Origin of the sequence: Ornithinimicrobium flavum (genome assembly GCF_004526345.1) — a bacterium.
In the GTDB taxonomy this organism is placed as follows: Bacteria; Actinomycetota; Actinomycetes; order Actinomycetales; family Dermatophilaceae; genus Ornithinicoccus; species Ornithinicoccus flavus.
Map to the genome: position 1 here is coordinate 2323062 of NZ_CP038213.1, position 115343 is coordinate 2438404.

The 115343-nt window shown below is 73.3% G+C and carries 95 protein-coding genes, 1 tRNA gene and 10 pseudogenes (1 of these 106 only partly in view); 28 read left to right on the forward strand and 78 right to left on the reverse strand.

Going from position 1 to position 115343, the window contains the following annotated elements; genetic code table 11:
- Together E3Z34_RS10885 and recO are read right to left on the reverse strand one after the other, a co-directional pair.
- Positions 1 to 174, reverse strand: partial view of an isoprenyl transferase gene (locus E3Z34_RS10885; RefSeq protein WP_134773611.1) — the 5' end (the start) only. It extends 615 nt beyond the left edge of the window; the window shows 174 of its 789 coding nt (coding positions 1-174); it begins with the start codon at positions 172 to 174; its stop codon lies beyond the left edge, outside the window.
- 2 nt (positions 175 to 176) lie between these two features.
- Positions 177 to 908 carry a DNA repair protein RecO gene (recO, locus tag E3Z34_RS10890; RefSeq protein ID WP_134773612.1) on the reverse strand — a complete coding sequence of 244 codons (732 nt, stop codon included), beginning with the start codon at positions 906 to 908 and terminating at the stop codon, positions 177 to 179.
- A gap of 205 nt (positions 909 to 1113) precedes the next feature.
- Here recO and E3Z34_RS10895 point away from each other — a divergent pair, with 205 nt between their 5' ends.
- Entirely contained in the window at positions 1114 to 1749 is a 636-nt protein-coding gene (locus E3Z34_RS10895; protein WP_134773613.1) for an alpha-ketoglutarate-dependent dioxygenase AlkB, read from the forward strand.
- 7 nt (positions 1750 to 1756) lie between these two features.
- Here the strand turns inward: E3Z34_RS10895 and E3Z34_RS19510 are convergent, their stop codons facing one another.
- The 13 genes and pseudogenes from E3Z34_RS19510 to hrcA all read right to left on the reverse strand — a co-directional run bounded on the left by E3Z34_RS19510 (position 1757) and on the right by hrcA (position 14231).
- A complete protein-coding gene (locus E3Z34_RS19510; protein WP_158288664.1) occupies positions 1757 to 2320 on the reverse strand; it encodes a putative PEP-binding protein in 564 nt (187 codons plus the stop codon).
- A 100-nt stretch (positions 2321 to 2420) separates the two neighbouring features.
- Positions 2421 to 4238 (reverse strand): annotated as a pseudogene (locus E3Z34_RS10905) (phosphoenolpyruvate-utilizing N-terminal domain-containing protein); the annotation flags it as partial.
- 114 nt (positions 4239 to 4352) lie between these two features.
- The gene (dhaL, locus tag E3Z34_RS10910) at positions 4353 to 4979 is read right to left on the reverse strand and encodes a dihydroxyacetone kinase subunit DhaL (RefSeq protein ID WP_134773616.1); all 627 of its coding nucleotides are present in this window, start codon (positions 4977 to 4979) and stop codon (positions 4353 to 4355) included.
- An 11-nt stretch (positions 4980 to 4990) separates the two neighbouring features.
- Positions 4991 to 5986, reverse strand: a complete 996-nt coding sequence (gene dhaK / locus E3Z34_RS10915) for a dihydroxyacetone kinase subunit DhaK (RefSeq protein WP_134773617.1) — start codon at positions 5984 to 5986, stop codon at positions 4991 to 4993.
- Positions 5987 to 6056: 70 nt separating this feature from the next.
- Positions 6057 to 6980: a GTPase Era gene (gene era, locus E3Z34_RS10920; protein WP_134773618.1), complete on the reverse strand. Its 924-nt coding sequence runs from the start codon at positions 6978 to 6980 to the stop codon at positions 6057 to 6059.
- Positions 6970 to 7812 carry a hemolysin family protein gene (locus E3Z34_RS19840; protein WP_338043717.1) on the reverse strand — a complete coding sequence of 281 codons (843 nt, stop codon included), beginning with the start codon at positions 7810 to 7812 and terminating at the stop codon, positions 6970 to 6972. The genes era and E3Z34_RS19840 overlap by 11 nt, the downstream gene beginning before the upstream one ends.
- Positions 7809 to 8345, reverse strand: coding sequence for a CNNM domain-containing protein (locus E3Z34_RS19845; protein WP_338043718.1), 537 nt, complete (start codon positions 8343 to 8345; stop codon positions 7809 to 7811). The genes E3Z34_RS19840 and E3Z34_RS19845 overlap by 4 nt, the downstream gene beginning before the upstream one ends.
- Positions 8342 to 8842, reverse strand: a complete 501-nt coding sequence (ybeY, locus tag E3Z34_RS10930) for an rRNA maturation RNase YbeY (RefSeq protein ID WP_134773619.1) — start codon at positions 8840 to 8842, stop codon at positions 8342 to 8344. The genes E3Z34_RS19845 and ybeY overlap by 4 nt, the downstream gene beginning before the upstream one ends.
- Positions 8839 to 9913 (reverse strand): annotated as a pseudogene (locus E3Z34_RS10935) (PhoH family protein). The gene ybeY and the pseudogene E3Z34_RS10935 overlap by 4 nt, the downstream one beginning before the upstream one ends.
- Before the next feature lie 116 nt (positions 9914 to 10029).
- Positions 10030 to 11061: an MFS transporter gene (locus tag E3Z34_RS10940; protein ID WP_238695120.1), complete on the reverse strand. Its 1032-nt coding sequence runs from the start codon at positions 11059 to 11061 to the stop codon at positions 10030 to 10032.
- A gap of 188 nt (positions 11062 to 11249) precedes the next feature.
- Complete coding sequence (locus E3Z34_RS10945) at positions 11250 to 11999, reverse strand: 16S rRNA (uracil(1498)-N(3))-methyltransferase (protein WP_134773620.1); 750 nt, start codon at positions 11997 to 11999, stop codon at positions 11250 to 11252.
- A 1-nt stretch (position 12000) separates the two neighbouring features.
- The gene (dnaJ, locus tag E3Z34_RS10950; RefSeq protein WP_134773621.1) at positions 12001 to 13125 is read right to left on the reverse strand and encodes a molecular chaperone DnaJ; all 1125 of its coding nucleotides are present in this window, start codon (positions 13123 to 13125) and stop codon (positions 12001 to 12003) included.
- A gap of 86 nt (positions 13126 to 13211) precedes the next feature.
- Complete coding sequence (gene hrcA / locus E3Z34_RS10955; RefSeq protein WP_134774865.1) at positions 13212 to 14231, reverse strand: heat-inducible transcriptional repressor HrcA; 1020 nt, start codon at positions 14229 to 14231, stop codon at positions 13212 to 13214.
- A gap of 162 nt (positions 14232 to 14393) precedes the next feature.
- Between hrcA and fumC the strand changes: the two genes are divergently transcribed.
- The 3 genes from fumC (at position 14394) to E3Z34_RS10970 (ending at position 17223) form a co-directional block, all read left to right on the forward strand.
- The gene (gene fumC, locus E3Z34_RS10960; protein ID WP_134773622.1) at positions 14394 to 15800 is read left to right on the forward strand and encodes a class II fumarate hydratase; all 1407 of its coding nucleotides are present in this window, start codon (positions 14394 to 14396) and stop codon (positions 15798 to 15800) included.
- Positions 15801 to 15837: 37 nt separating this feature from the next.
- Complete coding sequence (locus tag E3Z34_RS10965) at positions 15838 to 16695, forward strand: DUF3097 domain-containing protein (RefSeq protein WP_134773623.1); 858 nt, start codon at positions 15838 to 15840, stop codon at positions 16693 to 16695.
- A gap of 186 nt (positions 16696 to 16881) precedes the next feature.
- The gene (locus E3Z34_RS10970) at positions 16882 to 17223 is read left to right on the forward strand and encodes a DUF4870 domain-containing protein (RefSeq protein WP_134773624.1); all 342 of its coding nucleotides are present in this window, start codon (positions 16882 to 16884) and stop codon (positions 17221 to 17223) included.
- Between the two features lie 426 nt (positions 17224 to 17649).
- Here the strand turns inward: E3Z34_RS10970 and hemW are convergent, their stop codons facing one another.
- The 7 genes from hemW to E3Z34_RS11005 all read right to left on the reverse strand — a co-directional run bounded on the left by hemW (position 17650) and on the right by E3Z34_RS11005 (position 25864).
- Positions 17650 to 18927 carry a radical SAM family heme chaperone HemW gene (gene hemW / locus E3Z34_RS10975; protein WP_134773625.1) on the reverse strand — a complete coding sequence of 426 codons (1278 nt, stop codon included), beginning with the start codon at positions 18925 to 18927 and terminating at the stop codon, positions 17650 to 17652.
- 129 nt (positions 18928 to 19056) lie between these two features.
- Positions 19057 to 19971 carry a hypothetical protein gene (locus E3Z34_RS10980; RefSeq protein WP_134773626.1) on the reverse strand — a complete coding sequence of 305 codons (915 nt, stop codon included), beginning with the start codon at positions 19969 to 19971 and terminating at the stop codon, positions 19057 to 19059.
- Between the two features lie 205 nt (positions 19972 to 20176).
- Positions 20177 to 20947, reverse strand: coding sequence for a tRNA (guanosine(46)-N7)-methyltransferase TrmB (gene trmB, locus E3Z34_RS10985; RefSeq protein ID WP_134773627.1), 771 nt, complete (start codon positions 20945 to 20947; stop codon positions 20177 to 20179).
- Positions 20944 to 22806 carry a translation elongation factor 4 gene (gene lepA, locus E3Z34_RS10990; protein WP_134773628.1) on the reverse strand — a complete coding sequence of 621 codons (1863 nt, stop codon included), beginning with the start codon at positions 22804 to 22806 and terminating at the stop codon, positions 20944 to 20946. Before lepA ends, trmB begins: the two co-directional genes overlap by 4 nt.
- A gap of 73 nt (positions 22807 to 22879) precedes the next feature.
- Entirely contained in the window at positions 22880 to 23332 is a 453-nt protein-coding gene (locus E3Z34_RS10995) for a GNAT family N-acetyltransferase (protein WP_134773629.1), read from the reverse strand.
- A 9-nt stretch (positions 23333 to 23341) separates the two neighbouring features.
- On the reverse strand, positions 23342 to 25258 hold the full coding sequence (locus E3Z34_RS11000; protein WP_134773630.1) for a GNAT family N-acetyltransferase: 1917 nt from the start codon (positions 25256 to 25258) through the stop codon (positions 23342 to 23344).
- Between the two features lie 3 nt (positions 25259 to 25261).
- Entirely contained in the window at positions 25262 to 25864 is a 603-nt protein-coding gene (locus E3Z34_RS11005) for a GNAT family N-acetyltransferase (protein ID WP_134773631.1), read from the reverse strand.
- A 99-nt stretch (positions 25865 to 25963) separates the two neighbouring features.
- Between E3Z34_RS11005 and aceB the strand changes: the two are divergent.
- The 5 genes and pseudogenes from aceB to E3Z34_RS18980 all read left to right on the forward strand — a co-directional run bounded on the left by aceB (position 25964) and on the right by E3Z34_RS18980 (position 31905).
- A pseudogene (aceB, locus tag E3Z34_RS11010) lies at positions 25964 to 27587 on the forward strand (malate synthase A).
- 124 nt (positions 27588 to 27711) lie between these two features.
- A complete protein-coding gene (locus E3Z34_RS11015) occupies positions 27712 to 29280 on the forward strand; it encodes an FAD-linked oxidase C-terminal domain-containing protein (RefSeq protein WP_134773632.1) in 1569 nt (522 codons plus the stop codon).
- On the forward strand, positions 29280 to 30536 hold the full coding sequence (locus tag E3Z34_RS11020; RefSeq protein ID WP_134773633.1) for an FAD-binding oxidoreductase: 1257 nt from the start codon (positions 29280 to 29282) through the stop codon (positions 30534 to 30536). Before E3Z34_RS11015 ends, E3Z34_RS11020 begins: the two co-directional genes overlap by 1 nt.
- A gap of 2 nt (positions 30537 to 30538) precedes the next feature.
- A complete protein-coding gene (locus E3Z34_RS18975; protein WP_238695121.1) occupies positions 30539 to 31168 on the forward strand; it encodes a 4Fe-4S dicluster domain-containing protein in 630 nt (209 codons plus the stop codon).
- A complete protein-coding gene (locus E3Z34_RS18980) occupies positions 31162 to 31905 on the forward strand; it encodes a (Fe-S)-binding protein (RefSeq protein WP_238695122.1) in 744 nt (247 codons plus the stop codon). The genes E3Z34_RS18975 and E3Z34_RS18980 overlap by 7 nt, the downstream gene beginning before the upstream one ends.
- A 115-nt stretch (positions 31906 to 32020) precedes the next feature.
- Here the strand turns inward: E3Z34_RS18980 and E3Z34_RS11030 are convergent, their stop codons facing one another.
- From E3Z34_RS11030 to E3Z34_RS11095, 13 genes and pseudogenes are all read right to left on the reverse strand, one after another.
- Positions 32021 to 33826: an L-lactate permease gene (locus tag E3Z34_RS11030; RefSeq protein ID WP_134773634.1), complete on the reverse strand. Its 1806-nt coding sequence runs from the start codon at positions 33824 to 33826 to the stop codon at positions 32021 to 32023.
- A 204-nt stretch (positions 33827 to 34030) separates the two neighbouring features.
- Positions 34031 to 34103: transfer RNA gene (locus E3Z34_RS11035), tRNA-Ala, on the reverse strand.
- A gap of 75 nt (positions 34104 to 34178) precedes the next feature.
- Positions 34179 to 34813, reverse strand: a pseudogene (locus E3Z34_RS20290) (histidine phosphatase family protein).
- A gap of 23 nt (positions 34814 to 34836) precedes the next feature.
- Complete coding sequence (rsfS, locus tag E3Z34_RS11045) at positions 34837 to 35214, reverse strand: ribosome silencing factor (protein ID WP_134773635.1); 378 nt, start codon at positions 35212 to 35214, stop codon at positions 34837 to 34839.
- A gap of 3 nt (positions 35215 to 35217) precedes the next feature.
- A complete protein-coding gene (gene nadD, locus E3Z34_RS11050) occupies positions 35218 to 35799 on the reverse strand; it encodes a nicotinate-nucleotide adenylyltransferase (RefSeq protein ID WP_134773636.1) in 582 nt (193 codons plus the stop codon).
- A complete protein-coding gene (locus E3Z34_RS11055) occupies positions 35799 to 36023 on the reverse strand; it encodes a hypothetical protein (RefSeq protein ID WP_134773637.1) in 225 nt (74 codons plus the stop codon). Before E3Z34_RS11055 ends, nadD begins: the two co-directional genes overlap by 1 nt.
- A gap of 54 nt (positions 36024 to 36077) precedes the next feature.
- On the reverse strand, positions 36078 to 37364 hold the full coding sequence (locus E3Z34_RS11060; RefSeq protein ID WP_134773638.1) for a glutamate-5-semialdehyde dehydrogenase: 1287 nt from the start codon (positions 37362 to 37364) through the stop codon (positions 36078 to 36080).
- A gap of 100 nt (positions 37365 to 37464) precedes the next feature.
- Positions 37465 to 38589, reverse strand: coding sequence for a glutamate 5-kinase (gene proB, locus E3Z34_RS11065; RefSeq protein WP_134773639.1), 1125 nt, complete (start codon positions 38587 to 38589; stop codon positions 37465 to 37467).
- A gap of 57 nt (positions 38590 to 38646) precedes the next feature.
- Positions 38647 to 40155, reverse strand: a complete 1509-nt coding sequence (gene obgE, locus E3Z34_RS11070) for a GTPase ObgE (protein ID WP_134773640.1) — start codon at positions 40153 to 40155, stop codon at positions 38647 to 38649.
- Between the two features lie 116 nt (positions 40156 to 40271).
- On the reverse strand, positions 40272 to 40544 hold the full coding sequence (gene rpmA, locus E3Z34_RS11075) for a 50S ribosomal protein L27 (protein ID WP_134773641.1): 273 nt from the start codon (positions 40542 to 40544) through the stop codon (positions 40272 to 40274).
- Between the two features lie 36 nt (positions 40545 to 40580).
- Positions 40581 to 40889, reverse strand: a complete 309-nt coding sequence (gene rplU / locus E3Z34_RS11080; RefSeq protein WP_134773642.1) for a 50S ribosomal protein L21 — start codon at positions 40887 to 40889, stop codon at positions 40581 to 40583.
- 7 nt (positions 40890 to 40896) lie between these two features.
- Positions 40897 to 43953: an Rne/Rng family ribonuclease gene (locus E3Z34_RS17850; protein ID WP_238695124.1), complete on the reverse strand. Its 3057-nt coding sequence runs from the start codon at positions 43951 to 43953 to the stop codon at positions 40897 to 40899.
- A gap of 358 nt (positions 43954 to 44311) precedes the next feature.
- The gene (locus E3Z34_RS11095) at positions 44312 to 45094 is read right to left on the reverse strand and encodes a TIGR03936 family radical SAM-associated protein (protein ID WP_134773643.1); all 783 of its coding nucleotides are present in this window, start codon (positions 45092 to 45094) and stop codon (positions 44312 to 44314) included.
- A gap of 175 nt (positions 45095 to 45269) precedes the next feature.
- On the opposite strand from E3Z34_RS11095, the gene serC reads away from it, so the two are divergent.
- Positions 45270 to 46349: a 3-phosphoserine/phosphohydroxythreonine transaminase gene (gene serC, locus E3Z34_RS11100; protein ID WP_134773644.1), complete on the forward strand. Its 1080-nt coding sequence runs from the start codon at positions 45270 to 45272 to the stop codon at positions 46347 to 46349.
- Positions 46350 to 46354: 5 nt separating this feature from the next.
- On the forward strand, positions 46355 to 47545 hold the full coding sequence (locus tag E3Z34_RS11105; protein ID WP_134773645.1) for a phosphoglycerate dehydrogenase: 1191 nt from the start codon (positions 46355 to 46357) through the stop codon (positions 47543 to 47545).
- A gap of 552 nt (positions 47546 to 48097) precedes the next feature.
- Here the strand turns inward: E3Z34_RS11105 and E3Z34_RS11110 are convergent.
- From E3Z34_RS11110 to rbfA, 7 genes and pseudogenes are all read right to left on the reverse strand, one after another.
- Positions 48098 to 50065, reverse strand: a pseudogene (locus E3Z34_RS11110) (TIGR03960 family B12-binding radical SAM protein).
- A 39-nt stretch (positions 50066 to 50104) separates the two neighbouring features.
- Positions 50105 to 51943, reverse strand: coding sequence for an AMP-dependent synthetase/ligase (locus tag E3Z34_RS11115; RefSeq protein ID WP_202976944.1), 1839 nt, complete (start codon positions 51941 to 51943; stop codon positions 50105 to 50107).
- A 40-nt stretch (positions 51944 to 51983) separates the two neighbouring features.
- Positions 51984 to 53084, reverse strand: coding sequence for a rod shape-determining protein RodA (rodA, locus tag E3Z34_RS18995; protein ID WP_238695491.1), 1101 nt, complete (start codon positions 53082 to 53084; stop codon positions 51984 to 51986).
- 50 nt (positions 53085 to 53134) lie between these two features.
- A complete protein-coding gene (locus tag E3Z34_RS19850; RefSeq protein WP_338043810.1) occupies positions 53135 to 53620 on the reverse strand; it encodes a riboflavin kinase in 486 nt (161 codons plus the stop codon).
- Between the two features lie 58 nt (positions 53621 to 53678).
- Positions 53679 to 54104 (reverse strand): annotated as a pseudogene (locus E3Z34_RS19855) (adenylyltransferase/cytidyltransferase family protein); the annotation flags it as partial.
- A 1-nt stretch (position 54105) separates the two neighbouring features.
- Positions 54106 to 55062: a tRNA pseudouridine(55) synthase TruB gene (truB, locus tag E3Z34_RS11125; protein ID WP_134773646.1), complete on the reverse strand. Its 957-nt coding sequence runs from the start codon at positions 55060 to 55062 to the stop codon at positions 54106 to 54108.
- Positions 55059 to 55538 carry a 30S ribosome-binding factor RbfA gene (gene rbfA, locus E3Z34_RS11130; RefSeq protein WP_134773647.1) on the reverse strand — a complete coding sequence of 160 codons (480 nt, stop codon included), beginning with the start codon at positions 55536 to 55538 and terminating at the stop codon, positions 55059 to 55061. The genes truB and rbfA overlap by 4 nt, the downstream gene beginning before the upstream one ends.
- Positions 55539 to 55828: 290 nt before the next feature.
- Between rbfA and E3Z34_RS11135 the strand changes: the two genes are divergently transcribed.
- Positions 55829 to 56359 carry a copper chaperone PCu(A)C gene (locus E3Z34_RS11135; protein WP_134773648.1) on the forward strand — a complete coding sequence of 177 codons (531 nt, stop codon included), beginning with the start codon at positions 55829 to 55831 and terminating at the stop codon, positions 56357 to 56359.
- A 62-nt stretch (positions 56360 to 56421) separates the two neighbouring features.
- Here the strand turns inward: E3Z34_RS11135 and infB are convergent, their stop codons facing one another.
- The 4 genes from infB to E3Z34_RS11155 all read right to left on the reverse strand — a co-directional run bounded on the left by infB (position 56422) and on the right by E3Z34_RS11155 (position 61373).
- Positions 56422 to 59286, reverse strand: coding sequence for a translation initiation factor IF-2 (gene infB, locus E3Z34_RS11140; RefSeq protein ID WP_134773649.1), 2865 nt, complete (start codon positions 59284 to 59286; stop codon positions 56422 to 56424).
- Positions 59287 to 59483: 197 nt separating this feature from the next.
- Positions 59484 to 59711, reverse strand: a complete 228-nt coding sequence (locus tag E3Z34_RS11145) for a YlxR family protein (RefSeq protein WP_238695125.1) — start codon at positions 59709 to 59711, stop codon at positions 59484 to 59486.
- A gap of 97 nt (positions 59712 to 59808) precedes the next feature.
- Positions 59809 to 60861, reverse strand: a complete 1053-nt coding sequence (nusA, locus tag E3Z34_RS11150; RefSeq protein WP_134773651.1) for a transcription termination factor NusA — start codon at positions 60859 to 60861, stop codon at positions 59809 to 59811.
- Positions 60861 to 61373, reverse strand: coding sequence for a ribosome maturation factor RimP (locus tag E3Z34_RS11155; RefSeq protein ID WP_158288665.1), 513 nt, complete (start codon positions 61371 to 61373; stop codon positions 60861 to 60863). Before E3Z34_RS11155 ends, nusA begins: the two co-directional genes overlap by 1 nt.
- Before the next feature lie 91 nt (positions 61374 to 61464).
- Between E3Z34_RS11155 and E3Z34_RS11160 the strand changes: the two genes are divergently transcribed.
- The 5 genes and pseudogenes from E3Z34_RS11160 to E3Z34_RS11175 all read left to right on the forward strand — a co-directional run bounded on the left by E3Z34_RS11160 (position 61465) and on the right by E3Z34_RS11175 (position 66902).
- Entirely contained in the window at positions 61465 to 62538 is a 1074-nt protein-coding gene (locus tag E3Z34_RS11160; RefSeq protein WP_134773653.1) for a DUF4439 domain-containing protein, read from the forward strand.
- The gene (locus tag E3Z34_RS11165) at positions 62535 to 63542 is read left to right on the forward strand and encodes an aminoglycoside phosphotransferase family protein (RefSeq protein ID WP_202976945.1); all 1008 of its coding nucleotides are present in this window, start codon (positions 62535 to 62537) and stop codon (positions 63540 to 63542) included. The genes E3Z34_RS11160 and E3Z34_RS11165 overlap by 4 nt, the downstream gene beginning before the upstream one ends.
- A gap of 32 nt (positions 63543 to 63574) precedes the next feature.
- Positions 63575 to 63985: pseudogene (locus E3Z34_RS19005) on the forward strand (DUF255 domain-containing protein); the annotation flags it as partial.
- 1325 nt (positions 63986 to 65310) lie between these two features.
- Positions 65311 to 65529, forward strand: a complete 219-nt coding sequence (locus E3Z34_RS19010; RefSeq protein WP_238695126.1) for a hypothetical protein — start codon at positions 65311 to 65313, stop codon at positions 65527 to 65529.
- Positions 65530 to 65561: 32 nt separating this feature from the next.
- The gene (locus tag E3Z34_RS11175; protein WP_134773654.1) at positions 65562 to 66902 is read left to right on the forward strand and encodes a CapA family protein; all 1341 of its coding nucleotides are present in this window, start codon (positions 65562 to 65564) and stop codon (positions 66900 to 66902) included.
- Between the two features lie 16 nt (positions 66903 to 66918).
- On the opposite strand, the gene E3Z34_RS11180 is transcribed toward E3Z34_RS11175, so the two are convergent.
- The 8 genes and pseudogenes from E3Z34_RS11180 to E3Z34_RS11215 all read right to left on the reverse strand — a co-directional run bounded on the left by E3Z34_RS11180 (position 66919) and on the right by E3Z34_RS11215 (position 76508).
- A complete protein-coding gene (locus E3Z34_RS11180; protein ID WP_134773655.1) occupies positions 66919 to 67716 on the reverse strand; it encodes a TSUP family transporter in 798 nt (265 codons plus the stop codon).
- A complete protein-coding gene (locus E3Z34_RS11185; protein WP_134773656.1) occupies positions 67713 to 69488 on the reverse strand; it encodes a proline--tRNA ligase in 1776 nt (591 codons plus the stop codon). Before E3Z34_RS11185 ends, E3Z34_RS11180 begins: the two co-directional genes overlap by 4 nt.
- Before the next feature lie 93 nt (positions 69489 to 69581).
- On the reverse strand, positions 69582 to 70796 hold the full coding sequence (locus E3Z34_RS11190) for a cysteine desulfurase-like protein (RefSeq protein WP_134773657.1): 1215 nt from the start codon (positions 70794 to 70796) through the stop codon (positions 69582 to 69584).
- Positions 70797 to 70881: 85 nt separating this feature from the next.
- Positions 70882 to 72279 carry a mannitol dehydrogenase family protein gene (locus tag E3Z34_RS11195; RefSeq protein ID WP_134773658.1) on the reverse strand — a complete coding sequence of 466 codons (1398 nt, stop codon included), beginning with the start codon at positions 72277 to 72279 and terminating at the stop codon, positions 70882 to 70884.
- Positions 72276 to 73688: a glucuronate isomerase gene (gene uxaC / locus E3Z34_RS11200; protein ID WP_134773659.1), complete on the reverse strand. Its 1413-nt coding sequence runs from the start codon at positions 73686 to 73688 to the stop codon at positions 72276 to 72278. Before uxaC ends, E3Z34_RS11195 begins: the two co-directional genes overlap by 4 nt.
- A gap of 1 nt (position 73689) precedes the next feature.
- Positions 73690 to 74993 (reverse strand): annotated as a pseudogene (locus tag E3Z34_RS20295) (TRAP transporter large permease).
- Positions 74993 to 75523 (reverse strand): TRAP transporter small permease, encoded by a 531-nt coding sequence (locus E3Z34_RS11210; RefSeq protein WP_134773660.1) that lies wholly within the window; start codon positions 75521 to 75523, stop codon positions 74993 to 74995. Before E3Z34_RS11210 ends, E3Z34_RS20295 begins: the two are co-directional and overlap by 1 nt.
- A 7-nt stretch (positions 75524 to 75530) precedes the next feature.
- Positions 75531 to 76508 (reverse strand): TRAP transporter substrate-binding protein, encoded by a 978-nt coding sequence (locus E3Z34_RS11215; RefSeq protein ID WP_238695127.1) that lies wholly within the window; start codon positions 76506 to 76508, stop codon positions 75531 to 75533.
- 176 nt (positions 76509 to 76684) lie between these two features.
- On the opposite strand from E3Z34_RS11215, the gene E3Z34_RS11220 reads away from it, so the two are divergent.
- Positions 76685 to 77977 (forward strand): lactate racemase domain-containing protein, encoded by a 1293-nt coding sequence (locus tag E3Z34_RS11220; RefSeq protein ID WP_134773662.1) that lies wholly within the window; start codon positions 76685 to 76687, stop codon positions 77975 to 77977.
- Here E3Z34_RS11220 and E3Z34_RS11225 read toward each other — a convergent pair.
- Positions 77964 to 78980, reverse strand: a complete 1017-nt coding sequence (locus tag E3Z34_RS11225) for a LacI family DNA-binding transcriptional regulator (RefSeq protein WP_134773663.1) — start codon at positions 78978 to 78980, stop codon at positions 77964 to 77966. The two genes, E3Z34_RS11220 and E3Z34_RS11225, sit on opposite strands and share 14 nt — an antisense overlap.
- 94 nt (positions 78981 to 79074) lie before the next feature.
- Here E3Z34_RS11225 and gndA point away from each other — a divergent pair, with 94 nt between their 5' ends.
- From gndA to larB, 3 genes are read left to right on the forward strand one after another with little or no spacing between them, the layout of a single operon-like run.
- Positions 79075 to 80652, forward strand: coding sequence for an NADP-dependent phosphogluconate dehydrogenase (gene gndA, locus E3Z34_RS11230; protein ID WP_134773664.1), 1578 nt, complete (start codon positions 79075 to 79077; stop codon positions 80650 to 80652).
- On the forward strand, positions 80642 to 81508 hold the full coding sequence (gene larE / locus E3Z34_RS11235; protein WP_238695128.1) for an ATP-dependent sacrificial sulfur transferase LarE: 867 nt from the start codon (positions 80642 to 80644) through the stop codon (positions 81506 to 81508). Before gndA ends, larE begins: the two co-directional genes overlap by 11 nt.
- Positions 81505 to 82251, forward strand: a complete 747-nt coding sequence (larB, locus tag E3Z34_RS11240; RefSeq protein ID WP_134773666.1) for a nickel pincer cofactor biosynthesis protein LarB — start codon at positions 81505 to 81507, stop codon at positions 82249 to 82251. The genes larE and larB overlap by 4 nt, the downstream gene beginning before the upstream one ends.
- Here larB and larC read toward each other — a convergent pair.
- On the reverse strand, positions 82215 to 83417 hold the full coding sequence (gene larC, locus E3Z34_RS11245) for a nickel pincer cofactor biosynthesis protein LarC (protein WP_238695129.1): 1203 nt from the start codon (positions 83415 to 83417) through the stop codon (positions 82215 to 82217). The genes larB and larC overlap by 37 nt on opposite strands.
- Before the next feature lie 61 nt (positions 83418 to 83478).
- On the opposite strand from larC, the gene E3Z34_RS11250 reads away from it, so the two are divergent.
- On the forward strand, positions 83479 to 84363 hold the full coding sequence (locus E3Z34_RS11250; protein ID WP_158288666.1) for an alpha/beta hydrolase: 885 nt from the start codon (positions 83479 to 83481) through the stop codon (positions 84361 to 84363).
- Complete coding sequence (locus tag E3Z34_RS11255; protein WP_238695130.1) at positions 84360 to 85346, forward strand: DMT family transporter; 987 nt, start codon at positions 84360 to 84362, stop codon at positions 85344 to 85346. Before E3Z34_RS11250 ends, E3Z34_RS11255 begins: the two co-directional genes overlap by 4 nt.
- A gap of 46 nt (positions 85347 to 85392) precedes the next feature.
- Here E3Z34_RS11255 and E3Z34_RS11260 read toward each other — a convergent pair whose 3' ends face one another.
- From E3Z34_RS11260 to E3Z34_RS11280, 5 genes are all read right to left on the reverse strand, one after another.
- On the reverse strand, positions 85393 to 86103 hold the full coding sequence (locus E3Z34_RS11260; protein ID WP_134773669.1) for an ABC transporter ATP-binding protein: 711 nt from the start codon (positions 86101 to 86103) through the stop codon (positions 85393 to 85395).
- Complete coding sequence (locus E3Z34_RS11265; protein WP_238695131.1) at positions 86100 to 87815, reverse strand: branched-chain amino acid ABC transporter ATP-binding protein/permease; 1716 nt, start codon at positions 87813 to 87815, stop codon at positions 86100 to 86102. Before E3Z34_RS11265 ends, E3Z34_RS11260 begins: the two co-directional genes overlap by 4 nt.
- On the reverse strand, positions 87815 to 88690 hold the full coding sequence (locus tag E3Z34_RS11270) for a branched-chain amino acid ABC transporter permease (protein ID WP_134773671.1): 876 nt from the start codon (positions 88688 to 88690) through the stop codon (positions 87815 to 87817). Before E3Z34_RS11270 ends, E3Z34_RS11265 begins: the two co-directional genes overlap by 1 nt.
- A 4-nt stretch (positions 88691 to 88694) precedes the next feature.
- Entirely contained in the window at positions 88695 to 89870 is a 1176-nt protein-coding gene (locus E3Z34_RS11275; protein WP_134773672.1) for an ABC transporter substrate-binding protein, read from the reverse strand.
- A 69-nt stretch (positions 89871 to 89939) separates the two neighbouring features.
- The gene (locus E3Z34_RS11280) at positions 89940 to 91202 is read right to left on the reverse strand and encodes an alpha-hydroxy acid oxidase (protein ID WP_238695132.1); all 1263 of its coding nucleotides are present in this window, start codon (positions 91200 to 91202) and stop codon (positions 89940 to 89942) included.
- A gap of 139 nt (positions 91203 to 91341) precedes the next feature.
- Here E3Z34_RS11280 and E3Z34_RS11285 point away from each other — a divergent pair, with 139 nt between their 5' ends.
- Positions 91342 to 93444: a prolyl oligopeptidase family serine peptidase gene (locus E3Z34_RS11285; protein WP_134773673.1), complete on the forward strand. Its 2103-nt coding sequence runs from the start codon at positions 91342 to 91344 to the stop codon at positions 93442 to 93444.
- Between the two features lie 12 nt (positions 93445 to 93456).
- Here E3Z34_RS11285 and E3Z34_RS19870 read toward each other — a convergent pair whose 3' ends face one another.
- Positions 93457 to 93759, reverse strand: a complete 303-nt coding sequence (locus E3Z34_RS19870) for a GNAT family N-acetyltransferase (protein WP_338043722.1) — start codon at positions 93757 to 93759, stop codon at positions 93457 to 93459.
- Positions 93689 to 94297, reverse strand: a complete 609-nt coding sequence (locus E3Z34_RS11290; protein WP_338043723.1) for a DUF4081 domain-containing protein — start codon at positions 94295 to 94297, stop codon at positions 93689 to 93691. Before E3Z34_RS11290 ends, E3Z34_RS19870 begins: the two co-directional genes overlap by 71 nt.
- A gap of 137 nt (positions 94298 to 94434) precedes the next feature.
- On the opposite strand from E3Z34_RS11290, the gene E3Z34_RS11295 reads away from it, so the two are divergent.
- Positions 94435 to 96198, forward strand: a complete 1764-nt coding sequence (locus E3Z34_RS11295) for a glycerol-3-phosphate dehydrogenase/oxidase (protein WP_134773674.1) — start codon at positions 94435 to 94437, stop codon at positions 96196 to 96198.
- The gene (glpK, locus tag E3Z34_RS11300; protein ID WP_134773675.1) at positions 96195 to 97736 is read left to right on the forward strand and encodes a glycerol kinase GlpK; all 1542 of its coding nucleotides are present in this window, start codon (positions 96195 to 96197) and stop codon (positions 97734 to 97736) included. Before E3Z34_RS11295 ends, glpK begins: the two co-directional genes overlap by 4 nt.
- A 7-nt stretch (positions 97737 to 97743) precedes the next feature.
- Here the strand turns inward: glpK and E3Z34_RS11305 are convergent, their stop codons facing one another.
- From E3Z34_RS11305 to E3Z34_RS11345, 9 genes and pseudogenes are all read right to left on the reverse strand, one after another.
- Positions 97744 to 98448, reverse strand: a complete 705-nt coding sequence (locus E3Z34_RS11305; protein ID WP_238695133.1) for a nucleoside/nucleotide kinase family protein — start codon at positions 98446 to 98448, stop codon at positions 97744 to 97746.
- Positions 98445 to 99314: a GNAT family N-acetyltransferase gene (locus tag E3Z34_RS11310; protein ID WP_134773676.1), complete on the reverse strand. Its 870-nt coding sequence runs from the start codon at positions 99312 to 99314 to the stop codon at positions 98445 to 98447. The genes E3Z34_RS11305 and E3Z34_RS11310 overlap by 4 nt, the downstream gene beginning before the upstream one ends.
- 33 nt (positions 99315 to 99347) lie before the next feature.
- Positions 99348 to 100523 (reverse strand): flavodoxin-dependent (E)-4-hydroxy-3-methylbut-2-enyl-diphosphate synthase, encoded by a 1176-nt coding sequence (gene ispG, locus E3Z34_RS11315; protein WP_134773677.1) that lies wholly within the window; start codon positions 100521 to 100523, stop codon positions 99348 to 99350.
- Between the two features lie 70 nt (positions 100524 to 100593).
- Entirely contained in the window at positions 100594 to 101913 is a 1320-nt protein-coding gene (locus tag E3Z34_RS11320; protein ID WP_134773678.1) for a M50 family metallopeptidase, read from the reverse strand.
- A gap of 14 nt (positions 101914 to 101927) precedes the next feature.
- Positions 101928 to 103132, reverse strand: a pseudogene (dxr, locus tag E3Z34_RS11325) (1-deoxy-D-xylulose-5-phosphate reductoisomerase).
- A gap of 63 nt (positions 103133 to 103195) precedes the next feature.
- Positions 103196 to 104014 (reverse strand): hypothetical protein, encoded by an 819-nt coding sequence (locus E3Z34_RS11330; RefSeq protein ID WP_134773679.1) that lies wholly within the window; start codon positions 104012 to 104014, stop codon positions 103196 to 103198.
- The gene (locus tag E3Z34_RS11335; RefSeq protein WP_158288667.1) at positions 104011 to 105453 is read right to left on the reverse strand and encodes a hypothetical protein; all 1443 of its coding nucleotides are present in this window, start codon (positions 105451 to 105453) and stop codon (positions 104011 to 104013) included. The genes E3Z34_RS11330 and E3Z34_RS11335 overlap by 4 nt, the downstream gene beginning before the upstream one ends.
- Positions 105399 to 105725, reverse strand: a complete 327-nt coding sequence (locus tag E3Z34_RS11340; protein ID WP_134773681.1) for a WXG100 family type VII secretion target — start codon at positions 105723 to 105725, stop codon at positions 105399 to 105401. The genes E3Z34_RS11335 and E3Z34_RS11340 overlap by 55 nt, the downstream gene beginning before the upstream one ends.
- A gap of 115 nt (positions 105726 to 105840) precedes the next feature.
- Entirely contained in the window at positions 105841 to 107748 is a 1908-nt protein-coding gene (locus tag E3Z34_RS11345; RefSeq protein WP_134773682.1) for a propionyl-CoA synthetase, read from the reverse strand.
- A gap of 67 nt (positions 107749 to 107815) precedes the next feature.
- Between E3Z34_RS11345 and E3Z34_RS11350 the strand changes: the two genes are divergently transcribed.
- Entirely contained in the window at positions 107816 to 109042 is a 1227-nt protein-coding gene (locus E3Z34_RS11350; RefSeq protein ID WP_134773683.1) for an LOG family protein, read from the forward strand.
- Positions 109043 to 109078: 36 nt separating this feature from the next.
- On the opposite strand, the pseudogene rlmN reads toward E3Z34_RS11350, so the two are convergent.
- From rlmN to pyrH, 4 genes and pseudogenes are all read right to left on the reverse strand, one after another.
- Positions 109079 to 110247 (reverse strand): annotated as a pseudogene (gene rlmN, locus E3Z34_RS11355) (23S rRNA (adenine(2503)-C(2))-methyltransferase RlmN).
- A 52-nt stretch (positions 110248 to 110299) separates the two neighbouring features.
- Entirely contained in the window at positions 110300 to 110815 is a 516-nt protein-coding gene (locus tag E3Z34_RS19015) for a phosphatidate cytidylyltransferase (RefSeq protein WP_238695134.1), read from the reverse strand.
- A gap of 402 nt (positions 110816 to 111217) precedes the next feature.
- Positions 111218 to 111784 carry a ribosome recycling factor gene (frr, locus tag E3Z34_RS11365; RefSeq protein ID WP_134773684.1) on the reverse strand — a complete coding sequence of 189 codons (567 nt, stop codon included), beginning with the start codon at positions 111782 to 111784 and terminating at the stop codon, positions 111218 to 111220.
- Between the two features lie 69 nt (positions 111785 to 111853).
- Positions 111854 to 112633, reverse strand: a complete 780-nt coding sequence (pyrH, locus tag E3Z34_RS11370; protein ID WP_134773685.1) for a UMP kinase — start codon at positions 112631 to 112633, stop codon at positions 111854 to 111856.
- A gap of 118 nt (positions 112634 to 112751) precedes the next feature.
- On the opposite strand from pyrH, the gene E3Z34_RS11375 reads away from it, so the two are divergent.
- Entirely contained in the window at positions 112752 to 113261 is a 510-nt protein-coding gene (locus tag E3Z34_RS11375; RefSeq protein WP_134773686.1) for a MaoC family dehydratase, read from the forward strand.
- Between the two features lie 75 nt (positions 113262 to 113336).
- Here E3Z34_RS11375 and tsf read toward each other — a convergent pair whose 3' ends face one another.
- Positions 113337 to 114164 carry a translation elongation factor Ts gene (tsf, locus tag E3Z34_RS11380; RefSeq protein WP_134773687.1) on the reverse strand — a complete coding sequence of 276 codons (828 nt, stop codon included), beginning with the start codon at positions 114162 to 114164 and terminating at the stop codon, positions 113337 to 113339.
- 37 nt (positions 114165 to 114201) lie between these two features.
- Positions 114202 to 115170, reverse strand: coding sequence for a 30S ribosomal protein S2 (rpsB, locus tag E3Z34_RS11385; protein ID WP_134773688.1), 969 nt, complete (start codon positions 115168 to 115170; stop codon positions 114202 to 114204).
- Positions 115171 to 115343 lie beyond the last annotated feature (173 nt).

Genomic DNA, 115343 nt, shown 5'->3' on the forward strand with positions numbered 1-115343 from the left:
GGCCTCCCCCGCCTCGTGCCCCTGGGTCCGGCGCAGCCCTCGCTGGTTGGCCCACCGGCCGTTGCCGTCCATGACGATGGCGACGTGCCGGGGGACGAGGTCCAGCGGCACCGCGGGCGGGCGTGCCCCCGACGGGTGCGGGGTCGGGCGCTGCGTCGGGCGGGGGGCGGCCATGGCTAGGAGGTCCTCTCGACGTGCCGGAGCGAGCGCACCCCGCGCTCGAGGTGCCACTGGAGGTAGGCCGCCACCAACCCGCTCGCCTCGTGCCGGTGGCGTCCCTGGCTCGCGTCGGCGACGCCCCAGTCGCCGCTGAACAGGGCCGCGAGGAGGGCGAAGGTCTCGGGGGCGGGCGCGGTGGACCCGGCCGGACGGCATACCGGGCAGACCGCCCCTCCCGAGGGGACGTGGAAGGCGCGGTGCGGCCCGGTCATGCCGCAGCGGGCGCAGTCCACGAAGCTGGCCCGCCACCCCCCGATGGCCAGCGCCCGGATGAGGTAGGAGTCCAGGACCAGGCGCGGGTCGTGCTCACCCCCGGCCAGGGCGGCGAGCCCCCCGGCGAGCAGGCGGAAGTGCTGGGTCGCGGGCTGACCCTCCTCGGTGAGCTGGTCGCACGTCTCGAGCATGACGTTGGCCGCGGTGAAGGCTGGGTAGTCACGGGCGATCGCCTCGCCGTAGGGCGCGAGCCCGTCGGCCTGGGTGACGGTGTCCAGGTTGCGGCCCTCGTAGCACTGGACGTCCACGACCATTCCCGGCTCCAGCCGCGCGCCGAACTTGCTCCTGGTCCGCCGCACCCCCTTGGCGACAGCCCGCACCTTGCCCCGGCCACGGGTGAGCAGCGTGACGATCCGGTCTGCCTCGCCCAGCTTGTGCGTCCGCAGCACGATGGCTGCTTCGCGATAGGTGGGCATGCCGACCATTCTCCCCCACGCGACCGGACGCGCGTTCCTGCCACACCGGACGCGCGTTCCTGCCACATACCCCCCTGTTTCCTCGACCGGACCTGTGGACAACCGTCACGAACGCGCGTCCGGTCGGGAGGGGGCTGTGGACAACTGTCAGAAACGCGCGTCCGGTGGTGGCGCGATCGTGGACAGGTGTTCTATCCTTGTCGGTATGATGCTGCAGGGGTCGCTGCTGGACCAGGTCGAGGAGGTCGGGCTGCGCAGCCTGGGGAGCGCGGTGCGACGCACCGTGCTGGACCACGGAGCGTGGATCGACGTCCGGCCGGGGTGGGTCACGGGGTCGGACGAGCTGTTCACCCGGCTCGCCCTCGGCGGACCGGCCGGTGTCCAGTGGCGCGGGGAGCAGCGCACCATGTGGGACAAGCAGGTGACGACGCCGCGGCTGCTGCGGTTCTACCGGGAGGCGGAGCCGCTGCCCGACCCCGTCCTCGAGCAGGCGCGGACCACCCTGTCCGACCACTACGCGGGCGAGCTGGGCGAGCCCTTCGCCACGGCCGGCATGTGCCTCTATCGCGACGGGCGCGACAGCGTCGCCTGGCACGGCGACCGGTTCGGCCGGGCCGCCGAGCACAACACCATGGTGGCGATCGTGTCGCTGGGGGCGCCCAGGGCGTTGCTGCTGCGCCCCCGGGGCGGCGGTGCCAGCCTGCGCCACGTGCTGGGCCACGGCGACCTGCTGGTCATGGGCGGCAGCTGCCAGCGGACCTGGGACCATTGCGTCCCCAAGACCAGCACCCCCGTGGGCCCGCGGATCAGCATCCAGTTCCGCCCGCGCGGGGTGCGCTGAGCGGGCCCTAGACGGACCGGTCCAGCAGCGCCCGCACCTCCGCCGCTCCCCCGCACGCCTCCGCGGCCGTCGCGAGCTCCTGGAGCTGGGTCAGGGTCGCCGCACGCAGCCGCGCCTTCACCGTCGGCACCGAGGCCGCCGTCGAGCTGATCTCCCGGACCCCCAGGCCGACCAGGAGCGCCGCCACGTCCGGGTCGGCCGCCATCTCCCCGCACAGGCTCACGACGACCCCCTCCGGCGCCCGGTCGCAGACCTGCCTGATGAGCTGCAGCACGGAGGGGTCGAGGGGGTCCGACCACGGGGCGACCCGGGGGTTGCCGCGTTCGGCCGCCAGGGTGTACTGGCTCAGGTCGTTGCTGCCGATCGAGAGCACATCCAGGCCTTCTGCCACCCGGTCAGCGCGCAGGGCCACGGCCGGCACCTCGGCCATGATCCCCACGCCCAGACCGGGCGGGATCCCCCGGTGACCACCGCGGGCCGCGGCCTCCCCCAGGCGCTCCCGGGCCCAGTCCACGTCCTCCCGGGTGGTGACCATCGGGAAGGTCACCGTGACGCGGTGCCGGGTCGCCACCGTGCAGATCGCCTCGAGCTGGTCGAGCAGGAGGGGGGTCCTCCCGGAACGCCCGCAGCCCGCGAACCCCTAGGAAGGGGTTCTCCTCGGGCTTGGCCCGCAGGAACGGCAGGGTCTTGTCCCCGCCGACGTCCCAGGACCGGAAGGTCACGGGATAGGGGTGGTAGGCGGTCGCGATCGCCTCGTAGGCGTCCACCTGCTCCCGCACGCTCGGCGCCTCGGTCCACCGGGAGAAGACCGCCTCGGTCCGGACGAGCCCGCAGCCCTCGGCCCCCAGACCGGCCCCCAGCCGGGCCACGGCCAGCGAGGAGGCGTTCGCCCGGACCGTGATCCGCGTGCCGTCGCGGGTGAGCGCCGGCAGGTGCGCGTCGGCGAGGGCCCGGGCCCGCACCGACCGTCGGCGCTCCAGCACCCGCTCGAAGGCGGCCCGCACCTCCGGTGGCGGATCGACCTCCAGCCGGCGGCTGCGGACGTCGAAGGCCAGGACGGTGCCCTCGGGGACGTCGGCCCCGGACCCCACGCCGGTGAGGACGGGAACACCTCGTGAGCGGGCGATGAGGACCCCGTGGCCGAGCCCGCTGCCGGAGCGCGTGACGACCCCGAGCACCGACTCCGCGTCCAGGGAGATGGCCAGGGCCGGGTCCAGGTCGTCGACCACCAGCACGCCCCGCCCGACGGCCTCCGGCTCCTCCGCCCCGCGCAGGATGCGCAGGACCCGGTCACCCACGCTCCGCACGTCGGTGGCCCGCTCCCGCTGGTAGGCGTCCGGGAGCTCGCCGAACGCCTCGGCGATGCCGGCGACGGCGTCGCGCCAGGCCACGGCTGCCGCTGCCCCGCCCCTGATGCGCGCCGAGACGTCCTCCTGCAGCTCGGGGTCCCGGAGCATGATCGCGTGCGCGGCGAAGACCTCGGCCTCCCCGTGGCCGAGGTGCCTCTGGGCCCGCTCCTCCAGCTGGGCCAGGCGGTCGACGGCCTCGGCCACGGCCTCATCGACGGCCCGCTGCTCCTCCTCGGGGTCACCCGCCTCCAGCTCGCTCAGCTCCAGGACGGCGCGCGGGATGATGGCAGGCCCGACCGCCGCCTCGAGACCGGTGCCGGCCACCCCCGGCTCGGTGGAGACGGAGGCCGGGACGGGCACCTCGAGGTCGGCCGTTGGCTCCGCGCCCACGGGGGGCAGGTCGCCGAAGGCGGACGCCGCGAGCTCCTCCAGGGAGTCCAGCAGCTCCTGGGCACCGGGCCCCCGGGCCTCGGCGACCACCACGTGCCCCCGGCGGGCGTCGAGGGTGGCGACCGCGGTGATGCTGCGCCCGTCGACCGGTCCGCGCCCCGAGGTGCGGTTGGTCAGCCTCAGCTGGGTCTCCGCCGGGTGCTCACCCAGGGTCGCCACGATCCGCGCCGCCGGGCGGGCGTGCAGGCCGTGCTCCCCGACCACGGAGAGCTCCGCCGACACCCAGCCGTCGGCCCCGTCGAGGACCCCCGCCGACCCCCGGGAGGCCGCACCGCCCGGCACGCCGAGGTCGCCCCCCGGCCCACCGCCGGCGCCGCCGGCACCGACAGCGCCGTCCCCCACCGGCGTCAGGTGCACGGCCTTGGCGGTGAGCGCCCGCTCCGCGTGCTCCGCACAGGTCTGCAGGTCGCCCCCGCCGGTCGCGGTCACCACCGCGACGACCAGTCCCTCCACGAGCGGCGCCGCGCTGAGACGGACCCGTGCGGCCACGTCCGTCCCCACGAGCTCGAGCGCCATCTCGGTGGCCAGGACCGCGCTGCCGAGATCGACCAGGACCAGGGTGCCGTCCCCCCCGGACGCCTCGTCGGCACGCAGGAGGGCCTGCGACACGGCGCTCGCGTCGGTGCCGTGCGTGCCGTCGGCCAGCCCCGCCGCCACCTCCACGTGCGGTCCGCCCACGGCCGGGGTCATCCCGGCGGCCAGCTCACGAGCCGCCTCACCGAGGGCACGGCTGTGGAGACCACCACGAAGGAGATCACGCAGCTCCCCGGGGCGCGGGCTCAGGACAGCGCGGCACCGGCGTCCTCAGCGCAGCGCCTGCGCCGCGGCCTCGAGCAGCAGCGTCGCGCTCGTCGCCCCGGGGTCGAGGTGGCCCGCGCTGCGCTCGCCCAGGTAGGACGCCCGGCCCTTGCGCGCGATCATCTGCTCCGTCGCGTCCCGTCCCTCGCGGGCTGCCCCGGCAGCCGCCGTCAGGCAGTCGGAGAGGCCCCGGCCCTCGGCGGCGGCCTGCTCGTAGGCCTCCAGCGCCGGGGCGAAGGCGTCGTACATCGTCTTGTCGCCACGTTCCGCCTTGCCCCGTGCCACGATGCCGTCCACGCCCGCGCGCAGCGCCTGCCCCATCTGCCGTGCGCCGATCTCGCCCGGTGCCGCCAGCGGCCCGGCGAGACGCAGGAAGAAGGTGCCGTAGAGCGGTCCCGACGCGCCGCCGACCGTGCTCACCAGCACCATCCCGACCTTCTTCAGGTAGGCGTCGACGCTGGGGAACTCCTCGGCCTCGGCGAGCTCGGCGCACGCCGAGAAGCCCCGGTCCATGTTGCTGCCGTGGTCACCGTCGCCGATCGCGCGGTCCAGGTCGGTGAGATAGGTGGCCTGCTCGCCGAGCGTGCGGGCGCTCTCCGCGATCCAGGCCTGGAACGCACTCAGGTCAGCCATGTGTCTCATCCTCACCGTCGAAGAGCCGGGGTGTCCACCGGAGCGTCCCAGCATCGCACCAGCTCGTCGTCGAGCCGCAGCAGGGTCAGGGAGCAGCCGGCCATGTCCAGGGAGGTCACGTAGCTCCCCACGAGGGACCGTGCGACGACGAGCCCCGCCGCCTGCACCAGCGGCACCACCTCGGCGAAGACGAGGTGGAGCTCGAGCAGCGGCGTCCCGCCGAAGCCGTTGACCAGGACCAGCACCGGCTCCCCCCGCGCCGGGGCCAGGTCGGCGAGGACCGGCTCGACCAGCAGGGCGGCGAGCTCCCGCGCGGGTGCCATCGGCACCCGGGCGCGGCCCGGCTCACCGTGGATGCCGACCCCGACCTCGATCTCCTGCGGACCGAGGTTGATGGTGGGTCGCCCCGCCGCCGGCACGGTGCACGAGCTCAGGGCGATCCCCATCGACGCCGCCCGGGCGGCGGTCCGACGCCCGAGCTCGGCGCACCTGTGCAGGTCCGCCCCCTCCTCCGCGGCCGCCCCGACGATCTTCTCCACGAGCAGGGTCGCCGCCACCCCGCGGCGTCCGGCCGTCCAGGTGCTGTCCTCCACCGCGACGTCGTCGGCGACGAGCACCTGCTCCACCCGCACCCCGCTCTCGTGGGCGAGCTCCGCGGCCATCTCGAAGTTGAGCACGTCGCCGGTGTAGTTCTTCACCACGTGCAGGACGCCGGCGCCGCCGTCGACGGCCGTGGTCGCGCCCAGGATCTGGTCGGGGACCGGAGAGGTGAAGACCTCCCCGACGCAGGCGGCGGTGAGCATGCCGACCCCCACGAAGCCGGTGTGGAGCGGCTCGTGGCCCGCCCCGCCACCGGAGACCACCCCCACCCGACCGGGGGCGGGCGCGTCGGCACGCAGCACGATCCGCCGCTCAAGGTCCACCCGCAACGACCGCGGATGGGCCAGGGCCAGGCCCCGCAGAGCCTCCCGGACCACGTCCTGCGGATCGTTGAGGAACTTCTTCATGCGCGTCACTCTCCCACGCCTCGCGGCCTCCGCACGGGGCTGCCGACCCCGGCGCCCGCGTCCCGCGGCCTCAGAAGCCGAGCCGGTCCAGGGCCTTGGGGTCGCGCTGCCAGTCCTTGGCCACCTTGACGTGCAGGTCGAGGTAGACCCGGTGCCCCAGCAGCCGCTCGATCCCCTCGCGCGCCTGGGCCCCGACGTCCCGCAGCCGCGAGCCGCCACGCCCGATGATGATGGCCTTCTGGCTGGGGCGCTCGACGTAGACGTTGACCCTGACGTCGGACAGCGGGTCGTGCTCGGGCCGGTCCTCGCGCGGCACGATCTCCTCGACCTGGACGGCCAGGCTGTGCGGCAGCTCGTCGCGCACCCCCTCCAGGGCGGCCTCCCGGACCAGCTCGGCGATCATGACCGTCGTCGGCTCGTCGCTGATCTGGTCGAGGGGGTAGAGCGGGGGCGACTCCGGGAGATAGGAGGCCAGCAGGTCGGCCACCTCCTCCACCTGGTCGCCACGCACCGCGGAGCACGGGATGATCGCGTCCCAGTCGCCCAGCTGGTCGATGGCCACGAGGTGCTCGGCGAGCCGGTCACGGCTGACGGCGTCGGCCTTGGTCGCGATCGCCACCACCGGCACCCTGCGCACCCGGTGCAGGTCGACGAGGTCCTTGGCGATGTAGGTGTCCCCTGGGCCGACCCGCTGGTCGCTGGGCAGGCAGAAGCCGATGACGTCGACCGACAGCAGGGTGTCGCGCACGAGGTCGTTCAGCCGCTGCCCCAGCAGCGAGCGCGGCCGGTGCAGGCCGGGGGTGTCGACGAGGACCAGCTGGGCGGTCGGGGTCGTGCGGATCCCGCGGATCGCGTGCCGGGTCGTCTGCGGCTTGGAGGAGGTGATGGCCACCTTGCTCCCGACCAGGGCGTTGGTCAGGGTCGACTTGCCGGCGTTGGGTCGTCCCACCAGGGACGCGAAGCCGCTCCGGTATGTCGTCTGCTCAGCGGGCACCGCTGCTCACCTCCTCCTCGGGGCCGCCGGCGACGGCAGCGCCGGCGTCCCCACGCTCGTCCTGACCCGACCGGTGGGCGGCCGGGTCCTCGTCCGACTCCTCGGGCAGGCGACGCACCAGGACGGTCGCCACCCGGCGTCGCCGCCCCGCCATCCGCTCGGCCGTGAGCTCGAGCCCGGCGACCTGCCCGACGGAGCCCTGGATCGGCACCATCCCGATGGCGGTGGCCAGGAGCCCGCCGACGGAGTCGACGTCCTCGGTCTCGATCGGCACCTCGAACATCTCGGCCAGGTCGTCCACCGGCATGCTCGCCGGGACGCGGGTGACCTCGGTGCCGTCGTCGGTGACGACCTGCTCGACCTCGAGCTGCTCCCGGTCGTACTCGTCGGTGATCTCGCCGACGATCTCCTCGATGACGTCCTCCATGGTGATGATGCCGGCGGTCCCGCCGTACTCGTCGATGACGAGGGCGATCTGCTGGCGGCCCTGCTGCATCTCCCGCAGCAGCTCGCCGACGCGCTTCATCTCGGGAATGCGCTGGACCGGCCGCATGAGCTCGGTGACGGGCACCGAGCTCGCCGCGCTCCCCCTGCTGTTGACCGCCCGGGTGACGTCCTTGAAGTAGAGCACCCCCAGGACGTCGTCGGTGTCCTCCCCGACGACCGGGATGCGGGAGAAGCCGGAGCGCAGGAACAGGCTCATGGCCTGACGCAGGACCTTCTCGGACTTGATCGTCACCAGGTCCGGCCGCGGCACCATGACCTCGCGGGCCACGGTGTCCCCGAGCTCGAAGATGGAGTGGATCATCTCCCGCTCCCCCTCCTCGATCACGGCCGACTCACCCGCGAGGTCGACGAGGTCGCGCAGCTCGGCCTCCGTGGCGAACGGGCCGTCGGCATACCCCGGCCGGGCGTGACGGCGTTGCCGAAGAGGATGAGCAGCTTGGCGACCGGGCCGAGGAAGAGCCGCAGCAGCCGCACGACGGGAGCGGTGAGCAGGGCCACCTGCTCGCTGTGCTGCCGGCCCAGGGTGCGCGGCGAGACCCCGACGACGACGAAGGAGATGACGACCATGACCCCGATCGCGATGAGGGCGGTGCGCCAGTGGGAGTCGGTGAGGGTGTCGACGGCGACCGTGACGACGACGGCGGTGGCCGCCTCGGCGGCCACCCGCACGAAGGTGGCGACGGCCAGGTAGGGGGCGGGGTCGTGCGACATCCGGACCAGCGCCCTGGCACCGGGGCGCCCCTCGTCGAGCAGCTGCTCGGCGCGGTGCCGGCCCACGCGCTGCAGCGCGGTCTCGCCGGCGGACAGCAGGAAGGCGATCACCGTGGTGGTGATGGCGATGAGCACCAGGGTGATCACGTGCGACCGGCCTCCGGGGCGGCGGTGGTGCTGCGCCCACGCTGGGCCAGGAAGGTCAGCAGCAGGGTCCGCTGCAGGTCGAACATCTCCCGCTCCTCGGCCGGCTCCGCGTGGTCGAAGCCCAGCAGGTGCAGCAGGCCGTGGGTGGTGAGCAGCAGGAGCTCGTCACCGACCGCGTGGCCCGCGGCCAGCGCCTGGGTGCGCGCCACGGCCGGGCACAGCACGACGTCCCCCAGGACACCCTCGGCCGCCGGCCCGTCCTCCCGCCCCGGGCGCAGCTCGTCCATGGGGAAGCTCATCACGTCGGTCGGCCCCGGCAGGTCCATCCACTGCTCGTGCAGGGAGGCCATCGTGCCCTCGTCGACCAGGGTGATCGTCACCTCGGCCCGCGGGTGCACGCGCAGCTGCTCCAGGACGTGCCGGGCCAGGTCGACCAGCTCCTGCTCCGGGACGGGCGAGGGCACCTCACCGGACTCGTTGAGGACCTCGACGCTCACGGGGTCGGGGTCCCCTCACCCAGCCGGTCGACCTGGGGCCCTGGGCGGCGCCCGTCCGGGCGGGAGCGGCGGGGGCCGGTGTGCTGCCGTGCGTCATAGCGGCCGTAGGCGTCGACGATGTCCCCGATGAGACGGTGACGGACGACGTCCTGGCTGGTGAGGCGGGCGAAGTGGATGTCCTCGACGCCGTCGAGGATCTCCTGGACCACCTTGAGCCCGGACTGGACCCCGCCGGGGAGGTCGACCTGGGTCGTGTCGCCGGTGACGACCATCTTGGACCCGAAGCCGAGTCGGGTGAGGAACATCTTCATCTGCTCGGGCGAGGTGTTCTGCCCTCGTCCAGGATGATGAAGGCGTCGTTGAGGGTCCGTCCGCGCATGTAGGCCAGGGGTGCCACCTCGATGGTGCCGGCCGCCATGAGCTTGGCCATCGACTCGGGTCCACCATGTCGTGCAGGGCGTCGTAAAGGGGCCGCAGGTAGGGGTCGATCTTGTCGGTGAGCGTGCCCGGCAGGAAGCCCAGCCGCTCCCCCGCCTCCACCGCGGGCCGGGTCAGGATGATCCTGTTGACCTGCTTGGCCTGCAGCGCCGCGACGGCCTTCGCCATCGCGAGGTAGGTCTTGCCGGTGCCGGCCGGGCCCAGCCCGAAGACGATGGTGTGGGCGTCGATGGCATCGACGTAGTGCTTCTGGTTCAGCGTCTTGGGCCGGATGGTGCGGCCCCGGTTGGAGACGATGTTCATCGTCAGCACGTCGGCCGGGCGGTCCGCGCTGGCGGCCCGCAGCATGCCGATGCTGCGCTCCACGGCGTCGCGGTTGAGGGGCTGGCCCCGCCCGACGATCGCGAGCAGTTCGTCGACCAGGCGCTCCACGAGGGCCAGCTCGGCGGAGTCGCCGACGAGCCGGAACTCGTTGCCCCGCACGTGCACGTCCACCTGGGGGAAGGCCCGCTCCATCGTGCGCAGCAACTCGTCCCCGGGGCCGAGCAGGGAGACCATCGGCACGTCGTCGGGCACGACGACGGTGTGGGTGGGGCGTGGACGGCTGGATCGCTCGGTGTCGGGCTGCGTCATGAGGGCACCCAGTCTACGGCGTGCGGGCCCGCCGGCGCTGACGACCGACAGGGCGCCGACCCCGACCGCGACCGCGAGCGTGCCCACGAACGCGGTGTGGGGGGCGGCGGTGTAGGTCAGCCCGAAGACCACCCCCACGTGACGGCGAGCGCGAAGGCGCTCGTGAGTGCCTCACCGACCTGGAGGGAGGAGGAGTTCTTCCCGATCTCCGCCGGGGGCGAGAGGCGCATCGTCAGCAGCGAGGTCGTGGGGTAGGCCAGACCGACCCCCAGCGTGGCCAGGCCGTAGATCCCGATGATCACCCACCCGGGCCAGGACGCCCAGACGGCGAGGGCGAGGACGCCCATGAGCCCGGTGTAGAGGAGCACGCCGGTGAGCATGACGTGGTACCGGTCCGTGCCGGGGCCGAGCCTGCCCTGCACGAAGGAGCCCAGGGCCCACGCGACCGACGCGGCGGCCAGGACGGCTCCCGCCCCGGCCGGCGTGTAGGCGTACTGGTCCTGCAGCATGAGGGGCAGGTAGGCCTCCGCGGCCACGAAGGACCCGCCCACCGTGGCGCGGACGCCCACGACCGAGGGCAGCCCCCGGCCCAGGGTGAGGGTGCCCGGGGGGAGCAGTCGCCAGGCGGCCAGCGCCAGGACGGCCAGGACGACCGGGCCCACCACCCACTCGATCCCGTCGATGCGCTCGCCGGACAGGTTGAGCAGGCCGACGGCCGCGGCCGCCAGGACCGCCCAGCCGATCGTCGCCGGCCGCAGGTAGGGCGCGTCCGAGCTCGGGCGGGTGCCCCGCAGGGCCGGGCGCAGCACCGCCATTGCCACCACCACCAGCGGTGGCACGGACAGGAAGACCCACCGCCAGGAGAGGTACTCGACGACGGCGCCGGTGAACAACGGACCCACCAGGCCGGGCACGACCCAGGCCGCGGCGAGCAGGGAGAAGACGAAGGGTCGTCGCTCGTCCGGCACCAGCTGGGCGATGACCACGTAGAGGGCCACGGTCGCCAGACCGCTCCCCAGCCCCTGCAGGGCCCGGCCACCGACGAAGACCTCCATGGTGGGCGACAGCCCGGCCACGACCAGGCCCCGGCGAAGGCGAGGGTCCCGGCCTGCACCACGGGGCGTGGCCCGGCGCGGTCCGACCACCACCCGCCCACGACCATCCCGACGACGCTGGCCGCGACGGTGGCGCCGAAGGCCATGTTGTAGAGCGCGAAACCGTCCAGGGCGGACGCCACGGTGGGCATGGCGGCCCCGACCGCGATGTACTCCAGGGCGAAGAGCGCGATGAGCGCGGTGGCGCCGGCGGCGGTGGGCGCGCAGCGTCGGCTCGGGCCTCACCGCCACCTGCTGCGGGCGTTGAGCACGGCCAGGGCGGCCGGCCCGGCGGTGGAGGTGCGCAGCACCGTGGTGCCCAACCGGACGGCCCGGGCCCCGGCGCCGGTCAGCGCCTCCAGCTCCTGCGGTGAGACGCCGCCCTCGGGACCGACGACCAGGAGCACCTCGCCGGACGTCGGGAGCTCCACGGCACCCAGCGCCTCGGCTGCCTCCTCGTGCAGGACCAGGGCGAGCGTCGCGTCCCGCACCCGGTGCAGGAGGTGCTGCCGCGAGGCCAGGTCGGCCACCACCGGCACCCGGGCCCGGCGGGACTGCTTGGTCGCTGCGGCGACGGTCTGCTCCCACCGACGGCGCGCCTTCTCCGCGCGCTCCTCGCGCCACCGGACGATCGACCGGTCGGCCTGCCAGGGGACGATCTCGTCGACGTCGAGCTCGGTCGCCGCCTCCAGGGCCAGGAGGTCGCGGTCGCCCTTGGCCAGGGCCTGGACGAGCACCCACCGGGGCGAGTGCTCGGGCACGTCCTCGACCGCGTCCACGGCCAGGTCCAGGACGCTCCTGCCTGCCGCGGTGACGGTGCATCGCGCCAGCCGGCCGGCACCGTCGGAGATCAGGACCGGCTCGCCCGGTCCCAGCCGCTGGACGTCGGCGGCGTGCCGGCCCTCCGGGCCCTCGAGCCGATAGGCCGCCGGACCGGGGCCCGCCGCATCCCCCAGCGCCCCGAGGGGCACCAGGAAGAGGGGTGCCGTCACCTCATCGGCCCCGCAGCGCGTCCCAGAGCTTGCTGCCCCGGCGGCCGTGGGCGGCGCCGGCCATGCGACCGGTCGGACGCGACTCGCCACGGAGCTCGGCCAGCTGGGACATCAGCTCGCGCTGCTCGTCGGTGAGGGCGGTCGGCACCTTGACGTCGAGGTGGAGGATCACGTCGCCCCGACCCTCCTGCCGCAGGTGGGTGACGCCCTGGCCGCGCAGGGTGATCGTCTCCCCCGGCTGGGTGCCCGGGGGGAGCTCGACCTCGCTGCCGCCGTCGAGGGTCTCGACGGGCAGGGTGGCCCCGAGGGCCGCGGCCGTCATCGGCACCTCGAGGGTCGCGTGCAGGTCGTCACCGCGCCGGGTGAAGGTCTCGTGGGGCTCGACGGCGATCTCGACGTAGAGGTCCCCCGGCTCACCGCCGTAGGGCCCGACCTCGCCCTCGCCCCCGAGCTGGATCCGGGTGCCGGAGTCGACCCCGGCCGGCACCCTCAGGGTCAGGTCGCGGCGGGTCCGCACACGCCCCTCGCCCGAGCAGTCGAAGCAGGGGTGCTCGATGACGTCGCCGTAGCCCCGGCACGCCTGGCACGGACGGGAGGTCATGACCTGGCCCAGGAAGGAGCGCTGCACCTGCTGCACCTCGCCCCGCCCGCTGCAGACCTGGCAGGTCCGGGTGCCCGAGCCTGGCTGCGCGCCGGCGCCCGAGCAGGTGGTGCACAGCACCGCGGTGTCGATGTGGAGGGTCTCCTCGCCGCCGAAGACGGCGGTCGCGAGGTCGATGTCCAGCCGGACGAGGGCGTCGTGGCCGCGCTGGACCCGCGAGCGCGGCCCCCGAGCGCCGGCGGCCGTCCCGCCGAAGAAGGCGTCCATGATGTCGCTGAAGGTGAAGCCCTGGCCGAAGCCGCCCGTCGCCCCGCCGTAGGGGTCCTGCCCCCGGTCGAAGGCGGCCCGCTTGGCGGCGTCCCCGAGCACGTCGTAGGCCTGGCTGACCCGCTTGAACTCGGCCTCGGCGTCGGCACCGGGGTTGACGTCGGGGTGGAGCTGGCGGGCCTTCTTGCGGTAGGCCTTCTTGATCTCCTCGGCGGTGGCCTCGCGGGAGACCCCGAGATCGGCGTAGTAGTCGTTCACAGCGTGAGGCGTCCTTGGTGGTGGCGGGTCGGATGGGCTCTGGGATGGCTAACGGGCGAGGGCGCTCGGGTATGCCGTGAGATCGCTCACCCGTCGAGGATCTCGGCCACGTAGTGGGCGACGGCGCGCACCGTGGCCATGGCCTGCGGGTAGTCCATGCGGGTCGGGCCGACGACCCCCAGACCGCCGGCCGAGCCGTAGGTCGTGGCGATCACCGACGTGGTCCGCAGCGGCTCGTAGGGGTTCTCCGCCCCGATCGAGACGGCGAGGCCGTCGCCGTCCCCGAGGGACGCCATACCTCCCAGGAGCTTGAGGAGCACCACGTGCTCCTCAAGCGCCTCGAGGACCTGGGACAGGGAGGTCGGGAAGTCGCTGCCGACCCGGGCGAGGTTGGCCGTGCCGGCCAGCACCACGCGCTCCTCGGTCTGCTCCTCGGCGGCGGCAGCGAGCGCCCGGGCCACGGTGGTGGCGACGACCCGGTCCTCCGGGGCGACCCGGTCTGCCACGCCCGCGAGCCGGGCCGCGACGGCGGGCAGCGCCTCACCCGCGGCCAGCTCGTTGATCAGGGTGCGCAGGTGCGCGACCAGCTCGGGATGGTCGGTCACGTCGCGGCCGACCTCCACCACCCGCTGCTCGACCCGCCCGGTGTTGACGATGAGGACGATCATCAGCCGAGGGCCGCCGATGGGCACCAGCTCCACGTGGCGGACGGTGGAGCGTGACAGGGAGGGGTACTGCATCACCGCGACCTGGTGGGTCAGGCTGGACAGCAGCCGGGTCGTGCGGGCCACCACGTCGTCCAGGTCCACTGCGCCGTCGAGGAAACGGGCGATCGCCGCACGCTCGGCGCGGCTCATGGGCTTGACCTCGGAGAGCCGGTCCACGAACAGGCGGTAGCCGGCGTCGGTCGGGATGCGGCCGGCGCTGGTGTGCGGGGCGCTGATCAACCCCTCCTCCTCCAGCGCGGCCATGTCGTTGCGGACCGTGGCCGCCGAGACACCCAGCTGGTGCCGCTCGAGCAGCGCCTTGGACCCGACCGGCTCGGAGCTGCGGACGTAGTCCTGCACGATCGCGCGCAGCACCTCCAGACGTCGACCTTCGCTCATCCCCTCGCTCACCTCCGGACCTGGGATCGTCGTCGGGACGGACCGGGGCCGGGCGGCGCGGACCTCGCGGCGCACCCTGGCACTCCCGGGCACCGAGTGCCAGTCTACGTGGTCGGCGGCGGCAGGTGCAGATCTGCGGCGCCCCCCTCCTACGATGGGCGCATGAGCGAGGTGCGAATCGAGTCGGACAGCATGGGCGAGGTCGAGGTCCCGACGGACCGGTACTGGGGGGCGCAGACCCAGCGCAGCATCCAGAACTTCCCGATCGGCCGCGACACCTTCGTCTGGGGGCGGCCCGTCATCAAGGCGCTCGGCATCCTCAAGAAGGGGGCGGCGCAGGCGAACGCCGAGCTGGGCGAGCTGCCGCAGGACGTGGCCGACCTCATCGTGCGGGCCGCCGACGAGGTGATCGCCGGCGACCTGGACGACCACTTCCCCCTCGTGGTCTTCCAGACCGGGTCGGGCACCCAGAGCAACATGAACACCAACGAGGTGATCTCCAACCGCGCGATCGAGCTGGCCGGCGGGACGATGGGCAGCAAGACGCCCGTTCACCCCAACGACCACGTCAACCGCGGGCAGAGCAGCAACGACACCTTCCCGACGGCCATGCACATCGCCGTGCTGCTGGAGCTGCGCGACCGGCTCGAGGGGGACGTCGCGCTCCTGCGCGACACGCTGGCCGCCAAGGCGGAGGACTACGCCGACGTCGTCAAGGTCGGGCGGACCCACCTGCAGGACGCGACCCCGATCACGCTGGGGCAGGAGATCGGTGGCTGGGTGGCCCAGATCGACTACGCCATGGCGCAGGTGCGTCACGCCGGCCAGGGGCTGACCGAGCTGGCGATCGGCGGCACCGCCGTCGGCACCGGCCTCAACGCCCACCCCCGCTTCGGCGACCTGGCCGCGCGGCGGATGGGCGAGGAGGCGGGCCTGGAGCTGACCTCCGCGGCCAACAAGTTCGCCGCCCTGTCCGCGCACGACGCGCTGGTGCAGACCTCTGCGGCGCTGCGCACCCTCGCCGGGGCGCTGATGAAGATGGCGAACGACGTCCGCTGGCTCGCCTCCGGTCCGCGCAACGGGATCGGCGAGCTGGTCATCCCGGAGAACGAGCCGGGGTCGAGCATCATGCCCGGCAAGGTCAACCCGACCCAGGCCGAGGCGCTCACCATGGTCGCCACCCGGGTCTTCGGCAACGACGCGACCGTCGCCTTCGCCGGGACCCAGGGCAACTTCCAGCTCAACGTCTACAAGCCCGTCATGGTCCATGCCGTGCTGGAGAGCATCCGGCTGCTGGGGGACGCGAGCCGCGCCTTCAACGACGGGTGCGCCGTGGGTCTGGAGCCCAACACCGAGCGGATCGAGGCCAACCTGGCCAGCAACCTCATGCAGGTCACGGCCCTCAACCCGCACATCGGCTACGACAAGGCAGCCGCGATCGCCAAGAAGGCCCACAAGGAGGGCACCACCCTGCGCGAGGCGGCCCTGGCCAGCGGGGACGTGACCGGGGAGCAGTTCGACGCCTGGGTGGTGCCGGCCGACATGACCGGGCCGCGCGGGCGAGCCTGACCGCTGCCGGCGCCCGCACCGCATACCGTCGCCTGCTGTGAGCGACAGGTATGGGTCAGACGTCCTGAGCGGTGACTGGCGGGCCCCGACCCGCGGCCGGTCCCGGCCGGTCGAGGCCGAGACCGGTCTGGTCGTCGAGGACGTGGAGACCGGTTGGTGCGGCGCCGTGGTCCGCGTGGAGAAGGCCGGCGGCATGCAGGTCGTGCACCTGGAGGACCGGCGCGGACGGACCCGGGGGTTCCCGCTGGGTCCGGGCTTCCTCGTCGAGGGCGAGCCCGTCGTCCTCACCGTGCCCACGGCGGGGCGCAGCGCGGCAGCGACCGCCGCGGCCCGGACCCGGACGGCCAGCGGATCGGTCAAGGTCGTCGGTCACCGGGCGCGCGTGGCCAGCGGCTCCCGGATCTGGGTCGAGGGCCGGCACGACGCCGAGCTGGTCGAGAAGGTCTGGGGCGACGACCTGAGGGTGGAGGGCGTCGTCGTCGAGATGCTCGACGGGGTCGACGACCTGGCGGCCGAGATCCGCGCCTTCGCCCCCACCCCGGACCGCCGGCTGGGGATCCTCGTCGACCACCTCGTCCCGGGCACCAAGGAGAGCCGGATCGTGGCCGAGGCCGAGCGCGTCAGCCCCCACGCACGCATCCTCGGCCACCCCTACGTCGACGTCTGGCAGTCGGTGAAGCCGGCCCGGCTGGGGCTGACCGCCTGGCCGGTGATCGAGCGGGGGCGGTCGTGGAAGCACGGGGTCCTGGCCGAGCTCGGCTGGCCGCACGACTCCCAGGCGGACGTCGCGCGGGGCTGGAAGAAGATCCTGGGCACGGTACGTTCCTACAGTGACCTGGAACCGACGCTGCTCGCCAGCGTCGAAGAGCTGATCGACTTCGTCACGGTTCCATGACCTCCAAAGGAGTGAGCGCAATGACCCAGACTCCCCCCCCCCTACGGCGGCCAACCGCCCCGGACCTCTCCCCCCGGCCAGGGCCCCACCTACGGCCAGCAGCCCCAGGACCGCCCCGGCGCCGGCTACCCCGCCCCGCAGGGCGGCGACCGCCCGGGCTCCCCGGTGGACGGCGAGGAGCGCACGATGATGCTCGTCGCCCACCTGTCGGCCCCGGCCTCCATGCTGCTGAGCGTCGGGTGGCTGCCCTTCCTCGGCCCCCTGCTCGTGTGGTTGTTCTACAAGGACCGCAGCCGGGCCGTGCGGACCGCGGCCGCCGGCGCCTTTAACTTCAACATCACGATGACCATCGCCTCGGTCCTTACCTGGATCAGCGTGATCCTCACGCTGGGCATCGGCTTCCTCTGGGCGATCCCGATCTGGATCGTGCTCTTCCTCGTCCAGATCTGGGCGCACGTGCGCGGGGCCATGGCCGCCACCCGGGGCGAGGTCTACGACTACCCCTTCCAGATCCGGCTGCTCAGCTGAGCCGGCTCCCCGGCGGCTCGCCCGGCGTGTCAACCGCGACACGCCATACCCGAGAAAAAAGTGGCCGCCGGGGGGTTGCGCTCCGCACGGCGGAGGGCTAGACATGTCCTACGCACTCCCGCAAGGGAGAGCGGGTCGCAAGACTCGTCGAGGATTCGATGATCCGACCGGTGCTCGCACCTGTCGGTGAACACCCTGGTGATGCAGGGCAGAGCCTCAGACACCTTCGCGGCCGTCCGGTCCATCACGGCTGGTCCGTGGCCCGGTTCGCGGACTCATGCTCCGCGAACCGGGCCACACCTCTGTGCGCCTCGGACGTCGGCCCTGCTGGCTCATACCCGGCAGGGACTGCCTCATTGTGCGCCGCCCGGGTGCCGGGACGGCGACACCGCGGTGGCGTGTCGGTGAACTCCTCGACGGTCGGTCTCAGCGGTCCTCGGCCAGCAGCCGGTGGACCACGGTGTCGGCGAGCAGCCGCCCGCGGAGGGTGAGCACGACCCGGCCGCCCACCGCCGCACGACCGTCCACCAGCCCGTCGGCCACGAGCCCGGCCACGGCCGTGCGGCCGGCGCGCGTGAGCTCGGCCAGCGGCAGACCGTCGGCGAGCCGGACCCCCAGCAGCACCCGCTCGTCGGACCTCTCCGCGGGGCCCAGCACCTCCCGGGCGTGGGCGGGGCTGTCGCCCGCCCGCAGGCGGTCCGCGTAGGCACGGGGATGTTTGACGTTCCACCACCTCACCCCGCCCACGTGGCTGTGCGCGCCCGGCCCGACCCCCCACCAGTCGCTGCCCCGCCAGTAGGCCAGGTTGTGCTCGCACCGGGCCGACGGTGACCTGGCCCAGTTCGAGATCTCGTACCACCCGTACCCGGCGGCGGCCAGGACCTGCTCGGCCAGCTCGTACTTGTCCGCCTCGTCGTCGTCGTCGGGCGCCGGCACCTCACCGCGGCGCACCCGGGCGTGCAGCCTGGTCCCCTCCTCCACGACCAGCGCGTACGCGGACACGTGGTCGGGCGCCAGCGACGTCACCAGCTCCAGGCTGCGCCGCCAGTCCTCCAGCGACTCCCCCGGGGTGCCGTAGATGAGGTCGAGGCTGACCTGCATCCCGGCCTCCCGGACGGCCAGCACGGCCCGCTCGACGTTGGCCGGGTCGTGGGTGCGGTCCAGGGTGCGCAGCACGTGCGGGACCGCTGATTGCATCCCCACGCTGACACGCGTGAACCCCTGCGCCGCAAGCCTCCCGGCGACCTCAGGGGTGACCGTGTCAGGGTTGGCCTCAGTGGTCACCTCGGCCCCCGGCGCCAACCCCCACCGGTCCCGTATGTCGTGCAGCAGCCCACCCAGCTGCTCCGGCGCGAGCATCGTCGGGGTGCCGCCGCCGACGAAGACGGTCGACACCGGTGGCGGGCCGCTCCCGCCACCCCTGAGGACGGCGTCGGCCAGCGCGAGCTCGGCGTGGGCCGCGGCGAGGAAGGTGTCGGTCAGCGAGCGGCCCTCCGGCGAGGTCGCCCCCTTCCCCGGGATCGCGCCCCCCACCCCCAGCTCGGGCAGCGTGTAGGTGTTGAAGTCGCAGTAGCCACAGCGCACCCGGCAGAAGGGCACGTGGACGTAGACGGAGAAGGGACGGGACCCCATACCCTCCAGCGCCGCAGGCGGGAGCGAGCCGTCGGCCGGGGCGGGCTCACCGGGGGGGAACGCGGACGGCATACCCTGCAGTCTCCCAGACCTGCGGACCAGGACCGACTCAGTCGCGATCGGGGCACGTGCCCCGCTTCTGTCGACCGAGGCTCGACATCCCCGACGCAACGGGGCACCGGCCACGCTCACCGGCATGACTCAGGCGTGGCCGGGAAAGAAACGGCGCCATTCCTGGCTGCGGCGGCCGACGGGGAGTCCGCGTTGGTGGAAGATGCGGGCCAGCCGCTCCACGGTCCGACCGGGCGTCCGGTAGATGTCCTTGCCGACCAGCGTGACGATCCGCCACTCGGCGTCCTCGAACTCCTCCCGGCGCCCCAGGTCGGCCTCCCACTGCTCCTCACGTTCGACATGGTGCCGCCCGTCGTACTCCACGGCGGTCCGCGTGGCGCGGTCGCCGGCGTCGAGACGTCGGCGCAGGTAGCCGTGGTCGTCGTGGAAGCGGAGGTCGGTCTCGAGCTCCGGCAGCCCGGCGAGCACGCGGAGCAGCCGGCACCGGGTCTCCATCGGCGAGTCGACACCCTGGCGCACCAGTCGGGACGCTCGCCTGGCCAGCCGGGAGCCACGGCCGCTCGCGGCGTCGGCGGCGGCGACCAGTGCCTCGGGCGTGGTGCGTCCGCGCCGCACCAGGCTGTCGCCGAGGATGACGAGGTCCACGAGGTTGAGCTGCGCGGCCATGTCGAGGAAGGTGTCCACCGGGGTGGTGACGGGCACACCCCGGAAGACGGTCGGGACCCGGGCCGAGGAGTGGACCAGCACATCGCTGCGGTCGGAGCGGGGTGTCCCGCGCGGGACGCTGACGTGGAGCCGCTCGCTGAGCGGCGCCACCGCGCGGTAGAGGGCCGCAGCCGTGTGGTGGGAGACGAACGCCGCCCGATGCGTGGCGAGCAGTGCCGCCCTCGCCTCGACGTAGCCGTCGACCTTGACCTGGTGGGAGATGTAGACGCCCCGCAGGAGCAACCGGTACCGGCCGGACGTCAACGCATGGTGCGTGATTCCGGCGGCCAGGGCCGCCTTCCGGCTGAAGGGCTTGGTGGTGTCGAGCTGCGGGCGCATTCTCCGACCCTGCCCTGTTGCGCAGCCGATCGGCGGAGGTTGTCCACAGGCGTGCAGGGCCGTCGGCATGACCCGGGTCGCCGCACCCACCCACCTCCCCCAACACCAGCGAGTGCCCCGGTCGCGTCGGCCGTTCGGGCGCTCGATCGACGTTTCCGGGGCACGTGCCGCCGCCGGGGGCCGCCGCCGGGGGCCGTCGCCGGGTCTACCGCAGGGCGTAGGCGAGGTCGGTGATGGTGCGACCCGCCTCGGTGCCGCGCCGCTCGAAGCGGGTCACCGGCCGCAGCGGCGCCCGGTCGGTCGACACCAGCCGCAGGCGCGGCTCGGCGCCCACGACCTCGCGCATCGCCACCGCGTAGTCGTCCCAGTCGGTCGCCAGCCGCCAGGTGCCGTCCGGCGTCAGCAGGTCGGCGACCGTGGCGGCGAACTCCGGGGTGACGATCCGTCGCTTGTGGTGGCGTGCCTTGGGCCACGGGTCGGGGAAGAAGGTCCAGACCTCGCGCACCGTCCCGGGCTCCAGCATGGTCCGCAGGGACACGGCGGCGTCCGCCTCCACGACGCGCAGGTTGGGCAGCGCCGCACCCCCCGTCGCGGTCTCCATCTTGGCCAGGGCGTGCCCGATCCCGGGCCGCCAGACCTCGAAGGCCAGGAAGTCCCGACCGGGCTCCTGCAGGGCACCGGCGACGAGGGCGTCACCGGACCCCGACCCGACCTCGACCACGAGGGGGGCCCGCCGCCCGAAGACCTCCTCCGGGTCGAGCCGGTAGGCCGGGTCCACGACCGTGGACCCCTCGCCCGCGGGTCGCGGCACCTCGAGCACGACGCGATCGGCCCACCGGTCCCACGCCGCCTGGTGGGTGCGCGGCATGCGCCCGCCCCGCCGGGTGAACGACCGGGTGCGGGCCAGCGGCCTGGGCCCGATGACCGGGTGGCGCAGGGCGAAGTGGCCGGGCGGCGGCGTCGGGGAGCCGGTCACTTCTTGGTCTTCTCGACCGCCGACCCGTCCTGGGAGAGCGCGGCGATGAAGGCCTCCTGCGGCACCTCGACGGAGCCGACCATCTTCATCCGCTTCTTGCCCTCCTTCTGCTTCTCCAGCAGCTTGCGCTTGCGGCTGATGTCACCGCCGTAGCACTTGGCCAGCACGTCCTTGCGGATGGCGCGGATGGTCTCGCGGGCGATGACGCGCGCCCCGATCGCCGCCTGCACCGGCACCTCGAACTGCTGCCGCGGGATGAGCTCCTTGAGCTTGCCCGCCATCTGCACGCCGTAGGCGTAGGCCTTGTCGCGGTGCACGATCGAGCTGAAGGCGTCCACCGTGTCGCCCTGCAGCAGGATGTCCACCTTGACGAGGTCGGCCTCCTGCGTCCCGTCGGGCTCGTAGTCGAAGGACGCGTAGCCGCGGGTGCGGGACTTCAGGGCGTCGAAGAAGTCGAAGACGATCTCGGCCAGCGGGAGCGTGTAGCGCATCTCCACCCGCTCCGGGGAGAGGTAGTCCATCCCCCGCAGGGTGCCCCGCCTGCTCTGGCACAGCTCCATGATCGCGCCGATGAACTCGCTGGGCGCCAGGATCGTGCTGCGCACGACCGGCTCGGTGATGGAGGCCACCCGGCCGGAGGGGAACTCGCTGGGGTTGGTGACCTCGATGACCTGCCCGTCGTCGAGCCTCACCTCGTACTCCACGTTGGGGAGGGTGGAGATCAGGTCCAGGTTGAACTCGCGCTCCAGGCGCTCCCGCACGATCTCGAGGTGCAGCATGCCCAGGAAGCCCACGCGGAAGCCGAAACCCAGCGCGGCGGAGGTCTCCGGCTCGTAGACGAGCGCCGCGTCGTTGAGCTTGAGGCGGTCCAGGGCGTCCCGGAGGATCGGGTAGTCGGAGCCGTCGATCGGGTAGAGACCCGAGAAGACCATCGGCCGCGGCTCCTTGTAGCCGGCCAGCGCCTGGGTAGCCGGGTTGCGCTCCCCCGTGACGGTGTCGCCGACCTTGGACTGGCGGACGTCCTTCACCCCGGTGATGAGGTAGCCGACCTCGCCGACCCCCAGCCCCTTGCACGCCACCGGCTCCGGGCTGCTGACACCGATCTCGAGCAGCTCGTGGGTGGCGCGCGTCGACATCATCGCGATCCGCTCCCGCGGTGACAGGTGCCCGTCGATCACCCGCACGTAGGTGACCACCCCGCGGTAGGTGTCGTAGACCGAGTCGAAGATCATCGCCCGGGCCGGGGCGTCGGCCCTGCCGACCGGCGGCGGGATCAGCTCGACGATCCGGTCCAGCAGCTCCGTGACCCCCTCGCCCGTCTTGCCGGAGACCTTCAGGACCTCCGACGGGTCGCAGCCGATGAGACCGGCCAGCTCCTCGGCGTACTTCTCCGGCTGGGCCGCCGGCAGGTCGATCTTGTTGAGGACCGGGATGATGGTGAGGTCGTTCTCCATCGCCAGGTAGAGGTTGGCCAGGGTCTGCGCCTCGATGCCCTGCGCCGCGTCGACGAGCAGCACCGCCCCCTCGCAGGCGGCCAGGCTGCGGCTCACCTCGTAGGTGAAGTCCACGTGCCCGGGAGTGTCGATCATGTTCAGGACGTGGGTGCCCGCCTCGACGGCCCAGGGCATGCGCACGGCCTGGGACTTGATAGTGATCCCCCGCTCGCGCTCGATGTCCATGCGGTCGAGGTACTGCGCCCGCATCTGGCGCGCGTCGACGACGCCCGTCTCCTGCAGCATCCGGTCGGCCAGGGTGGACTTCCCGTGGTCGATGTGGGCGATGATGCAGAAGTTGCGGATCAGCTCGGGCGGGGTGGCCGCCGGCTGGGGCACCGTGGCGGGGCGGGCAAGGGGTGACACGCTGGGTCTCGACCTCGTCAGGTATGTCGTGGGCTGGGCAGTCCTCCCAGTGTCCCACGGCTCGCGGGTGAGGTCAGTCCGCGGCCACCGCGGACGGGCCGAGGAAGCGGACGAAGGCCCGGAGGCGACCGTCGCCGTGGTCCCGGATCTCGGCATACCCCAGCGACTCGTAGAAGGACCGCTGACCCGGCTCGTCGTCGGTGAGCAGCACCTGCTGGCGCACGTGCGCGAACGGCTCCATCGCGGCCTGCACCAGGGCCCGGCCGACGCCCTCGCGCTGCAGCTCGGGACGGACGAGCACGTCCTGGAGGTAGGCGACGCTCGCCCCGTCGGACAGCACGCGGGCCAGACCCAGCAGGTCACCGTCGTAGCGGGCCGTGACGACCCGGGTGGAGCCGTCGACGGCGGCCTCCAGGGCGTCCGGGTCGGTGGTGTAGGACGTCCATCCGACGGCGTCGTAGAGCGTCAGCAGCTCCTCGCGGCTCGGACGTTCATCGGCGGTGATGACGATCTCGTGGGAGGCCACGCCCCTACCCTAGACCGGCCCGGTGCCGTCCGCAGGCGGGTCCACCTCGGGCCCGTGCACCCGCTCGCGCGGCTCGACGGTCTGGGCGGCGATCAGGTCGGGCACGCTGAGCAGCCCGACGGCGTAGCGCTCGGCGAACGGGTCCCACACGCGGTACTCCGCCAGCGCGGCCCGCTTGGCGTCGCAGGCCGCGGTGGAGAGCGGGACCGGGCTGCCCAGGGACTCGTCCACGAGGTCCACCGGCACGTGGAAGAGGCAGTCCTCGACCACACCCTCGGCGTGAGCCTGCCGCACCGCCTCCCCCGCCGCCGCGTGGTCGGGGTGGGGATCCAGGTAGGACATCGTCCGGTGGCTCGCCCCGGGGTGGAGGCGGGCCATCTCCTCCACCACCGTGCGCACCAGCTCGACGCTCAGCTGCCCGTCGGGGAGGTCCTTGACGTGGACGTCGGCGGGCGCCACACCCAGGTGGTGCACGGAGCGGCGCAGGTCCGCCACCCGGCTGCGCTCGAGGCCCTCCCGCGTCACCTGCTGCCCCAGGCGTTCGTTGATCCACGGCAGCACCCTCGAGGCCCCGCCGCTGGTGAGGGATACCACCACCGTGCGCCGGTTGCGCTCCGACCAGATGCTGGCCCCCATGTAGATGGCCTCGTCGTCGGGGTGGGGCACGTAGTAGACCACCGGCGGTCGGGCCCGGTGCAGGACGGCCCTCGCCGCCCCGACCGCCAGGGTGCGGGCTGCGTGCCGGGGCCCCCGCGCCTGCCGCCCGCGCCGCAGGTCACGCTCCTGGCGCTCGAGCTCCACGGCGGCGCTGCGCTCCCGGTCCTCCCGCACCCGGTCGGCCCGCACCTGGGCGTCCACCGGCGGCGGGGGCCCGCTGCGCAGCCGCACGGGTGGGGCGGCCGCCGTGAGCGCCGGACGGTCGTGACGGAACCGGTAGGAGAGGGTCGAGCGGTCGGTCCACTCGTACTTCCAGGGGTACCGCCCGGCCCCGAGGTCGAAGCGGTCGACGTCCCCCCGGGCGTAGAGGTGCTCGAGGATGTCGTACTGGATCACCTTGCCCATGCGGTAGTCGGCCACGTCGGGGTGGTAGGCGCTGTTCCACGAGAGCAGGGTCCGACCGTGCACGAAGCAGGTGCGGTAGCCGAGCAGGGTCCCGTCCGCGCCCTCGAGGAGGAAGGTCAGGCCCGTCCCCGGCTCGGCGTAGATGCGCCGGTAGTGCTCGACCCGCCGCTCGTCGTCCCAGAGGGAGTGACGCTCCGTCCGTCCCCGCGCCCGCAGGAAGTCCCGCTCCGCCCGGTGCAGCTCGGCCATCCGGTCCAGGACGCCCTCCGCGTCGCCCTCCACGACCCGGAACCTGGCCCCCTTGTCCCGCAGCAGCCTGTTGCGGTACTTCCGCGTGTGCGAGGGGAGGCGGTCGGCGGTGAAGGCCTCGAAGTCCGGGTACTCGCGCAGGTCGAGGTACGGGTTCTCGGACAGGGGGGTCAGCCGCGTGTGGTGCTCCGAGCGCAGCAGGGCGGCCGAGAACGGGGTGGAGGCCGGGATGTTGGTGAGGTTGAGGATGTCCCAGTCGCTCTGCCCGAGGACGGCGTCCATCAGGGCCTGGGTCACCGTCCCGGCGGGGAGCTCCGGCTCGAGCAGGAAGGCCAGGTAGTCGCCGTGGGAGGCGAAGCGCACCTCCTTGATCGGCACGCCGTAGCGTGTCTGGGGGCGGTAGGAGAGCGGAGCCACGCCGACCAGGTCGCCGTTGTGGCGGGCGGTGACCACCAGCAGCTCGTGCCCGTCGTCCCGGCCGTAGGCCGCCCACCACGCCCGCACGACGGCGAAGGTGGAGTAGAAGGGGACGTGGGTGTCCCGGGCCTGCAGCTCCTCCCACTCGCTACCCAGCGACTCCAGGCCATCGCTGTCGCGGACGATCTCGATCTCCACGTCTCACCTCCTGCGCCGGGGGATCTGGATCATCACCCGGAAGGGCCGGACGAGCACCAACCGACGCGCCGGACGGATGCCGACGTGGCGGTAGCTGGCGATCGATGCGGCGTTCCGGTCGTTGATGACCACCACCCCGGTCCGCATCCCCCGCTCGCGCGCGAGCTCGCAGCGCCGGCGGATGCTGTAGACGTGCAGCCCCCGCCGCCGGTGGCTCGGGAAGACCTGGTCGTCGACGAAGAGGACCTCGTGCCGGCGCAGCCGCACGACGTGGGAGAGGTAGTGGTCGACGAACCGGCGGTAGGCGAGGTGGCAGTACCCCGCCCAGCTGCCGTCGGCGTCCCGGATCAGGTATGCCGTGATGTCGGCAGCCCCGATCCGCTCCCGCAGCTGGTCGTACTTGCGGTCGGTCAGGTCGGGACAGGTGGCGCGCATCTCGTCCAGGTCGGCCTGGTTGACGGGCACGAGGGCGGGGCCGGCACCTGCCGTCACCCCCGGCGGCGGCCCGGCGGCGGCGTCGGCGTCCAGGTCGAGGACGTAGCGGTGCAGGTGCCAGTAGCTCCCGGGGCGGCGCAGGGCGCGCAGGCGCGGCAGGAGGGGCTGCATCCCGCGATCCTACCCACCGGGCACCGCACCCGATCCCCTATGGTGGGTTGCACGATACGGTTCACTGATTCCGCGATGCGGAAGACGAAAAGGAGCGCCATGACCGAGCAGTCCGCAGCCCCCACCCTCGAGCTTCCCGACGGCGTCGAGGTGACCGGAGCCCTGAAGCCCGGCTACCAGGAGATCCTCACCCCCCGCGCTCTCCAGCTCGTCGCGATCCTCCACCGGGACCTGGAGCCGCGCCGCCAGGAGCGGCTCACCGCCCGCGCGGAGGTCGTGCAGGCCGTCGCCGACGGCCAGGACCTCGACTTCCTGGCCTCGACCGCGAGCATCCGCGAGGACGACACCTGGCGGGTCGCGGACCCCGCGCCCGGACTGGTCGACCGCCGGGTGGAGATGACGGGCCCCACCGACCGCAAGATGACGATCAACGCGATGAACTCCGGCGCCCGCGTGTGGCTGGCCGACCAGGAGGACGCCAACACGCCCCTGTGGGAGAACGTCGTCGAGGGGCAGGTCAACCTCCGCGACGCGATCGCGGGGACCATCTCCTTCACCTCCCCCGAGGGCAAGGAGTATGCCCTGAGCACCACCGACCAGAGCCAGCTGCCGACGATCGTCATGCGCCCCCGGGGGTGGCACCTCGACGAGAAGCACATCACCGTCGACGGCCAGCGGGTGGCCGGCGGGCTGGTCGACTTCGCCCTCTACATGGCGGCGAGCGCCCAGCTGCAGATCGACGCCGGCAAGGGCCCCTACTTCTACCTGCCGAAGATGGAGCACCACCTCGAGGCACGGCTCTGGAACGACGCCTTCAACCTGGCCCAGGACTTCCTGGGCATCCCGCGCGGCACCATCCGGGCCACCTGCCTGGTGGAGACCTACCCCGCCGCCTTCCAGATGGAGGAGATCCTCTACGAGCTCCGTGAGCACTCGGCCGGCCTGAACGCCGGTCGCTGGGACTACCTGTTCAGCATCATCAAGACCTACCGCACCCGTGGCACCGACTTCGTGCTGCCCGACCGACCGCAACGCGGTGACCATGACCGCGCCGATGATGCGCGCCTACACCGAGCTGCTCGTCCGCACCTGTCACAAGCGCGGGGCGCACGCGATCGGCGGGATGGCCGCCTTCATCCCCTCCAAGGACGAGGAGGTCAACGCGGCCGCCTACGACAAGGTCCGGGCCGACAAGTCCCGCGAGGCGCAGGACGGCTTCGACGGATCCTGGGTCGCCCACCCGGGCATGGTCGCCACCTGCCTCGAGGTCTTCGACGAGGTCCTGGGCGAGCGCCCCAACCAGGTCGACAGGACCCGGGACGACGTCAGCGTCTCGGCCGCCGACCTCCTGTCGGTCAAGGACACCCCCGGCGAGGTGACCGAGCAGGGCCTGCGCGCCAACATCGACGTGGGGCTGCAGTACCTCGCCGCCTGGCTGACCGGGCGCGGCGCGGTGGGCATCCACAACCTCATGGAGGACGCGGCGACCGCCGAGATCTCGCGCAGCCAGGTCTGGCAGTGGATCCACAACGACGTTCCCCTCGCCGACACCGGGGAGACCGTCACCAGGGAGCTGGTCGAGCGGCTGGTCGAGGAGGTCGTGCCGACCCTGCCGGGCGAGCCGGAGCAGTATGCCGAGGCCAAGGACCTCTTCCTGCAGGTCGCCGTCGCGGACGAGTACGCGGACTTCCTCACCGTGCCCGCCTACGAGACGATGCCCTGACCGTCCCGGCGCACGGGTGATCACGGGTGCGGCCCGGGCCGGAGGGCCCGGGCCGCGCTCGTCCTCCGGTGGACGATGATTGGTCGGACCATTACGCTGGTCCCAGCTGACGAGGAGGTCGAGCATGGCGACGGAACCCGAGGTGGGCTCGGAGGTGCGCGGGCTGGCACCCGAGGGTGAGGCCGAGAGCACGGCGCAGGGGGATCCGGCGGCCACCGACCCTGCGGGGCGGGACCGGGGCACCGCCCGGGACGTGCTGGAGGCGCTGCGCGGCAGCGTGCCGGACCACCTCCTGCTGACCGACCCGACCCAGCTGGCGACCTACGAGTGCGACGGGCTGGCCGCCTACCGCGTCACCCCCGCCCTGGTGGTGCTCGCCGACACGGCGGAGCACGTCACCGCCACCGTCCGGGCCTGTGCCGAGCACCGGGTCCCCTTCGTGGCCCGGGGGTCGGGCACCGGCCTGTCCGGCGGTGCGCTCCCCCACGCCGAGGGGGTGCTCGTCGTCACCAGCCGGCTGCGCACGCTGCACGAGGTGCGCCGCGCCGACCAGCGTGCCGTCGTCGACCCGGGCGTGATCAACCTGCAGGTGAGCAAGGCCGCCAACCCGCAGGGGTACTACTTCGCCCCCGACCCGAGCAGCCAGCAGATCTGCTCCATCGGCGGCAACGTGGCGGAGAACTCCGGCGGAGCGCACTGCCTCAAGTACGGCTTCACCTCCGGGCACGTCCTGGCCCTGGACCTGGTCACCCCGACCGGTGAGCAGGTGAGCATCGGCACGGAGGCGCCGGACGCCCCCGGCTACGACCTCGTCGGGGCCTTCGTGGGCTCGGAGGGCACGCTGGGGGTCGCGACCCGCGCCGTCGTGCGCCTCACCCGGCTCCCGGAGGAGGTCCGGACCGTGCTCGCCGGCTTCGCCAGCACCGATCAGGCGGGGGCGGCGACCTCGGCCATCATCGCCGCGGGGATCGTCCCGGCGGCGATCGAGATCATGGACGCGCTGGCGATCGAGGCCGCGGAGAAGGCGGTGTCCTGCGGCTACCCGGCGGGCGCCGGGGCCGTCCTGGTCGTGGAGCTGGACGGGGCCGCCGCGGAGGTCGGGCACGAGTACGCCGCCGTCGAGCAGATCTGCCGGCAGGAGGGGTGCTTCGAGTTCCGGATGGCCACCGACGCGGCCGAGCGGGCGGAGATCTGGAAGGGGCGCAAGTCCGCCTTCGCCGCCGTGGGCCGCATCTCCCCCGACTACATCGTCCAGGACGGGGTGGTCCCCCGGACCTCGCTGCCGGCGGTGCTCCGCCGGATGGGCGAGATCAGCGCCGAGAAGGGCTTGCGCGTCGCCAACGTCTTCCACGCCGGTGACGGCAACCTGCACCCGCTGGTCCTCTTCGACGCCTCCGAGGAGGGGGCGACCGAGCGCGCGGAGGAGGTCTCCGGCCTGATCCTCGACCTGTGCATCGAGCACGGGGGGTCGATCACCGGAGAGCACGGGGTGGGCTCGGACAAGGCTCGTTACATGCCGCGGATGTTCACCGACGACGACCTGGACACCATGCAGATGGTGCGGTGCGCCTTCGACCCCGACGGCATCGCCAACCCGGGCAAGATCTACCCCACCCCGCGGCTGTGCGGCGAGCGACCACGCATCCGGCAGGGCGCCCACCCGCTGACCGGCGACGGCGTGGAGGTCTTCTGATGACGCTCCTGCAGACCCTCTCCCCGCTCTGCGAGGTCGTCGAGGCCGGGCCGGGCGACGCCGTCGACGGGGTCGCGCCGGCCCTCGTGGCCCGCCCCCGCTCGACCGAGGAGACCTCGGCCCTGATGCGCGCCTGCCACGAGGCCGGAGCAGCCGTCGTCGTGCGCGGTCACGGCTCCAAGCTCCGCTGGGGCCGGCCCCCCGAGCGGCTGGACGTCGTCCTCGACACCACCGGCCTGGACGCGCTGGTCGAGCACTCCCGGGGTGACCTCATCGCCACGGCCGGAGCCGGTATGCCGCTCGCCCGGCTGCGGGAGCTCCTCGCCGAGGGCGGGCACCAGCTGGTCGTCGACGACCTCGCCGCCGACGCCGGCGGGTCGACCCTCGGCGGTGCCGTCGCCACCAACCTGGCGGGCCCACGACGGATGTGGACCGGTGCGATCCGCGACCTGGTCATCGGGGTCCGGCTGGTGCGCGCGGACGGCACCGTCGCCAAGGCCGGCGGCAAGGTCGTCAAGAACGTCGCCGGCTACGACCTGTCCAAGCTGGTCACCGGCTCCTTCGGCACGCTGGCGGTCATCACCGAGGTCACGGTGCGGCTGCACCCCCTCCCCGAGGCCGACCGGTGGGTCGGCACCTCGGTCGAGCCGGACCGGCTGGCGGCCGTGCTGGAGGAGGTCGTCCACACCCAGCAGGTGGCGCACGCCGTCGAGGCCCGGGTCCGCCCGGGGGTCTCGCCGGCGGTGGTCACCCTTCTCTCCGGCACCGAGGCCGGCGCCACGGCCCGGGCAGAGACGCTGCGCGCACGCCTGGCCGACCTCGGGTGCGAGGCCCAGGTCCACGACGTCGCCCCTCCCTGGTGGGGCGTCCTGCTGCACCCGGGTCAGCGGGGCGGCACCGAGCCGCCGGCCGGGTCCCGTCCGGTCCTGCTCAAGGTCACGGCGCGGCTGAGCGGCATACCCGAGCTCCTCGCCGAGGTGACGCGGCTGGAGGGCACGGCCAACGGCTCCGCCGGGGCCGGGGTCGTCTACGTCAGCCTCCCCCCGGACGAGCAGGCCGGCGGGAAGGTCGAGGCGCTGCGCCGGGCGGCGACGCGACTCGGCGGCTCGGCCGTCGTCCTGGACGCCCCGCCGGAGGTCAAGGACACGCTGGACACCTGGGGACCGGTGCCGGCGATCGACCTGATGCGTCGGGTCAAGACCGAGTTCGACCCCACCCGGGTGCTGGCGCCCGGCCGATTCGTCGGAGGACTGTGACGATGAGCGACACCCACAAGGTCGAGCTGGGCATGCCGGCCGTGCGCGGCGAGCGTGCCGACGTGCTGGCGGCACCGGCGTTCGACGCCCACCACCCGCCGAGCCCCGAGCTGCTCGACGACTGCGTGCACTGCGGCTTCTGCCTGACGACCTGTCCCACCTACAGCCTCTGGGGCGAGGAGATGGACTCCCCGCGCGGGCGGATCGACCTGATGCGGGCCGGCGTCGAGGGGGCGCCCCTGACGACCTCCATGGTCGAGCACTTCGACGCCTGCCTCGGCTGCATGGCGTGCGTGACCGCCTGCCCCTCGGGCGTGCAGTACGACCGGCTGCTGGAGCAGACCCGGGCCCAGGTCGAGCGACGCGTCGACCGGCCGGCCAAGGACCGCGCCCTGCGCACGCTCATCTTCTCCCTCTTCCCCTACCCCGCCCGGTTGCGGGCGCTGCGCGGCCCGCTGCGCCTGGCCCAACGGACCGGCATCCTCGGCCTGGTCGGCCGGACCGGGCTGGTGGGGCGGGTGAGCCCCGAGCTCGAGGTGATGCAGAACCTCGCGCCCCCGCTCGGACCCGCGTCTCCGTCCCCGAGCGCACCCCCGCGGTCGGGGCCCGACGGGCGGTGGTCGGGATGCTGACCGGCTGCGTGCAACGGGAGTTCTTCGGGGACGTGAACGCCGCCACGGCCCGCGTCCTGGCCGCCGAGGGGTGCGAGGTCATCGCCCCCGCCCGGCAGGGCTGCTGCGGCGCGCTGTCGGTGCACACCGGCCGGGAGGAGGAGGGGCAGGCGTTCGCGCGCCGGCTCATCGACACCTTCGAGGAGGCCGGCGTCGAGCGGGTCGTCGTCAACTCCGCCGGGTGCGGATCGACGATGAAGGAGTACGTCCACCTCCTCGCGGACGACCCGGAGTATGCCGACCGCGCCCGCCTCTTCTCCGAGCGCGTGGCCGACCTGTCGGAGATCCTCGTCGAGCTCGGCCCGGTCGCTCCCCGGCACCCGGTCACGACCGGGGAGCGGCAGGTCGTCGTCGCCTACCACGACGCCTGCCACCTGCGGCACGCCCAGAAGGTCGTCAGCCAGCCGCGGCAGCTGCTCGGTGCGATCCCGGGCGTGGAGCTGCGCGAGATCCCCGACGCGGAGATCTGCTGCGGGTCCGCCGGGGTCTACAACATCCTGCACCCGGAGCCGGCGACCGAGCTGGGCGACCGCAAGGCGGCCAACATCCTCGCCACCGGCGCCGAGCTGCTCGTCACGGCCAACCCCGGCTGCCTCATGCAGATCACGCAGGCGCTGGAGCGGGCCGGCCGGTCGGTCCCCTTCGTCCACACCGCCGTCGTCCTCGACGCGTCCATCTCGGGTCGGCCCCTGGTCTGAGGCCCGGGGCGGCCGGCGGGCTGCGCGCACCGCACGGGCCCCGCCCCACCTGACGGTGGGACGGGGCCCTGTGCGTTTCTCACCCCAGCGGTGCGGCGCAGCCGCCCGCCGGGCGTCAGCCGCGGGAGGAGGCACCCACGGGGGGCAGGCTCTTCTCCCGGTTGAGCATCCAGAGCACCACCCCCACGATCAGTGCGAGCACCACCACGGCATACACGATGCCGGTGAGGGTGAAGCCGTAGATCATGAGGTAGCCGACACCACCCGCCACCAGGCAGTAGTAGGCGGTGATGAGCGCCGTCTTGCGGATCAGGTCACCCTCACGTCCCAGCAGGCCGACCGTGGCCGACGCGGCGACGATGTTGTGGATCGCCACGGGGTTGCCACCCGCACCGCCGATTGCCTGGGTCGCCACGACCGTCTCCTGGGCCACGCCGATCTCGGTGCCGGTGGAGAACTGGAAGAGGGAGAAGGTGAGGTTGGAGACCGTGTTGGACCCGGCGACGAAGGCACCCAGCGCGCCGATCCAGGGGCTGAGGAGCGGCCAGTTCGCCCCGGCGACCGCCGCCGCGCCCTCGGCCAGGGTGACCGGCATGGACGCCAGGGTGGACTCCGTGAATTCCGGGCCGGAGCGGATGAGGATGCGCACGAGCGGCAGGGCGAAGAGCAGGGCCACCGCGGTGCCGAGGATCTGCTTGCCCGCGACCGTCCAGGTCCGCCGGATCTGATCGCCGTTCATCCGGTGCAGGGCGTAGGTGATGAGGACGGTGACGATGAAGACGGTGCCCGGGCTGTAGATCCACTGCCAGTTCGTCGAGATGCCGGTGCCGAGGATGTTCTCGACGGGGATCGTGACCCAGGGGGCGTCCGCCCGCAGCGCGTTCGTGAGGGGCTCGATCAGGCGGGTCGCCAGCAGCAGGACCGCGATGATGACGTAGGGGGCCCAGGCGGTCTTGATGCCCATCTTGCGCCGGGTGATGTCCTCCAGGTGGTCCGCGTCGACCGAGCCGATCCAGCGCTCCTCCCAGGAGGCGCGCGGACCGAACTCGAAGATCTCCTTGGGCATGAGGAAGCCCTTGCTGGAGGTGAACATCACCAGCGCCAGGCCGATCAGACCACCGATGAGGGAGGGGAACTCCGGGCCGGCGAGGAAGGCGACGGCGACGTAGGGCACCGTCATCGCCACCGAGGCGTAGATCGCGAAGGGCCAGATCTTCAGGCCCTCGGCGAAGCTCCTGCGCTCCCCGAAGAAGCCGGTGAGGAAGACCGAGATGAGCAGCGGGATGAGCAGCCCGGCGATCGCGTGGATGACCGAGACCTGGCTGGCGATCTGCGCGACGTACTCCATGTGGGTCAGGCCGAGCTCGGCCTCCCTGGCCTCGACACCGGGGTCCCCGGCCAGGCCGTTGCCGACGCCGACGATCATCGGCGTGCCCACCGCCCCGAAGGAGACCGGGGTCGACTGGATGATCAGGCCGACCATGACGGCGGCCATCGCCGGGAAGCCCAGCGCCAGCATGAGCGGGGCCACCACCGCGGCGGGGGTGCCGAAGCCGGAGGCGCCCTCGATGAAAGAGCCGAAGAGCCAGCCGATGATGATCGCCTGGACGCGCCGGTCGGGCGAGATCGAGTTGAACCCGGCCCGGATGGTGCTCATGGCACCGCTGGCGATGACGGTCGACAGGAGCAGCAGGGCGCCGAAGACGATGTAGAGCAGGGTAATCGCGACGACCAGCCCCTCGATCGTGGCGGCGGCGACCGCGGTCGGGTTCATCTTCCACACGCTCATCGCGATGATCACGGTGACGACGTACCCGACGGGCATGGCGTACTTGGCCGGCCAGCGGAAGCCTGCCAGGAGCACACCGACGACCACGATGGGCGCGATCGCAAGGAGGCTCAGCACTGCAAGGTTGTCCACGTTGACACCTTTCTGGGGCGGGTCGGCCCGGGAGGGATTGGCCTGACCATTCGACGGTTGCACTATGCCCGTCGGTCGGGGTCACGTCAAGAACCTCGCGCGGCCAGTCCGCGTCGGCCGGCCGCCCCGGGGGGCGCGCCCGACGGCGGCCGGCCCGGGGACACGACGAAGGCCGGGCACCTGGGGTGCCCGGCCTTCGGTCCGTGGAGCTGAGGGGATTCGAACCCCTGACCCCCTCCATGCCATGGAGGTGCGCTACCAACTGCGCTACAGCCCCGTGAGGACTGGATCACTTTACCCAGCCGATCGCGCATTTCCCAAATCGCAGGTCACGCGGCCCGGACGGCCGTTCTCAGCGGTCGGTCACGCTCCCGATCCCTGGCGTCACACCGACGTTCCAGCAGTCCAGGCGCCAGCCGGTGCGGTGCTCGACCAGCTCGGCCCAGTGGCAGTTGTGGAGGCCCACGAGGGACAGCCACGCCTGCCGGTAGGTGAGGCCCACGACCTCCGCGACCAGCGCCCGGCTGGCGAGCCCGTGGGTGGCGACGACGGCCGTCTCTCCCGCCCCGAGCTCGGTGAGGAGCTCCTCGAACGCCTCCCCCGTGCGCACCTGCAGGTCGGCGACCCGCTCCCCCGTCCCCCGCGGACGACGTCCTCCCCCCGGTCCAGCGCGGCGAGCACCTCCGGCTCCTCCCGCGCGATCTCGGCGTGGGTCCGGCCCTCCCACCGGCCCACATCGATCTCCCGCCACCGCGGGTCGGTCCGCACCGGCATCCCGGTGCGGCTCCCGAGCGCCGACGCGGTCGACGCGGCGCGGTCCAGGTCGCTGGCGACCAGCCGGCTCACCCCGCGTCCGGCGAGCACCTGCGCGGCGGCCTGCGCCTGCTGCCGACCCCGGTCCGACAGGGGGGTGTCCAGGTGCCCCTGGTAGATCCCGCCCGCGTTGTGCGCGGTCTCGCCGTGCCGCCAGACGATGACGCGCCGCATACCAGGTCGCCCCGCGTGCGGGGTCAGGCCTCCGCAGCCGGGCGGGACTCCGGCATGACGACCACCGGGCAGTCCTTCCACAACCGCTCGAGGCCGTAGAACTCCCGGTCCTCGCTGTGCAGCACGTGCACCACGATGTCGCCGAAGTCGAGCAGGACCCAGCGGCCCTCCTTCTGGCCCTCCCGGCGCAGCGGCTTGGCGCCGAGGCGCGACAGCCGCTCCTCGACGGCCTCCACGATGCTGTCCACCTGGCGCTCGGAGGGCGCCGAGGCGATGACGAAGACGTCGGTCAGCGCCAGCTGGTCCGACACGTCCAGGCCGAGGACCTCCTCGGCGAGCTTGTCCTGGGCCGCGGCCCCGGCCGCCTGGGCGAGCTCGGTCGCGCGTTGCGTGGCTGTCACTGATCAGTCCTCACGGTAGAGATGGTGCTTGGCGATGTACTGGACGACCCCGTCGGGCACGAGGTACCACACCGGCTCACCGTCGGAGGTCCGCTCCCGGCAGTCCGTGGAGCTGATCGCCATGGCCGGGACCTCCAGCAGCGTCACGCGGTCCTTGGGCAGGCCCTCCCCCGAGAGCTCGTGGCCCGGTCGGGTCACGCCGACGAAGTGAGCCAGCTCGAAGAGCTCGTCCACGCCCTTCCAGGACAGGATCTGGGCCAGGGCGTCGGCCCCCGTGATGAAGTAGAGCTCGTCGTCCGGGCGCTGCCGGTGCAGGTCGCGCAGGGTGTCCAGCGTGTAGGTCGGCCCGTCCCGCTCGATATCGACCCGGCTCACCTGGAACCGCGGGTTGGAGGCGGTCGCGATGACGGTCATGAGGTAGCGGTGCTCGGCCGGCGTGACGCGGCTGACGTCCTTGCGGTAGGGCTGTCCGGTCGGCACGAAGACGACCTCGTCCAGGCCCAGCAGGTGCGCCGCCTCGCTGGCGGCGACCAGGTGGCCGTGGTGGATGGGGTCGAAGGTCCCACCCATCACCCCCAGACGCATCAGTGGGCGCTGGAGCCTCGGGCGGTGTCCGGGCTGCTGTGCCCCTCGGCCACTCCGTGGGGGTCCAGCGCGAGGGTGTTGCGGAAGGCGTAGACCAGGCCCAGCAGCGCCAGGAAGATCACCATGGCGATGACACCGAAGATGACCGGGGGGAACGGCAGCTCGTTGACGACGGGGGGATGGCCGCTCTCGGCGGCCGTGAGCAGGCTCAGCGCAGACGTCATGCGGGTCACTCTACTGTGCCGGACCCCGCTCACCCACCGAGCACGCCGCCCGCTTCACCGGATCTGGCCGTCGCCCTCCACGATCCACTTGGTCGTCGTCAGCTCCGGCAGCGCCATCGGCCCGCGCGCGTGCAGCTTCTGGGTGGAGATTCCGATCTCGGCCCCGAATCCGAACTCGCCGCCGTCGGTGAACCGGGTGGAGGCGTTGACGAGCACCGCCGCCGCGTCCACCTCGGCGGTGAACCGGCGCGCGGCTGCCCGGTCCGAGGTCACGATGGCCTCCGTGTGGCCGCTGGTGTGCTCCTGGATGTGGGCGATCGCGGCGTCCAGGTCGGGCACGACCCGGGCCGAGAGGTCCAGGGACAGGAACTCGGTGTCGTCGTCCTCCTCGGTGATGGCGACGTGCGCGGCCCCGGCGGACTCGGCATACTCCTCCATCGCCCGGTCCCCGTGCACGGTGACGCCCGCCGAGGCCAGCTCGGCCATGATGGCGGGCAGCACCCGGCCGGCCGCGTCCTGGTGCACCAGCAGCGACTCGGCCGCGTTGCAGACCGACGTGCGGTGGGTCTTGGAGTTGGTGAGGATGCGCACGGCCATCTCGGTGTCCGCAGCGGCGTCCACGTAGACGTGGACGTTGCCGACGCCGGTCTCGATGACCGGGACGGTGGACTCGGTCACGACCGTCCGGATCAGGCTCGCCCCGCCGCGCGGGATGACCAGGTCCACGAGACCCCGGGCGGTCATGAGGGCGCGGCCGGCGTCGTGCCCTCCCTCGGTGAGCAGGTTGATCGCCTCGGGGTCCAGACCCTGCGCCGCCAGGGCGTCACGCATGACCTGTACGAGGGTGGTGTTGGTCGAGGCCGCGGCCGAGCCGCCGCGCAGGATGACGGCGTTGCCGCTCTTGAGAGCCAGCCCGGCGGCGTCCACGGTGACGTTGGGCCGGGCCTCGTAGATCATGCCTACGACGCCCATGGGCACCCTCACCTGCCGCAGCTGCAGGCCGTTGGCCAGGGTCGAGCCCCGCACCACCTCCCCGACCGGGTCGGGCAGGCCCGCCACCTGGCGCAGCGCCTCGGCCACCGCGTGCACGCGGTCCTCGTCCAGGCGCAACCGGTCCAGGAGGTTGGCCGGCAGGCCCCGCTCCCGGCCGCGCCGCTGGTCCTCGTCGTTCGCGGCGACGACCTCGGCCGTGGCGGCGTCGATCGCGTCGGCCAGCGCGTGCAGCGCCCCGTCCTTGCGGGACCGGGTGAGCAGGGCGAGCTCGCGGGCGGCGAGCCGCGCCCTGCGTGCGACGGCGTGGACGTGCTCGACGACCTCGGGGTCGATCGCGGTGGTGGTCATGGCGTTCCTCTCCTGGTGCCGGACGACGAGGGGTCGGACGGGTGGCGGGTATGTGGCGACGCGGGCCGGCCGGTCGCGCGGCCGGTCCGCGCGGGGGCGGTCACAGGACGACGAGGTCGTCGCGGCGGACGACCGGTCGGGACGCGGGGGCGCCGGTGCGCAGCCGGACGCCACGGTCCAGGCGGCGCCCGACCAGCGGACGCAGCTCCTCGGCGTCGTAGCCCACGAGCCCGCGGGCGACGACCGCCCCCTGCTGGTCGACCAGGTCGACCGTGTCCCCCATGGCGAAGCGGCCCTCGATGCGCAGCACCCCCACGGGGAGCAGGGAGGTCTGCCGCTGCACCACCGCCTCGACCGCACCGTCGTCGAGGACGACCCGGCCGGCGGCGTGGGTGGCGTGCGCCAGCCAGCGGCGGCGGGCCGAGCTCTTGTCGCCGACCGGCGTGAAGAGGGTGCCGACGTCCTCCCCGCCGAGGGCGGCCCCGGCCTGGTCGGCACTGGTCAGCAGCACCGGGATGCCCTCCAGCACGGCCATGTGCGCCGCGGCGACCTTCGTGGCCATCCCTCCCGTGCCGACCCCGGAGCCGGCCTTGGAGACGTCCACGCCGGCGACGTCGTCGGCACCGGCCACCAGCGGGATCCGCCGGCTCCCGGGGTCGCGCGGGTGCCCGGTGTAGAGGGCGTCCACGTCGGAGAGCAGGACCAGGGCGTCGGCGTCCACGAGGTGGGCGACGAGCGCCGCCAGCCGGTCGTTGTCACCGAAGCGGATCTCGTCGGTGGCGACCGTGTCGTTCTCGTTGACGATCGGCACCACCTCGAGCTCCATCAGCCGCTCGAGGGTCCGGGAGGCGTTGACGTAGTGGCTGCGCCGGTGCATGTCGTCGGCTGTGAGCAGCACCTGACCGACCTGCACCCCGTGCATCGCGAAGACCCGCGTGTAGGCGGTCATGAGCAGCCCCTGCCCGGCGCTGGCCGCGGCCTGCTGGGTCGCCAGGTCCTTGGGCCGCCGGCTCAGCCCCAGGGGGACCATCCCCGCGGCGATGGCCCCGGAGGACACCAGGACCACCTGGGTCCCGGCGAGCGCCTTGCGGGCCAGCAGGTTGGACAGGGCCTGGAGCCGGAAGCCGTCCAGACCGCCCCCGGGTCTGGTCAGCGACGAGGACCCCACCTTGACGACGATCCGCCGGGCCTCCCTGATGAGGCGACGGTCGGGGATCTCAGCCATGGCTGAATACTATTCCAGGTTGCTGCATACTCATGCATCCCCCTTGGGCCGGTCGGCCTACTCCTCGGGGTCGGACCACTTCCCGGCCCGCCGCTCCGCGGCCATCTCCTGGCGGGCAGCCTCGGCCGCGTCCATCTTGCTGTGGAAGGCCTCCCGCTTCTCGGCGCGGGTCGGGCGGTTGCGCTCGTCGAGCCGCAGGTCCGTGCCACGCCGGCCCAGGACCTCGCCGGCCCCGGCCATCGTCGGCTCCCAGTCGAAGACCACCGCGTCGTCGGCAGGTCCGATGAGCACGGTCGAGCCCGCCACGGCCCCAGCCCTGAGCAGCTCGTCCTCCACGCCCAGCCGCCCGAGCCGGTCCGCCAGGTAGCCGACGGCCTCGTCGTTGCTGAAGTCGGTCTGACGCACCCACCGGGTCGGCCGCTCCCCCACCACGCGGAAGACCTCGCCGTCGTTGGTCATCTCCCGCACGACGGAGAAGCCCTGGTCGTCCATCGCCCTGGGCCGCACGACGACCCGGCTCGGCGCCACGACGACCTGCTCCTCCCGGGCCCGCCTGACGTGCCCCGCGAGGGCGTAGGTCAGATCCTTGAGCCCGTGGTGCGCCACGGCGGAGACGATGTGGACCTCGTAGCCCTGCTCCTCGAGGTCGGGGCGCACCATCTCGGCGAGCTCCCGCGCCTCCGGCACGTCGGCCTTGTTGAGCACGACCACCCGGACCCGCTCGGCGAGGGGGATGCCCCCCAGCTGGCCGTGGGGCACGTAGGCGGCCAGCTCGGCCTCGATGACCTCCAGGTCGGTGAGGGGGTCACGCCCGGGCTCGAGGGTGGCGCAGTCGATGACGTGGACGAGCACGTGGCAGCGCTCGACGTGCCGGAGGAACTGCAGCCCCAGCCCCTTGCCCTCCGACGCGCCGGGGATGAGCCCGGGCACGTCGGCGATGGTGAAGCGCTCCCCGCCGGCCGTCACCACGCCCAGGTTGGGGACCAGGGTGGTGAAGGGGTAGTCCGCGATCTTGGGCCTGGCCGCGGACAGGACGCTCACCAGCGAGGACTTGCCGGCGGAGGGGAAGCCGATGAGGGCCACGTCGGCGAGCGTCTTGAGCTCGAGGACGACCTCGCTCTCCTCCCCCGGCTCGCCCAGCAGGGCGAAGCCGGGTGCCTTGCGGCGGGGGGAGGCCAGGGCCTTGTTGCCCAGCCCACCGCGGCCGCCGCGGGCGGCGACATACTCGGCGCCCTCGCCCACGAGGTCCGCCAGGACCTCCCCGGAGCGGGTCGTGACGACGGTGCCGCTGGGCACCGGCAGGATCAGGTCCTCCCCCTGCGCGCCGTTGCGCTCCGACCCCTCACCGGGCTTGCCGTTGGGAGCGCTGCGGTGCGGACCGTGGTGGTAGTCGATGAGCGTGGTGACCTGCGGGTCGACGCGCAGCACGATGTCCCCGCCCCGGCCGCCGTTGCCCCCGTCCGGACCGCCGAGCGGCTTGAACTTCTCGCTGTGGACCGAGGCGACGCCATGGCCGCCGTTCCCCGCGCGCAGGTGCAGCACGACGCGGTCGACGAAGTTGGCCATGGACAGATCCTCTCAGGAGATCCGGTCGCCGGCAGCGGCCGACCGGTCGGGAACGCAGACGACGTCGGTGGGGCAGCTGCCCCACCGACGTCGCGGATGCTGTGCGGTGTCGCGCCTCAGGCGTCGACGGTCGCGGCCTCTGCGGCCACGATGTTCACGGTCTTGCGGCCACGCTTGGAGCCGAACTCCACCACGCCCGGGACGAGCGCGAACAGCGTGTCGTCACCGCCGCGGCCCACACCCTCACCGGGGTGGAAGTGGGTGCCGCGCTGACGGACGAGGATCTCGCCGGTGCCGACGACCTGGCCGCCGTAGCGCTTCACGCCGAGGCGCTGGGCGTTCGAGTCACGACCGTTCTTGGTCGAGGACGCACCCTTCTTGGTTGCCATCTGTCCTGCCTCCTGGGTATGCGGTGCGCCGGCGCCTCAGGCGTCGATCGCGGTGATCTTGACCTGGGTCAGCGGCTGGCGGTGGCCCTGCCGCTTCTTGTAACCGGTCTTGTTCTTGAACTTCTGGATGACGATCTTGGGGCCCTTGGCGGCGCCGACGACCTCGGCGGTCACCGTGACCTTGCCGAGCGCGTCGGCGTCGGAGGTGACGGTGGACCCGTCGACCAGCAGCAGGGGGGCGAGCTCGACGGTGTCGCCGGCCTGCGCCTCGACCTTGTCGATGGTCAGCATGTCACCGACGGAGACCTTCTCCTGACGGCCGCCGGCACGGACGATCGCGTACACGTTGAACTCACTTCCTGCTCAGTCTGGGTGGGGTACGTAGCTCCCGGGGCGGTCCGGGTCGAGCCGTCGCGCGGTGTCGACGTCTGCGAGACCGGTCCCGGAGGACCCGGGGCGAACCGACGCACCAGACTACCGTGCGCATCGCCCCGGGACCAAACTCAGCCGCCGGTGGTGCCGGGAGCTGAGGACGCGTCGTCCTCGGTGGCTCCCGTCGGGGGGCCGGCCGGTGCCACCACGCGTCCGCGACGGCGTCGCTTGGGCGCAGGGGCGGGCTCGGGCTGGGGCTCGGGGGCCGGCTCGGGCTCGGGCTGGGGGGCCTGCTCGGCCGCCTCGGGCCGGAAGGCCTGCTCGGCCGCCTCGGGCCGGGGGGCCGGCTCGGGCTGGGCAGCTGCCTCGGGCGCCGCAGGCTCGGAAGACCGCTCCTGCCTGTCGCCCTCCACGCTCGTCCCCATACCGTCGAGGGTGGCCCGGGCGACGTCGTCGGCGACCTCCGAGGAGCCACCCACCTGCATCGCGGCGGCGTGGGCCGCGGCAGCGATCTGCGCCGGGGTGGGGCCGTTGGGGTTGGGGGGGCAGGACGTTCTTGCCCTCCATCGAGGTCGTGCCGGTGCTGGCGGCCCGACCCTTCCCACGCCCGCGGCGGGAGCTGCCCGAGGAGCTCGCGGCCGAGCCGTTGCCGGACCCGTTCGATCTGTCCTCCCCACCGCCGCGCCCGACGGGCTCGGTCTGCACGACGACGCGCGCGGCCCGCGCAGTGGGCGCAGGTCTCGGAGAAGACCTCGATGAGACCGGAGCCCACGCGCTTGCGCGTCATCTGCACCAGCCCCAGCGAGGTCACCTCGGCGACCTGGTGCTTGGTGCGGTCCCGGCCCAGGCACTCCAGGAGCCGTCGCACCACCAGGTCCCGGTTGGCCTCCAGGACCATGTCGATGAAGTCGATGACGATGATGCCGCCGATGTCGCGCAGCCGCAGCTGCCGGACGATCTCCTCGGCGGCCTCGATGTTGTTCTTGGTGACCGTCTCCTCCAGGTTGCCCCCGGAGCCGGTGAACTTCCCGGTGTTGACGTCGACGACGGTCATCGCCTCGGTGCGGTCGATGACCAGGGAGCCGCCGGAGGGCAGCCACACCTTGCGGTCCATGGCCTTGGCGATGGCCTCGTGCACCCGGTAGGTGGTGAAGACGTCGGCGCTGCCGGTGTACTTCTCGACGCGGTCCGCCAGGTCCGGTGCCACACCGTCGATGTAGTGCTTGACCTCGTCCCAGGCCTGCTCGCCGGACACCACGAGCTTGCTGAAGTCCTCGTTGAAGACGTCCCGGATGACCCGGACCGTCATGTCGGGCTCCCCGTGCAGCAGGGCGGGGGCGTTGGCGCTGTTGCTGCGGGCCTGGATGCGCTCCCAGGCAGCCGTGAGCCGCTCCACGTCGGCCCGCAGCTCGGCCTCGGAGGCACCCTCGGCCGCGGTGCGGACGATCACGCCCGCGTCGTCCGGCACGACCTCCTTGAGGATCTTCTTCAGCCGCGCCCGCTCGTTCTCCGGCAGCTTGCGGGAGATGCCGGTCATCGAGTTGCCCGGGACGTAGACCAGGAAGCGACCCGGCAGGGAGACCTGCGAGGTGAGCCGGGCGCCCTTGTGACCGATCGGGTCCTTGGTGACCTGCACCAGCACGGACTCGCCGGACTTCAGGGCGTTCTCGATGCGCCTGGGCTCGCCCCCCGACATCCCGGCGGCGTCCCAGTTGACCTCACCGGCGTACAGGACGGCGTTGCGCCCCTTGCCGATGTCGACGAAGGCTGCCTCCATGGAGGGCAGGACGTTCTGCACCCGGCCGAGGTAGACGTTGCCGGCCATCGTGCTCTGGGCGGACCGGGACACGTAGTGCTCGACGGGGACGCCGTCCTCCAGCACCGCGATCTGGGTGCGGTCCTCCAGGCCCCGGACGACCATCACCCGGTCGACGCTCTCCCGCCGGGCGAGGAACTCGGCCTCGGTGATGACGGTGCGCCTGCGACCGGCCTCCCGGCCCTCCCGGCGGCGCTGGCGCTTGGCCTCCAGGCGGGTGGACCCCTTGACCGAGGTCACCTCGTCCTGGGCGGTGCGCTCCGTCTGCCCGCTGCGGCTGCGGCGGCGGCGGCGCCGCGTGCCGCTGCCGGCCTCGTCCGCGTCCTCGCCCGACCCCTCCGGTCCCTCGCCGTCCGGCGCGCCGTCGGCGTCGCCGGGCGACGGGCGGCCCCCTCCCGAGGCCGACCCTCGGCCACGGCTGCGCGTCCGGCGGGAGCCCCCGGAGGATCCGGGTCCGCCCGCGTCCTTGTCCTCGTCCTGAGCTGCGGCCCCGTCGCCCCCGTCCGCCGCGTCGCCCGTGTCGCCCTGCCCCGTGCCGTCCTCGCCCCCGCCGCGCGTGCGGCGGCCCTTGCCCCCGCGGCGGCGGCGGCTCCGGCCGCGGCCGGAGCCCTGGTCGTCGTCGAGATCGTCCCCGTCGCGGTCGTCCCGCTCCCGGTCGCTGTCGTCCTGGTCCCGGTCGTCCCGGTCGCGGTCCTCGACCCCCGTCGGGTCCTGCGGCCCGCTCCCCCCGTGCGCCGGCGCGGAGGGGGAGGTGACCGCAGCGGTCGCGCGGCGCGAACGTCGACGGGGCAGGTCGCTGAGGTCCGGGGCCTGGAACACCAGACCGAAGGAGGGCATGACCGGCGGCGGCGCCACGGCACCGGACCCCACGTCCCCGGGCTCGTCCTCGCCGTCCTCGCCGTCCTCGCCGTCCTCGCCGTCCTCGCCGTCCTCGCCGTCCTCGCCGTCCTCGCCGTCCTCGTCCTCGTCGTCGTGGTCGTCCTCGTCGTCAACATCCTCGTCGGCGGGACCGGCAGCGGCCCGGGCCGGGACACCCCCGAGGTCGTCGGCACCGTCCGTGGACGCACCCGGCACTCCCCCGCCGGAGGTGAAGAGCGCCTGGGCGGCCGCAGCCAGCTCGGCGGCGCGGGCCGCGCGGTCGTCGGCCGAGCCCGTGGACGCTGCGCCCTGGGTGTCTTCCTCGCCGGTCGTGCTCTGCTCTGTGGTGATCTCGTCAGACACGGTGTGCCCTCCAGGTCACGCCGGGTAGCCCACACCGGGGGCTTGCGCCCGCTGCCCGCGTGCCGCGGGTGGGTCGTCGCGACCGGTTGGCCGGGACGGAAGTCGTCCAGTTCACCGTTCGGTTCGCGCAGGCGCGGCACCGTCGGGTGCGGTGGGAGTCGGCTCGACGCTCCATCTGACTCGAGGGCGACGCGCGTGCCGGCCGGCGGCCGCACTGCGTGGGGACTCGCACCGGGTCGCTCAGCACGGTGTGGCGCACTGCTCGACCACGACGGAGTATCTCACACCGGCCTCGCCCGGGACGTATCCCGACGCGGCGGACGTCGGTCGCCGCGTGGCGGCAGGGGTGACCGGCGTGTCACCCGCCCAGTGACGCGGCGACGTCCTGCCCGTGCACCGGCCCCTGACGCAACCGGGTGCTGACGGGGCGGGGCAGCTCCACGGCGGCCACCTGCCGCAGGGCACCCCAGATCTCCTCCGGCCGCACCGTGGGGGTGGTGTGTCGGACGCTGGCCAGGAGGACCACGTCCCCCTCCTCGACCGGGACGCTGCGCAGCTCCGGCGGACCGTCGACCTCCCGGTGCCCGACGACCGCGAGGTCCAGGACGGCCGCCCGGACGTCCAGGTCGCGCGGGCCCTTCTTCATCATGCGGGTGACGTGGAGCTCCCCCCGGTCCAGGAACGCGGCGACGGCGGACCGCATACCGGCCGCGTCGATCCCTGCCTCCTGGGCACGGAACCGCAGGGCCCACAGGCTGCCCTCGAGCCGGTCGGCGAGCGCCCCCGGGAGGTCGGCGGCGTCGGCGACCTCGAGGACGTCCAGCCCGTCCGGCAGGGCGGCGTCCAGCAGGGGCACCACGGAGGCGGGGTCGAGGGCCCGGGTCAGGGAGATCTCGACGTACTCCGCCTCCGACGCGGCCCCCGTCGGCGCGGCGTTGGCGTAGGAGATCTTGGGGTGCGGGTGGAAACCACCCGAGTAGGCCATCGGCAACCCGGCCCTGCGCACGGCCCGCTCCAGGGCGCGCTGGAAGTCCCGGGTGGAGGTGAAACGCATCCGCCCGCGCTTGGCGTAGCGGACCCGCAGCTTCTGCACGGCGGGATCGGGGTCAGGGCCCTCGGGGACGCGTCGGGAACCGGCCATGGCTGCAGAGGGTACCGGCGCGCTCCGCGGCGGGCGTGGTCGAGAACACACCGGGGACCTCGACGTCACGTCAGGCGGGACGGGTACGGTGGACCGCAACGCTCGACGCCGAGCCCCACCGGGCCGGTCCTGCCTGCGCCCGGGCCCCCGTCGCCTACGTCCCGAGGGAGCGCCAGTGCGCGTCTACAACTTCTCCGCCGGCCCCGCCACCATGCCGCTCGAGGTGCTCGAGCGAGCGCGGGAGGAGATGACCGACTGGCGCGGGTCGGGGATGTCGGTGATGGAGATGTCGCACCGCAGCCCGGAGTTCGTGGGGATCGCCGCCGAGGCCGAGGCCCGGATGCGTTCCCTGCTGGGGGTGCCGGACGACTACGCGGTCCTCTTCCTGCAGGGCGGGGCCACCGGTCAGTTCGCGGCCGTCCCCCTCAACCTCACCGCCGAGGGTGCCGGCGCGGCCTACCTCAACACCGGCGCCTGGTCGAAGAAGGCGATCGGCGAGGCCCGGAAGTACCTCGACGTGCAGGTGCTGGCGGACGAGAAGGAGTCCAACTACTCCACCGTGCCGTCGCAGGACAGACTCCAGGTGCCGCCGGGCGCGGCCTACCTGCACTACACCCTGAACGAGACGATCGGCGGCGTGGAGTTCCCCTACGTCCCGGACGCGGGAGGGGTCCCGCTCGTCACCGACGCCAGCTCGACGATCCTGTCGAGGCCGCTCGACGTCTCGCGGTTCGGCGTCGTCTACGCCGGCGCCCAGAAGAACCTCGGCCCCTCCGGCCTGGTCGTGTCCATCGTCCGCAGGGACCTCCTGGGTCGGGCCCGGCCGCAGACCCCCGGGGTGCTGGACTGGACCGCCATGGCGGAGGCCGACTCCATGCTCAACACCCCGCCCACGCTCGCGTGGTACCTCCTCGGGCTCGTCCTGGAGTGGGTCGAGGACCAGGGTGGCCTGACCGCGATGGCCGAGCGCAACCGCGCCAAGGCCGACCTGCTCTACGGAACGATCGACGCCTCGGGCTTCTACTCCAACCCGGTGGCCCCGGAGGCACGGTCCTGGATGAACGTGCCGTTCCTCGTGCCCGACCCCGACCTGGAGAAGCCGTTCGTGGCGGCGGCCGCCGAGGCCGGGCTCTCCGGTCTGGCCGGCCACCGCAGCGTCGGCGGGATGCGGGCCTCCATCTACAACGCCATGCCTGTCGAGGGCGTCCAGGCCCTCGTGGACTTCATGACCGACTTCGAGCAGACGAACGGCTGACCCTCATGAGCAACGGCACCTTCCCGATCCGGACCCTCAACGCGATCTCGCCGGTCGGCCTGCAGCGCCTCGACCGCGACGTCTTCGACCTCGGCACCGACATCGCCGAGCCGCGCGGGATCCTCGTCCGCTCCGCGGACCTGCACTCGATGGAGATCCCGGACAGCCTCTACGCGGTGGCCCGCGCCGGGGCCGGGACCAACAACATCCCGGTGGACGCGCTGGCCGCCCGGGGGATCGTCGTGTTCAACACCCCCGGGGCGAACGCCAACGCCGTCAAGGAGCTGGTCGTGGCCGGCATGCTGCTGGCGGCCCGGAACCTCTACCACGCGGCCGACTACACCCGGGACCTCGTCGCCGAGCAGGGTCTGTCCGGCAAGGAGCTGGACGCGCAGGTGGAGGCGGGCAAGAAGCAGTTCGCGGGCTTCGAGCTGCCCGGCAAGACCCTCGGCGTGATCGGCCTGGGTGCGATCGGGGTGCTCGTGGCCAACCAGGCCCAGGCCCTCGGGCTGCGGGTGCTCGGCTACGACCCCGCGATCACGGTCGAGCGGGCCTGGCAGCTCTCCCCCAACGTGGAGCAGGTCGAGTCCGTCGAGGAGCTGTTCTCCCGCTCCGACATGATCACCCTGCACGTCCCCCTGGTCGAGGGCACCACCGGCCTGGTGAGCGCCGAGCGGATCGCCATGATGCCCCGGGGCGCGGTCGTCCTCAACTTCGCCCGCGGCGGTGTCGTGGACGAGGCGGCGGTCATCGCGGCCCTGGACTCCGGGCACCTGCACTCCTACGTCAACGACTTCCCCACCGAGGCCGGGGCCGTCCACCCCCGGGTCATCACTCTGCCCCACCTGGGTGCCTCGACCGGCGAGGCGGAGGACAACTGCGCGGTGATGGCCGTGGACCAGCTGCAGGACTTCCTCCTGCACGGCAACATCCGCAACTCGGTGAACTACCCGACCGTCGTCATGGCGCGCACGCCCGGGACGACCCGGCTGGCCATCTTCAACCAGAACAAGCCGACCATGATCAGCCAGATCACCTCGGCCCTGGGTGAGGCCGGGCTCAACGTCGCCGAGTTCACCAACAAGGCCCGCGGCGACGTCGCGTACACCCTGGTCGACGTCGAGGGCGAGGTCAGGGACGAGCTGAAGGAGAAGATCCTGGCGATCGACGGCGTCATCCGGGCCCGCAAGATCTGAGGTCACTCCAGATCCCTCTCCACCGGCCGCGCGGTCTGGTTGCCCTCCCGGCGACCGGCCGCGCGGTCTGGTTGCCCTCAGTCGCACCAGCCGCGTGGTGTGGTTGATGCCCGGCCCGACGGGTGAGATCCAACCACCCGGGCCTGCGGACGGGTGGCCGCGGGTCAGGAGTCCCAGCTCTCGTCATACCCAGAGGTGTCGGCGCTCGGCACCGCCGGCGCCGGTAGTGAGCAAGCGACCGGCGCAGCGAATGGTGTGAGGTGACCAAGATCCTGGGCCACCCCGTCGACAGGTCTGTCGCCGACTGGAACGTGGGGGGGCAAACCGGTTTCCGCGTCGAGAACCGACCAACCGCGGGTTGCGGCCGGTCGACCCCAGGCCAACCACGCGGCGCGGCCGGTCGACCCCAGGCCAACCACGCGGCGCGGCCGGTCGACCCCAGGCCAACCACGCGGCGCGGCCGGTCGACCCCAGGCCAACCACGCGGCGCGGCCGGTCGGGAGATGAGTCCGCCTTCGGCGCCGTCGCGCCGCCGCGTGGGGTCCAGGTCGGTCAGGAGCGCACGACGGTGAGCGGCAGGAGCGTCCTGCCGGTGGGGCCGATCTGGATCTCGGTGTCCAGCTGCGGGCACACCCCGCAGTCGAAGCACGGGGTCCACCGGCAGTCCTCGACCTCACGCTCGTCCAGGGCGTCGAGCCAGTCCTCCCACAGCCACTCCTTGTCCAGGCCGGAGTCGATGTGGTCCCAGGGCAGGACCTCGTGCTCGCCGCGCTCGCGGGTGGTGTACCAGGCGACGTCGACACCGGTCCCCTCCAGCCCGCGCTCGGCGGCGCCCATCCACCGCTCGTAGGAGAAGTGCTCGCTCCACCGTCGAAGCGGCCGCCGGCACGCCATACCTCCTCGATCACGCGACCCAGCCGGCGGTCGCCACGCGAGAGCAGGCCCTCGACGATGCCCGGCTGGCCGTCGTGGTAGCGGAAGCCGATCGCCGAGCCGTAGCGACGGTCGGAGCGGACCGCGTCCCGCAGCTTGGCCAGCCGGGCGTCGGTCTCCTCCGCGCCGAGCTGCGCCGCCCACTGGAAGGGGGTGTGCGGCTTGGGCACGAAGCCCCCGATGGAGACGGTGCACCGGATGTCGCGACGGCCTGACACCTCCTCCCGGTGTCGATGACCTTCTTGGCAAGGTCCGCGATCGCCAGCACGTCCTCGTCGGTCTCGGTGGGCAGGCCGCACATGAAGTAGAGCTTGACCTGCCGCCACCCGGCCGCGTAGGCGGGCCACCGTGCGGATGAGGTCCTCCTCGGTGACCATCTTGTTGATCACCTTGCGCATCCGCTCGCTGCCACCCTCGGGCGCGAAGGTCAGGCCCGAGCGCCGCCCGTTGCGGGTCAGCTCGTTGGCCAGCTCGATGTTGAAGGCGTCCACGCGGGTCGAGGGGAGCGAGAGCCCCGTCTGCGTGCCCTCGTAGCGGTCGGCCAGACCCTTGGTGATCTCCGCGATCTCGGAGTGGTCGCGGAGGACAGGGACAGCAGGCCGACCTCGTCCAGCCCGGTGGCGCACAGCCCCCGCTCGACCATCTCGCCGATGCCGGTGATGGAGCGCTCCCGGACCGGTCGGGTGATCATGCCGGCCTGGCAGAAGCGGCAGCCGCGGGTGCAGCCGCGGAAGATCTCGACGCTCATCCGCTCGTGGACCGACTCGGTGACCGGCACGAGGGGCTGCTTGGGGTAGGGCCAGGCGTCCAGGTCCATCACCGTGTGCTTGGTGACGCGCCACGGGACGCCGTGCAGGTCCGGCCGGGGCGCCACGCGCTGGATCCGCCCGTCCGGCAGGTAGCTGACGTCGTAGAAGGCGGGCACGTAGACCCCGCCGGTCCGGGCCAGCTCCAGCAGCAGGCCCTGCCGCCCGTCGGGACGGCCGGCCGCCTTCCAGGCGTTGATGATCCTGGAGGTCTGCAGCACCGCCTCCTCACCGTCGCCGACGATCGCGGCGTCGATGAAGTCGGCGACGGGCTCGGGGTTGAAGCTGGCGTGGCCCCCGACGATGACGAGGGGGTGGTCCTCGCCCCGGTCGGCGGCGTGCAGGGGTATGCCGGCCAGGTCCAGCGCGGTGAGCATGTTGGTGTAGCCGAGCTCGGTGGAGAAGCTCACCCCGAGGACGTCGAAGTCACCGACCGCCCGGTGCCCGTCGACGGTGAACTGCGGCACCCCCCCCTGCCGCATGAGCCGCTCGAGGTCCGGCCAGACGGCGTAGGTCCGCTCGGCGAGCACGTCCGGCTGCTCGTTGAGGACCTCGTAGAGGATCATCACGCCCTGGTTGGCAGACCGATCTCGTAGGCGTCGGGGTACATCAGCGCCCAGCGCGCCGTCCGCTCCCCGCCGCAGTCCCACGGCTTGACCTGGGAGTTGAGCTCTCCACCGATGTACTGCACCGGCTTGGCGACCTGCTCCAGAAGGGGCTCCAGAGCAGGCAGCCAGGACTCGCCGGGGGCGCAGGTGCGTGCGGTCGGTGCGGCAGACATGGCTCCAGGGTAGGCAGGGAACCGCCCGGTGCCGAATCCTCAGCCCTGGTAGAAGGCGTCCAGCTCCTCCCGGTACTTCTGGGTGACCACCTTGCGCTTGAGCTTCATGCTCGGGGTGAGGTCACCCTCCTCCACGGACAGGTCGTGGTCGAGGATGTGGAACTTCTTGACCTGCTCGTGGCGGGCGAGCTTGGCGTTGAGCTGGTCGACGTAGCCCTGGACCATCTCGCGGGTCTGGTCGGAGGTGACGATCTGCGCGTAGCTGTCCCCCGCCATGCCGTTCTTGGCTCCCCACGCCGCGATGGAGTCCGGGTCGAGGGTGATGAGCGCGGAGACGAAGTTGCGGTGCTCGCCCTCCACGATGAGCTGGCTGGCGTAGGGGCAGATGCCCTTGAAGAGCGACTCGATGTAGGACGGGGCGACGTACTTGCCGCCCGAGGTCTTGAACAGGGCCTTCTTGCGGTCGGTGATCCGCAGGTAGCCGTCCTCGTCGACCTCACCGATGTCACCGGTGTGCAGCCAGCCGTCCTGCAGGGACTCGTGGGTGGCGTCGTCGTTCTGGTGGTAGCCGGTCATGATCCCCGGGCCCCGCAGGAGCACCTCGCCGTCCTCGGCGATCCGCACCTCGGTGCCGGGCAGCGGCCAGCCGACGGTGCCGATCCTGTTCCTCGTCGGGTCCGGCCGGTTCACGAACGAGGCGGCGCTGGACTCGGTGAGACCGTAACCCTCGATGATCGTCAGCCCCATGGCGTCGAACCAGCGACCCACGTCGTGGTTGAGCGCCGCCGAGCCTGAGATGAAGAAGCGGATCCGCCCGCCGAAACGGTCCCGGATCTTGGAGAGGACCAGCTTGTCGGCCAGGCCGTACTTCGCCTTGAGCAGGCCCCCGGGCTCACCGCCCGCGGCGCGGATCTCCGCGACCTCCTTACCGACGCCGCCGGCCCAGCCGAAGAGCTTGGCCTTGACCCCTCCCTCGTCGGCCATCATCGTGGTGATCCGGCCGTAGGCCTTCTCGAAGATGCGCGGCGCGGCGCCCATGAAGGTCGGCCTGACGACGGCGAGGTTGGGGACGATCTGCTCGACCCGGCCGTCCACCGCGGTCGCGAAGCCCATCTGCAGCGGCAGCATGAGCAGGAGCTTGCCGAAGACGTGCGCGAGCGGCAGCCAGAGGTACTGCAGGTCGTCCTCCGACAGGATCTGCAGCGCGTCCACGGCGGCGCCCTCGTAGGTCCACGCCGAGTGCGGCAGCCGCACGCCCTTGGGTCGGCCGGTGGTGCCGGAGGTGTAGATGATGGTGGCGAGGTGCTCCGGGGTCAGCCCGTCGATCCGCTCGTCGACCACCCCGGGCTCGGTCTCGAGCCGCGCCCGTCCCCGCTGCTCCAGCTCGGCGAAGCTGATGACGTCGCCGCCGTCGCCGCTCCCGTCGACCACGACGATCTTGAGCACGCCGCCCAGCTGCTCCCGGTGCGAGAGGACCTTGTCGACCTGCTCCTGGTCCTCGGCGATGACGACGCGGCTGTCGGAGTCGGTGATGACGAAGGCCACGTCGTCCGGCAGCATCGTGGGGTAGATCGTCGTCGTCGCCCCGCCGGCGCACATCACGGCCAGGTCGGACAGGACCCACTCGATCCGGGTCGAGCTGGCCAGCGCCACCCGCTCCTCGGGCTGGACCCCCAGGTCGATGAGGCCCGCGGCCAGGGCGTAGGCACGCTCCTTGGTCTGCGCCCAGGTCAGGGACGGCCACTGCTCACCCTCGGGGTAGCGGAACGCCTCGCGGTCGGGGCTCTTGGCGACCCGGTCACGGAACAGGTGACCCACGCTGACCGCTCGCTGCTCGAGGATCGCGGTGTCGTAGGTCTCGTCGGCCAGTCGGGCCATCAGCAACTCCTTTGTCGGGCTGGTCCTTCGGCTCATCCTCTCAGGTGCGCACTCTCCGGACCAAGCCCCCTCGCGGGTCGGTCCGCTGCTGGGCGCAGGCGAGCAACCCGAGCGCGAGCCAGCAGGCCAGCATGGAGGACCCGCCGTAGGACAGGTAGGGCAGCGGCAGGCCCGTCACCGGCATCAGCCCGAGGTTCATCCCCACGTTCTGGAAGGTCTGGAAGGCGAACCAGCAGGCCACGCCGACGGCCACCAGCCGGCCGAAGGGGTCCTGGCTGCGCAGCCCCACGACGAGCGCCCGCAGCACCAGGAACCCGAGCAGCACCAGCAGACCGAGGCAGCCCAGCAGCCCCAGCTCCTCGCCGGCGACGGAGAAGACGAAATCGGTGTGCTGGAACGGGATGAAACCGCCCTGGGTCTGGGGCCCCTCCCCCAGGCCGGTTCCCGACCAGCCGCCGGACCCGATGGCCAGCCGCACCTGCCGGGTCTGGTAGCCGATCCCCTGCGGGTCCAGGCTCGGGTCCCGGAAGGCCAGGAGCCTGTCGACCTGGTAGGGGTCGAGGAGCGGGACCCGCACGGCCGCGACGACCGCGGCGACCGTGCCGCCCAGGGCCACCAGGGTCCACCGCCCGGACGCACCGGAGGCCGCGACCACCCCGATGGTGAGCACGCCCAGGACGAGAGCGCTGCCGAGGTCGGGCTGCAGCATGATGAGCCCGACCGGCACCGCCGCCAGGACCCAGGCGAGCAGGACCTCCCGCCACCCCGGCGGTCGGTAGGGGTCGCGGCCCTCGGCGAGGATCATCGCCAGCCCGATCACCAGGGCGATCTTGGCCAGCTCGGCCGGCTGCAGGGAGAAGCCGCCGGGCAGGAAGAGCCAGGAGCGGGAGCCGTTGACCGTCTGGCCCAGCGGCGTCAGCACCAGGGCGAGCCCGGCCAGGCCGCCGAGGTAGAGCCACGGCGCCACCGCCCGGAGCCAGCGCACGTCGACCGCCACCAGGGCCAGCGCCAGCACGATCCCGATCGCCGCGTTGACGAGGTGGCGCACCGCCAGCGCCGACCCCGCCCAGGCGTGGGTGGCCGACCAGATGAGCAGGGCGCCGACGAGGGTGAGCCGAGGGCCGCGACGAAGGGGGCCCAGTCGGTCCGGGCGTACCGCTCCCGCAGCGGCCGGGTCGGCATACCCGCGGCCTAGCTGAGCAGCGCCCGGGTGCGGTCGACGTCGGCGGCCATCTGCCCCATGAGGGCCTCGAGGGAGTCGAACCGCACGTTGGAGCGCAGCCGCTCCACGAAGTCGACCCGGACGACCTCTCCGTAGAGGTCCAGGTCGGTGCGGTCCAGGACGTAGGCCTCCACGGTGCGGCGCACGACGTCGTCGAACGTGGGGTTGGTCCCGACCGAGATGGCTGCCGGCAGCCGCCGGTCCGGATGGTCCTCCGGGAGGGCCGGCCGTTCCAGCCAGCCGGCGTAGACGCCGTCGGCGGGGACGAGGCCCTCGCTGTCGGGGGACAGGTTGGCCGTGGGGTAGCCGAGCTCCCGTCCCCGGTGATGACCGTGCACCACCTCTCCGGACACGCGGTGGGGGCGGTCGAGGATCTCGGCGGCGGTGACCACGTCCCCCTCCGCCAGCGCTGCGCGCAGCGCGGTGGATGACCAGGCGCGCATCCCCTCGGCCATCGTCGCCGACCGTCCCCTGCACGACGACCTCGAAGCCGTAGGCGGCCCCCAGCTCGCGCATCGTGTGCTCGTCCCCGCTGTTGTGCAGCCCGAACCGGCTGTCGTGCCCGAGGACGACCACCTCGGCCCGTAACCCCTCGACGAAGGTCTCGCGGACGAACTCCTCCGGGGTGAGCAGGGCGTACTCCGGGGTGAACTCGATGACGACGACCCCGTCGAGGCCCACCTCCTCCAGCAGGTCGAGCCGGTGCTCGAGGCCCGCGATCTCCTCGGGTGCGCGCTCGGGGTGCAGGACGGCCACCGGGTGGGGGTCGAAGGTGACCGCGACCGCGGCCAGCCCCCGCTCCCGGGCCAGGGAGGTCACCGTCGACAGGACGGCCCGGTGCCCCCGGTGGACCCCGTCGAAGTTGCCGAGGGTGGCGACGGTGGGGCCCAGGTCGGCCGGGACGTCGTCCAGGGAGGTCCAACGATGCACGGCGGTCACTCTACTTCGCGCCGGCGGGGGCGAGGACCACGTGGGGGCGGGCGTCCGGCCGGCTCTCGTCCAGGACGGCCACCAGCGTCCCGTCCGGGGCGAACGCGGCGACCGGTCCCTCCCGACCCGGGCGCTCGGAGGGGATCCGCTGCCCGTACCCCAGTGCGCGCGCCTCCTGCGCCGTCAGCTCCCGCGCCGGCAGCGCCGACCTCGCGGCGTCAGCGAGGTCAACGAGCTGGGCCGCGGGTCCGGGCCCGACCTCGGGGTCGAGCTGCTCCAGGCTCACCGCCCGGTCCAGGCCCAACCCTCCGACCCGGGTGCGCCGCAGCGCGGTGAGGTGCCCTCCCACGCCCAGCGCGGCCCCCAGGTCCCGCGCCAGGGCGCGCACGTACGTGCCCGAGGACACCTCCACCTCGACATCCACGTCGAGCAGACCCCCGGGCACCGGCGCGCCCTGCCGATCGTGCTCCCCCGCCCGGCGCAGCGTCAGCACCTCGAAGCGGGTCACCCTCACCGGTCGCGCCGCCAGCTGGACGTCCTCGCCGGACCGGACCCGGGCGTAGGAGCGCTTCCCGTCGACCTTGATCGCGCTCACGGCGCTGGGGACCTGCTCGAGGTCGCCGGTGAGGGTCGTGACGGCGGCGCGGACCTGCTCCTCGGTGAGGTGCCCGGCGTCGGCCCCACCGGTGGCCTCCCCCTCGGCGTCGTCGGTGAGGGTCGACCGGCCCAGGCGCACGGTCGCGGCATACGCCTTGTCGTGCCCGACGAGGAAGGTGAGCAACTTGGTCCCCCGGTTCACCCCCACGACCAGGACCCCGGTCGCCATCGGGTCCAGGGTGCCCGCGTGCCCCACCCGTCGGGTGCAGCAGAACCGTCGCAACCGGGCGACGACGTCATGGCTGGTCCAGCCGGCCGGCTTGTCGACGACGAGCAGACCGTCCCCGACGGGCGTCGGGTCGGCCGTCACGGACGCCCGGCGTCCGGCTCGGCGTCCTGAGGGGCGGAGCCGGCCTCCTCCGAGGCCGGGCGGGGCTTGCGGTAGGGGTCCTCGTCCCCGGCGTAGCCGGCCGCCCGGCGCGCGGCGGCGAGCTCGGCGTCCCGCTCGGCCACCTGGCGCAGCAGGTCGTCCATGTGCTGGGCGTCCTCCGGCAGGGCGTCAAGGATGAACTCGAGGCTCGGCGTCAGACGGATGCCCAGCCCGCGCCCGACGAACGAGCGGAGCCTGCCGCGGTACTGCTCCAGGACCTCCGCGGCGGTCGCGCGGTCCTCCTCCGTCCCCAGGACGGTGTAGAAGACGCTGGCGTGCTGGAGGTCACCCGTCACCCGGACGTCGGTGATCGTGACGAAGCCGACCCGCTCGTCCTTGACCACCTGCGAGAGTCCCTGGGTCACCAGCTGCTTGGTCCGCTCGGCGATCCTGCGGCTGCGTGCCTGGTCGGCCATGTCTCCTCCTGAGGTCCGTACGGCGTGGCCCACGCGGGGTGGGAGCCAGCCCATCCTACGGAGGCGGCGGCCCTGCGCAGACGACGCGGGGTGACGGGCCGGGCGTGCGACCGGGGCGCGGTGGCTCGGCACGGGCACGGGCACGGGCACGGGCCCAGGTTCGCCTGCTACGTTCTCGCATCCCTTCGCGGTCCGGGCGCCGCCCCCCGACCCCCACCCCTCGACCCCGCCGACCTCCGCGCGACCGTCGTGATGCGGTGCCCCGGGGCTCGCGCCTCCAGGAGACTCCCGTGCGCACCACCTGGCCCCTCCTCGTCCTCACCTCGGTCCTCGTCCTGCTCCCCGGCTGCGGCTCCGGGTCCGAGCGGACCGACTCCGGCGACGCCGAGTCCGCCGCCATCGTCGACACGGTGGAGGAGGACCTCATGCTCGTCGACGGCTGGGCCGAGGCCACCGACGGGGTGAGGACCGGCGTCTTCGGCACGCTGGTGAACAGCTCGGAGCAGGACATCTCCCTCGCCCGCGTCGAGAGCGAACTCACCGCACTGGTCGAGCTGCACGTCACGGTGGACGGAGCCGCGGGCGGCCTGATGGAGCCGGCCGACGACGGCTTCGTCGTCCCCGCGGGCGGCGAGCTGGTCCTGGAGCCCGGTGGTGACCACCTGATGCTGCTGCAGCTGGACGCTCCGGTCGAGACGGGTCAGGACCTCGAGCTGACCCTGGTCACCGCCGACGGGCAGGAGTATGCCGTGACCGTCACCGTGCGCGACGCACCGGGGGCAGCGGTGCCGCGCCGGGTCGGAACGGTCCTGCTGGCCTGAGGGCTGCAGCACGAGGCCCGGCCCACCGAGGGGTGGACCGGGCCTCGTGCTGACCGCACGGGTCAGGAGCGCGGGATCTCCCGCATCTCGTAGGTGGTGATGAGGTCGTCGACCTGGATGTCGTTGAACGACCCCAGGTTGATACCGCACTCGAAGCCCTCGCGGACCTCGGTGACGTCGTCCTTGAACCGCCGCAGCCCGGCGATCTCCAGACCCTCGGTGATGACGACACCCGCCCGGGTGATCCGGGCCTTGGCACCGCGGCGGATCTCCCCGCTGCGCACCAGGGAGCCCGCGACGTTGCCGAACTTGGAGCTGCGGAAGATCTCGCGGATCTCCGCGCTCCCGGTCTCGAACTCCTCGAACTCCGGCTTGAGCATGCCCTTGAGGGCGTTCTCGATGTCCTCGATGGCCTGGTAGATCACGCCGTAGTAGCGGATCTCCACGCCCTCCTTCTCGGCGTAGTCGGCGTTCTGCCCCTCGGCCCGGACGTTGAAGGCCAGGATGATGGCGTCGGAGGCCACCGCGAGGTTGATGTTGTTCATCGTGATCGCACCGACGCCGCGGTCGATGATCCGTAGGTCGACCTCGTCGCCCACGTCGATCTGCAGGAGCGCGTCCTCCAGCGCCTCGACGGAGCCCGAGACGTCGCCCTTGAGGATGAGGTTGAGCGTCTCCACCTTGCCCTGGGCCAGGGCCTGGTTGAGGTCCTCCAGGCTGATCCGCTTGCGGGACTTGGCCAGGGCCGCCTGCCGGTCGGCCGCCTCGCGCTTCTCGGCGATCTGGCGGGCGGTCCGGTCGTCCGGCGCCACCAGGAAGGTGTCGCCGGCGCGGGCCACCGTGTCCAGACCGAGGACCTGCACGGGGCGGGACGGGGTCGCCTCCGCCACCTGCTTGCCGTGCTCGTCGAGCATGGCCCGCACGCGTCCGTGGCTGCCGCCGGCGACGATGGCGTCACCGACGCGCAGCGTGCCCTGCTGCACCAGCACGGTCGCGACCGCGCCACGACCGCGGTCGAGGTTGGCCTCGATCGCGACGCCGCGGGCGTCCTTGTCCGGATTGGCCCGCAGGTCGAGCGCCGCGTCCGCGGTGAGCAGGACGGCGTCCAGGAGGGCCTCGATGTTCTGTCCCTGCTTCGCCGAGACGTCGACGAACATCGTCTCGCCGCCGTACTCCTCGGCGACCAGGTTGTACTCGGTGAGCTGCTGGCGGATCTTGGAGGGGTTGGCCCCCTCCACGTCGATCTTGTTCACCGCGACCACGATCGGCACGTCGGCCGCCTGGGCGTGGTTGAGCGCCTCGATCGTCTGCGGCATGACGCCGTCGTCGGCGGCGACCACGAGGATCGCGATGTCGGTCACCTTGGCACCACGGGCACGCATGGCGGTGAACGCCTCGTGACCCGGGGTGTCGATGAAGGTGATCGCGCGCTCGACGCCTTCGTGCTCGGTCCGCACCTGGTAGGCGCCGATGTGCTGCGTGATGCCACCGGTCTCGCCCGCGCCGACCTCGGACTCGCGGATCGCGTCGAGCAGCCGCGTCTTTCCGTGGTCGACGTGACCCATGACCGTGACCACCGGGGGCCGCGGCTCGAGGTCCTCGTCGGACTCGGCCTCGGTCTCGGCGTCCAGGTCGATGTTGAAGGCGCTGAAGAGCTCGCGCTCCTCCTCCTCCGGCGACACGACACGGATGTCGTAGCCCAGCTCGGACCCGAGCACCGCGAAGGTGTCCTCGTCCAGCGACTGGGTCGCGGTGGCCATCTCCCCGAGGTGGAAGAGCACGGTCACCAGCGACGCGGGGTCGACGTTGATCTTGTCGGCGAAGTCGGTCAGCGAGGCGCCGCGGCGGACCGTGACGGTCTGCCCGCCACCGCGCGGCACGTTGACGCCGCCGATGGCCGGGGCCTGCATCTGCTCGAACTCTGCGCGCTTGGCCCGCTTGGACTTGCGGCCGCGGACCTTGCCGCCACCACGACCGAACGCACCGGCGGTGCCGCCGCGGCCACGGGGGCCACCGCCACGGCCGCCGGGACCACCACGGAAGCCGCCGCCGGCCGCGCCGGGGCCACCGCCACCGGGGCCGCCACCGGGACGACCGCGACCACCCGCGGGGCGGGCAGGCCGCTCACCGGGACGCGGCACGGCGGCCCGCTCGGGCATCATGCCCGGGTTGGGGCGGGGACCGCCGGGGCGCGGGCCACCGGGACGGGGCCCACCAGGACCGGGCTGACCGCCCCGGGACCCACCGGGTCGGGGCATGCCCTGGCTGGGGGCGAACGGGTTGTTGCCGGGACGGGGGGCGCCACCGCGCTCACCGCCACGCTCGCCGCCGCCCGGGGCGCCACCGCGCCGCTCGCGGGTCTGACCCATGCCCTGGCTGGGGGCGAAGGGGTTGTTGCCCGGACGGGGGCCGGGCTTGGCTCCCGGACGCGCGGGACGGGAGGAGGGGGTCTCGGCGCGGGCGGCCGGCTGCTGCGGGGCAGCAGGCTGCGCGGGACCGGGCTTGGCTGCCGGGGTCTCCGGCGCCGGGGCGGGGGCCGCCGGTCCGGGGGTGGGTGCGGCAGCGCGCTCAGGTGCCGGGGTGGAGGGCGTGCCGCCGCGGGGCGCGCTCTCCGGACGACCCGCCGGCTGTGCACCGGGCTTGGCCGGGGCGGCGCCCGGACGGGGCCCGCGGGGGCCGGGGGTGGCGGCCGGTGAGGACGTGCCACCCGGCTTGGCCGCGGGCGCGCCGGAGGGCTTGGCGGGAGCCTCCTGCGCCGCGCCCTTGGCGGCGGCGGGGGGGTTCTCCCGGATCTTGCGGACGACAGGGGGCTCGATGGTCGACGAAGCCGACCGGACGAACTCTCCCTGCTCCTTCAGGTGGGCGAGCAGCTCCTTGCTCTCGACCCCGAGCTCCTTGGCGAGCTCGTAGACCCTGAGTTTGGCCACGGTGTGGTGTCTCCTTGGTTGTTGCGCCACGACCGGGGCCACAGGGGCTCAGCCGCGACTAGTGCTGGTGGGTGCTCATCGCTGAGTACTCATCGGGTGCTCATCAGCGTCAAACCCGCTTCCGGTTCCTCGATGACAGGCCCTGGTCAGGACCCGCCCTTGCTGAGCGACCGGGTCGGGCGACCCGGTCGGGTGTGTCATTCCTGCTGCTGCTCCAGCCGCTCCTGCACGGCGCTCGCATCGGTCTGGCTGCCCGCCGGGAGGCGGAGGGCCCGACCGAACGCACGTCGCGCGATCGCGGTCTGCAGGCACTGGGGGTCAGGGTGCACGTATGCGCCCCGGCCGGCACCGCGTCGACGCTCGTCGGGCCGGAGGATCCACCGTCCGGTGGCCTCGTCCCGACGCGCGACGACGCGCAGCAACACGTGCTGCTCGTCCCGTCCCCGGCACCCCACGCACGTGCGGACCGGCGTGTGCCGTGCAGGTGGCGAGGTGGGGCCGCGACGGACAGCGTCATCCATCCTACACGCCGGCAGCGTCCGACCCCTCCTCCGGCTCGCGCGCCTCGGCCGGGCCGCCCCGGTCCTGCTGCTCCTCGGTGTCGGCGCGGATGTCGATCTTCCAGCCCGTCAGCCGGTTGGCGAGCCGGGCGTTCTGCCCCTCCCGCCCGATCGCCAGGGAGAGCTGGTAGTCCGGCACGACGACCCTGACCTGGCGGGTCCTGGTGTCCACGACGCGGGCCGACTGGACCCGGGCCGGGGACAGCGCCGCGGCGACGAAGCGCGCGGGGTCCTCGTCGTAGTCGACGATGTCGATCTTCTCGCCCTGCAGCTCGCTCATGACCGCCCGCACCCGCTGGCCCATGGGCCCGATGCACGCCCCCTTGGCGTTGACGCCGGGGACCGTGGAGTGCACGGCGATCTTGGTGCGGTGCCCCGCCTCCCGGGCCAGGGCGGCGATCTCGACCGTCCCGTCGGCGATCTCGGGGACCTCGAGGGCGAAGAGCCGCTTGACCAGGCCCGGGTGCGTCCGGGACAGCATGATGTGCGGTCCGCGCGAGCCGCGCTTGGCGCTCACCACGAAGCACCGCAGCCGCTGCCCGTGCTCGTAGGTCTCCCCCGGCACCTGCTCGGCCACGGGGAGCTCGCCCTCCACGGTGCCGAAGTCGACGGAAACGAACCGCGGGTCGTTGCTCTGCTGGATGATGCCCGAGACGATGTCCCCCTCCCGCGCCCGGAAGTCACCGAGCACGGCGTCGTCCTCGAGCTCGCGCATCCGTTGGGTGATGACCTGCCGGGCCGTCGAGGCCGCGACCCGCCCGAAGCCCTCCGGGGTGTCGTCGTACTCCGGGCCGGGCTCGCCCCGGGTGCCGTCCTCCAGGACGGGAGGGTCCTCCCGGGCCCACACGACCACGTGACCGGTGCTGCGGTCCAGCTCGACGCGGGCGTGCCGGGCGTGCCCCTCGAGCCGCTGGTAGGCGGAGAGCATCGCCTGCTCGATCGCCTCCACGATGACGTCCATGGGGATCTCGCGCTCGCGCTCCAGCAGGCGCAGGGCAGCCATGTCGATGTCCATCAGTCGTCCTTTCCGTCGGGCCGGGAGAACTCGACCTGCACGAGGGCCCTGGTGACGTCGGCCAGGGCCACGGGCGTGTCGGGTGCGGTCTCCAGCGTGAGGGCGGTCGCGCCGACGGAGGTGATCCGGTCGGTCGTGGTCGTGCCGTCGGCCAGGGTGAGCCTGACCAGCCGGCCCACGTTGCGGCGCAGCTGGTCACGGGTGGTGAGCGGGCGGTCGAGGCCGGCCGAGCTGACCTCCAGCGTGTAGGGGGCCTCACCCAGGTGGTCGGAGGCGTCGAGGGCGTCCGACACCGTCCGCGTGGCCTGCGCGACCTCGTCCAGGGTCAGGGGCTCGACGCTGCTCGTGTCGTCGTCCGTCGGCAGGTCGGTCAGGTCCCGGGCGAGGAAGACCCGCACGAGGCGGCGGCGGCCCGCCTGCTGCAGGGTGGCGCCGTCCACCACCACGCCCGTCCCGGCCAGCGCGTCGGAGGCCAGCTGCGTGATCGTCTCGGGGCTGGGCCGGGCGTCCATCCTGCTCCTCGTCTCTTCTGCTGTGGGCCGTGGACCGGGCAGCCTGAGCCGCCGGTCCGGTCGGCCGGAAGGGGCTAGCCTACCGTCTGAGATGATCCCCGTCATGCCCGCCGCGTCGCCCGACCCGACCCGTGGGGCGGGCCCGACCCGGCGCAGCGTCCTGCAGGTCGGCCTGCTCGCCCTGGGGGCCACGGCGCTGGCGGGGTGCACCGAGGGACGCCCCCGCACCCCCTGGTCCCCGGACCCCGACACCGACACCGACGGCGCGCTGCCGCCGGGCCTGCCTCCCGACGGCGAGCTGCTGCTGCTGGCCCGTCAGCGCCTGCACCGCTACCGCGGGGTGCTGGTCCACGTGCGACCCGTCTCGAGCACCGGGCGGTCGGTCGCCCGACAGCTGGCGGACATGTGGGCGGTCCAGCAGGACCGGCTGGAGCAGCTGCTCGTCCTGGCCGGGGTCGACCTGCCCGACCTCGCGGACGTCGTGGTCGACCTCCCGGACGTGGCCGGGGCCTCGGGCCCCCCGCCCGACGAGGCGGCCGCCTCCACCGGGACGGACGACGCGGCGGCCACCAGCGCCCCGGCGGGGCTGGCCCCCGACGTCCTCGGGACCGAGATCCGCGCCGACCTCGACGGGGCGCTGGAGGAGCTGACGCGCTCCACGGTCACCAACCGTGCCGTGCTCACCTCCCTCCTGGCCCAGCACAGCGAGGCGGCCCGCCTGCTCGGGGCGGCCGTGCACCACGAGCCCCTGGTGGGACCGGTGGGCGCCGCAGCGGTGCCCGTCCTGCAGGTGACCCGCCCGGCCGTCTTCGGCCTGGAGGTCGTCGCCGCCCGGTCCCGGGGTGAGGAGCGCGAGCTCTACGAGTCGGTGCTGCGACCGCTGCAGCGGATCACGCGGTCCCTGACGAGCCTGGCCGGCGAGGCCGCCCCCGTGCCCCCGCTCGGATACGACCTGCCCGAGCCGCTCGACGACGAACCGTCCCGCATGGCGCTGGCGCGGGGCCTCGTCCAGGACGTGGCCCCGGCCGCGCTCTCGGCCGTCGGCCGGGCGGGCAGCGACGTGGGCCAGCTCCGCTCGGTCGTCCGGATCGTGGCCGAGTCGGCCATGTGGTCCCGCGAGCTGGGCGCCGAGGCGGCGCCGTTCCCCGGTATGACGCTTCCGTGAGCCGGGCGCTGCGCCAGGAGGACCTCCCTCCGGCCCTGCTGCAGGACCTGGACGGCCGCCCCGCCGACCGGACCACGGGCCCCCAGACCCGGGCGCCCCGGGTCGACGGGACCAGCTGGCTGGACCAGCTCCCCCGGAGGGTGGCCGAGGCCCTGGAGCGGTGGGATCTGTCCCGGGACGACACCCAGCCCCTGCGGTCCGGCTACACGGCGCTGGTCGTGCCCGTGCGCCGCCCGCGGGGTGACCGCGGCGCGCTCAAGGTGGCGTGGCCGCATACCGAGTCCGACACCGAGCACCTCGCCCTGCGGGCGTGGAAGGGCCGCGGCGCCGTGGAGCTGCTGGCCGCCGACCCGCCGAGCGCGACCCTCCTGCTCGAGCGCCTCGACCCCGACCGCGACCTGATGACCGGCCCGGTCGTGGCGACGACCGAGGTGCTGGGCACCCTCCTGCGGCGGCTCGACCGACCGGCACCGCCCTGGGCCCCGCCGCTGTCCGCCGTGCTGGCACGCATCGGGGACCGGCTCGACCGGCTCCACCACGACCCGGCGGCCGGACGGTCCTTCCCGCGCAGGCTCACGCAGCAGGCACGGTCCCTCACCCGGGACCTGCTGGCCGGGAGCACCGGCGACACCGGCGACCATCCGCTGGACCGACGGATGGTCCACACCGACCTGCACCAGATGAACGTGCTCTGGCGGCCCGACCCCGGCGAGTGGGTCGCGATCGACCCCAAGGTCCTGGCGGGAGACCCGCACTGGGCCCTCGCCCCGGCCCTGTGGAACCGGTGGGACGACGTGCTGGCCGCCGCCGACGCCCGCAGCCACCTGCGGCTGCGTCTCGGCCTGCTCTGCGACGCCGCGGGGCTGGACGAGGACCGTGCCACCGCCATGACCATCGTCCGTCTCGTCGCCGAGGCGGCTCGGAGCATCGAGGAGGGCGGCGCGGACCGCGAGACCTGGGTGGCCAGGGCGGTGACGATCGTCAAGGCCGTCCAGCCGGGGTGATCACCCGGCCGGCAGCGCCTACGGTGGAGGGCATGGCCGACCGCCTCGCGCGCAGCACCTCCCCCTACCTGCAGCAGCACGCCGACAACCCCGTGGACTGGTGGGAATGGGGGCCGGACGCGTTCGCCGAGGCCCGGCGACGCGACGTCCCGGTGCTGCTGTCGGTCGGGTACGCCGCCTGTCACTGGTGCCACGTGATGGCGCACGAGTCCTTCGAGGACGAGCAGATCGGTCGGCTGCTGACCGAGGACTTCGTGGCGGTCAAGGTCGATCGCGAGGAGCGGCCCGACGTCGACGCGGTCTACATGGAGGTCACCACCGCCCTCACGGGGCACGGCGGCTGGCCGATGACCTGCCTGCTGACCCCTGACGGCGAGCCCTTCTGGGCTGGCACCTACCTCCCCCGCGACCGGTTCGAGCACCTCCTGCGCACGGTGACCGCGCAGTGGAGGACCGACCCCGGGCGGTTGCGCGAGGGGGCCCGTTCCATCGTCACGACGCTGCGCGGCGCGCAGGCCCGAGCGGACACTCCCGGTCCCGTCGGCGCGACCGCCGCCGTCGGTGAGGACGCTCTGGCCGCCGCCGTGGAGACCCTCGCCCGGGACTACGACCACCGGTGGGGCGGCTTCGGGGACGCGCCGAAGTTCCCACCGTCGATGGTGCTCGCGTTCCTGCTGCGTCACCATGGCCGCACCGGTGGGTCCTCCGCCCTGCAGATGGTGCGCGGCACCTGTGAGGCGATGGCCCGCTCGGGCACCTACGACCAGCTCGGCGGCGGCTTCGCCCGGTATGCCGTGGACCGGGCCTGGACCGTGCCGCACTTCGAGAAGATGCTCTACGACAACGCGCTCCTGCTGGGGGTCTACACCGACCTGGCCCGCGTGGACGACACCGCTCGCCCCTGGGCCTCCCGGGTGGTGCGCGAGACGGTGGACTGGCTGCTGCAGGAGATGTGGACCGAGCAGGAGGCCTTCGCCAGCAGCCTGGACGCCGACACCCAGGGCCAGGAGGGGCTGACCTACGTCTGGACCCCCGAGCAGCTGCGGCAGGCCCTGGGGGACGAGGACGGCGACCGGGCCGCCGCCCTGCTCGGGGTCACCGAGGCCGGCACCGTCGAGCGCGGGGCGTCGACGCTCCGGCTCCCGGCCGACCCGGACGACGCGGCCTGGTGGGCGTCCGTCCGCGAGCGGCTCCACCTGACCCGCACCCTGCGCCCCCAGCCCGGGCGGGACGACAAGGTGGTGACGGCCTGGAACGGTCTGCTCATCTCCTCCCTGGCCACCGCCGGCTGGGCCTTCGAGGAGCCGGACTGGGTCGACGTCGCGGCTCGGTGCGCCCGCTTCCTGCTGCGGGTCCACGTGGTGCACGGCCGGTTGCGGCGCAGCTCCCGGGACGGCTCCGTCGGCCCCGCCCTCGCGGTCGCGGAGGACTACGGCAACCTCGCCGACGGGCTGCTGGCCCTCCACCGGGCCACCGGTGACAACAGCTGGCTCGGGGCGGCCACCGACCTCCTCGCCGAGGCGGTCGACCTCTTCGGCGCCCCGGACGGCACCTTCGCCGCCACCGGGCACGACGCCGAGCCGCTCGTCCTCACGCCGACCTCCCGGGGCGACAACGCCGAGCCGGGCGGCCTGTCCTCCCTGGTCGTAGCGCTGGCCAGGCACGGCGCCCAGGCCGCCAGCAGCACCCACCTGGACGCCTCCCTCGCCGCCCTGCGCGGGATGGCCTCGCTCATCACGCAGGCGCCCGGTTCGCCGGGTGGGCCCTGGTGGCCGCCGAGGAGCTGGTGGCCGGGCCCGTCCTTCCGGCTCTCCCCCGCCACCGGGCGGGGGACCCTCTCGGACGCGCGCGGCGCACCCCTGTGGGCACCCTCGTCGTCGACGGTGACGCCGGCACCCCGACCGTGGACGGTCTGCGCGCCGCGACGGTCTGCCGCGGCACGGTCTGCGGCCTGCCCGTCACCGATCCCTCCGGCCTGCCTTCCTGAAGCGGGCAGCCGCACGGCCTACAGTGCCAGCCATGAAGCGACGCCGTCCCTTCCGCCTCACCGCGCTGGCCGTGCTGCCGCTCGTCCTCACCGGGTGCGGCGTCCTCGGTGGCGGCGACGACGACCCGTCGGCCGGGGACGGCAGCACGTCGAGCGCACCGGCGACGGCGGCCGCCCCACCGCCCGGCACCGACGGGGGTGGCACGGACGACGACACGGACGGCACGGACGACGACGACGAGGGCGCCTCACCGCAGGCCACCGGGGAGGCCACCGGGCCGGTCGAGGTCACCATCGCCGCCTCGGGCGACGTGCTGGCGCACTCCTGGGTCAACACCAGCGCCCGGATGTACGCCGGGCACCCCGAGCGCGACCTCTACCCCGTGGACGGGGCCAGCTACGACTACACGCCGATGTTCGCCGACATCGCCGACCTGGTCTCGGGCGCCGACCTGGGGATCTGCCACATGGAGACCCCGCTGTCCCCCGACAACACCGGGCTGTCCGTCCCGGACACCCTGTCCTTCAACACCCCCCGCGAGATGGCCGACGCGCTGGCCGGGGCGGGCTACGACGGGTGCGACTTCGCCTCCAACCACACCATGGACCGGGGCATCCAGGGCGTGGCCGACACCGAGCAGGTCCTGCGCGACGCGGGGATGGGGTATGCCGGACCGACGGCCCAGGAGGACCGGGCCGGGGTGGCCGAGGTCTACGACGTCGCGACGTCGACGGGCTCGGTGCAGGTGGCCCACCTGGCGTACACCTACACCTACCCCAACGCCGGCGGGCCCACCCTGGACGTCCCCGGCGAGGCACCCTGGCTGGTGGAGGCCTCCTGGCCCAACCTGGGCAGCGAGGGGATCCTCGGGCACGCCGAGCAGGCGAAGCAGGACGGCGCGGACTTCGTCGTGGTGTCCATGCACTGGGGCAACGAGTACCAGTCGCAGCCGACGGACCAGCAGCGGCAGATCGCCGCGGACCTGCTCGCCTCCGACGCGGTCGACCTCATCCTGGGCACCCACGTGCACGTCATCCAGCCGTGCGAGCGGATCAACGGCAAGCACGTGATCTACGGGCTCGGCAACTCCTTGTCCAACCAGTCACCGATGACCGCCTCGTCGTTGGTGCCGGCCACCCAGGAGGGGATGGTCGCCGTCCTCACGCTCACCCGGGACGAGGACGGGTCGGTCTCGACGGCCATGCGCTACCAGCCGACCCGGGTGGAGATCCCGCCGGAGCGGGCGCCGGGCCACATCATCCGCCTCGTGTCCCCCACCACCTATCCCGAGACCTGGGAGCGCACCGTGTCGACCGTCGACTCCCTGGGCGGGTGCGGCGCCGAGCCGATCGACCCCGACCAGGCGGGTTGACCCACCCGGCGGCGGGTCAACCCAGCAGCTGGCGCACCGTGTCGTAGCCGATCTTGACGATGAACGCCGAGAGCACCACGACGAAGAACACCCGCACGAAGCCGCTCCCCCGCGAGACCGCGACGCGGGCCCCGAGGTAGGCCCCGAGGACGTTGCACGCCCCCATCACCAGACCGACCTCCCACAGGACCACCCCCTGCGGCACGAAGACCACCAGCGCGGCCAGGTTGGTGGCGACGTTGGCCACCTTGGCCTTGGCACTGGCCTCGAGGAAGCCGTAGCCGAGGGCGCTGACCAGGGCGAAGACGAAGAAGGACCCGGTCCCCGGCCCGAGCGCCCCGTCATACGCCCCGACCACCAGACCGATGAGCACCGCTGTCGCCAGGTGCCGCCGCGGGTGACGGTGGCCGAACCTCAGCGCCGCCATGCGGCCCATCGTGGGCCGCGCCAGCGTGTACGCGCCGACGCCGAGCAGCACGACCAGGATGACCGGGTTGAACAGCTCCCTGGTGAACAGGAAGGCCACCCCCGCGCCGCCCAGGCTGCCGGCGAACGCCGCACCGGCCAGCGGGAGCGCCGTGCGCAGGTCCGGCCGGACCCGACGCAGGTAGGTGACCGAGCTGGTGACGGTCCCCATCACCGAGCCGAGCTTGTTGGTCGCCAGCAGCTGGACGGGTGAGGCCCCGGGCAGACCGACCAGGAGGGCCGGCAGCTGGATGAGGCCACCCCCGCCCACCACCGCGTCCACGAACCCGGCGGCCAGCCCGGCCAGGGCCAGGAAGAGCAGGACGCCGGGCTCGAGGCCCTCGATCACCCGCGGATCTCGGTGACCACCTCGGCGACCGCCGCGTCGACGGCGACCTCACGGCGCTCGCCGGTCGCGCGGTCCTTGATCTCGACGGTGCCCTGCTCCAGGCCCTTGCCGACCACGACGATCGTCGGGACGCCGAGGAGCTCGGCGTCCTTGAACTTCACGCCCGGGCTCACCTTGACCCGGTCGTCGTAGACGACGCTCAGACCGGCGGCCTCCAGCTCGGCGACCAGGCCCTCCGCGTGCGCGAAGATGCCATGGTCCTTGCCGGTGGCCACGACGTGGACGTCGGCCGGCGCCAGGGCGCGCGGCCAGCACAGCCCCAGGTCGTCGTGGGTGGCCTCGGCGACCGCCGCGACGGCTCGCGACACACCGACCCCGTAGGAGCCCATCGTCACCGTGACCAGCTTGCCGTTCTCGTCGAGGACCTTGAGGTCGAGCGCCTCGGCGTACTTGCGACCGAGCTGGAAGATGTGGCCCATCTCGATGCCGCGCGCCAGGGTCAGCGGACCGGCACCGTCGGGGCTGGGGTCGCCCTCACGGATCTCGGCAGCCTGGATGGTGCCGTCGGCGGTGAAGTCACGCCCCAGGACCAGGTCGAAGACGTGCTTGCCGTGCTCGTCGGCGCCGGTCACCCAGGCCGAGCCCTCCGCGACGGCCGGGTCGAGCAGGTAGCGGATCGTCGACGGGCTGTCCGACCCCAGCATCCTCGGACCGATGTACCCCTTGACCAGCATCGGGTAGGCCGCGAAGTCGGCGTCGCCGAAGGGGGCCCACTCGGCGGGGGCCACCTGCGCCTCGAGCCGCTTGGCGTCGACCTCACGGTCACCGGGCAGGCCGATCGCCAGGGGCTCCGTCCTCCCGTCGGGGTGGGTGAGCAGGACGACGACGTTCTTGAGCGTGTCGGCGGCCGTCCAGGCCCGCCCGTCGGCGCGGGGGTGCAGCTCGTTGGCCCGGTCGACCAACGTCTCGATCGTCGGGCTGTCGGGGGTGTCCTCGACGTGCGCCGGGGGCGTCGCCCCGACGACGGCAGGGTCGACCGGCGGCGCCTGGGGCACCACGACCGCCTCGACGTTGGCGGCATACCCCGACGCCTCGCAGCGCACGAAGGTGTCCTCGCCGACGGGCGAGACGGCGAGGAACTCCTCGCTGGCGGAGCCTCCCATGGCGCCGGAGTCGGCATACACGATGACGTAGTCGAACCCCAGCCGGTCGAAGATCCGGACGTAGGCCTCCCGGTGCCGCTGGTAGGCGGCCTCCAGCCCGGCGTCGTCGACGTCGAAGGAGTAGGAGTCCTTCATGACGAACTCACGACCCCGCAGCAGGCCGGCGCGCGGACGCGCCTCGTCGCGGTACTTCGTCTGGATCTGGTAGAGCGTCAGCGGCAGCTCCTTGTAGGAGCTGTACATGTCCTTGACCGCGAGGGTGAACATCTCCTCGTGCGTGGGCCCGAGCAGCATGTCGACCCCCTTGCGGTCCTGCAGCCGGAAGAGGTTGTCGCCGTACTCCGTCCAGCGGCCCGTCGCCTCGTAGGGCTCGCTCGGCAGGAGCGCGGGGAAGCTGAGCTCCTGCCCGCCGATCGCGTCCATCTCCTCGCGCACGATCTGCTCGACCTTGCGCAGCACCCGCAGGCCCAGCGGCAACCAGCTGTAGACGCCCGGGGCGGCGCGCCGGATGTAGCCGGCCCGGACGAGCAGCTTGTGCCCCGGCAGCTCGGCGTCGGCCGGGTCCTCGCGCAGGGTCCGCAGGAACAGGGTCGACAGGCGCGTGGCCACGTGGTGCTCTCCTTCGGGTGGGGTATCGTCCCGGCGCCGTGGGGGTAGGGGTCACCGGGCGCCCGGGCTGACCGTCCGAGCCTACCCGGTGGGTCAGGGGCGGGCGGCCAACTCGGCGACCCCCTCCAGCAGGCGGTCGACCTCCTCGGCGGTCGTGTAGGGCGCCATGCCGACCCGGACGCCTCCGGCCGGGCCGAGCCCGAGCCGGTGGCTGAGGTCCCAGGCGTAGAAGTGCGACGCCGGGGCGTTCACCCTGCGGTCCGCGAGGTGAAGGTGCACCGCGGCCGGCTCCACCCCGTCCACGGTGAACAGCAGGGTGGGGGTCCGGTCTGCGGCCCGCGACCAGATCTGCACGCCGGGGATCGTCCGCAGGCCCTCCTCGCACCGCACCCTCAGGGCGTCCTCGTGCTCCTCCAGTGCGGCGAAGGAGGCCTTGAGGCGCCCGCGTCGGGTGCCGGCCTCCCCCGGCGCCAGGTCGGCGAGGAAGTCCACCGCTGCGCACGTGCCCGCCAGCAGCTCGTAGGGCAGGGTGCCCAGCTCGAACCTCTCCGGGACGGCGTCGCTGGAGGGCAGCAGCTTGTCCGGCCGGAGCTGCTCGAGCAGGTCCGCACGCCCTGACATCACACCGAGGTGCGGCCCGAAGAACTTGTAGGGCGAGCAGGACAGCAGGTCGGCGCCCAGGTCCTCGCGGGAGACCGCGGCGTGGGCGGCGAGGTGCACGGCGTCGACGTGCACGAGGGCCCCGACGTCGTGCGCGGCCCTCACGATGCCCTCGACGTCCGGGCGGGTGCCGATGAGGTTGGAGGCCCCGGTGACCGCCACGAGGCGGGTCCGGTCGGACAGGACCGCCCTCACCGCCTGCACCGGCAGCTCCCCGGTCTCCGGGTCCATCTCCGCCACCCGCAGCGTGGCCCCGACCGCCTCGGCGGCGATCGTCCACGGCCGGATGTTGCCGTCGTGGTCCAGGGAGGTCACGACGACCTCGTCCCCGGGACCCCAACGCTGGGTCCGGGCCAGGGTGCGGCCCATGTCCATCGCCAGGGCGGTCATGCTCCGTCCGAAGATCACCGTCCCCGCGTCGGTGTCCAGCAGGTCGGCCATGGCCGCGCGCGCGAGCCGGACCGTCTCCTCCGCCCGTCGCTCGGCGGCCGTGACCGTGCCCCGGTTGGCGATGGATGAGGTCAGGGTGTCGGCCACGGCCCTGGCCACCGACGCCGGGGTCTGCGAGCCGCCCGGGCCGTCGAAGTGGGCGGTGCCGGACTCCAGGGACGGGAACTGCGCGCGCACGCGCTCGACGTCGAGACTCATGGCCCCATCATCGTCACCGTCCGTCAAGAACGTGCGTCCGGTCCGTCACGAACGCGCGTCCGGTCTGGCAGGAACGCGCGTCCGGTCAGGGGGCGGCGACCTCCTGCGCCAGCTCGACGGCCCGGGCGACCACGGCCGGGTCGGCGAGGCCCCACTGCCCGAGCACGGCGGCGAGCGCCTGCTCCAAGGACCCGGAGACCCGGGACCGGACCTCGTCCTCGTCGGCGTCCGTGAGCGGCGCGCCCGCGCCGCGGGCGTGCAGCACCCAGGCGGCGACGACGCGCAGGGCTCCGTCGGCCTCGTCGACGCCCCCTGCGGCCAGCGTCGCCCGCAGGGCCGGCACGATCCGGACCGGCAGCTTCTGCGACCCGTCCGCGGCGATCTGGGCGAGCAGGTGCCGGATCCGGGGGTTGGCGAAGCGCTCCTCCAGGGCACCGGTGTAGGCGCGCAGCTGGTCCTCCGGCAGGGTCAGGTGCGGGACCGCCACGTCCCACCACTGCCGGACCCACCCGGCCACGAGCGGGTCGGCGGTCGCCTCGGCGACGGTCTCGTGCCCCCGGATCGACCCGGCGTAGGCCAGCAGCGAGTGCGCGCCGTTCAGCAGCCACAGCTTGCGGGTCTCGTAGGGCCGCACGTCGTCAGTCACGACGGCGCCCACCTCGTCCCAGGCGGGTCGGCCGGCCACGAAGGTCCCGGCGAGGTCCCACTCCGAGAACGGCTCGGTGACGACCACCGCAGGGTCGGGCACGCCGGTGAGCTCCTCCGCCCGTCGCACGTCCGCCTCCGTGGGCCGCGGCGTGATGCGGTCGACCGCCGTGGTGACGAAGCTGACGTTCTCCTCGACCCATGCCGCCAGCCCGGGATCGAGCTCGCGGGCTGCGCCCAGGACCACGCCGCGGGCGACGGCGCCGTTGCCGGGCAGGTTGTCGCACGGGACCACGGTGAGACCACCCGCCCCGGCCGCCCGACGAGCCGACAGGCCGCTGGCGACCTTGACCGGCATCGTCCTCAGCTCCTCCCGCCGTCCCTCCCGCCAGGCGAGCAGGTCCGCCCGCACGTCCTCGTCGGTGAGGTCCAGGCTCCCGTCGCCGTCCGCGCAGTAGCCGGCCTCGGTCACCGTCGTGGTGAGGATGGCCACGGCGGGGTCGGCGAGCGCCTCGTGCCAGGCCGCGAGGTCGGTGCCGGGCCGTGCCCGCACCACGCTCTCGACGACCTCGGCCTCCGCGCCGTCGGCACCGTCCACCACCAGCGTGTAGAGACCGTCCTGCGCCTCGAGCAGGTCGGCCACGCCCGGGCTGCGGCCCGTGAAGGCGAGGATCCCCCACCGCTCCTCGGGCGGGCGCCCCTCGTTGGCGCGGTGGGTGTACCACGCCTGGTGGGCGCGGAAGAAGTTGCCCAGCCCCAGGTGCACCATGCGGACCGGAGGGGCGGGGGTATGCCGTGACAGCCCGCCCGTGCGGCCGGTCGTCGTCGCCTCGCTCATAGCCCGAAGACCTCCTTGGGCTGGTCGGTGACGAGGTAGCGCGCGATCTGCATCCCCTCGTCCTCGGTGAGCCGGTGCTCGGCCACCTGTCCGGCGATGAAGCCGCAGTCCATCCGCCGGGCCATGTCGTGCCGGGCGGGGATGGACAGGAAGGCCCGCGTGTCGTCGATGAAGCCCGACGTCCGTGTGTAGCCCGCTGTCTCCGTCACCGCCTGACGGAACCGTTTGATCGACTCCGGGGCATCGATGAACCACCAGGGGACGCCGATCCGCACGCTCGGGTAGAAGCCGGCCAGCGGCGCGAGCTCGCGGCTGAAGATCGTCTCGTCCAGCGTGAAGACCACCACCGTCAGCCCGGCCGCGGTGCCGAACCGGCTCAGCGCGGGCTGCAGGGCCCGGGTCACCTCGACCGAGACCGGGATGTCCGCGCCGACGTCGGCGCCGAAGGCCTCGAGGGTGCCGGGGTGGTGGTTGCGGTAGACGGCCGGGTGCAGGGTCATGGTCAGCCCGTCGTCGGCCGCCATCCGGAAGGTCTCGTGCACCATGTGGCGACGGAGCCGGTCCCCGTCGTCCGCAGTGATGCGACCCGCGCGGGCCTGCGCGTAGAGGCGTTCCGCCTCACCGTCCGCGAGCGGCTCGGTCCCGAGGTCGCGGTGGCTGTGGTCGGTCGAGACCGCCCCCCGCTGCCGGAAGAACGCCCGACGCTCCTCCATCGCGGCCACCCACCCGGCATACATGCCGGTGTCCTGCCCGGCCACCTCGCCGAGCCGGTCCACGTCCTGCACCCAGGTCGCCGACGCCGGCTCGAGGTACTTGTCCGGGCGCAGCGTGGGGACGACGCGACGGGGGAAGGAGGGGTCCTCGGCGAGCGTGCGGTGGTGCTCCAGGTCGTCGCAGGGGTCGTCGGTGGTCGCGAGGAACTCGATGTCGAAGGCGTCCATCAGCGCCCGGGGACGCGAGCTCTCCCGGCCGATCCAGTCGGCGACCATGTCGTAGATGGCGTCCGCGGTCCCGGCGGAGGGCACGACGTCGACGCCGAAGACCTCGACCAGCTGCTGCTCCAGCCACAGCCGCATGGGGGTGCCCCGGTAGATCGGCCAGTGCTCGCACAGCAGCCGGAAGGCGCGGCGGGAGTCCTCCTCCGACAGCTCGCCCCGACCGACCCCGAGGTCGGCCAGGTCGACCCCGCTGGCGTGCATGAGCCGGGTGACGTAGTGGTCGGGGGTGATCAGCAACGAGGCCGGGTCGCGGAAGGGGAGGTCCTGCGCGAGCCAGGCCGGCGGGACGTGCCCGTGCGGGCTGATGACGGGCAGGTCCGCGACCTCGGCGTAGAGGCGGCGGGCGATCTCCCGGACGCCCGGGTCGACGGGCAGCAGCCGGTCGGGGTGCAGGGTCAGTCGCTCACTCATGTCACACCAGTCCTAGGGCGGTCGGCAGCCACATCGACAGCTGCGGGACGAAGACGACGACGAACAGGCCGACGACGATGGCCAGGAGGAACCAGACCAGCTTGCCCACCACCGGCTCGATCCGCAGCCCGGCGACGCGGGCCCCGATGAAGAGCACGTTGCCCACGGGCGGGGTGATGACGCCCACCGACAGGTTGTAGACGAGGATGGCGCCGAAGTGGACCGGATCGATGCCCATGGAGACCACGATCGGCAGGAAGATCGGGGTGAAGATGAGGATCGCCGGGGTGGGGTCCATGAAGGTGCCGACCGCCAGCAGGATCAGCATCATGATGATGAGGATCGCCTGCGGGTTGGTCGTGAGGCCGAGGAGCAGCTCGGACACGAACTCCGGGATGCGGGCGAAGGCCATCATGAAGGACAGCGCCGAGGAGACACCCACCAGGAGCATGACGATGGCGGTGGTGCGGGCCGACTCGAGCAGGACCCCCGGCAGCTGGCCGACGCCGAGCTGCCGGTAGGCGAACCCGAGGACCAGGCAGTAGACGACCGCGATCGCGGCGGACTCGGTGGGGGTGAACCAGCCGAGCAGGATGCCGCCGACGACGATGATGATCATCAGCAGGGAGGGCACGGCCCGCCACAGAGTCAGCAGGGCCTGGGACAGGCTGGGGCGTGCGCCCGTCTCGGCCACGCCGTACCTCCGGTGCAGGAACATCACCACGACCAGGCAGGCCAGGACCCACACCAGGCCCGGGCCGACACCGGCCATGAAGAGCGCGGCGATCGAGGTGCTGCTCACCAGGGAGTAGACGATGAAGGTGTTGCTCGGGGGCAGCAGCATCCCGGCGGGGCGGAGGCCACATTGACGGCGGCGGCGTAGGAACGGTCGTAGCCCTCCTCCCGCATCCGGGGCTGGGTGACCGTGCCGACCGCGGCGGCCGCGGCCACGGCGGCGCCGGAGACCGAGCCGAAGAGCCCGTTGGCGACGACGTTGGTGGCGGCCAGGGAGGACGGCAGCCGCCCGGTCATCACCTTGGCGGCGTCGATGAGCCGCGCGGCGATGCCGCCGGTGTTCATCAGCGCCCCGGCGAGGACGAAGAGCGGGATGGCCAGCAGCGGGAAGCTGTTGGTGCCGGTGAACATGCGTTGGGCGACGAGGAAGACGGCCCGCTCGGCGCCGAGGAAGACGGTGGCGGCGGCGAGCGACGACAGGCCGATGCCCACCGCGATCGGGAAGCCCAGGGCGATGCAGACGACGATGCCGATCAGCAGGACCAGCGCGGCGATGGTCACGGGGTCCATCAGAGGTTCGCCTCCCCGCGCTCCGGCACGTCCCCGCCCACGCCCTCGTCCAGGACGTAGGGAGGCTCCTTGCCCTGGAGCAGCTCGACCAGGTGGTAGGCGGCGAAGAAGGCGATGATCGCCCCGGTCAGGGGCATGACCGTGTACATCCCGCCGACGGTGGCCGGCAGCGAGGACAGCTGCTGGTTCCACGCCCCGGCGCTGGCCCGCAGGCCGCCCCAGACGAGGATGAGCAGTGCCATGGCCAGCACGGAGACCTGGGCCAGGACCGCGGTGGCCAGCTGACCCTTCGGCGGCTGCTTGCGGACCAGGAAGTCCACCGCGATGTGCCCCTTCTCGGAGAAGACCAGGGCGCTGGCGAAGAAGCCCAGCCAGACGAAGGTGTACCGGGCCGCCTCCTCCGACCAGGTGCTGGCCGAGCCCAGGGAGCGGCTCACGACCTGCCAGACGACGATGAGGACCAGGGCGGCGAAGAGGACCACCGAGGCCCACCTCAGCACCTGGTCCAGCGTGCTCTTGACGATGTTCACGGGGTCCTCACTCTCCCGCCGCGGCGCGGGCGGCGTCGAACAGGGCCTGCTGGGACGGGGTGGTCAGGAAGCGGTCCTGCAGCGGCTCCAGGGCCTGCGCGAACGCCTCCTCGTCCACCTCGTGGAACTGCGCACCACCGGCCTTCGCCTCGGCGATCGCCTCCTCGGTGGCCTCCGCCCACAGCTCGGCGTGCTCGAGGGAGGTGGCCTCCCACTCCTCGAGGAAGATCTGGCGGTCCTGGTCGTCCATCCCGGCCAGGGTGTCGCTGTTGACGATGAGGTAGTCCAGTCCGACCAGGTGGTTGGTCTCGGACAGGTGCGGGGCGACCTCGAAGTGCTTCTGGGTGACGTAGGAGACCTCGTTGTTCTCCGCCCCGTCCAGCACGCCGGACTGCATGGCCGTGTAGACCTCGCCGAAGGCCATCGGGGTGGCCGAGCCGCCCATGGCCGTGACCATCGCCAGGTGGAGCGGGCTCTCCTGCACCCGGATCTTGAGGCCGGCCAGGTCGGCCGGCTCGGTCACCGGCTTCGAGGTGTAGATGTGACGGGAGCCCTGGGTGAACCCGCCGAGGACGGTGAAGTTCTCCCGCTCCTCCAGCGAGGTGTAGAGGTCGCCGACGATGGCGTCGTCGTTGATGACCCTCAGCTGGTGCTCCACGTCGTCGAAGACCTTGGGCATGTTGAAGACGAGGAAGTCCGGGTGGAGGTTCTCCAGCTGGGTGCCGGAGACGATCGCCAGGGCGATGATGTCGTCGGAGACCAGTTGGAGGGCCTCGGCCTGGGCCCCGAGCGTCTCGTTGGCGTAGACGTCGACGGCCAGACGCCCCTCGGTGCGCTCCTGCAGCCGCCCGTCGAAGCGCTGCAGGGCGATGTAGCTGGGGTGGCCCTCGGCCTGGTTGAGGGCGAGGCGCAGGACGGTCCGCTCGTCCTGCCCGCCGGGGGCACCGGCCGCCGAGCACGCCGAGAGCCCGAGCGCGAGGGTCACGGCGAGCACCCCCGCCCGTGATGATGTGGTCCGCACTGCCCAAGGCCTTTCGTCGTGGTCGACCCCGACGTCGCGGCGGGACCGTACCGTCATACAAGCAACGCCCCGGGACCGGCGGCACGGTGTTGCCACAAGTTGCCGGTCACGGCCGGCCGGCCGGGCCTAGGCTGACCGGTATGACGAACCTCCCGCTCCCCTGCCGTCTCGTCGGCGGACCGCACGAGCAGGTCAGCCCCGAGCAGCTCGACGACCTCGTCCGGACGGCGCTGGACGACGTCGAGGACCTGGCCGGACAGGACGTGGTCCTCGTCATCCCCGACGGCACCCGCTCCTGCCCGCTCCCGCTGCTGGTCGGCACCCTGCACCGCCACCTCTCCCCCGTGGTCGCCTCGCTCACGGCGGTCATCGCCCTGGGGACCCACTCCTACATGGAGCCCGAGGAGATCGACCGGCTGCTCGGCGTCGGTGGCGAGGGTCGCCCCGGGAGCCTGGAGGAGGCCTTCCCCGGTCTGCGCGTGGTCAACCACGAGTGGGCGGACCCGGACATGCTCGTCCACGTCGGCACCGTCCCGGCCGCCCGGATCGCCGAGCTGTCCGAGGGGCGGCTCGAGGTGGACGCCCCCATCGTCATCAACCGGCACGTCGTGGAGGCCGACACCGCGATCGTCGTCGGCCCGGTCTTCCCGCACGAGGTCGTGGGGATCTCCGGGGGCAACAAGTACTTCATCCCCGGCGTGGCGAGCCAGGAGTTCATCGACATGACCCACTGGGTCGGCGCGCTCATCACCTCCACCGAGATCATCGGCACGACCGGCATCACCCCGGTCCGCGCCATGATCAACGAGGGGGCGGCGATGATCCCGACCCGCCGGCTGGCCCTGTGTTGCGTGGTGCGCTCGGGCAGCGGCGACCTGGAGGCGGCCGCCTTCGGCACCCCGGAGGACGCCTGGGCCGCCACCGCGGCGATCGCCTCCGAGACGCACGTGGAGTGGCTCGACGAGCCGATGCAGCGGGTCATCGCGGTCATGCCCACCCGCTACGACGACATCTGGACGGCCGCCAAGGGCGGTTACAAGACCGAGCCCGCGATCGCCGACGGCGGCGAGGTGGTCATCTACGCGCCGCACGTGACCGAGGTGTCGGAGACCCACCACGAGATCTACGACATCGGCTACCACTGCCGCGACTACTTCGTGAAGCAGTGGGACGACTTCAGGCACATCCACTGGGGGGTGCTCGCCCACTCCACCCACCTGCGCGGGCAGGGGACCTACGACCCGCAGACCGGGGAGGAGCGTCTGCGGATCCGGGTGACCCTGGCGACCGGCATCCCCCGCGAGGTGTGCGAGCGGATCAACCTGGGCTACCTCGACCCGGCCACCGTCGACCTGGAGGCCCTCGCGACGGAGCCCGGCACCACGGTGATCCCCAACGCCGGCGAGGTCCTCTACCGGCTCAGGCCGTCCTGACCGGTCCGGTCGAGCCGCGGACGACCAGCCGGACGGGCACGACCTGGGTCTGCTCCCGTGACTCGGTCCCGCCCGCCACCTGGGCCAGGACCGCCCGGGCGGCGATCTCCCCCAGGACGGTGACCGGCTGCGCCACCGTCGTCAGCCCGGGGCGGACGATGTCGGCGCTGATGGTGTTGTCGAAGCCGACCACGCTCACCTCGTCCGGCACCTCGACCCCCAGCTCCTGCAGGCCCCGGATCACCCCCACGCCGACCTGGTCGTTGTAGGTCTGGACGGCCGTCAGCCCCGCGCGCACGATCTCCTCCGCCGCGGCCCGACCACCCACCATGGTCGGCTGCACCGGACCGATCCGGACGTCGGTGAGCATCAGCTCGTGACAGGCCTCGCGGACCGCCCGCCACCGCGCCCCGTCCGCCCAGGACGCGTCCGGCCCGGCGACGTACCCGATCCTGGTGTGCCCCAGCGAGGCCAGGTGCTCCACGGACCGCCGGACGCCACGGGCGTTGTCGGGGTGGACGCACGGCAGGCCGGGCACCCTGCGGTTGAGCACCACCAACGGGACCTGCCGGGCGAGCCCCCGCAGCTCGGTGTCCGAGAGGCGGGAGGAGGTGACGATCAGACCGTCGGAGGCCGCCAGCGTGCGGCGCAGGACCTGGCGTTCCTGCGCCGCCGACTCGCGGCAGTCCGCGACCACCAGGCTGACGTCCGCCTCGGCGGCCGCGTGCTCGGCACCACGGATGATGCCGAAGTAGTAGGGGTTGGTGATGTCGCTGACCGCCAGCGTGATGACGCCGGCCCGGGACCGGACGGGGGCCCGGAAGAGCGGCTCAGCGCGGTAGCCGAGCCGCTCCGCGGCGTCGTGGATACGTTGGGCGGTCGCGCTGCTGACCCGGCCGGGGCGGGAGAAGGCCCGGCTCACCGTCGACGGGTGCACCCCGACCTCGCGGGCCACGTCGTAGATGGTCGCCCTGCCGGGGCTGCCGGCCTCCTCGCCTGCCACCCGTCCACCCTATCCCCCCGGCAACTTCTGGCAACAGGCTGTGGCCGACGCGGTCGGCCCCGACGATGGGGGGACGCCCACCGAAGGAGCTCCCATGACCGCATCCGCAGACCCCCGTCCGTCCGAGCAGCCACCCGCCGCGCCCGAGGAGGCCGCGGCCGAGCCCGCGACCGCCCCGGCCACCGACGTCCTCGACCCCTCGGGCGGGGCGCCGGGCCCGACTGCGGCGGGCGGGGTCGCTGCCGAGGCCGCCGTGGGGGTCGTCGGCATGGCGGTCATGGGCAGCAACCTGGCCCGCAACCTCGCCCGACGGGGGCACGTGGTCGCCGTCTTCAACCGCACGACCGCCCGGACCGAGGCCGTGCTGACGGCCCACGGGCACGAGGGGACCTTCCTCGCGGCGCCGGACCTCGAGACCTTCGTGGCCTCCCTGGTCCGCCCGCGGCGGATCATCGTCATGGTGCAGGCCGGGCCGGGCACCGACGCGGTCCTCGACGCCCTCGTCCCCCTGCTCGAGGAGGGTGACATCGTCGTCGACGGCGGCAACGCCCACTACCAGGACACCCGTCGCCGCGAGCAGCGGCTGCGCGGGGAGGGCCTGCACTTCGTGGGGGCCGGCATCTCCGGCGGCGAGGTCGGTGCCCTCGAGGGACCCTCGATCATGCCGGGCGGGTCGCCGGAGTCCTACGCCGCGCTCGGCCCGATCCTGGAGAGCATCGCGGCCGACGTCGACGGCGAGCCGTGCTGCGCCCACATGGGTCCGGACGGTGCCGGTCACTTCGTCAAGATGGTGCACAACGGCATCGAGTACGCCGACATGCAGTTCATCGCCGAGGCGTACGACCTGCTGCGCGCGGCCGGGGTCGAGCCGCAGGCGATGTCCGAGACCTTCCGCCGGTGGAACGAGGGCGACCTCGACTCCTACCTCGTCGAGGTCACCGCCGAGGTGCTGGCCCAGCAGGACGCCCGCACCGGCGACGCCCTGGTCGACTCGATCGTCGACGCCGCGGGTCAGAAGGGCACCGGGTCCTGGACCGTCCAGGCCGCCCTCGAGCTGGGCGTGCCGGTGAACGCCATCGCGGAGTCGGTCTTCGCCCGCTCGGCCTCGAGCCACCCCGAGCTGCGCGCCGCCGCCCGGGGGGCGCTGGCCGGGCCTGCGCGGACGATCGACCTCGAGGGTGGTCTCGACCGCTTCGTCGAGGACGTGCGGCAGTCGCTGTGGTCGGCCAAGGTGGTCGCCTACGCCCAGGGCCTGCACCTCATCCGCGTCGCCTCCGACACCTACGGCTGGGACGTCGACATCGAGTCCGTGGCCCGGATCTGGCGGGCCGGGTGCATCATCCGCGCCCGGCTCCTGGAGCGGATCCGCAGCGAGTATGCCGCGCACCACCTGGTCACCCTGCTGGAGGCGCCGGGGATCAGGGACGGTCTGGCCGGGACCCAGGAGTCCTGGCGACGGGTGGTCGGGGTGGCGGCCCGGGCCGGGGTGCCCGTCCCCGGCTTCGCCGCCTCGCTGGCCTACTACGACACCCTGCGGGCGGACCGGCTGCCCGCCGCCCTCGTCCAGGGCCAGCGCGACTACTTCGGGGCGCACACGTATGGTCGGGTCGATGAAGAGGGCAGCTTCCACACCGACTGGTCCGGGGACCGCTCCGAGGCCCGTGTCGGCTGAGCTGCCCCCGCCACCGGCCCACCTCGTCGGGGCGCTGCAGGCCTTCGCGGCCGGTCTGCAGGGCGTGTCCCGGATGGGCGTCGCCTACTCGGGCGGGGTGGACTCCTCGGTGCTGCTGGCCCTGGCCCTGCGCGCGCTGGGCCGGGACGGGGTGGTGGCGGTCACGGGCATCTCGCCCAGCCTGGCGGCCCGCGACCGGTCGCGGGCGCGCGCCGTCGCCGAGGGTCTGGGCGCGACCCTGGTCGAGGTCCGCACCCACGAGATGGACCGGGAGGACTACCGCCGCAACGGGGTGGACCGGTGCTACTTCTGCAAGGACGAGCTCTTCTCCGTCATCTCCGACGAGCTGGTGGCCGAGCACGAGTTGGACGCGGTCGCCTACGGCGAGAACGCCGACGACGCCCTGCGTCCCGACCGGCCGGGAGCGGGGGCGGCGACCGAGCACCGGGTGCTGCGACCGCTGGCCGAGGCCGGTCTGGACAAGGCCGCGGTGCGCGAGGTCGCGGCGTGGCTGGGCCTGCCCACCGCCGACACCCCGGCCTCCCCCTGCCTGGCCTCGCGGATCCCCCACCACCACGAGGTGACCCCGGAGAAGCTGGCCCAGGTGGAGCAGGCCGAGGACGCCGTCCTGGCGCTCGGGGTCCCCGACGTGCGGGTCCGCCACCACGGCGACCTCGCCCGCATCGAGGTGCCCCCCGAGCACCTCGGCACCGTCCTGGCCGCCCGGGGGGAGCTGACCTCGACGCTGCATCGCCTCGGCTTCCGGCACGTCACCGTCGACCTGGACGGCCTGCGCTCGGGGGTCTTCACCCTCGACGCGCTGGGGCTGGGCGCTCCCCGGGGCGGGGCCGGATGACGCGGGGGGACGGTGGGGGGCCGGAGGAGCTCGCGCGCGACGTCCCGTACGCCCCCGACGTCCCGCACGCCCCCGACGTCCACCTCGACCTGGGCCGCGCCGAGCGCCGCGGTTATCCGGAGGCGGTCCTGTGCGACGCCAAGAGCGTCGAGCAGGTGCGGCGGATCGCCGCGCTGTGGCGCGAGAGCGCCACCCCCGGCCCGGTCCTCTTCACGCGGGCGCAGGACGAACGGGTCGCCGCCGTCCTCGCCGAGCTCCCCGACGCCCTGCACGACCCCGTCGCACGCATGGTGGTGTGGCCGGCCGAACCCCCTGCGCCGCAGGGTGGCCGGGTCGTGGTGGTCGCCGCCGGCAGCTCGGACCTGCCCGTCGCCCGGGAGGCGGAGCTGACCGCCCGTCACCTGGGGCGCGAGACCCGGCTCGTCGTGGACGTGGGCGTGGCGGGGCTGCACCGGATCCTGGCCCGGCAGGAGGAGCTGCGCGATCCTGCCGTCCGGGCCATCGTCGTGGCCGCCGGCATGGACGGGGCCCTGCCCTCGGTGGTGGCCGGCCTGGTGAGCGCCCCGGTCGTGGCCGTCCCCACGTCCGTGGGCTACGGCGCCTCGTTCGGCGGCGTCGCCGCGCTGCTCACGATGCTCAACACCTGCGCCCCCGGGGTGGCCGTCGTGAACATCGACAACGGCTACGGCGCAGGTCATCTCGCCGCTCAGATCGCGGCGCCGGTCTCCCAGCCCCGGGCCTGAGCGGCGGATTCCGCGGCACGCAGCACCACCCGCAGGGGCACTCCCTGCCGCAGGGCCAGGTCGCGGCAATCCTCCAGCTCCGGGGTCACCGTGAGGATCCGCCCGTCCCGGCCACCGATCTTGACGCGAACCGGCTCCCCCAGCACGGGCACCTCGCGCCATCCCCGCTCCAGGGCCGTTCGGCGCACGTCGTGCCAGCGGACCCCCAGCGTCGTCGTGTGCCGGAGCAGCAGGTCGACCACCGTGCCGCGGTCATCCGGCTGGGCCAGCGCCGTGACGACGGTGCCGTGGCGTCCCTTCTTCATCAGCACCGGGGCCGTCCAGACGTCCAGCGCCCCGCCGAGGAGCAGCTCCTCCACGACGACCGGCCAGACGCGGGGGTCGAGGTCGTCCACGGTGGCGCTGATCTCGACGAGGGTCTGCTCGTGGGGGTGGGGTGAGCCCTCGTGGAGCACGACGCGGGTGACGTTGGCGCGACCCTCGACGTCCCTGGTGCCGGCGCCGGTCCCGGTCGCGAGCACGCGGCCGCCGGGGCCGGGAGCATGTCCCTCCCCCAGGGCCGCCAGGAGCGCGACCCCGGTCGGTGTGGCGCACTCCCCCACCAGCGTGCCGTCGGTGCCCGGCACGAGAGCGCTGCCGGTCAGGAGCCCCAGCACCGCGGGCACGGGCACGGGCAGCGTGCCGTGCTCGGTGCGCACGGTCCCCGAGCCCAGTCCGACCGGTCCGCAGGTGAGGCGGTCGACGCCCAGGTCGGCCAGCGCCGCGCACACCCCGACGACGTCGGCCACGGAGTCCCAGGCGCCGACCTCGTGGAAGTGCACCGCCTCCACCGGTATGCCGTGCGCACCGGCCTCGGCCCGCGCCAGCAGCCCGAAGGTGCCCAGCGCGTCGGCCCGCACGCGCTCGTCGAGGTCGGCCTCCGACAGGAGGGCCCGCAGCTCGTCCCACGCCCGTGCCGGCGACGGCGCGGCGTGGTCCACGACCACGTGGAGGGCGGCCAGCCCGGCCCGCGTCACCCGCGTCGTGCGGATCTCGACCTCGTCCGGCAGCACCGCCGCGACCGCCCTCCGCACCGCCTCGAGGTCGGCCCCCGCGTCCAACAGGGCGCCGAGCAGCATGTCCCCGGCGACGCCCGCGGACACGTCCACCCACGCGTGTCGGCTCACGTCTGCGACCCTACCCCTCCGGCGCAGGACCGCCCGCGCGGCGACCGTAGGCTGTCGCGCCATGACGCTCTCCGCTGACGACCTGCGCCCCCTGCGGCACGACGCGGTGGACGGCGACCTGCGGTCGTGGCGGGACGTCGAGCTGCCGGGCCTGGACCGTCGGGCGGAGGTCTACGTCTGGCTGCCGCCGGGCTACGACGACGGCGACGACCGCTACCCGGTGCTCTACCTGCACGACGGGCACAACCTGTTCCTGCCCGAGCGGGCCACCGGCGGGGTGACGTGGGACGTCGACCGCGCCATGAGCGCGCTGGCGCGCGACGGCATACCCGCCGTCGTGGTGGCGGTGCCGTGCCACCCGACCGAGCGGGGGGAGGAGTACACGCCCCACCACCTCCCCGGCGTCGGCGGTGGCCGGGCGGACCGCTACGCGACCTTCCTCGCCGACCACCTCAAGCCGGCGGTCGACGCCGCGCTGCGCACCCGCCCGGAGCCCGAGCACACCCTCACGGCCGGCAGCTCGCTCGGCGGCGTGGTCAGCGCCTACCTGTGGAGCAGCCGGCCGGACGTCTTCGGCGGCGCCGGAGTCTTCTCCCCTGCCTGGTGGTGGCCGGACACCACCGTCGGCGAGCGGGGCCTGGCGGACGTCGAGCAGGTCCTGGTGGAGGGTCGGCCCCTGGGCCGGGTCTACCTCGACGTCGGGGGCCGGGAGCACCACCTGGACGAGGACGTCCGGCGTCACTACGTCGTCGCCGCCGAGCGGCTGGCCGCCCGCCTGCGCGAGGCGGGGGTGCCGCTGCGCTACGTCTTCGACTCGCAGGCCTACCACTTCGAGACGGCCTGGGCCGAGCGGTTCGCCCCCGCGGTCCGCTGGCTGCTCCGGGGGTATGCCGTGGCGCCGCCGCCCTACGTGCAGCGCGACCTGCCCGCGCAGGAGGACGTGTGACGCCCGACCCCGCGGTGCGGCACACCCCGTCCGCGGAGGAGGGGGCCGCGCTGCGCACCCGCGCCAACCTGCTGCTGGTCCTCACCGCGGCGATCTGGGGGCTGGGGTTCGTGGCCCAGCGCCTGGGGGCCGACCACATGGGGGCGATGAGCTACAACGCCGCACGCTTCGCCCTGGGTGCGGTGTCCCTGCTGCCGCTCGTCTGGTGGTTCGCACGGCAGGGCCGGCGCTCCCCGCTCGTGGTGCCGGAACCACCGGCCGGCGAGGTCTACGACGAGACGCCCCCCTCCCCCGGACGCAGCCGGTCCTCGCTGCTGCCGGGGTTGGCCGCCGGCGCCGTGCTGTTCTCGGCGGCCGGGCTGCAGCAGCTCGGCCTGGAGACGACCACCGCGGGCAAGGCCGCCTTCATCACCGGCCTCTACATCGTGCTCGTGCCGGTCCTCGGCCTGGCGGTCGGCCACCGCGCGGCGCGTGCCGTGTGGGTGGGGCTGGGCCTGGCGGTGCCGGGGCTCTACCTGCTGAGCATGACCGACGAGCTGACGATCGCCACCGGCGACCTGCTCGTGCTGGTCGGCGCGGTCTTCTGGGCCGTGCACATCCTCGTCATCGACCACTTCGTGCGCACGGTGGACGCGCTGCGTCTCTCGGCCGTGCAGTTCGCGGCGTGCGCACTGCTGTCGGCCGGTGTCGCTCTGGTCGTGGAGGACCGGCCCTTCTCCGGGCTCGGTCCCGCGGCCGGGGCCGTGCTCTACGCGGGCCTGCTGAGCGTCGGCGTCGCCTACACCCTGCAGGTGGTCGCCCAGCGGCACGCGAAGCCCTCGCACGCCGCGCTGCTGCTCAGCCTGGAGGCGGTCTTCGGCGCGCTCGGGGGGTGGCTGCTGCTGGACGAGGTGGTGAGCGCACGGATGCTCCTCGGGTGCGCGCTGGTGATGACCGGGATCGTCGTCTCGCTGCGCGGGGCAGGCCCGACCGCCCCCGACTGACGGGTCGGTCGGACCGCCCGGCCCGACCGACCCGACACGGGCGTCGTCAGTCGCGCTCGAGGCCCAGGTAGGCCGCGACGATGCCCTCGTCGGCGAGCAGCTCGGCCGCCGGGCCGGACTGGGCCACCTCGCCGCTGGCCAGCACGTAGCCGTGGTCGGCGGCGCGCAGCGCGCGGCGGGCGTTCTGCTCCACGAGAAGCACGCTGGTGCCCCCGGCTCGGATGTCCTCGATGACGCGGAAGACCTCGTCCACCACCTTGGGCGCCAGTCCCATCGACGGCTCGTCCAGCAGCATGAGCGCCGGCTCGGCGACGATGGCGCGCCCGATCGCGAGCATCTGCTGCTCGCCGCCGGACAGGCTGCCGGCGGGCAGCCGACGCCGCTGCGCCAGGACCGGGAACCGGTCGTAGACCTCCTGGGTGCGGGCCCCGGAGGTGTGCCACGCCCCGAGCTGGAGGTTCTCCTCGATCGTCATGGACGCCAGGATCTGGCGGCCCTCCGGCACCTGCACGAGCCCCCGGCGCACGAGGGAGTGCGCGGCCGACCGGGTGACGTCGGCGCCGTCGAAGGTGATGCGGCCCTCGGAGGGGCGCACCACCCCGCTCACGGCGTTGATGATCGAGCTCTTGCCCGCCCCGTTGGCCCCGACCAGGGTGACCAGCCCACCCCGGGGGACGGTGAAGCTGACCCCGCGCACGGCGTGGACGCGGCCGTAGGAGACCGTCAGGTCCTCGACCTGCAGGATGTCCTCGCTCATCGCGCCTCCTCCGTCTCGTGCCCCGGGGGCGTCGCGTCGTCGCCACCGAGGTAGGCCTCGACGACCGCCGGGTCGTCGATGATCTCCTCCGGCGTCCCGCTGGCGATCACCTCGCCGAAGTTGAGCACGACGATCCGGTCACAGGTCTTCATGACCATGCCGACGTTGTGCTCGATCAGCAGGATGGTCAGGCCCTCGGCCGCCAGGGAGGCGATGAGCGCCGAGAGCGCGTCCGCCTCCACGTGGTTCATGCCGGCCGCCGGCTCGTCGAGGATGAGCAGCGAGGGCTCGGCCGCCAGGGCGCGGGCGATCTCGAGGCGCCGCTGGTCGCCGTAGGACAGCGACCCCGCGTCCTCGCCGGAACGGTCGCCTAGCCCCACGCGCTCCAGGCAGCGGGCGGCGTGGGCGGCCACCAGCGCCTCGTCCCGGCGGGCGCCGGGCAGCCACAGCAGCCGCCGCAAGAAGGTGGGCCGGCTGACCACGTGCGCACCCACCAGCACGTTCTCCAGCGCCGAGAGGCGGGGGAAGAGCTTGGAGTGCTGGAAGGTGCGGCTCACGCCGGCCTGCGCGACCTTGTGGACCGCCGTCCGGCCCGGCGTCGTGCCGAGGACCTCGAAGGTCCCTGAGGACGGCGGCACGAGGCCGCTGACCATGTTGACCAGGGTGGTCTTGCCCGCACCGTTGGGGCCGATGAGGCCGACCACCTCTCCGGAGGCGACCGTCAGGTCGACGTCGCGCACCGCGTGCACGCCGCCGTAGTCCTTGTTGCCGCCGCTGACCCGCACGACCGTCTCGCCTGCGGCCGGCATCGCCCGCCCGGACGCGCGGAGCAGGGCGGCGCCGTCGTCGCCGTCGACGTCGTGGCCACCCGCGGGCACGCGGACCCGTCTGCGGGGTAGGAGGGAGGCCAGGCCCCCGGGCAGGAAGATGATGACCACGAGCAGCAGCGCGCTGGCGATGAAGGGCCGGATCCATCCCGCCTCGACGCCGACGGCGCGCAGGATCTCCGGGACGGAGGTCATGAAGGCCCCGCCCAGCAGCGGGCCGAGCCACACCGTGGATCCGCCCACCACGGCCATAACGAGGCCGTCGATGGCGGTGGTGAAGGAGAAGTCCTCGGGGGCCAGCAGCCGCACGTAGTAGGCCCACAGCACTCCGTAGAGGCCGGCCACCGCACCGGCGGTGACGAACGCCGACAGCCGGTGCCGGCCGACGTCGATGCCCATGGCGCGGGCGGCCAGCTCGTCCTCGCGGATGGCGGCCAGCGCCCGGCCGTAGCTGCTCGGCCCCTGCCGCCAGAACCAGTACGCCACCAGGGCGAGCAGGACCCAGGCCATGAGCGGGGTGACGACCTTGGGCACCGACATGCCGTTGGCGCCGCCGGTCCACTCGGCGTTGATGAGCAGGATGCGCACGGCCTCGGCGAAGCCGAGCGTGGCGATGGCCAGGAAGACGCCACGCAGGTGCATCGTGGGCAGCCCGAGCAGGACCGCGGCGAGCGCCCCGACGACCATGCCGACCACGATCGCCACCAGCAGGGCCGGCAGGTCGCCGACATCCGCGGGCGAGGGCGCCTGCGCCGCCGCCGTGAAGCCGCCCAGCGCCGCGAACCCCGCCTGGCCCAGGCTGAGCTGGCCGGCGACGAGGACGGCGTAGAAGGAGTAGGCGAAGATCGCGTTGATCGCGATGAAGACGAGGACGGACTCGCCCATCACACCTCCCGCACGCGCTTGCTGCCGAACAGCCCCTGCGGCCGCACGACGAGCAGCAGGAACAGCAGCCCGAACGCGACCACGTCACGCCAGCTGGAGGCCAGGTACTGCACCGCGAACACCTCCGCCAGGCCGAGGATCAGCCCGCCCACGAGCGCGCCCGGGAGCGACCCCATACCTCCGACGATGATGACCGCCAGACCCTTGAGCTCGATGGCCGAGCCCATGCCCAGCTGGGCGGAGTTGACGTTCATCGCGAACAGCGCCCCGGCCACCGCGCCGAGCGCGGAGGACAGCGCGAAGGTCGTGGCCGTCACCCGGTCGACGTCGAGCCCCAGGACCGTGGCGGCCCTGGGGTTCTCCGCCACCGCGCGCATGGCGCGGCCAAGCCGGCTCCGGGCGACCAGCCAGGTCAGGCCCAGCATGAGCAGGACCGAGATCACCAGGATCGCGACCTGCAGCAGCGTCACGCGCGCCCCGGCCACCTCGAAGGTCGTGCTCGGGAAGGCGTCGACGGGGAACCGCCGGGTGTCCGGGCCGTAGCGCCACAGCAGCAGCGCGATGAACATGCCACCCAGCCCGATGGACCCGATCAGCCCCGCGAAGTGCGCGTCGGGTCTGCCCTTGAGCGGGCGGAAGGCCACCCGCTCGATCACCAGGCCCAGGACGGCACCGAAGACGGCGACGAGCGGCAGCGCCACCCAGATGGACAGGCCGCCGACCGCGACCAGCTCGATCCCGACGAACGCCGCGGCCGCGAAGACCGCCGGGTGGGCCAGGTTGAGCCGGTCGAGGATGCCGAAGACGAGGGTGAACCCGATCGCGAAGAGCGCGTAGATGGACCCGAGGAAGAGCCCGTTCAGCAGCTGCTGCATCGGCTCAGTTGAGCGGCGTGAAGGCGCCGCCCTCGATCACCTGCACGACGGCGGGGTGCTCGGAGTCACGGTCGGCGTTGATCGACAGGGTGCCCAGGACGGTCTCCAGGTCCTGCACCCCGGACAGGTTCTCCTTGATGGCCTCGCGCTCGCCGGAGCAGCCGGCGCGGACGGCCGCGTCGATCACGGTCAGGCCGGTGTAGGCCTGGGCGGCGAACTGGTCGGGCTTGGAGCCGAACTTCTCCTCGAAGTCGGCCAGGAAGGCGGTGTTGAGTTCGCCCTCGGAGGCGGAGTTCCAGGCGGCGCCCACGACGACGCCCTCGGCGGCCTCGCCGGCGTCCGACATCAGCTTGGGGTTGTTGAAGCCGTTGCCGCCGATGATGGGCACCTCGATGCCGAGCTCGCGGGCCTGGGTGACCAGCGGGATCGCGGCCTCGATGAGGCCCGAGACCACGATGGCGTCGGGCTGGGCGCCCTTGGCCTCGGTCAGCAGGGCGCGGAAGTCCGTGTCGGCCTTGGAGAAGGTGAGCGTGTCGAGAACCTCGACGCCCTGCTCCTCGAGCGCGGAGGCGAAGACGTCGTAGCCGGACTCGGTGAAGGCGTCGTCGTTGGAGTACATCACGACGACCTTCTCCAGGCCGTACTCCTCCTTGGCCACCTCGACCGTCTGCGGGATGACCTGCGCCTCGGTGAGGGAGACGCGGAAGATGTAGTCACCTTGCTCGGTGATGCCGGCGGCGGTGTTGGAGATCGCCACGACCGGCACGCCGGCCTCCTGCGCGATCGGCTGGGCCTGGAAGGCGCCGTTGGAGAGCGTCGGGCCCAGGATGACGCTCTTGTCCTCGGCGAACTGCTCGAAGACGGTGATGCCCTGGCGGGGGTCGGTGCCGTCGTCCTCGATCGTCAGCTCGTAGGTGACGCCCTCCTTCTCTTTGAGCTTCTCGGCGGCCAGCTCCAGGCCCTTCTTCTGGGACTCGCCGTAGGAGGCGGCGGCACCCGTCAGCGACAGCGCCGCGCCCACAGGCACCGGCGCCTCGATGACGCAGGAGTCACCGCTGCCGGAGCCGGCCAGCTCGCCGGCGCCGTCTTCGGCGCCACCGTCGCCGCCACCCTCGCCGCAGGCGGTGAGGACGAGGGCCAGGGTCCCCGTCAGGGCGAGGGTCTTCATGGTCGTCTTCATGGTGTTCCTTCTCGGGTTGTCGGGCACGGGTCGTGGATGAGGGTGTGGTGCTGGCGTCGCTGCCGGTGGTCAGGGGGCCGCGAACGGCTCGGCATCGAGGACGTCCCGGGTATGGCGTGCCGGTGGCACGTGGTCGGGCCCCAGCTCCTCCAGGCGTGAGACCCCCAGCAGGCGCAGGGTGCGGTGCACCTGAGAGATGAGGATCTCCAGGGAGCGGGCGACGCCGGCCTCCCCGCCGGCCATCAGGCCGTAGAGGTAGGCGCGGCCGACCATGACGGCGTCGGCGCCGCGCGCCCCCGCCGCCACGATGTCGCCGCCGTGGAGGACGCCGCCGTCGAGGAGCAGCGGCACGTCGGGACCGACGGCGTCGCGCACCTCCGGCAGCAGGTCGAGCGGGGCGACGGCCCGGTCGAGCTGGCGCCCGCCGTGGTTGGACAGCACGAGGCCGTCCATCCCCAGCGCGACCAGCTCGGCGGCGTCCTGAGGGTGCTGGACCCCCTTGACGACGATCCGGCCCGGCCACTCCTGCCGGAGCCAGGCCAGGTCGTCGGTGGTCACGCCGGGGTCGAACATGCGGTCCACCAGGTCGGCCACGGTGCCGCCGGAGGAGCGCAGCGAGGCGAACTCGATGGGCTGGCTGGTCAGCAGATCGGCCCACCACCGGGGATGCAGCGCCATACCCCCGAGCGTGCGGGCGGTGAGCGCCGGAGGGATGGTCAGCCCGTTGCGGACATCGCGTAGGCGCTGCCCGGCGACGGCGGTGTCGACCGTCAGGACCAGGGTCCCGTAGCCCGCCGCGGCCGCCCGACGGATCAGCGCGGCGGAGGCCTCCCGGTCCTGCCAGAGGTAGAGCTGGAACCAGCGCTGGACGTCCGGCACGTCGGCCGCGAGGTCCTCGACCGAGACCGTCCCCATGGTCGACAGCGTGTAGGGCACGCCCGCCGCGGCGGCGGCCCGGGCGACCGCCCACTCCCCCTGGGTGTGCATCATCCGGGTGAAACCGGTCGGCGCGAGCACGAGCGGGACCGGGCTCGTCACCCCCAGCAGCTCGACGCCCGGGTGGACGTCGCGGACGTCGCGCAGCACACGCGGGCGGAACTCCACGTCGGCGAAGGCGCGGCGGGAGCGGGCCAGCGACAGCTCGCCCTCCGCGGCACCGTCCACGTAGTCGAAGACCGCCCGCGGGGTGCGGCGACGGGCGAGCACGCGCAGGTCCTCGATCGTCTGGGCGCGTCGAAGGGCTGCGGCGTTGCGGGCCAGCGTCGGCGGCTCGACCCTCACCAGCGGGCGCAGCTCGGACCACGTGGGGACGCGGCGACGCAACGGTGACACCGGGGGGGCTCCTGGTCATGAACGGTGAATGTTTATGCGTGAGGACGGATGCACACACAACGCGGGCAGCCTACATCCGTGGCGGGCCGAGCCCAAGGGTGGGACCCGGACCGTTGCCCGACTGTGATGAGGTGGGGCGGTGAACACGTCGAGCACCTCCAGCACGCCCAGCACGCCGACCGACGGCGCCTCGCCCGACCCGCACCTGTGGCTGGAGGAGGTGGAGTCGCCCGAGGCGCTGTCGTGGGTGGGCGAGCGCAGCCGGGCGGCGGAGGCGGTGCTGACCGCCCACCCTCGCTACGCCTCGCTCCACGCCGGCATCCGGGAGGCCCTCGAGGCACCCGACCGGATCCCGCTCGTGCAGCAGGTGGGGGAGCACCTCTACGGCTTCTGGACCGACGCCGAGCACCCGCGCGGGGTATGGCGCCGCACCACCTGGGACTCCTACCGCACCGACGAGCCGCGGTGGGAGGTGCTCGTCGACGTCGACGCCCTCGCCGAGGAGGAGGGTGTGCCCTGGGTCTGGCAGGGCGCCAGCCTGCTGCGACCCACGCTGGACCGCGTCCTGGTCCACCTGTCGCGCGGCGGCGCCGACGCGGGCACCACCCGCGAGCTGGACCTGACCACGGGCGGCTGGGTCCCCGCTCCGGAGGGCTTCGCCAAGCCCGAGGCGAAGGGACGCCTGGTCTGGCGCGACCGGGACCACGTCTTCCTCACCACCGCCGACGACCCGACCGGGGCGACCCGGTCGGGATACCCACGGACGGCCCGCCTCTGGCGCCGCGGCACGTCGCTGCAGGAGGCCACCGTCGTGCACACCGTCCCGGAGGAGGACCTGGGGCTCTTCGTGCAGCACGACCAGGTCACCGGCCGCACGGTCCTGCACCGGGCCCTGGCCTTCTACCGTGAGCAGACCCTGCTCGTCACCGACGCCGGTGTGCTCCCGCTCGACCTGCCCGAGACGGGTGAGGCCTCGGTGCACGGCGACCACGCGGCCGTCCGGCTGCGCCACACCTGGACGCCCGACCCCGACCGCCCGGCTGCGAGCTTTCCCGCGGGCAGCCTGCTCGTGGCACCCCTGGACGCCGTGGCCACCGACGCGGCACGTGCCCCCTGGACGGCCCTGTTCACCCCCGACGACCGCTCGGCGCTGGTGGACCTGACCTGGACCCGGCACCACCTGGTGACGACCGAGCTGGTCGACGTCCGGCACACCGTCCACCTGCACGTCCCGGAGGGGGACGGGTGGACCAGCACCGACCTCACCGACCGGCTCGACGTCGGCCTGCGCACGGTCAGCGTGAGCGCGGTGGACGACGACGCCAGCGACGACCTGTGGCTGGTCACGACGGGTTTCCTGGACCCGATGACCCTCTCGGTCGCGCACGTCGGCCCCGACGGGTCGGCCCGCCTCGAGCGGCTCAGGGCGGCGCCGGAGCGGTTCGACTCCGGTGGCCTGGCGGTGTCGCAGGAGTGGGCGACCTCCGCCGACGGCACCCGCGTGCCGTACTGGCAGGTGGGCCCCGCCGACCTGCCCCTGGACGGCACCACCCCGACGGTCCTGCACGGCTACGGCGGGTTCGAGCAGGCGCTCACCCCCGCCTACGACCCGATCGTGGGGCGTTCCTGGCTGGCCGACGGGCACGTCCACGTCGTCGCCGGGATCCGGGGCGGGGGCGAGTTCGGCCCGCGCTGGCACCAGGCCGCTCTGCGGCAGGACCGGCACCGCGCCTACGAGGACTTCGTGGCCGTGGCTCGCGACCTCGTCGCACGCCGGGTCACGTCCGTGGAGCGTCTCGGCTGCACCGGCCGGTCCAACGGCGGGCTGCTCGTCGGCAACATGATCACCGGCTACCCCGAGGACTTCGGCGCGGTGGTCTGCCAGGTGCCGCTGCTGGACATGCGGCGCTACCACCTGCTCCTGGCCGGTGCGTCCTGGACGGCGGAGTACGGTGACCCCGAGGACCCCGAGCAGTGGCGGTGGCTGCAGACGTTCTCGCCCTACCAGCGCTTCGACGTCGCCCGTCCCACGCCGGCGGTCTACCTGGCCACCTCCACCCGCGACGACCGCGTGCACCCCGCCCACGCCCGCAAGATGGCCGCGCTCCTGGCCGAGCACGGCCGGGACGTGACCTACTGGGAGAACACCGAGGGTGGTCACGGCGGGGCCAGCACCCCCGAGCAGTGGGCGACCTGGCACGCCCTCGCCTGGGCCTTCCTGCACGCCCGGCTCGCGGCCTGAGCCGGCCCGCGGTCAGAGCAGGACGGTGGCGAAGGTGCCGGTGCGGACGAACCCGGCGCGGCGGTAGGTGGCGACCGCCCGCTCGTTGAAGTCGTTGACGTAGAGGGTCACGACCGGGGCCACGTGCGCGATGGTGTGCTCGACGACGGCGGCCATCGCCGGTGCCGCCAGGCCCCGGCCCCGCCAGTCGGGGTGGACCCAGACTCCCTGCACCTGCGCGACACCGAGGGCGACCGACCCCAGGTCAGCCTTGAAGACGACCTGCCCCTCCTCGACCCGGACCAGCGAGTGCCCCTGCTCGATGAGCTGGGCCACGCCGCCCCGGTAGCCGGCGCCGCTGCCGCGGTACGGCGGGTAGCCGATCTCCTCGGTGAACATGGCCGCCGCCGCCGGGACGAGGATGTCCAGCTCGTCCGTCGGCAGGGCGCACGTCCGGGTCGACCGGTAGCCCCAGGACGGAGGGACGGGTCTGCATCGTCATGACCAGCTGGTTGCGACGCACCTCGCGCGGCGGACCCCAGTGCCGCTCCAGGCGGCCCCACAGGTCGAGCACCTGGTCGGCCGGACCGAAGACCGAGCTCGCGCTCGCCCTGCGACGCACAACCTTGGCCGCCAGCGCGGCGATCGCACGGGGCCCGGCCTCGACCGGCACCACGTTGGCCGAGCACCAGCACAGCGCGGCCTCGTCCCCCGCCTCGTAGCCGAACAGCGGACCGCGGGTCCCCACCAGCCCCGACTCCCGGATCCGCGCCGCCACGAAGACGTTCGTCACCGGGTCCTGGGCGCACACCTCCAGCGCGCGCGGGACGTCCTGCAGGCCGTAGGCCCGCACCGGGGACAACGTGCGCAACATGACCCCAGCCTGCCGCACCGGCCCCGCGACCGCGACACGGGCCCGGTGCGCGCAGGGACGACCCCGCCCCTGCGCCACCCCGGTCCATAACGCAGGATGGTGCGCAGGAGCGAGCGAGCAGGCGAAAGAGGACGCAGATGCAACCACGCGCACTGACCGGCCGGAGCCGGGACGAGGCCCTGCGGGTGCTGGCCGACAGCGGTCGGGACGGCGGGGAGCCCCTGGACGTGCTGGTCGTCGGGGGCGGCGTCACCGGAGCCGGCGTGGCCCTCGACGCCGCCACCCGCGGCCTGACGACGGTGCTCGTGGAGGCCGGCGACTGGGGGTCGGGCACCTCGCAGTGGTCGACCAAGCTGGTCCACGGCGGCCTGCGCTACCTGCAGATGCTCGACTTCAAGCTGGTGCACGAGGCGTTGACCGAGCGGGGCCTGCTGCTGCGCACCCTCGCCCCGCACCTCGTCAAGCCCATGCCCTTCCTCATCCCGCTGGAGCACCGCCTCTGGCAGCGCGCGTACTACGGCGCCGGGGTCACCCTCTACGACCTGCTGGCCAACGCGATGCCGGGCCGCCGCGCGCTCCCGATCCACCAGCACCGCACCCGCCACGGCCTGCAGTCGGAGTTCCCCGACCTCGACTACGACGAGGCGATCGGCGCGGTGAAGTACTGGGACGCGACGGTGGACGACGCCCGCCTGGTCACCACCCTGGTGCGCACGGCCCACACCTACGGGGCCCACCCCGCCTCCCGCACCCGCGTCACCAGCATCGTCAAGGACGCGTCCGGGCGTGCGGTGGGCGCCCGGCTGCTGGACCTCGAGACCGGCCGGGAGCTGGAGTGCCGCGCGCGCCACGTCATCACCTGCACCGGGGTGTGGACCGGTGACGTCTCCACCCTGGCCGACACCGACGGCGGCCTGACCGTCCTGGCGTCCAAGGGCATCCACCTCGTGGTGCCGCGGGAGAAGATCTACGGCAGCAGCGGGCTCTTCCTCCAGACCGAGCGGTCGGTCCTGTTCTTCATCCCCTGGTCCCGCTACTGGATCATCGGCACCACCGACACCCCGTGGACGCTCGACCGGGGCCACCCCCTGGCGACCTCCGCCGACATCGACTACGTCCTGAGCCACGCCAACGAGGCGCTGGGCGCCGAGCTCACCCGCGAGGACGTGGTCGGCTGGTATGCCGGGCTGCGACCGCTGCTGCAGCCCGGCACCAAGGAGGGGACCGACTCGGCGAAGGTCAGCCGCGAGCACACCGTGGCCAGCCCGGTGCCGGGCCTGACGGTGGTCGGGGGCGGCAAGCTCACGACCTACCGGGTCATGGCGCGCGACGCCGTCGACTTCGCCCTGGGCGCCGACGCCGAGGCCCTCGGGAGCATCACGGCGGAGATCCCGCTGGTCGGGGCCGTCGGCGAGGCGGCGATGCGGCGGCGGATGCCCGCGCTGCGGCGCGAGTTCGGCTGGACCGAGCAGCAGACCGACCACCTCCTGCACCGCTACGGCTCGCTCATCGAGGAGCTGCTGGACCTCATCGCCGAGGACTCCTCCCTGGCCGAGCCGCTGGAGCACGCCCCGGCCTACCTGCGGGCGGAGGTCGCCTACGCGTGCATCAGCGAGGGGGTGCTGCACCTGGAGGACATCATGATGCGCCGGACCCGCCTGGTCTACGAGGTGCCGGACCAGGGTGAGGCGGCCGTCCCGGAGATCGCCGAGATCGCCGAGCAGTGGCTCGGGTGGGGTATGGAGCGGATGGAGGCCGAGGTGGAGCGCTACGGCGCCTGGGCGCGAGGGGTGCGCGCCGCGGCGCAGGCCCCGGACGACGCGGCGGCGCTGGCGGCCTTCGAGCGGGAGGTCGGGCCGGGCTCGCCCACCGCCGTGGGGCACGCGAGGACCGGGCGGTGACCCGGTTCGCCGGCCACGTGCTGGCCATCGACCAGGGCACGACCAGCACCCGGGCCATCGTCTTCGACCACGACGGCCGGGTGGTCTCGGTGGGCCAGAAGGAGCACCGGCAGATCTTCCCCCGGGCCGGCTGGGTGGAGCACGACCCGGTCCAGATCTGGGACAACACCCGGGAGGTCATCGGTCTGGCCCTCGGCAAGGCCAACCTCACCGGGGAGGACCTCGCCGCCATCGGCATCACCAACCAGCGTGAGACCACCGTCGTCTGGGACCGGGAGACCGGGGAGCCGGTCCACCCCGCCATCGTCTGGCAGGACACCCGGACGACAGCGCTGGTGGAGCAGCTCGGAGGCGAGGTGGGCCCCGACCGTTTCCGCGACGTGTGCGGGCTGCCCCTGGCGACCTACTTCTCCGGCCCGAAGATCCGCTGGATCCTCGACCACGTGGACGGGGCGAGGGAGCGGGCGGAGGCCGGTGAGCTGCTCTTCGGCACCACCGACTCCTGGCTGGTGTGGAACCTCACGGGCGGCCCGGACGGCGGCGTGCACGTCACCGACGTGACCAACGCCTCCCGCACGATGCTCATGGACCTGCGGACCCTGCAGTGGTCGCCGGAGGTGTGCGAGGCCATGGGTGTGCCCACGGCCATGCTGCCGCAGATCCGGTCCTGCTCGGAGGAGTACGGCCGCAGCAGCAAGCTCGGCGTGCCCATCGCCGGGATCCTCGGGGACCAGCACGCCGCGACCTTCGGCCAGGCCTGCCTGGAGCCGGGGATGAGCAAGAACACCTACGGCACCGGGTGCTTCATGCTCCTCAACACCGGCTCCCGGATCGTCCGCAGCGAGCACGGGCTGCTCACCACCGTGTGCTACCAGCTGGGCGGCCAGGAGCCGGTCTACGCCCTGGAGGGCTCGATCGCCGTGGCCGGCTCCCTCGTGCAGTGGCTCCGTGACAACCTGGGGCTCATCTCCGAGGCCGCGCAGGTCGAGGACCTGGCCCGCGAGGTGGACGACAACGGCGGGTGCTACGTCGTGCCGGCGTTCTCGGGCCTGTTCGCCCCCTACTGGAAGGACGACGCCCGCGGCGCCGTCGTCGGCCTCACCAGCTTCGTCACCCGGCACCACCTGGCCCGTGCCGCCCTGGAGGCGGTGGCCTACCAGACCCGGGAGGTAGCCGAGGCGATGGACGCCGACTCCGAGGTGGACCTCACCGAGCTGCGCGTGGACGGGGGAATGGTGGGGAACGAGACCCTCATGCAGTTCCAGGCCGACATCCTGGGGGTGGACGTCGTCCGGCCGGTGGTGACCGAGACCACCGCCCTCGGTGCGGCCTTCGCCGCCGGGATCGCGGTCGGCTTCTGGGACGGGCCGCAGGCTGTGGTGGACGCCTGGGAGGAGGACCGGCGCTGGACCCCCCGGATGGACGAGGAGGAGCGGGAGCGACTCTTCCGCAGCTGGCGCAAGGCCGTCACCCGGACCTTCGACTGGGTGGACGAGGACACGGTGACGCAGGACCCAGGGTCCCCCGGGGCGGGGTAGGCAGCGCTCAGCGTTCGAACCACTGGGGCTCGTCCGGGTCGGGGACGATGAGCTCGGGGCGCTGCAGGTCGGTGTTGTCCACGATCCAGGTCGGCTGCCACGTGCGGGCCTGCAGCCGGTAGAGGCGGTGGGCCTCGACATACCTGGCGTTGGCCGGGGAGGCCGGGTCGTCGTCGCCCTCCACCCGCCGCCCGGGGAAGCGGGCGTTGCCCCGGGGTACGGTGACCTCGGCGGGGGCCATGAGGACGCACGTGGCGTCCCACTCCCCACGCAGCTCCGGACGCCGCAGGAAGACCCCCTCCACGAGCAGCAGGGCGTCGTCGGCGAGGGTGACGGGCTGCGCGGGTGCGGGGCGGTCGGCCTCGAGGTCCCAGACCTCCGGGACGACCGCGCCCCCGGCGCGGAAGGGCCGCAGGACGTGCTCGCGCAGCGCGTCGTAGTCGAAGGCGTCCTCGTAGTAGGTCTCACCCGTCCGGCCCCGGGCGTAGCGCTGCTCCCGGGGACGGTGGAAGCCGTCGACCGACACCGCGTGGACCTGTCGACCGGCCACGTGGGGGGCCAGGGCCACGAGCTCCCCGACCAGCCGGGTCTTGCCGACCCCGTCGGGCCCGTCCACGGCGATGATCGCGCGCTCGCCGACGCGGGTGGCGAGCATCATCGACAGCAGGTCCACGAGGACCAGCTGACGCACGGGGAGGAAGCCGGCGTTCACCGCGTCCGGGTCGCGGCCGCGCCCGACCACTCCATGTAGACGCCGTTCTCGAGCAGGGTGGCGTCCGGGGGCGCCGGCCGCTCGCGGAAACCGAGCGCGCGGTAGAGGCTGCGCGCCCGGGTGTTGTCCGCGCTCACGTCGAGCCACACCCGCTGGACCCTGGGGCTGGCGAGCGCCTGCTCCAGGAGGGACCGGAGCAGCAGCCGCCCCAGACCCTGGCCGCGGCCCTCGGGCGCGACGACCATGCGTCGGATCTCCACGACGTCGGGCCGGGAGAGCCCGGCGAGGATGCCGAAGGCCACGACCCGGTCCAGCCGGTCCACGAGGACCCAGTGCTCCATGTCGGGGTCGCCCAGCACCCCCTGGTGCCACTCCAGCCCACCCTCCCCGAGGAACTGCTGGGTGTCCTGCGCCTCCTCGAAGGAGACGACCTGCGCCAGGTCGCTGCGCCGGGTGCGTCGCAGGTGGCTCGCCACGAGCACCCCGCCCCGGTCGCGCCCCAGCGTGCGGCGGGCCGAGCCGCGGCCGTGCTGCCCCCCGCCCACCCGGGGCGCGCTGATGACGAGCAGCTCCAGGTCGTGGGCGCCCTCGTTGCGCACGTGGTGCCCCGTGCGGGCGGGGACCTCGATGCCGTCACCGACCTCCAGCGTGAGCTCCCGCCGGCCGAGGACGACCGTCGCCGTGCCGGACAGGACGTAGAAGAACTGGCGCGACCGCTGGTGGGCGTGCGGCTCGGTGACCGTGCCCGCGGGCAGCACCTCCTGCACCACCGACAGGTCCTGCCGGTCCAGGAGGTGGAAGGCGTCGCAGACCTCGTCCCAGACCGCGTGCCGCGCGGTCTCCCTGCGGATCGGGTCTGGACTCATGGGCCGAAACTACCGGACGCCGGGCACCCGGGCTCAGCCGACGGTGACCGTCGGGGACGCGGGGGCGCCGTCGCCGTCGACGGGCTCCCCCATCTCCTCGGCGATCCGCATGGCCTCCTCGATGAGGGTCTCCACGATCTGGCTCTCGGGCACCGTCTTGATGACCTCGCCCTTGACGAAGATCTGGCCCTTGCCGTTGCCCGAGGCGACGCCCAGGTCGGCCTCGCGAGCCTCGCCCGGGCCGTTGACGACGCACCCCATGACGGCGACCCGCAGCGGCACCTCCAGGCCCTCGAGCCCGGCGGTGACCTGGTCGGCGAGGGTGTAGACGTCGACCTGGGCCCGGCCGCAGGACGGGCAGGAGACGATCTCCAGCTTGCGCGGCCGCAGGTTCAGGCTCTGCAGGATCTGGTTGCCGACCTTGACCTCCTCGACCGGGGGCGCCGAGAGGGAGACACGGATGGTGTCGCCGATGCCCTTGGACAGCAGGGCGCCGAAGGCCACGGAGGACTTGATGGTGCCCTGGAAGGCAGGCCCGGCCTCGGTGACGCCCAGGTGCAGGGGCCAGTCCCCCCGCTCGGAGAGCATCTCGTAGGCCCGCACCATGACGACCGGGTCGTTGTGCTTGACCGAGATCTTGAAGTCGTGGAAGTCGTGCTCCTCGAAGAGGCTGGCCTCCCACACGGCGGACTCCACGAGCGCCTCCGGCGTGGCCTTGCCGTACTTCTCCAGCAGCCGGGGGTCCAGGGACCCGGCGTTGACGCCGATCCGGATGGAGACCCCGGCGTCCTTGGCCGCGCGGGCGATCTCCTTGACCTGGTCGTCGAACTTGCGGATGTTGCCGGGGTTGACCCGCACCGCGGCGCAGCCGGCGTCGATCGCGGCGAAGACGTACTTGGGCTGGAAGTGGATGTCCGCGATGACCGGGATCTGGGACTTGCGGGCGATGGCCGGCAGCGCCTCGGCGTCGTCCTGGCTCGGGCACGCGACCCGCACGATGTCGCAGCCCGTGGCCGTGAGCTCGGCGATCTGCTGCAGCGTGGCGTTGATGTCGGTGGTGGGCGTGGTCGTCATGGACTGCACCGAGATGGGGGCGTCCCCCCCGACCTCCACCTTGCCGACCCGGATCTTGCGAGTGGGTCGCCGGGGGGCGAGGACCGGGGGCGGGGCCGAGGGCATGCCGAGGGAGATGGGGACACCAGCTGTCATGGGATCCATTGTCGCATCCGGGTCTGGGCGCGGTCTGGACGAGGCTGCGCCGGCCCGGTCCGTGCCGGCCTCAGGTGAGCCGGATCGGCTTGACGATGTCGGCGTAGATGAGCAGCACGCCCATCCCCAGCAGCGCCACCGCCACGACGTAGGCGACGGGCAGCGCGGCGGCCGTGTCCACCGGGCCGGGCGCGGGCCGACCGGTGACGCGGGCGAAGGCCTTCTTCACCCCTTCCCACAGGGCCCCCACGATGTGCCCACCGTCCAGCGGCAGGAGCGGGATGAGGTTGAAGACGAACAGCGCCATGTTGAGGGAGGCGATGAGCGAGACGAGGAACCACCACCGGTCCACGAGGGTGTCCCCCTCGGTCAGGCCGTCCTGGGCGATCTCGCCGCCGACCCGTCCGACCCCCACGACCGACATCGGACCTTCGGGGTCCCGCTCCTGCGAGCTGAACGCCGCCTCGGCGACGTCCACCAGCCGCTGCGGCAGGGTGAGGACGATCCGGGCGGTCCCGGTGAACATCTCCCCGACGACGGCCGGTGCCTCGCTGGCCGGCTGGGGGACGTAGTCGAAGGTGCCGCTGGCCCCGAAGAACTTGACCGGACCCAGGACCGGGTCACCGTCCGGGTCCAGGACGAGCGTGCCGTCCGGCGCCCGCAGGTAGCCCTCCGTCTCGGCGAGGTCGGCCGTCAGGGTCCGGCGTGCGCCGTCCCGCTCCACCAGGAAGGTGGCGCGCTCCCCGGAGTTCTGGATCAGGTAGGTGGCCTGGCCCCAGTCCTCGACCGGGGTGCCGTTGACCGCCACGACGGTGTCGCCCACCTCCAGCCCCGCCGCCCTGGCCGGCGCCGCGGGCCGACCCTCGCACCCGGTGTCCTCGGTGCCGGTCACGACGCAGTCCGAGACCGAGCTGACCGTCGTCAGGACGGTCGGCAGACCGTGCATCGTCAGCATCAGGGTGACGAGCACGGCGCTGATCGCGAGGTTCATCAGCGGTCCGCCGGCCATGACGATGATGCGCTTCCACACCGGCAGGCGGTAGAAGACCCGGTCGTGGTCCTCGGGCCGGACCTCCTCCAGGGAGTCCGCGCGCGCCTGCTCGATCATCTGGTGGAAGGGGTTGGAGCTGCCGGCACGCAACCGCCCGCCGTCCTGGGGACGGGGCGGGAACATCCCCACCATCCGCACGTAGCCGCCGAGCGGGACCGCCTTGACGCCGTACTCCGTCTCCCCCCGCCGCGTCGACCACAGGGTGGGGCCGAAGCCGACCATGTACTGGGTGGTCCGCACCTTGAACAGCTTGGCGGGCAGCAGGTGGCCGATCTCGTGCAGCGCGATGGAGAGCGCGATGCCGAGGGCGATGACGAGCACCCCGACGAGGTAGAGCATGTGCGTCGTCTCCTTCAGGTCCTGCTGGCGGCGATCCGGTCGGAGGCCGCTCCCCGGGCCCAGGCGTCGGCGGCGAGCACCTGGTCCACGGTGAGATCAACCGACGAGGCGGCCGATGGGTTCCCTCCATGATCGTCCACCACCGCGGCGACCGTGTCGACGATCTGCGGGAACCGGATCCGGCCCTCGTGGAAGGCGTCGACGCACACCTCGTTGGCCGCGTTGTAGACGGCCGGGTAGGTGCCTCCGGCCCGCCCCACCTGCTCGGCGAGGCGCACCGCGGGGAACGCCTCGTCGTCCAGCGGGAAGAACTCCCAGGTCGCCGCCGTGGTCCAGTCGCAGGGAGGGGCCACGTCGACCAGCCGGTCGGGCCAGGACAGCCCCAGGGCGATCGGGATGTGCATGGTGGGCGGAGAGGCCTGCAGCAGCGTCGACCCGTCGTGAAACTCGACCATGGAGTGCACGACCGACTGCGGGTGCACGACGACCTGGATGTCGTCGAAGGGGATGTCGAAGAGCAGGTGCGCCTCGATGACCTCCAGCCCCTTGTTGACCAGGGTGGCGGAGTTGGTCGTCACGACGCGCCCCATGTCCCACGTCGGATGGTTGAGGGCCTGCCGCGGGGTGACCTCGTGCAGCTCGGCCCGGCTGCGACCGCGGAAGGGGCCGCCGGAGGCGGTGACGACGAGCCTGCGCACCTCCTCCCGGCGACCCCCGCGCAGGCACTGCGCCAGCGCGCTGTGCTCGGAGTCGACGGGGACGATCTGCCCGGGGGCGGCCGCGGCCCGCACGACGGGGCCACCGACGATGAGGGACTCCTTGTTCGCCAGCGCCAGGACGCTGCCGGCCCCGAGGGCTGCCAGCGTCGGCCGGAGACCGATGCTGCCCGTGATCCCGTTGAGGACGACGTCGGCCCCGTCCGCGGCGACCAGTCCGGCCGCGTCCGGTCCCGCCACCACCTCCGGCCGGTATGCGGTGCTCCCCACCTCCCGGGCCCGCGCCTCGATGGCCTCCCGCAGAGGGTCGGCGGCGTCCGGGCGGGCCACCGCGACCCGCTCGACCTGCAGGTGGACCGCCTGCCGGGCCAGCAGGCCCAGGTCGGACCCGCCCCCGCCAGCGACCTGACCTCGAAGCTGCCCGGGTGGGTGTCGATCACCTCGATCGCCTGGGTCCCGATCGAGCCGGTCGAGCCGAGGATGGTCACGCTGCGGGAGGTCACCGGGACATTGTGCCCCCCGGGCGCCGTGGCTCCTTCCAGGTTCCCCCTCGGCTCCGCCCTCGCTCATCCGTCCGCCGCCCGCTCCACCACCCTCTCCACCCAGCCGGTGACCGTCGACCTCACCCAGTCCGCCGCCACCGGGACGAAGCGCAGGGGGTCCTCCTCCCGGGCGGCCGCCCAGCATCCGGCCGGCCCCAGCGCGACCAGGTGCCCCTCGGCCCGGGCCCCCTGCTCGACGAGGGTCAGCTCGGCGAGAACGGTGGGGTGCCCCAGGAGGGCGGGGAGGAGCTCGACCTCCCCCGGGTGCACGACCACGGGGCGCGGTCCAGGGGCCCCCGGTGCGACCTGGGTGTGGCAGCCGAGGTCCGGCGGGACGATGAGGTCGGTCACCGCCCGCACCAGCAGGGCCGGGTCGAGGACGAGGTCGAGACCGTGGACACCGTCGGGGTGCACGTCCTCCAGCACGGCCCCGACCGGCAGCAGGTGCAGGGTCCGCAGGTCCCGACGGTGCCCCGGGTCCCCCAGGAGCCGCTCGCCGACGACCATCGTGGCGGCGCCGAGCCGGACGTCCAGCAGCGTCTGGGCCATCTCCCCCGCCGCGGTGGTGCCGTCGATCGTGCCCTTCCGGTCGAGCAGCCCCCGGGCGGTGAGCGAGCGGATCGCCTCGACCCACCGGTCCTCCTCGTCCCTCCCCGGCTCGGGCCGGCACCCGACCAGACCCGCCAGGTGCGCCGCCTCGAGCACGGCCAGCTCCGTCGAGGTGAGGGCCAGCAGCGCGCCCGGGGCGGCGTCCGGCGGACCGGGATCGACGGGCTCGAGGTCGGCCTCCTCCTGCCCCGCGCCTGGCTCCGCCGCGGGGAGGGGAGCACCTGTGCCGGTCACCGGTGGGTCCCTGCCCAGGACGACCGCCCCAGGTCGACCGGCACGCGCAGCACCGGCCCGAGCGGCACGGCGGGCAGCCGGATCGGGACCCCGACCTGCCGGATCCGGTCGCGCAGGGGCCCGGCGCCCGGCAGCCGCCACGTGACCTCGTGGGTGACGTCCCGCACCCGCGCCCCCACCTCCGCCACGCGACGGGATCCGGCAAGGCCCACCTCCGCCACGCGACGGGATCCGGCAAGGCCCACCTCCGCCGCACGACGGGAGCCGGCCGCCCGCAGCTCCCGCAGCCGTGCGGTCGCCCGGTTCCGCGCCCGGACCGCGGCGGCGCCCACGGCCTCCAGCACGACCGGGGCGTGGCGCACCGCCAGCCGGGTGTAGCGCACGACGGTCGGCACGCTGTCCCACACGACGTTGCCGAGCGTCCACGCCTGGTAGGCGGAGATGAGGCCCAGGCCCACCGGGGCCGCCGGGGCCAGGGCGGGGTGGAGCCCCATCAGCGCCACCGGCCCGCCCACCAGCGCCCCCCGCGCCAGGACCCGGGTCAGACCACCCCGCCACCCCTCGTAGCCCCCGCCGTCCTGCACGTCCGACCACGCCGCGAGCCACGCGCTCACCCACCCCACCGGGCCGGGGACCAGACGCGTCCGTCCGAAGCGTCGTCGCGCCTCGCCCGGGGCCCGCAGCTGGAGCCAGAGCTCCTGCAGCCGCAGCGTCGCCCGCTGCAGGGCGAGCGCGCGGGCCGGGGCCTCGGCCGCCCAACGCGCGCGGGCCAGCGAGACCACCATGTCGGTGGTGCGCACGACGTGGGCCACGTGCCTGGGGAGGCCCGTCACCGCACGCCGCAGGTCGGCGGCGAGCTCCCGGACGGCCGGGGCCTCCTCGACCACCGACCAGGCGCGCCCGAGCACCCCGGCGGCCTCCCGCTGGGCGAGGTCGAAGACCTCCTCCGCCCGGGCGACGGCCCGGCGGGCCTGCTCCACCTCCTGCTCCACCTCGGCCACCCGACGCCGCCAGGCCTGCTCGAGCAGGGGCTCGGGAGGCGGCCCCAGCGTGCGGAGCGACCGCAGCTCGGCCATCCCCTGCTCGAGGCGACGCAGCCCCGCCCGGGCGCGGGCTCCCGCGTCCTCGGCCACCTCGGCGCACCGCTCGAGGGCTCCGGCCACCTCGAGCCCGGGGGCCGCGGTCAGGGTCACCAGACGGCGCAGCGCCCCGGTCCGGGCCCGGTGCTCCAGCGCGGCCAGCCCGGTCCAGGCGTCCCCGGTCAGATCGGCCTGCTGCACGCGGTCACCGAGGCCCTCGAGCCCGTCGCTCACCGTGCGCAGCACGCGGGCGGCCCGGCGCAGCTCCTCGGGCGACGTGGCAAGCACCACCGCGCCGGCGCCCGTCACCGGCCCCATCGGGTCCCGCCCCCACCGGGCCCGGCCCATCCCTGGGTGCATCGCCTCTCCACCGCACGGTAGGCGTCCGCCGCGGCCGAGGTGGCCCGCGCCAGGCCGGCGCCGTGCTCGGCGACCGCCCCCATGCCGCCCCGCCAGCGGGGGGCGGCTCCAGTCGCCGCGGAGGCGAGCGCACCCGCCGCGGTCGCGTCGGCCACCGACCGCAGCGCCCCGGCCAACGCCTCGCCCGCCGCGCTCAGCTCCCGGGCGACCTCGGCCAGCCGGGCCGCCGCGGCGTCGACCTGGTCACCGTCCACGCCCACGGCATACCCCATCTCGCACCCCCCTCGGGTCGGTCCGGGTGCGGACCACCCGGCTCACGCCCGAGGGTAGGCACTTCTCCGGGTCCGCCGTCGCGGTTGTCCACAGGCACGGTCCCGGCGCGCCTGCTCACTCCCCGCGGAGCACCGGTGCCAGTGCGTCGAGCACCGAGCGGTCCTCGATGGTGGAGGGGACCATGGCGTCCTGGCCGTCCGCCATCTGCCGCATGGTCTTGCGCAGGATCTTGCCCGAGCGCGTCTTGGGGAGGGCGTCCACCACGTCGACCTGCCGAAGGGCGGCCACGGCACCGACCTCGTCCCGCACCCTGCGCACCAGCTGGGCCACCAGCTCCTCGCGGCCTGCCTCGTCCGGGTCGATACCGGCCTTGAGCACCACGAGGGCCCGCGGGACCTGCCCCTTGAGCGGGTCGCTGACCCCGATGACCGCGCACTCGGCGACCGAGGGGTGCCCGGCCAGCGCCTCCTCCAGCGACCCCGTCGAGAGCCGGTGGCCGGCGACGTTGAGGACGTCGTCGGTCCGGCCCATGACGTAGACGTAGCCGTCCTCGTCGAGGTAGCCCCCGTCCCCGGACAGGTAGTAACCGTCGAAGGCGGACAGGTAGGAGGAGACGTAGCGGTCGTCGTCCTGCCACAGGGTCGGCAGCGTCCCCGGCGGCATGGGCAGCTTGAGGCAGATCGCCCCCTCGGTGCCGGGCTCGACCTCCCGGCCCGTCTCGTCCAGGACCCGCACGTCGTAGCCCACCGTCGGCAGCGTCGGACTGCCCGGCTTGATGTCGAACAGGGCGATCCCGATCGGGTTGGTGGCGATCGGCCACCCCGTCTCGGTCTGCCACCAGTTGTCGATGACCGGCACGTCCAGGTGCTCGGTCGCCCACCGCCAGGTCTCGGGGTCCAGCCGCTCGCCGGCCAGGAAGAGCGCCCGCAGGGAGGTGATGTCGTAGTCCCGCACCAGCAGCCCGTCCGGGTCCTGCTTCTTGATGGCCCGGACGGCGGTGGGCGCGGTGAAGGCCGAGACGATGCCGTGCTCCTCGATCATCCGCCAGTAGACCCCGGCGTCCGGCGTCCCGACCGGCTTGCCCTCGAACAGCACGGTCGTGGCGCCCGTGAGCAGTGGGGCGTAGACGATGTAGGAGTGCCCGACCACCCAGCCGACGTCGGACCCGCACAGCCACACCTCGCCCGGCTGCACCCCGTAGAGGTTGGTCATCGACCAGCGCAGGGCCACGGCATACCCGCCGCTGTCACGGACGATGCCCTTGGGCTTCCCGGTCGTGCCGGAGGTGTAGAGCACGTAGAGGGGGTCGGTGGCCTCGACCGGGACGCACTCGGCGGGCGCGACCGCGTCGGGGTGCATGACCTGCTTCCAGTCCAGGTCCCGCTCCCCCAGCTCGCAGGGGTGCTGCTCGCGCTGGAGGATGACGCAGTGGTCCGGCTTGTGGGCCGAGCGGGAGATCGCCTCGTCGAGCATGGGCTTGTAGGGCACCACCCGGCTCGGCTCGATGCCGCAGCTGGCGGAGACGATGACCGTGGGCTCGGCGTCCTCGATCCGCGCCGCCAGCTCCGCCGGGGCGAAGCCGCCGAAGACGACCGAGTGCACCGCACCGATCCGGGCGCACGCCAGCATCGCGACGACCGCCTCGGGGACCATCGGCATGTAGATGACGACGCGGTCACCCTTGCCCACGCCGAGGTCCCGGAGCACGCCGCCGAAGCGGGCGACCAGGTCGAGCAGCTGGGCGTAGGTGAAGGACTGCTGCGAGCCGGTGACGGGGCTGTCGTAGATCAGCGCGGTCTGGTCCGCCCGGCCGTGGACGACGTGCCGGTCCAGGGCGTTGTAGCAGACGTTGAGCCGCCCTCCGGGGAACCACCGGTAGAACGGCGGACGGGAGTCGTCCAGGACGACCGTGGGCCGGGTGATCCAGTCGATGAGCCCGGCCGCCTCCGACCAGAAAGCCTGCGGGTCCGCGAGGCTGCGGGCCACGGTGTCGCGGTAGCTCTGCTGGGCGTCGGTGCTCATGGAACTATCCAACACCCGTCGGGCCTCCCGGGCCAGGGCGGGGCCGGGCCTGGTTAGGCTGCCCGGTATGACGAGCAGCGCGGGCCCGGTCAGCAGCCGGGTGGCGGGGACGACCGTGGGGTGCTCCGGCACCGAGGAGGTGCGCTACCCCCGGGTGGAGAGCCTGGGGACGGTCCCCGGCCGCGAGGTGGAGGACCAGCTGACCTGGCAGGTCCTGCTGCGCTCCCCGGAGCCGATGCACGGCCTCCGGCTGCAGGGGGTGGACCTCACGGCGGACCGCGAGCTCCTGCTCGGACGGGACGACCTCAGCGACATCGTCGTCCTGGGCGGCCGGCTGGACCCTGAGGTGGAGGCCCACCTGCGCGAGCACGGGGCGATCATCTTCCCGAGCGACCCCCGGGCACCCGTCGACCCCTACCGGGCGCGGCTCTACACGGCCCAGGAGCTGTACGACGGGCTGGAGACCGAGGGCTACGAGCAGACCGTGGACGCCCGCGCCTACCGGTGGTTCGAGGACGCCGCCCTGCGCCACGACGCCTACGTCACGGTGCTGCGCGCGATCCACGACGACGCGATGTCCGACGCCCTCACGGCGGTGGTCGAGGGGCGCCAGGTCGTGGGTGTCATGGGCGGGCACGCGCTGCGCCGGGGCAGCGACGACTACGCGGCCGCGGCCCTGCTGGGGCACCGCCTGGCCGAGGAGGGTCTCCTGGTCGCGACCGGAGGCGGGCCTGGCGCGATGGAGGCGGCCAACCTCGGGGCCTGGGCGGGCGACGAGACCCTGCTCGCCGAGGCCCTGCACGTGCTGGCCGCGGTCCCGGACTTCGCCCCGGACATCGCCGCCTGGGTGCGCCCGGCGCTGCGGCTGCGGCTGGGCGCGGGCCGCCCGAGCCCCGGGCCGCGCCGGGTGCGCTCGCTGGGCATCCCGACCTGGTACTACGGGCACGAGCCCCCGAACGCCTTCGCCCAGGTCATCGCCAAGTTCTTCTCCAACGCCCTGCGCGAGGACCTGCTGCTGGCCCACTCCCGGGACGGGCTCGTGGTGCTGCCGGGGGCGGCGGGCACGGTGCAGGAGGTCTTCCAGATGGCCACCCGCCTCTACTACGAGGTGGACGCGCCCGCGGCCGGGCCGCCGCGGCCGCTGGTGCTCGTGGGCCGCGAGCACTGGACGACGACGCTGCCGGTGTGGCCGTTGCTGCAGGCGCTGGGGCGGGGCCGGTCGATGGCGGGCGCGCTGCACCTCGTGGACACCGTCCCGGAGGCCGTCGACCGGGTGCTGGGCCGGGCGCGCTGAGCGTGCGTCACCGGCCGCGCCGGCGGCGATCGCGGGTCAGACGGTCGCGGCCAGCTGGCCGCAGGCCCCGTCGATCTCCGAGCCCCGGGTGTCGCGGACGGTGGTCGGTATGCCGTGCGCCAGCAGGCGCTCGACGAACTGCTGCTCCACGCCCCGGCGGGAGGCGGTCCACTTCGAGCCGGGCGTGGGGTTGAGCGGGATGGGGTTGACGTGGACCCACCCCCGGCCCCGGGCGTTGAGCTTGTCCCCGAGCAGGTCGGCGCGCCAGGCCTGGTCGTTGATGTCGCGGATGAGGGCGTACTCGATCGAGACCCGCCGGCCGGTGGCGTCGAAGTAGCGACGGGCGGCATCCAGCGCCTCGTCCACCTTCCACCGCGTGTTGATGGGCACGAGCTCGTCGCGCAGCTCGTCGTCCGGCGCGTGCAGCGACAGCGCCAGCGTCACCGGGATGCCCTCGGCGGCCAGCTTGTCGATCGCCGGCACGAGACCGACCGTGGACATCGTGACCCCGCGGGCCGACATCCCCAGGCCCGCCGGCGAGGGGTCGACGAGCCGGCGGATCGCGCCGAGCGAGGCCGTGTAGTTGGCCAGGGCCTCACCCATCCCCATGAAGACGACGTTGGAGACCCGCAGGGCCTCCCGGGTGTCACCCTCGCCCTCGTCCCCGCCCTCGAGGTCGCCGTGGCGCAGGGCCCGGGCGGCCGCCACGACCTGCTCGACGATCTCGGCGTGGACAGGTTGCGGGTCAGCCCGGCCTGGCCGGTGGCGCAGAACGGACAGTTCATCCCGCACCCGGCCTGGCTGGAGATGCACATCGTCACGCGGCCGGGGTAGCGCATGAGGACCGACTCCACCATGGCCCCGTCGTGCAGCCGGTGGACCTGCTTGAGGGTGGCACCCTCGTCGGCGGACAGGGTGCGGACCGGGGTGAGCAGCGGCGGGAGCAGCCCGGCCACCAACTCCTCGCGCCCGGCCCTGGGCAGGTCGGTCATCCGGGCCGGGTCGGTGGTGAGGCGCTCGAAGTAGTGCCGGCTAACCTGGTCGGCGCGGAACCCGGGGATGCCGAGCTCCTGGGCCCACGCCTTGCGACCGGCCGGGTCGAGGTCGGCCAGGTGCCGCGGCGCCTTGCCCCGTCGGGGGGCGGTGAAGGTCAGGGCCCCCGGCACGGGACGGGCGGTGGTGGGGGGCGGCAGCTCGGTGGTCATCAGGCCCCCAGTGTCTCAGGTCGAGCCCTTCCGGCGCGAACTCCGGCCGGCCTCAGACCAGCACGTGCAGCAGGGCCCAGCACACCGGGGCCGTCACCAGCAGCGAGTCGAGACGGTCCATGAGCCCGCCGTGCCCGGGCAGCAGGTCACCCATGTCCTTGATCCCCAGGTCGCGCTTGACCGCCGACTCGGTGAGGTCACCCACGGTGCCGAACGCCGCGGCCACCCCGCCGACCAGCAGACCCGCCCACCACGGCCCGTCCAGCAGCAAGGTGACGCAGACCAGGCCGACGAGGGCGCTGGTGGCCACCGACCCCCCGAAGCCCTCCCAGGACTTCTTCGGGGAGAGCTGGGGAGCCATGGGGGTGCGCCCGCGGAGCACGCCGACGGCATACCCCCCGGTGTCGGAGGCGACGGTGACCAGGATGAAGGTGATGATGCGCCCGACCCCGTCGGGCGCCGCCAGCATGAGCGAGGTGACGGCGGCCAGCAGCGGCACGTAGGCCACGATGAAGACCCCGCCGGCGATGTCGCGGACCGCCCCCTCCGGCGGGCCGCGGCCCGCCACAGCACGACCAGCGCCACCGCCGCGGCGAAGCCGGCGGTCAGCGCATCCGCTCCGCCCCAGTAGGCCAGGGGGACCAGGGCCGCGGCCACCAGCAGCGGCGGCAGGGGTGGGTGGACGCGGCCCTGCCGAATGGCCGTGGCCAGCTCCCGGGCGCCGACGAGCGCGATGACGGTGACGAGCACCACGAAGGCCGGCTTCCAGAAGGCCAGGCTCAGCCCGATGACCGTCAGCAGGACGACCGCGACACCGACCGCCGCCGGCAGGTTGCGCCCCGCCCGCGGCGGCGAGGCCTTCTGGAGCAGGGCGAGGTGCCGGGCGCGCCGGGACGCCGGCAGGCTCTCCTGCTCCGCCGGTGCACCCGGTGAGGGTCCTCCCGCCACGGTCCTGGCCGTCCCGAGCTGCTCAGACCTCGAGCAGCTCGGTCTCCTTGTGGCGCAGGATCTCGTCGACGCCCTCGACATGCCTCTTGGTGAGGGCCTCGAGGTCCTTCTCGGCCCGGGTGCCCTCGTCCTCGCCGATCTCGCCGTCCTTCACGGCCCGGTCGATGAGGTCCTTGGCGTGACGGCGGATGTGACGCACCGACACCTTGGCGTCCTCGCCCTTGGTGTGCGCCAGCTTGATGTACTCGCGCCGCCGCTCCTCGGTGAGCTGCGGGATGACGATCCGGATCGCGTTGCCGTCGTTGCTGGGGTTGGCCCCCAGGTCGGAGTCACGCAGCGCCTTCTCGATGTCGCGCAGCGAGCTCTTGTCGTAGGGGGTGATGAGCAGCGTGCGCGCGTCCTGGACGGAGAAGCTGGCCAGCTGCTGCAGCGGGGTGGCGGCGCCGTAGTAGTCCACCTCCAGCTTGCTGAACATCCCCGGGTGGGCCCGGCCGGTCCGGATGCCGGCCATGTCCTCCCGCGCCACCTCCAGGGCCTTCTCCATCTTCTCCTCGGCCTCCATGAGGGCCATCTCGATGACCTCAGACATTGTGGTGGTGCTCCTTCGGTATGCGGTGGGTCGCGGTCGTGCTCGGGGATGGTCGGGTCGACGAGGGGCTCAGCCCGAGGTCACCAGTGTGCCGATCTTCTCACCCTTGATGGCCCGGGTGATGGCGTCCTCGCCGTCGATGCCGAAGACGAGCATCGGCAGGTGGTTGTCCATGCAGAGGCTGAAGGCCGCCGCGTCCACGACGCGCAGGTTGCTGCTCAGGGCGTCGCCGAAGGTGAGCTCGTCGAGCTTGACCGCGGTCTCGTCGGTGCGGGGGTCGGCCGTGTAGACGCCGTCCACCCCGTGCTTGCTCATCAGCACGGCGTCGCACTTGATCTCCAGCGCGCGCTGCGCCGACACCGTGTCCGTGGAGAAGTAGGGCATCCCCGCACCGGCGCCGAAGATGACGACGCGGCCCTTCTCCAGGTGACGGATCGCCCGGCGCGGGATGTACGGCTCGGCCACCTGACCCATGGTGATGGCGGTCTGGACGCGGGTGTCGACCCCCTCCTTCTCGAGGAAGTCCTGCAGGGCCAGGCAGTTCATCACGGTCCCGAGCATCCCCATGTAGTCGGCGCGGGCCCGCTCCATCCCCCGCTGCTGCAGCTGGGCGCCGCGGAAGAAGTTGCCCCCTCCCATGACCACCGCCACCTGCACGCCGGCCCGCTGCCCCATGGCGATCTGGTGGGCGATGTTCTTGACCACGTCCGGGTCCAGCCCCACCCGTCCGCCGCCGATCGCCTCGCCCGAGAGCTTGAGCAGGACGCGGCGCGCGGAGTGGGGCTCGTCGCCGACCGCGGGGGAGGTCGGGGTGGGGACGGTCGCGGGACTGGGCGCGGACGACGTCATACGGATGGAACCTCCGGTGCGGTGCGTGAGCGGTCGCTCGATCCTGCCACACCCCAGTCCTCCCCCAGCACCGACCGTCGCCCCTCCGGCTGCGGGCCGCGGCTGCCAGGATGACCCCATGACCGACGACGCGTGGAGCGACACCCGGGCCCTCGGACCCGACTTCCGGACCCCCGGCACCGACCGGTGGCTGGAGGACTACACCGTGGGCGACGTGCGGGAGTACGGCACGATCACGCTGCGCGAGGACGACATCGTCGACTTCGCGCGGCGCTACGACCCGCAGTCGATCCACACCGACCCGGGGTGGGCCGCCGACGGACCGTTCGGTGGGCTCATCGCCAGCGGGATCCAGACCCTGGGGGTCTTCATGCGGCTCTACGCCGACCACTACCTCACGCGCTGCGGGTCGCTCGCCTCCCCCGGCGTGGACGAGGTCCGCTGGCCCCGGCCGGTGCGGCCGGGGGACGCGTTGCGCCTGCGGGTCGAGACCCTGGAGGTTCGACCCTCCCGCTCCAAGCCCGACCGGGGCCTGGTGGTCAGCCTCACCGAGCTGCTGAACCAGGACGACGAGGTCGTGCTGTCCCAGCGCGTGATGAACATCGTCGCCCGGCGCCCCGGTCGCTGAGCCGGCAGGCAGGAGACGCAGGAGGGCCCGCCGCAGCCGAGCTGCGACGGGCCCTCCCCGTGGTGCGGGTCGTCCTCAGACGCCGACCTTGAACCGGGCGAACCCGGTCACCTCGGCCCCGGCCTCCTTGGCCACCTGGGCCACGGACTTCTTGGCGTCCTTGGCGAAGGACTGGTCGAGCAGGACGTTCTCCTTGAAGAAGCCGTTGACCCGACCCTCGACGATCTTGGGCAGCGCCTGCTCCGGCTTGCCCTCCTCGCGAGCGGTCTCCTCCGCGATCCGGCGCTCGTTCTCGACGGTCTGCGCGTCGATCTCGTCGCGGGTGAGCACGGTCGGCGCGAAGGCCGCCACGTGCATCGCGATGTCGCGGGCAACCTGCTGGTCGCCACCGGAGGTGGCCACCAGCACACCGATCTGCGCGGGCAGGTCGGGGTTGGTCTTGTGCAGGTAGGAGACGACCTGGTCACCGGTGACGCGAGCCACCCGACGGACCTCGATCTTCTCGCCCAGCCCGGCGTTGGCCTCGTCGACGACCGTCTGGACGGACCTGCCGTCGAGCTCGGAGGCCAGCAGGGACCCGGCGTCGGTGGCCTGCGCCGCGACGGCCTGGGCCAGCAGCTGGTCAGCCAGCTCGCCGAACTTCGGGCTCTTGGCCACGAAGTCCGTCTCGCAGTTGACCTCGACCAGGGTGCCGACGCCACCCTCGACGTGCGCGCGCACCAGGCCGTTGGAGGCCGAACGGCCCTCACGCTTGGTGACGCCCTTCAGACCCTTGACGCGCAGGATCTCGGTGGCCTTGGCGGTGTCGCCGTCCGCCTCGTCCAGGGCCTTCTTCACATCCATCATCCCGGCGCCGGTGGACTCGCGCAGGGCCTTGATGTCAGCGGCGGTGTAGTTCGCCATCAGTAGTCACTCTCTCCTTCGGGAGGGATGGGAGGGGTCAGGAACCGGAGGTCTCGGCGTCGGCCTCGAGGGCCGGGGCGGCCTCGGCGCCGGGCGCCGTGGCACCCTCGTCCGCACCCTCGGCGGGCGCCTCGACCGGGGCGTCGACCACGGACTCGACGGCCTCGGCCGCCGGCTGCTCGACGACGGCGGGCTCCTCGGTCGCGGCGGTGGCCGCCCCGCTCTGCTCCGCCTCGGCACCCGCGAGGAGCTCGCGCTCCCACTCGGCCATCGGCTCGGCCGGCTCGGCACCCTCGGTGCTGGAGCTCCCGCCGCCGGAGCGGGTCATCAGACCGTCGGCGACGGCGTCGGCCACGACGCGGGTCAGCAGGCTGACCGAGCGGATGGCGTCGTCGTTGCCGGGGATCTTGTAGTCGACCTCGTCGGGGTCGCAGTTGGTGTCCAGGATGGCCACGACCGGCAGACCGAGCTTGCGCGCCTCGGTGACCGCCAGGTGCTCCTTCTTGGTGTCGACGACCCAGATGGCCGAAGGCACCTTCTGCATGTCGCGGATGCCGCCGAGCGTCTTGCTCAGCTTCTCGTACTCGCGACGCATCATGAGGAGCTCCTTCTTCGTGCGACCGCTGCCGGCCACGTCGTCGAAGTCGATCTCCTCGAGCTCCTTCATGCGGGTGAGGCGCTTGGAGACGGTCTGGAAGTTGGTGAGCATGCCACCGAGCCAGCGGTGGTTGACGTAGGGCATCCCGACCCGGGTCGCCTGCTCGGCGATGGTCTCCTGAGCCTGCTTCTTCGTGCCGACGAACAGGATGCTGCCGCCGTGGGCGACGGTCTGCTTGACGAAGTCGTAGGCCTCGTTGAGGTAGGTCAGCGACTGCTGCAGGTCGATGATGTAGATGCCGTTGCGCTCGGTCATGATGAAGCGCTTCATCTTGGGGTTCCACCGTCGGGTCTGGTGCCCGAAGTGGACGCCGCTCTCCAGGAGCTGGCGCATGGTGACGACGGCCATGCCGTGGTCTCGCTTTCTGTGGAAGGTGCAGTTCGGTCCTGGCCCGGGGACGTCCCCCACCCACCACCGGCTGGTGGCGGGACCGCGGGAGACGCCGTCGGACGAGCCGATCTCGCCCGGGCGCGAATTCGCGTGGGCGCCGGCGCCGGACAGGCCGGACGCAGGCACACCAC

Bases quoted from the DNA above. Each gene is read 5' to 3' on its own strand.
- rpsB (WP_134773688.1), bottom strand. From the start codon at position 115,170: ATGGCCGTCGTCACCATGCGCCAGCTCCTGGAGAGCGGCGTCCACTTC.
- E3Z34_RS11005 (WP_134773631.1), bottom strand. From the start codon at position 25,864: ATGCAGCCCCTCCTGCCGCGCCTGCGCGCCCTGCGCCGCCCCGGGAGC.
- E3Z34_RS19850 (WP_338043810.1), bottom strand. From the start codon at position 53,620: ATGGCCGAGGGGATGCGCGCCTGGTCATCCACCGCGCTGCGCGCAGCG.
- E3Z34_RS11020 (WP_134773633.1), top strand. From the start codon at position 29,280: ATGACGCTCCTGCAGACCCTCTCCCCGCTCTGCGAGGTCGTCGAGGCC.
- E3Z34_RS10970 (WP_134773624.1), top strand. From the start codon at position 16,882: ATGATGCTCGTCGCCCACCTGTCGGCCCCGGCCTCCATGCTGCTGAGC.
- E3Z34_RS11350 (WP_134773683.1), top strand. From the start codon at position 107,816: ATGACGAGCAGCGCGGGCCCGGTCAGCAGCCGGGTGGCGGGGACGACC.
- larB (WP_134773666.1), top strand. From the start codon at position 81,505: ATGACGCGGGGGGACGGTGGGGGGCCGGAGGAGCTCGCGCGCGACGTC.
- E3Z34_RS11160 (WP_134773653.1), top strand. From the start codon at position 61,465: ATGATCCCCGTCATGCCCGCCGCGTCGCCCGACCCGACCCGTGGGGCG.
- frr (WP_134773684.1), bottom strand. From the start codon at position 111,784: ATGTCTGAGGTCATCGAGATGGCCCTCATGGAGGCCGAGGAGAAGATG.
- E3Z34_RS11335 (WP_158288667.1), bottom strand. From the start codon at position 105,453: ATGCACCCAGGGATGGGCCGGGCCCGGTGGGGGCGGGACCCGATGGGG.
- tsf (WP_134773687.1), bottom strand. From the start codon at position 114,164: ATGGCGAACTACACCGCCGCTGACATCAAGGCCCTGCGCGAGTCCACC.
- E3Z34_RS11340 (WP_134773681.1), bottom strand. From the start codon at position 105,725: ATGGGGTATGCCGTGGGCGTGGACGGTGACCAGGTCGACGCCGCGGCG.
- E3Z34_RS11250 (WP_158288666.1), top strand. From the start codon at position 83,479: ATGACGCTCTCCGCTGACGACCTGCGCCCCCTGCGGCACGACGCGGTG.
- E3Z34_RS11055 (WP_134773637.1), bottom strand. From the start codon at position 36,023: ATGACGTCTGCGCTGAGCCTGCTCACGGCCGCCGAGAGCGGCCATCCC.
- E3Z34_RS11175 (WP_134773654.1), top strand. From the start codon at position 65,562: ATGAAGCGACGCCGTCCCTTCCGCCTCACCGCGCTGGCCGTGCTGCCG.
- nusA (WP_134773651.1), bottom strand. From the start codon at position 60,861: ATGGACATCGACATGGCTGCCCTGCGCCTGCTGGAGCGCGAGCGCGAG.
- obgE (WP_134773640.1), bottom strand. From the start codon at position 40,155: ATGGCCAACTTCGTCGACCGCGTCGTGCTGCACCTGCGCGCGGGGAAC.
- E3Z34_RS11270 (WP_134773671.1), bottom strand. From the start codon at position 88,690: ATGCAGCAGCTGCTGAACGGGCTCTTCCTCGGGTCCATCTACGCGCTC.
- E3Z34_RS11095 (WP_134773643.1), bottom strand. From the start codon at position 45,094: ATGGCCGGTTCCCGACGCGTCCCCGAGGGCCCTGACCCCGATCCCGCC.
- hemW (WP_134773625.1), bottom strand. From the start codon at position 18,927: ATGCCGTCCGCGTTCCCCCCCGGTGAGCCCGCCCCGGCCGACGGCTCG.
- E3Z34_RS11155 (WP_158288665.1), bottom strand. From the start codon at position 61,373: ATGGACGCCCGGCCCAGCCCCGAGACGATCACGCAGCTGGCCTCCGAC.
- E3Z34_RS11265 (WP_238695131.1), bottom strand. From the start codon at position 87,815: ATGGGCGAGTCCGTCCTCGTCTTCATCGCGATCAACGCGATCTTCGCC.
- nadD (WP_134773636.1), bottom strand. From the start codon at position 35,799: ATGCGTCTGGGGGTGATGGGTGGGACCTTCGACCCCATCCACCACGGC.
- E3Z34_RS11190 (WP_134773657.1), bottom strand. From the start codon at position 70,796: ATGAGTCTCGACGTCGAGCGCGTGCGCGCGCAGTTCCCGTCCCTGGAG.
- E3Z34_RS11260 (WP_134773669.1), bottom strand. From the start codon at position 86,103: ATGAGCGAGGACATCCTGCAGGTCGAGGACCTGACGGTCTCCTACGGC.
- E3Z34_RS11275 (WP_134773672.1), bottom strand. From the start codon at position 89,870: ATGAAGACGACCATGAAGACCCTCGCCCTGACGGGGACCCTGGCCCTC.
- E3Z34_RS11290 (WP_338043723.1), bottom strand. From the start codon at position 94,297: ATGTTGCGCACGTTGTCCCCGGTGCGGGCCTACGGCCTGCAGGACGTC.
- E3Z34_RS11220 (WP_134773662.1), top strand. From the start codon at position 76,685: ATGACGAACCTCCCGCTCCCCTGCCGTCTCGTCGGCGGACCGCACGAG.
- E3Z34_RS11375 (WP_134773686.1), top strand. From the start codon at position 112,752: ATGACCGACGACGCGTGGAGCGACACCCGGGCCCTCGGACCCGACTTC.
- E3Z34_RS18975 (WP_238695121.1), top strand. From the start codon at position 30,539: ATGAGCGACACCCACAAGGTCGAGCTGGGCATGCCGGCCGTGCGCGGC.
- E3Z34_RS11015 (WP_134773632.1), top strand. From the start codon at position 27,712: ATGGCGACGGAACCCGAGGTGGGCTCGGAGGTGCGCGGGCTGGCACCC.
- E3Z34_RS11345 (WP_134773682.1), bottom strand. From the start codon at position 107,748: ATGAGCACCGACGCCCAGCAGAGCTACCGCGACACCGTGGCCCGCAGC.
- E3Z34_RS18980 (WP_238695122.1), top strand. From the start codon at position 31,162: ATGCTGACCGGCTGCGTGCAACGGGAGTTCTTCGGGGACGTGAACGCC.
- gndA (WP_134773664.1), top strand. From the start codon at position 79,075: ATGACCGCATCCGCAGACCCCCGTCCGTCCGAGCAGCCACCCGCCGCG.
- dhaK (WP_134773617.1), bottom strand. From the start codon at position 5,986: ATGAAGAAGTTCCTCAACGATCCGCAGGACGTGGTCCGGGAGGCTCTG.
- ispG (WP_134773677.1), bottom strand. From the start codon at position 100,523: ATGACAGCTGGTGTCCCCATCTCCCTCGGCATGCCCTCGGCCCCGCCC.
- E3Z34_RS11115 (WP_202976944.1), bottom strand. From the start codon at position 51,943: ATGGCCCGACTGGCCGACGAGACCTACGACACCGCGATCCTCGAGCAG.
- E3Z34_RS11105 (WP_134773645.1), top strand. From the start codon at position 46,355: ATGAGCAACGGCACCTTCCCGATCCGGACCCTCAACGCGATCTCGCCG.
- fumC (WP_134773622.1), top strand. From the start codon at position 14,394: ATGAGCGAGGTGCGAATCGAGTCGGACAGCATGGGCGAGGTCGAGGTC.
- uxaC (WP_134773659.1), bottom strand. From the start codon at position 73,688: ATGAGTGAGCGACTGACCCTGCACCCCGACCGGCTGCTGCCCGTCGAC.
- E3Z34_RS11295 (WP_134773674.1), top strand. From the start codon at position 94,435: ATGCAACCACGCGCACTGACCGGCCGGAGCCGGGACGAGGCCCTGCGG.
- recO (WP_134773612.1), bottom strand. From the start codon at position 908: ATGCCCACCTATCGCGAAGCAGCCATCGTGCTGCGGACGCACAAGCTG.
- hrcA (WP_134774865.1), bottom strand. From the start codon at position 14,231: ATGAGCGAAGGTCGACGTCTGGAGGTGCTGCGCGCGATCGTGCAGGAC.
- dhaL (WP_134773616.1), bottom strand. From the start codon at position 4,979: ATGGCTGACCTGAGTGCGTTCCAGGCCTGGATCGCGGAGAGCGCCCGC.
- proB (WP_134773639.1), bottom strand. From the start codon at position 38,589: ATGGCTGAGATCCCCGACCGTCGCCTCATCAGGGAGGCCCGGCGGATC.
- E3Z34_RS11320 (WP_134773678.1), bottom strand. From the start codon at position 101,913: ATGCTCTACCTCGTCGGGGTGCTCGTCATCGCCCTCGGCATCGCGCTC.
- E3Z34_RS10895 (WP_134773613.1), top strand. From the start codon at position 1,114: ATGATGCTGCAGGGGTCGCTGCTGGACCAGGTCGAGGAGGTCGGGCTG.
- E3Z34_RS11310 (WP_134773676.1), bottom strand. From the start codon at position 99,314: ATGAGTCCAGACCCGATCCGCAGGGAGACCGCGCGGCACGCGGTCTGG.
- E3Z34_RS10980 (WP_134773626.1), bottom strand. From the start codon at position 19,971: ATGCGCCCGCAGCTCGACACCACCAAGCCCTTCAGCCGGAAGGCGGCC.
- E3Z34_RS11060 (WP_134773638.1), bottom strand. From the start codon at position 37,364: ATGACCACCACCGCGATCGACCCCGAGGTCGTCGAGCACGTCCACGCC.
- E3Z34_RS11195 (WP_134773658.1), bottom strand. From the start codon at position 72,279: ATGAGCGAGGCGACGACGACCGGCCGCACGGGCGGGCTGTCACGGCAT.
- rbfA (WP_134773647.1), bottom strand. From the start codon at position 55,538: ATGGCCGACCAGGCACGCAGCCGCAGGATCGCCGAGCGGACCAAGCAG.
- pyrH (WP_134773685.1), bottom strand. From the start codon at position 112,633: ATGACGTCGTCCGCGCCCAGTCCCGCGACCGTCCCCACCCCGACCTCC.
- rpmA (WP_134773641.1), bottom strand. From the start codon at position 40,544: ATGGCAACCAAGAAGGGTGCGTCCTCGACCAAGAACGGTCGTGACTCG.